The organism is Hymenobacter ruber (assembly GCF_054783255.1).
The window spans coordinates 458640-573982 of record NZ_BAAGQX010000002.1; the positions used below are offsets into that span (position 1 = coordinate 458640).

Here is a 115343-nt window from a genome sequence, read left to right on the forward strand (position 1 = left end):
GGACATGAAGTCCTACGACCGGAAAGACAACACGCTGTACTTCTCCACCCCTAACCAGGTGCTGGTAAAAGAGGCCCCCACGCCCTTTTGGGGCACGCGCCTCACGTTTACGAAGGAGTTTCTGGCCTTGCAGCAAAACGCGGCGCTGCGCGAACTGCCGCTCATTCAGAACCCCTACAACGGGCACGAACTGCTGCTAACCGAAGCCGACGGCACTTTTGTGGAGGAAATGCTGGCGAAGCTGGAAGCCGAGTACGCCCGCCCCGGCGAGTGGCAGCACCGCATGCTGAGCGCCTACCTCACGGTGCTACTCACGCATCTGAGCCGCTTGTACAGGGAGCAGTTTACGGACGAAGAGCTGTCGGCCGACCAGCAACTGCTGCGGACTTTCCAGGCCCGAATCGAGACCAACTACCGCGAGCTGCATGAGGTAGGCGCGTATGCGGCCCAACTCCATATTTCAGCCGGCCACCTGAGCGAGGTGGTGAAAGCGCAGAGTGGTAAGCCTGCTATCAAGCACGTGCACGAACGGCTGGTGCTCGAAGCCCGGCGGCTGCTTTTCTACACCCAGCATTCGCTCAAGGAAATTGCGTTTGACCTCGGCTTTTCGGATGCGTCTTACTTCAACCGCTTTTTCAAGCGCGAAACCGGCGCCACGCCGGCTGAGTACCGCGCCACCATCCGTAAAATGTACCAGTAATACCGCGGAATGGGTGCCAGCCTCGCCAATCGGGCCCAATAATTTTGTGCTGTTAATCAACTGGAAATCATTGACCATGAAAACCGCACTCATTACCGGGGCCAACAAAAGCATTGGCTTTGAAACCGCTCGGCAGCTCTTGCAGCAGGGCTACTATGTGTACCTCGGCAGCCGCGACCTTGACAAAGGCCAGCAAGCTGTCGACCAGCTAAAGGCCGAAGGCTTCGCCCAGGTCGAACCTCTGCAAATCGACGTCACCGACAGCATTTCCATCAAAGCCGCCCGCGCAACAGTGGGCCAGAAAACGCCCATCCTCGACGTACTCATCAACAACGCGGGCATTCTGGGCGGCATGTCACAGCCGGCCGTTAGCAGCGACATCAGCATGATTAAGGAGGTGTTCGAAACGAATGTATTCGGCGTAATTGCCGTGACGCAGGCCTTTCTCGACCTGCTGCGGCAGTCGCCCGCGCCGCGCATCGTAAACGTGACCTCGGGCCTGGGCTCCCTCACGCTGCACAACGACCCGTCGTGGAAATACTACGCCGTGAAAGGGGCCGCCTACCAGCCATCCAAAGCTGCCCTGAATGCCTACACCATCATGCTGGCTTATGAACTGCGCGACACGCCCTTCAAAGTGAATGCCGTGGACCCGGGCTACACCGCCACCGATTTCAACCACCACAGCGGCCCCGGCAACGTGGCCGATGCCGCCGCCCGCGTCGTGAAAGCCGCCGTGCTGGGCCCGGATGGCCCCACCAGCCAGTTTTTCAGCGATGACAATGCGCCGGAGACGGGCATCAGCCCGTGGTAAAAACTACGAGAAAGCGCTTTTGAATTGAGTGAAGCTGCTTAAAGCGTCTGTCATCCTGAGCGCAGCGAAGGACCTTATCACGCTCAAACAATAGCTGTTCTGGCGTGATAAGGTCCTTCGCTGCGCTCAGGATGACAGACGCTTTGGCTATCTGAACCCTTCAAAAAATAACCCGCTTACTGTGGGCCTCCCCCACCGCCGGGCGGTGGGCCGCCGCCCCCATCGGGCCGACCACCGCTGCCATCCGGGCGGCCAAAACCCCGGCCTTCGCCGCGCCCGCCACCCTCGCCTTGTGTGGGTGCTATCACATTGCCGCTGCGGATGTTATAGGTAAACATGAGCATGACGTAGCGCTGGAGGATGGTGGTTTGCACGTCCTCGTAGTAGGCGTCGGTCACGTTGCGCTGGATGCTGCGGTTCTGGCCCAGCAAATCGAAGGCGTACACACGGATTTCGCCGCGCTGGCCGGGGAACAGCTTCTTGCCAATGCTGGCGTTCCAGAGCAGGTACTGTTGGTTGTAGCCGGCTGAGAGGCCCGAATAGGCCTGATGCAGCAGGTCGGTGGCAATGTTGATGCCGGGGCCCACAATCCAGTTCAGGCGGAAGCGCGACACTTGCGAAAAGTAGTTGGTGTTGAGCCGCGTCTGGAGCGTGTTGATAACGAAGTTCTTGTTCGACGTGGTCGAGGCCGTGAAATCGAGGTTGGCGCTGATGTTGGAGCTCAGCGTGAGGCCGGCCCCAAAGGTGGGCACGCGGGCGTAGTTCAGGCCGCCGTTTACCAGGCCCGGGGTTTGAGTGAAGCCGGCGTTGGCGCTCAGGTTCACGTTGGTTTTGATGGCCTTGATGGGCTGGCCGTAGCTCACCAGCGAGCGCACCGTGTACTGCTGGCTGAGGTTGGTGGGCTGGATGAGCTGGCCGCCGGCGGGCAGGCGCACGGCGGGCGCGCCCTCGGGCGTCACAATGGTGTCGCGGGCGGCCACGATGGTGCGGTTGGAAATCGGGTTCTGGGTGTAAGCGCCCGACAGCAGCGCGAAAAAGTTGCTCGACACCTCAGGGTTCGAGGCCGAGTAGCGGATATTGACCGAGTGCTGAAATTCCTGGCGCAGCGTGGGGTTGCCGATGGTGAGCTGCAGGGGGTTGGAGTTGTTCACCACGGCCTGCAACTGGCTCACACTGGGCGCGTTGGTGTTGGTACGGTACATCAGGCGCAGGTTCTTCTGCTTCGTGAAGCGGTAGTTGAGCATGGCGTTGGGCAGCACGTTCACGAAGTAGTAGCGCCCGATGCTGGGGCGTGGAAACTGCGCGTCGCTGTACAGCTCCGAATACTGCCCGGCCAGCCCAAGGCTAGCCTGGTACTTGGGCGTGATGTGCCGGTAGGTAAGCCCACCCGACTGCGTCAGGTAGTAGTTCTGAAACACGTTGCTCAGGCCATCGTTCTGCTGGCGCGTGTCGCCGGTGAGGATGTCGTAGGTGTATTTGCTGGAGTTGTTGGGCGCGTAGTTGATGGCGTAATTCCCTTGCAACACATCCTGCTTGGTCAGGGCTTCCGTCAGTGAAAGGTTAGCGTTGATGCTGCCGCCGTGCTGCGTGAGGTCGCTGGCTTGGTTGAGGTTGTTGAGGCGCGAACCGGTATCGGTGGTTTGCAGCGTGGTGTTGCTGTTGCGCTGCGTGTAGGTACCCCCGATGCTGAGGCTGGCCGTGCGGCCGGCTTTGGCGAAGCGGTGGCGCAGCAGCAGGTCGCCACCGGTGTTCAGGCCCTTGTTGTTGGAGCCGTAGAGGCTGTTGATTTTGCTTTGCGTCGTGTCGGCGCGGCGCGTGAGGCCGTCCACGGTGCTGTTGGCGTCGTTCAGTTGGTAGCTGAAACGCGGACGGAACAGGATGGAATTAGCCGAGTCAATCTTGTGCTCCAACCGCATATTGAAACGCTGGTTGGTGTTGATGCTGCCCGTAGTGGCATTCTGGGTATAAGTGGTACCAGCCGGCAGCACGTATTGCCGGTTAGTATTGCTGTTCAACGTATTATCAGCCCTATTAAAGAAATAGCTGGCCGAGAGGTCCGTCTTTTTGTTCCACGAATTTGAGTAGTTCAGGCCCACGGCGTTGGTTTTGGTGATGCCGCCGCTCTGGTTCACCAGGAAGTCGCCGGCGTTGCCGCCGTTGCCCTGGCCGCCACCGCCTCCCCCACCGCCGCGCTGGCCGCCGCGCCCACCGCCGCCCTGGTTCGAGTTGCCCACCACGCCCAGCAAATCCTCGGTGCCGAAGTTCTGCTCGTTCACGTTGTTGCTCTGGGCCAGCACCGACATCCGCTCATTGCCATTGAACTTGTTCACGTTGCCGCTCGCCTTGTAGCGGTCCGGCCCCGCGCCGGCCACCACCCGCCCAAAGGTGCCGTTGCGGAACTCCACCTTGGTCACGATGTTGATGGTCTTGGTCGTGTTGCCGTCGTCGAAGCCCGAAAAGCGGCTCTGCTCGCTGCGCTGGTCAAATACCTCAATCTTGTCCACCATTTCGGCGGGCAGGTTTTTGAGCACCGCATCCGGGTCGTTACCGAAGAAGGGTTTGCCGTCAACTAGTACCTGCTGCACGTTTTCGCCCTGGGCCTGCACCTTGCCATCGGTGCCGCGGCTCACGCCGGGCAGCTTGTCGATGAGGTCGCCGGTGGTGGCGTCGGGGTTGGTTTTGAAAGCTTTGGCATTGAACTGCGTGGTGTCGCCCTTCTGCACCGATTGCGCGGCGGCCCCCGTCACCACCACGCCTTTCAGCTGCACGCCGCCGGCTTGCAGCGCCAGCGTGCCCAGCTGCACGGGCGCACCCGCCACGGTCACATTCTGACGGATTTTCTGGTAACCCACAAAGGAAGCATCAATCACATAGCGCCCGGCGGCCACGTTATCGAACTGAAACCGGCCGTCGGCATCGGCCGCTGCGCCGCTTTTGGCCGAGTCGGGCAGGTGAATCAACAGCACGTTGGCCCCGATGAGGGCCGATTGGTCCTTGCCGTCCGTCACGCGCCCGCTCACGGTGGTGGGGGCCTGCGCCCGAGCCGCCTGCAACCCAATCAGCAGGAAAAAGAAGACCGAAAAATACCGCATAGACTTGGTTGAATTACTGTAGAGGTGTCTGACGGTATTCCAGGGTCGAAGGTTGGCCGGGGCCGGCCGCCGTCACTTCTTGCGCAGCAGCAGCAGGCCATCGCGCAGGGGCAGAAAAACCGGCTCTACCCGCGCGTCCCGAGCCATTTTGTCATTGAAAGCCCGTACCAAGGGCGTGTCTTTGTCACCCGATTTCAATTCGTGCGCGGGCAGCACCTTGCCGCCCCACAGCACATTATCAACGATGAGCAGCCCGCCGGGCCGCACCTGGTCAATCACCGCTTCAAAATACGCGTCGTTATTCCGCTTGTCGGCGTCAATAAAGACCAAATCCCACAGTTCATCGACCAGGCCCGGCAAAACGTCGAGCGCCGCGCCGATGTGCAGCCGCACCTGCTCCGTGTGGCCGGCCGCCGCCACGTAGCGCCGGATGCGCGCCTCCTTTTCGGGGTCAATTTCGATGGTGTGCAGCAGGCCGTTATCGGCCAGGCCTTCAGCCAGGCACAGGGTGGCATACCCGCAAAACGTCCCGATTTCGAGGATGCGGCGCGGGCGGGCCAGGTGGCTGAGCATGCTCAGTAGCCGGCCCTGCAGCGGGCCGCTGCTCATGCGCGGCATCAGGAGCTGCAAGTGGGTTTCGCGGGTGAGCTGGGCGAGGAGCGGCGGCTCGGGCGCAGTATGCTGCTCGGCGTAGAGGTCGGTGGGGTCGTTATGCATTGGTATTAACGGGTAGAGCCGCAATATTTTGCGGCTCGTCGTTGCTGATGTTGTTCAATTCGCGCGGTTTGTGAGGTCCCGGTCGTTCAGCGACGAGCCGCAAAATGTTGCAACTCTACTCCATAATTAATGGCCGCAGCCGGAATACGAAAACCTGAAAGCCTGATTTACCAGGCCCGTAGCTGGAGCCCACCACTCGGTATAAGCCCTCGTAGCGGTACACCTCAGGCCCGCCATCTTCGGCCGGCACTTTGCGCATCACCCGCACCGGCAGGCCGGTTTCCACGCTTTTCAGTAATGCCAGGATGCCGGTGGTGGCTACCTGGTCACTGATTTGATGGCCGGTTTTGGGGTCGCGGCCGCCGTTGCCGGAATAGCGGATTTCGTCTTCGCTGAAGTCGTCTTCCTCGTACTGGCCGGCCAGCACGATGCTTTCCGCGCCCAGTACCGGGGTGCCGCACACGCCCGCCCGGCGCGGCCGATGCACGCCGGTTAAGGACAGCTCGATGCGGTTGCGGAACGTGTCGCCCGGCCGGTAGCTGCCCACATGACCAAAAACGGGCTGCGCCATTATTTCCCTTCCGGCACGTATTGCAGCACACTCAGATGCTCCTCGGTCAGCACTTCGTTGGCCATATCGCGCAGTTCGGCGGCCGAAATCTTCTCGATTTTCTGGAAAATCTCGCTCAGCGGCTCCACGCGGCCCAGGTCCAGGGTGCTTTTGCCGAGGAGCTGCATCAGGCCGCCGTTGCTTTCCTCGCTCATAGCCAGCTGGCCCATGAGCTGATGCTTGGCCGTGTGGAGTTGATTAGTAGTCAGCTCTTTTTCGCGTAGCAGCTTCAGCTCCTTCTGTACCAGGCCCAGCGTGCGCTTCACCTGCTTGCCCTCGGTGCCGAAGTAGATGCCGAACAAGCCGGTATCGGTGTAGGGCGAATACGTGCTGTCGATGGTGTACACAAGGCCGTATTTCTCGCGCACGGCCAGGTTGAGACGCGAGTTCATGCCCGGACCGCCCAGGATGTTGTTCAGCATGAAAAACGGGATGCGGCGGGCATCGTTCAGCGAATACGCCGGGCCGCCTACCAGGCAATGCGCCTGCGAGATGGGCCGGGTTTCGGTCTGCGTTTTGCGCTCGTAGCTGCCTACCGGGCGGCGCGTGCGCGGGCCCAGCCGGGCTGGCAGCGGGGCCAGGAATTTATCGGCCAGCTTTTTCACCGCCTCAAACGGCAGGTTGCTCACCGAGCTGAAGACCAGCCGGTCAGTCCGCATCTGCTCCTGCAGAAAGGCATGGAAATCAGCCGTCTGGAAACGGCTCACGCTCTCGCGGGTGCCCAGAATGTTCACGCCCAGCGGGTGGTCGCCAAACACAACGGTATCAAAATCGTCGATGATGGCATCTTCCGGGGCATCCTGGTACATGCTCATTTCCTCCAGAATAACGCCCCGCTCCTTCTCCACCTCGCGGCCGGGAAACACAGAGTTGAACGTCAAATCGGTCAGCAGCTCAAATGCCCGCTCGAAGTGCGTACTCAGCAGCGAAGCGTAAAAACAGATTTTTTCCTTGGTGGTGTAAGCATTCAGCTCGCCGCCCACGGTTTCGAGGCGATTGAGGATGTGGAACGACTTGCGTTTTTCGGTGCCTTTGAAGGCCATGTGCTCCCAGAAGTGGGCCAGGCCCTGCTGGTGCGGCGCCTCATCGCGCGAACCGATGTCGAGCAAAAACCCGCAATGCGCTATTTTAGTATGCAGTACCTGCTTGTGTAAGAGGCGGATACCATTGGGATATTCGTGAATGTGATAATCGAGCATAAGTAAAGCAAAGGTACCGTAGCGCGGACTTTGTAGTCCGCGTTCCAGAACGATGTCGTTGAAGACGGCCGGGCGGCGCGGACTACAAAGTCCGCGCTACATCAACCGGCAAGGTGGCCAGTAGTTGTTCCACCTCAATGCTGTAGGCGCAGCGAAAGTGCCCCAACGGGCAGGCCGCGTGCCCGTGCAGCCCACACGGCCGGCAGGCCAGTTTCTCCTTAGTCTCCACAACGAAAGAAGCTGGCGACAACGGCCCAAACCCAAACGCCGGCACGGTGCTGCAAAAAACCGCCGTAACCGGCGCGCCCACAGCCGAGCACAGGTGCATGGGCGCCGAGTCGTTCACGTAATTCATCAATGCCCCGCGCATGAGGGCGGCCGAAGCCAGTAGGCCGATTTTACTAGCAATGCTGGTCACGTTGGCGCGGCCGCTGGCGGCCGCCAGCCGTTCGCAGGCGGCCACGTCGGGCGGGCCGCCCAGCAAGTACACCCGCACATTCTGGGGCAGGGTGGACAATAATTCCAGCCACTTGGCTTCCGGGTATTGCTTCGTAAACCAAACCGAAGTCGGGGCCAAGCAGATGTAGGGGCCGGCCGTGGCATAATGCGCAACCGCCGCTTCATCCGCCGCCGAGGGATATAGCCGGGGCGGCACCAACGGCGTGGGCACGGCATCGGTGAGCAGGCGCAGGTTGCGCGTCACTTCGTGCGTACCGTCGCCAATCTGGTGCGGTACGCGACGTGTGAAGAAGCGGCTCAGCGGGTTTTTGGCGAAGCCGATGCGCTCCCGGGCTTTTGAAAATGCGGTGAGAAAGCCCGTGCTGGCGAAGCGCTGCAAGGTCACTACGCGGCCATACTGCGCGGCCCGAATCTGGCCCAGCAAGTCCCACAGCGCGGCGTATTTGCGGTGCTTCTTGTCCCAAACCAGCACGTTGCGCACGTGCGGATGGCCGGCCAGCAGGCCTTCGTTGCCACGCCGCACCAGCACATCGACGGGTGTGGCGGGCTCGGTCTGGTGCAGGTATTCCAGCAGCGCCGTCATCAGAATTACGTCGCCGATGAAGGCGGTTTGGATGAGCAGCGTGGCGGGCGGGGCAGGGGTCGTGGACACGGCGCAAAATTACGGCAGTTTCGGGCTGCGGGTGATATGCATGCCAACCCGCTACCTTTCCGCAAATAATCCAAACGAATAATTTATCGGCGGCTGTAATAACAAAGTCTGCCCGCCGATTCAGTTGCCACCATTCCTTTTTTGCTTCCTTCCCCTTTCTGTATGCTTCTAGCCCTTACTGTTTCCATTTTCTACGGCTTTCTGGGTGTGCTGGCGGCGCTGCTGTTCGTGCTGCTGCTGGCCAAATCCCTGCTCGGCATCGTCGTTATCGGCGAATTGCAGGTGGGCATCGTGGCTAAGAAATTCTCGCGCCGCAACCTGGCCCCGGGCCGCCTCGTGGCTTTGGAGGGCGAGGCCGGCTTCCAGGCCGACACGCTGGCGCCCGGCTGGCACTTCTTCCTGTGGCCTTGGCAGTATTCGGTCACCAAAGATTTTGTGGTGATTGTGCCGCAGGGCGAAATCGGCCTCGTAGTGGCCAACGGCGGCGAGCCCATCCCGCCCAGCCACATTCTGGCCCGCGAAGTCGACTGCGACAACTACCAGGATGCCCGCGCCTTCCTCACCAAGGGCGGCGAGAAGGGCCGGCAAATCGGCATGCTCACGGCTGGCACCTACCGCATCAACACGGCCCTGTTCACGGTCATCACCCAGCGCAACGCGGCCACCATGGGCATGCGGCCTGAAGAGCTGTTCATCTACCGCGTGGCTCCCGATGCGGTGGGCATCGTCACCACGCTCGACGGCGTCCCCATCACGCCCGGCGAAATTGCCGGCCCGGTTATCCCCAATCACAACAACTTTCAGGATGCCCAGTCCTTCCTGGCGGCCGGCGGCAGCCGCGGCCTACAGGAGCAAATTCTGCTCTCCGGCTCCTGGAACCTGAACCCCTGGTTTGCCCGCGTCGAGCAGGTACCCATGACGGAAATTCCCATCGGCCACGTCGGCGTGGTCATTTCCTTCGTGGGTAAGCCGGCCATCGACGTCAGCGGGGCCGATTTTACCCACGGCAACCTCGTTGAGGTGGGACACAAGGGCATCTGGGCCACGCCGCTTTACCCCGGCCGCCAACCCCTCAACACCCACATTATGAAGGTAGAGCTGATTCCGACCACTAACATTGTGCTCAACTGGGCCGTGCGCACCGAAGCCCACCACTACGACGACCACCTGAGCAGCATCACGGTGCGCTCGCGCGACGGCTTCTCTTTCAACCTCGACGTGGCCCAGATTATCCACGTCGCCGCACTGGATGCGCCCCGCGTCATCTCCCGCGTGGGCTCGATGAAAAACCTGGTCGACCACGTATTAGAGCCCATCGTGGGCAACTACTTCCGCAATTCCAGCCAGGAATTCACCGTGCTCGACTACCTCACCAACCGCGCCGAGCGGCAGCGCGAAGCGTCGGCTTTCATCCGCACCGCGCTGCTCGACTACAACGTGCAGGCCGTCGATACGCTCATCGGCGACATTGCGCCGCCCGCCCAGCTCATGACCACCCAAACCGACCGCAAACTGGCCGAGGAGCAGCGCAAAACCTACGAAGTGCAGCAGGCCGCCCAAACCCAGCGTCAGGCCCTGGTGCGCGAAACCAGCATCGCCGACATCCAAAACTCCCTCGTCCAGAGTGAGCAAGGCGTAAACATTGCCGAGCTCAACGCCAACGCCCAGGTGAAAAAAGTGCGCGGCGAAGCCGAAGCTGCCAAACTGCGCGCCGGCGGCGAGGCCGAAAGCACCCGCCTCCGCGCCATTGCCGACTCCGAAGCCACCCGCCTGCGCGGCGTGGGCGAGGCCGAGGCCATCCGCGCCATCGGCAATGCCAAGGCCGAAGCCTACCGCGTGGGGGTCGAAAGCCTCGGCACCCGCGAGTTCACCGGCCTGCAGCTGATGCAGATTATCGGCGACCGGCAGGTGAAAATTGTGCCCGAAGTGCAGGCCAACGGCGGTGGTACCAGCGCGGGCGGCGGCCTCGTGGAGGCACTCATCGGCCTATTGGCCCAGCAGCAAACGGCACAGTTGGGCAACCCCGCCCCGGCTCCGACCGTGGCACCCGCCTCTCCTGAAAAGCCAACGCCCCCTTCCGAGTAAATTCTCCGACACATAAACGGCCACCAGCGCCGCACCAAACAGGTATTTGGTGCGGCGCTGGTGGCCTTTTCGCAACCAGCCGGTGCAGCTACGTGAGCTGCGTGGGCCGGTTTACTACTTCTTCCAGCGAAATGAGGGTTTCGGTGCGCTCGATGCCGTCAATCGGCTGAATACGGTCGTGGAGCACGTCGCGCAGGTGCTGCGTGTCGCGGCACACCAAGCGGGCAAATACGCCATACGCGCCGGTGGTGAAGTTAATGCTCACCACCTCCGGTATTTCGCGCAGCTGTTGCACCACGCTGGTGTACACCGAGCTTTTCAGCAGGTAGATGCCCAGGAAGGCACTTACGCCGTAGCCCAGCTTTTGGTAATCGATGCGCAGGGTTGCGCCCTGCACAATGCCAAGCTCCTCCAGCCGGGCCATTCGCACGTGCACGGTGCCGCCCGAAACGTTGACTTTTCGGGCGATTTCGGTGTACGGCATCTTCGCATCCTGAATCAATAAGTTCAGAATATTCCGGTCGGTGTCATCAAGTTCGTAATTTCTGGCCATTTTTTGCGGAAAGGAATTAGAGAGTGTGTTGAATTAAACGCTAAAAATTAAATTTATTGCAAAGTTCCCGTTAAATGAAAGAATTATTTGCATCATCTAACCAGACATCTTACATTTGTTACAATCCTAGGCAGAAGGCCACGGTGCTAAGAAGGAACCTGACAGCGTTTGGAGCAGGGCCGATACCTCGGCAATGTTACGCGCTAAGTTCTTCACAAAAGGATACTTCCTTTTGTTACGCTCGTGGTTGGATACGGAGGAGAAGAGGGGAAAACGAGGCCGCGCATCTGGGTGGGTGCGCTCCTCACACTTGTAAGAGGCGGCCTCTGGGTGGGGGCCGCCTCTTCGTGCTTTAAATCGTTTGGGGTTGGTTTCTACTACCGCCACGAACCTAGTCAACTGATTTTCAGCGGGCCGCCACGGGGCCGCGCTGATTGCGGAACTGCTTGGAGCCCGCTTGCAAAAAGGTGCTGAATTGCGCCACGTCGGGCTCATAGGCAATAGGCGTCACCAAGGGCTTATTGGTTGCATCGTCGGCATCAAGAATTACATAATATGGCTGCGCGTTGATGCCGTAGCGCGTTATCTGCAGGTCAGCATTCTGCTTACCGAGGGTGGTTTTCAGCTGTTTGTCGTGGGTGGAGGTGTACCACTCGTTCTGAGGCAGTTCGGTTTTATCGTCCACGTACAGGGCCACCACCACGTAGTCGTTGCGGAGCTGAGTGAGCACCTGCGGGTCGCTCCACACTGTTGCTTCCATCTTGCGGCAGTTCACGCAGGCGTGGCCGGTGAAGTCAACAAAAATGGGCTTGTGCTGCAGCCGGGCCACGCGCTTGGCCTGCTCCAGGTCGAAGTAGCCGTTGAGGTTGTGGGGCAGTTCCAGGAAATCGCCGAAACGGGGAGCTTCCTGAGCGACAGCGGCGCCGGTGGCGACGGCGGGCGCGGAGTTGCTCTCGGCCGAGGCCAGCGAGAAATCGTGCTTGCTCTGGGGTGGCAGGTAGCCGGCCAGCAGCGGCAGCGGCGCGCCAAACAGGCCCGGCACCAGGTACACGGTGAAGGCGAAGGCCAGCACGGCCATCAGCAGGCGGCCCACGCTGAGGTGGTCAATTGGCGAGTCGTGCGAGAGGCGGAACTTGCCCAGCAGGTAGAAGCCCAGCAGCGCCGAAAGCACAATCCAGAGCACAATGTACACGTCGCGGTTGAGCAGGTGCCAGTGGTAAGCCAGGTCGGCAGTGCTCAGGAATTTGAGGGCCAGCATCAGCTCAATGAAGCCGAGCACGACTTTCACCGTGTTCAACCAGCCGCCGGAGCGGGGCAGACTTTTCAGCCACGAGGGGAAGATGGCAAACAGCGTGAACGGCAGCGCAAACGCCAGCGAGAAGCCCAGCATGCCCACAATGGGCGTAATCCGCTCGCCCCGGGCGGCCATGCTCAGAATGCTGCCCACTATGGGCGCGGTGCACGAAAACGACACTACCACCAGCGTGAGGGCCATGAAAAAGATGCCAGCCCAGCCTCCCTTATCGGCCTGTGCATCCACGGTATTCACAATCTGGTGCGGCAGCGTGATTTCAAACAAGCCCAGAAACGAGAGGCCGAAGACCACGAAAACCACGAAGAAAATCAGGTTCGGAATCCAGTGCGTGGCAATGAGATTCGGCCCGTCCTCGCCCAGCAGTACCGATACGAGCACGCCCATCAATACGTAAATGCCAATAATGCTGGCCCCGTAAACGAGGGCCTTGAAGATGCCGCGCTGGCGGCTGTCGTTGCCGCTGGTGAAGAGCGAAACCGTCATCGGCACCATCGGGAACACGCAGGGCGTGATGAGCGCGGCGAGGCCAAAGGTGAAGGCCAGCAGCGCGAAAGCCCACAGGCCGCCGGCCTTGTTCACGGGGTCGGCGTTGAGCGCAACATCAGCCACGGCGGGCGCAGGGGCGGCTTTATTTTCAGCTGAGGCGCTGGCGGCGGGCTGGGCGGGCGCGGGCGTAGCGGCTACCTGAGCAGCAGCCGTGTCGCGGGCCGGGGCCGGCGTGGCGGCAGGCGCAGCAGCTACTTCCGTTTTAGCAGGAAGAGTAGCGGGCGTCACGGCGCCGGTGGCTTTGGCGGGCGCGGCGGCACCGGTCACGGTCAATGGGCCGAATTTCAGGGTTTCGCTGCCGGGCACGCATTTGCCGTCCACGCTGGTGCAGCTTTGGTAGTCGGCATCGGCCGAGACGGTGAGCGGGCCGGGCTGCAGGACTTTGATGCGCTGGCGCATCTGGCCGGTTTTTTCCCAAAAGGCCACTTCGCCCTTGAACACCTCGTCCTGCTCGTGGTGCGACTTGACGGCTTGTAGCTTGCCCACCACCTCATAGGCCGGGCTGGGCTTGAACTTGAGCGTGAATACCACCGGGCCGACTTCGTCGCTGAAATCGGAGGCGTAGAGGTGCCACTTGTCGTCGATGCGGGCGTTGATGATGAGCTCGACCTCCTCGCCCACTTTGGCGGTGGGCTTGCTCAGGGCGGTGCTCAGGTGGGTGGGCGTGAGAATCTGGGCGGTGGCCGGCCCCATCAGGCCCAGCCAGAGCAGCACCGCAGTCAGTATCCGAAAATTCTTCATGGGTAATTGAATGACGCGTTGTCGTTGGCCACGCCTGGCTTCCACTTAACCGGAAAAGGCGGGCTCTCGTTGCAATTGCCCCGGTTGGGGGCCACGGGTAGTCGCCGCAACCAGCCAGAGCTTACACCCGGTTCGGGCCCCAAAATTAGGTTGTGCTACATGACAAACCGGTGAGTTAAAAGTTCAGCACGCCAACCACCTGCGCCAAACTGCGTACTTTTGGGCTACAAAGGCCCTCAGACCGAACGCGTCGCGGGGGCCGCCGACATGGGTTTACAAATACTTCTGACCGTCTTACTCGTCTTAGTAAACGGATTTTTCGTGGCCGCCGAATTCTCGCTGATTCGCGTGCGCCTCTCACAGCTCGAGATTAAAGCCAAGGAGGGCAGCCGGCTGGCCGGCCAGGCTCTGGGTGTGCTGCACCGGCTCTACGACTACCTTTCGGCCACGCAATTGGGCGTTACCATTGCCTCGCTGCTCCTGGGTGCGGTGGGCGAAGAGCTGTTCACCGAGATTTTTCTGGGGTTTCTGCCGCGCCTGGGGCTGCCCATTTCGGCCCTCACGGCGCACAGCCTGGCCGTGGGTATGGGGCTGATTGTGCTGACGTTTATGCACGTGCTGTTCGGCGAGCTGTTTCCGAAGGCGCTGGCCATTCAGCGGCCCGAAGCGGTGAGCCTGGCCCTCGTGCTGCCGTTGCGCGGCTTCTACTTCATTACCCGGCCCCTCACCTGGTTCCTCTCTAAAGCCTCGAACCTGATGCTGGGCGCGGTAGGCATTCAGAACGTACACGGCACCGAGGCTCACACCTCCGACGAGTTGCGCCTGCTGCTGGACCAGAGCAAGGAAAGCGGCGAGATTCAGGATTCCGAGCACGAGCTCATCGAGAACGTGTTTCAGTTCAACGACCGCATGGTGAAGCAGATTATGGTGCCCCGCACCAAGCTCTCAGCCCTGGACGTGAACGCGCCCGCCGATACCATCCTCGACCTCGTGTTCAGCGAAGGCTTTTCGCGCATGCCGGTGTACGAGGGCAACATCGACAACATCGTGGGCGTGCTCAACGTGAAGGACCTGCTGCCCATCATCCGACGCGGCGAGGCCGTGGAGCTGGCGCGCATCATGCGCCCGCCCTACTTCGTGCCCGAAACCAAGAAAATCAACCGCTTGCTGCGCCAGTTTCAGCGCAAGCACATTGTGATGGCCATCGTGAGCGACGAGTTTGGCGGCGTGTCGGGCATCGTCACCATCGAGGACATCATGGAAGAACTGGTGGGCGAAATCCAGGACGAGTACGACAACGAGGTGCCCGTGGTGGAGAAAGTGGCCGAAGACGAGTACCGCGTGAACCCCGCCACCGCCATCCCCGACGCCAACGAATTCCTCCCCTACCCCCTGCCCGAGGGCGACGACTACGAAACCGTGGGCGGCCTGCTCAACGTCATCTACGGCAGCATCCCGGAAGTGGGCGACGTGGCCGTGCTCGACCCCTACGAGTTCCGGGTGCTGCAACGCTCGCGCCGCGCCGTGGAGCTGGTGCAGCTCCGCGTGACCACGCCCGCCGAGCGCGAAGCCCCGCGCGGCGAGCTCAGCGACGAGGTGTAAATCCGGTTTCAACCAAAAGCAAAAAGCCCGTCTGAGTCGTCAGACGGGCTTTTTGCTTTTGGTTGAAACTCCTTTATTTCTGTAGCCAGCTAGCATAAGTCTGGTAATTGGCGGCGGTGCGCTTCAGGCCCTCCCGCTGGGCTTCCGTTACGGGTTTAATCTTTTTGGCGGGCACCCCGGCATAGAGAAAGCCTGGCTCGCACACGAAATTCTCCAGCACCACGGCCCCGGCCGCGATGATGCAGCCGGGGCCCACCACGGCGTGGTCCATCACGATGGCTCCCATGCCGATGAGCACATCATCCTCCACGGTGCAGCCGTGCACCAGCGCCCGGTGCCCGATGCTCACACGGCTGCCGATGGTCAGCGGGGCTTTTTGGTAAGTACAGTGCAGCACCGCGCCGTCCTGAATATTGGTTTCGTCGCCGATGCGGATGCTATGCACGTCGCCGCGAATCACGGCCGTGAACCAGACGGTGCAGTTATTCCCCAGCACCACATCGCCAATGATGGTGGCGTTGTCGGCAACGTAGCAGGTGGCAGGAATGGTGGGCGTGATGCCGTGAACGGGGAGGATGAGGGCGGGCATGGAGTTGGGAGGTGTAGAGACACATACCTGCGTCTCGTCGTTGAACGAGGACGCATGGGTGATACTTGAACGGCGCGAACGACGAGACGCAAATATGCGTCTCTACACTCCAATCAGCCGCTTCCAGGTTCCCTTTTCCCAGTTATACTTGAGCGTGCTGGGCAGCGCCTGCCAGAAATACTTACTGGTTTCGACCGCGAAGCTGGGCTGCATGTAGCAGTTGATGGTGCAGCCCTCGCAGGCGGGCAGGCGGCCTTCGAGGGCGGCCAGGCGCTGGGTTTCGGAGGAATTATATAACTCGTATAGTTTCCCGTCGATGGGAAATTTCTGCTCGCCGAGGTGGTAGCAGGGCAGCACCAGCTCGTTGCTGGGCGAGATGACCAGCGTGGTGCTGGCGGCCCGGCACACGGGCGCGGCCACATGGTTGCCACCGTCGCGCCGCAGCTCGATAAAGGCTTCGTTCAGGTACACGCCCTTGCGCTTGCCGAAGGCCGAGAGGTAGTCCAGCTCCTCGGGCGTGAGCTGCTCGCCCGTTTCCACGTCGCCGTATTCGAAGGCAGGGTTGAGGATGAGGACGAGGCCGTTGGGCTGGGTGATGTCGCGGTACACGGCCTCCAAATCAGCCAGGTTTTTGCGGAAGACGGTGAAGAGAATGTCCGGCCGCTCGCCCAGCGCTTTGGCTACGCGAATGCTTTCGAGCACGAAATCATAGCAGGCCACGCCCCGGCCCAGGTCGTGGGTGTCGCGGTCGGCCGAGTCGAGCGAGAAGTGCAGCATGTCGACCTTGCCACGCAGCTTCTCGGCGTTTTTGGGGTAGAGCAGGCCGTTGGTGGTGACGGTAGTGATGAAGCCCAGCTCCCGCGCCAGCCCCAGAAACTCGGGCAGCTGGCGGTGCAGCAGCGGCTCGCCGCCGGTGAAATCAATCACCGACACGCCCAGCCGCTTGAGGTCGCGCAGGTTGCGGTCCACGTCTTCGAGCGTGATGTAGGGCGAGGGCTTCTCCCAGATGTCGCAAAATGCGCACTTCGCATTGCAGCGGTACGTGACGTAATAATTGCAGAGAACGGGGTGCTTGACGAGGCGCATGGCGGTAGCGCGGACTTTTAGTCCGCGCATGAACTGTTATTCAACCGCGCACTACCTAGCGCACGCCTGAATAGTTTTCAACTCGCGGACTAAAAGTCCGCGCTACAAAGCTAATGCGGCAGCTTGCCCCAGGCGACGGGGTCCCATTGCGTGGGCGTCGCAGCCAGTGCTTCGGCCGTAGCTTCCCCAAAATGCTCCTGGTAGTAGTTGCAGAAGCCCTTAAGCGGGCAGCGGGCGCAATTGGGCTTCAGGAAAAAGCAAATCTGCTGCCCGTGCCAGTAGTTATGCTTGTGGAAGTTGAACAGCGTTTCGGCATCGGCCGGTAGCAAAGCCAGCAGCACGCTATGGGCCTTCTCCACCGACACCTTCGGCCCCAGAAAGCCCACCCGCTGCGCCACCCGGTGCACGTGCGTATCCACCGGCAGCACCGGCTTGTGGTAGTTGAACAGCAGCACCAGCGAAGCCGTTTTCAGGCCGATGCCGGGCATATCGGTGAGCCAGGCCATGCCCTTGTCGGTGGGCCAGTCGGCCAGAAAATCCAGGTCGAACGGCCCGCTCGTTTCGGCCCGGATGCGGCGCAGAATTTCCTGAATGCGCGGCGCCTGCGTATCGGGCCAGCGCGTGGTCCGGATGGCGTGGGCCAACTCCGGCGTGGGCGCGGCCTCCACCCCGGCCCAGTCGCCGAAGGCTTCCAGCATGCGGTCGTAGGCCAGCTCTTCGTCGGCGTGGGTGGTACGGTGCGACAGGACCGTGGAAATGAGCTCACGCATGGGCGTGCGGCGCGGCTCGGGCGGCAGGTGGCCGTAGAAATGGTCGAGAATCTGGTGGTCGGCCCAGGCTTTTTCGGCGGCGGGCGAGGCGTAGGTAGTCTGAACCACGGATTGAACGGATTTTTTGGATTACACGGATTTTGTGGACGGTTTCCGTCCGCACTGGCCCAGCGGCGGAACACCAGCCAGAAAAGCCAGTACGCAAAAAGGCCGCCCGAAGGCGGCCTTTTATTCAAAACGAAAATTCAAAAGAATCGACTACAAAATCCGTGTAATCCGAAAAATCCGTCGAATCCGTGGTCCTTACAGCTGGCCTTTTTTGGCGGCCTTCTGCATTTTTTCGTTGGCGAAGATGGCTACTTCTACGCGACGGTTAGCAGCTTTGCCAGCGGCGGTGCTGTTGTCGCCCACGGGCTGGCTCGAACCGTAGCCTTTGGCCGTGATACGGGCAGCATCCACGCCCTGGCCCTGGATTTCATTCGACACCGCCTGAGCGCGACGCTCCGACAAGGGCTGGTTGATGGCATCCGAACCCGAGCTGTCGGTGTGGCCTTCGATTACAACGTTGGTGTCAGCGTATTTTTTCAGCGTGGTGGCCAGCTGGTCGATGTTGCCGGCAGCTTCCGGGGTCAGGCTCGACGAGTTGGTGCCGAACAGGATGCCCGAAGCGAAGGTGATTTTGATGCCTTCGCCCACACGCTCCACGGTAGCGCCTTCGAGGTCGCGGCGCAGCTCAGCTGCGGCTTTGTCCATTTTGCGGCCGATGAGGGCACCAGCGGTACCACCTACCACGGCACCAATGATGGCGCCTTTAGCCGTGCCCGACTTACCGCCAATCAAGCGACCAGCTACGCCACCGGCTACCGCGCCACCCAGGCCACCAATGATGCCGCCTTTGAGGGTTTTGCTCATGCCTTTCGGCTTATCCGTCGAAACAGTGGTAGTTTGGGCTTGCGCAAAGTTGTTTACCAGCAGCAGCAGGGCGAACAGGAACGCAAGGGAGGAACGGAGAAATTTCATGTTTGAAAAAGGGTTTGGATAAGAAATGCCGGCCCGAAAGCACAGCTCGTGAATTGGCCGGCAAGTACGCCATTTGCAACCACCTTGCCAAACTCTGCGAGGCCGGCAGGTCTTTTGGCCCGTCCAACCCGGCGGATGGCTCGTTTAGCCATAAAAAAAGGCCCCGCCGGGTGGCAGGGCCTTTTTTAACACGTTGGCGCAACGGCGTTGCGCGTCCAAAATTACTTCTTGTTGTGGTAAGCGTTGTAGCGGGCCGGGTCTTTTTTCTTGTCCTTGTTGCGGCCAATCAGGCCGCCACCCACTACGCCGGCGGCACCGCCAATCAGGGCACCCTTGCCACCACCCAGTACGGCACCAGTCACGGCACCCGCGCCGCCACCAATGGCCGCGCCTTTGGCCTTATTGCTCCAACCTTTTTTAGGAGTCTGAGCCTGAACATTGGAACCGGCTAATACGAAGAACATTAAAAGCAAAGCGAATATTACGCGCAGGGATTTCATGATTCGGGAGGTTAAAGTTAATGGGAGGGATTACGGGATTTCAACGCACATAAAACCGGAAGGGTTGCTAATAAAACGGAAAACCTTGCCCGGCTTTTCAGGCCAAAAACAAAAAAAGGCCGCCCCCAGTGGAGACGGCCTTCTTAAAGAGTTGCGGCAAACAGTGCCGGGCTTATTCTGATTACAGACGGCCTTGCTCGGCAGCCTTTTTCATCTTCTCGTTGGCGTAGATGGCAACTTCTACGCGACGGTTGGCTTGCTTGCCTTCGGGCGTGGTGTTGTCGCCCACGGGCTGGGTCGAACCGTAGCCTTGGGTGGTGATGCGGCTCGAAGCCACACCTTTGGCGATGGTCGAGTTAGCCACCGACTGGGCCCGGCGCTCCGAGAGGGGCTGGTTGATGGCATCCGAACCCGAGTTGTCGGTGTGGCCTTCAATCAGCACGTTGGTATCAGGGTATTTCTGGAGCACGGCAGCCATCTTGGTGATGTCGGCTTCCGAAGCCGGCCGCAGGGTAGCCGAGTTGGTGTCGAAGAGAATGCCCGAATCGAAGGTGATTTTGATGCCTTCGCCCACGCGCTCTACGCGGGCACCTTTCATGTCGGTTTGCAGCTCAGCGGCGGCCTTGTCCATTTTGCGACCGATAATGGCACCCGTGGTACCACCAGCCGCAGCACCTACGATAGCACCGATGGCCGTGCCCTTGCCGCCGCCCAGCAGGCCGCCTACCACACCGCCCAGTACGGCACCACCGCCGGCACCCAGCAGGCCACCTTTGGCCGTTTTGCTCATGCCGGTTTTGCGGGCTCCGGTGCCGTTGTTAGTCGAGAGGTCGGGCTGGGTGGTGCTGGCTTGCTGCGAAGTGGCGCAGGAGCTGAACAGCAGCACGAAAGCCATCAGAACAGAAAGAAGGGATTTGGAGGTGTTCATGTGAAAATGAGGGATTGGTGAAGTTGTTTTCGACCCTTATACGGAAAAACCCGTCTCTAGGCTAGAAACGGGTTTTTCAAGAAGTGTGCCGAAAACGAAAAAGGCCTTCCCTTTATTGCTGGGCGGCCTTGGTGGTGGCACGGCGCGGCGCAGGAGCGTTGGCAGCAACGGCCGGCGCGGGCTGCAACATGCCCAGCAAATCGGCCAGGCGCTGCTTAAGCTCGCGGCGGTCCACGATGAAATCGAGAAAGCCATGCTCCAGCACGAACTCGGCGCTCTGGAAGCCCTTGGGCAGGTCCTTGCCGATGGTTTCCTTGATAACGCGCGGCCCGGCAAAGCCGATAAGCGCACCGGGCTCGGCAATGTTAAAGTCGCCCAGCATGGCAAACGAGGCCGTGACGCCACCCGTGGTCGGGTCGGTCAGCAGGCTCACGTAGGGTACGCCGGCTTCGCTTAGCAGGGCCAGCTTGGCCGAGGTTTTGGCCATTTGCATGAGCGAGTAGCCGGCCTCCATCATACGGGCACCGCCGGAGCGCGAAATCATCAGGAACGGCGTGCGGTTCTGGCGGGCGAAGTCGATGGCGCGGGCAATTTTCTCGCCCACCACCGAGCCCATCGAGCCGCCGATAAACTTGAAATCCATGGCCGCCACCACCAGCGGCTGGCCGGCGCTGAGGCCGTGGGCGGTGCGCACGGCGTCTTTCAGGCCGGTGCTGCGCTCGGTGGCCACAATGCGCTTGGGGTACTCTTTGGTATCGACGAAATGCAGCGGGTCGCCGGAGGTGAGATTGGCATCGAGCTCCGTGAATTCGCCTTGGTCGAAGAGAAATTCGAAGTAGTCGGCGGCGTCGATGCGGTCGTGGTGGTTGCAGTTGCCGCACACGTATAGCAGGCGCTTGTGCTCGGCCATGGTGGCCACCGTTTTACATTCCGGACACTTGTACCAGAGGCCGTCGGGCGTCTCTTTTTTCTGGTCGGTGGGGGTCACAATGCCCTTTTCTACGCGCTTGAACCAGGCCATTTTTTAGTTGCTAGGAGCTGAGGGCCGGAGCCCGACAGCTGATATTTTTTTGGAAGAAGAGCCGCAAGCTTCGGGCTTGCAAAGACTAATACAGGGCGTCAAAGATAAGCCATAACTAACGCCTGTTTTTGCAAAGAAAGCGGCCGACGCGTACGCCGAGCATCGGACCCGGGCTACGCCAGGGTGATGCGGCCGTCGAGATATACGTCCTGAATGGCGTTAAGTAACGCCACGCCCTCCGCAAAAGGCCGCTGGAAGGCTTTGCGGCCCGATATGAGCCCCTGTCCGCCGGCGCGCTTGTTGATGATGGCGGTGCGAATGGCTTCCTCGCGGTCGGTGGCGCCGTGGCTTTCGCCGCCCGAGTTGATGAGGCCGATGCGGCCGGCGTAGCAATTCAGCACCTGGTAGCGCGTCAGGTCGATGGGATGGTCGGTGCTGAGCGTGTCGTACATGGCCGGAAAGGTTTTGCCGAATTTCAGGGCGGAGAAGCCGCCGTTGTTTTCGGGCAGCTTCTGCTTGATGATGTCGGCGCCCATGGTCACGCCCAGGTGGTTGGCCTGGCCGGTGAGGTCGGCGGCGACGTGGAAGTCTTTATCGGCCGTCTTGAAGGCATTGTTGCGCGTGTAGCACCACAGCACGGTGGCCAGGCCCAGCGCGTGCGCTTCCTCGAAGGCGGCAGCTACTTCGGTAATCTGGCGGTTGCTTTCGGCCGAGCCAAAATACACGGTGGCCCCTACGGCGGTAGCGCCCAGGTCCCAGGCCTGCCGCACCGAGCCGAACATAATCTGGTCGAACTTATTGGGATAAGTCAGCAGTTCGTTGTGGTTGATTTTGACCAGGAACGGAATTTTGTGGGCATACTTCCGGGCCACCGTGCCGAAGGTGCCAAAGGTGGTGGCCACGGCGTTGCAGCCGCCTTCCACGGCCAGGCGCAGGATGTTTTCGGGGTCGAAATACATCGGATTGGGCCCGAAGGCGGAGCCGGCGGTGTGCTCGATGCCCTGGTCGACGGGCAGGATGCTGACGTAGCCGGTGCCGCCCAGTCGGCCGTGCCCGTAAATGGCCCCGAGGCTGCGCAGCACCTGCAGCGAGCGGCTGCCGGGCACAAAGCAGCGGTCCAGAAAATCGGAGCCGGGCGCGTGCAGCAAGTCCTTTTTCACCACGCATTGGTGGGAAAGCAGGGCTTCGTTTTCGGGGCTTAAGGAGATGGAGTCAGCCATGAGCAAGCGCGGATGCAGGCCGCGCCGGGCGGGCACGTACCCAAGTGGGAAGCAAGCAAATATAAACCGAAAATGCAGGCCAGAAGCGGTTTCCGAAGGATTGAGCGCGGGTTAAGCGCTACCTTGCCTTGCCAACGCAGCCGGACAGTCCGGCCGTGAAAGGCGCGGTACTTCACCCCACTCTTCTCCGTGAAATCCCTCTCCCCTGCCCTGTTGGGCCTTTGCCTGCTGGCCGCCCCGGTGCTGAACAGCTGCGTGACGGCCAAGAAATACGACGACCTCAGCGCCCGCCAAAAAGCCGATGCTGAGGGCAAAGCCGCCGCCGAGCGCCAGTACCGCGGCGCTACCGCCGAGCTGCAAAAAGCCTCCGACGAACTGGCCCAGCTGCGCCTCACCCAAAAGCGCCTCGTGACCGACTCGGCCGAAACCGGCGCGGCCTACCGCAAAACCCGCAGCCTCTACAACGAGCTGAACAGCAGCTACGACAAGCTCCTCAAGAACAGCGACCGGGAGCTGGCCAACAAGTCCTCTGACTACAACAAAGTCGCCAAAGACCTGGCCCGCCGCGAAGCCGAGCTGGGCGACCTGGAAACCACCCTCCAGAAAAGCAAGGCCAACAACGACCGCCTCGCCGCCGACCTGCAGGCCCGCGAAGTGCGCCTCGCCGAGCTCACCAAAGCCCTGGCCGACAAAGACAAAGCCGTGGACGACCTGAAAGCTCGCGTGAGCAAGGCCCTGCTCAGCTTCAATAGCAGCGACTTGCAGGTGAAGCTGAAGGACGGCAAGGTGTACGTGTCGCTCTCGGAGCAATTGCTGTTTAAATCGGGCTCGACGAAAGTGGACCCCAAGGGCCAGGAGGCGCTGAAAAAGCTGGCCACCGTGCTCCAGGAGCAGAAAGACGTGAACGTGGTGGTAGAAGGCCACACCGACAACGTGCCCATCCTGCGCGGCACGGCGGGCATGACCGATAACTGGGACCTGAGCGCCCTGCGCGCCACCGAAATTGCGCGTTTGCTCACTACGGCAGGCGTTTCGCCGGAGCGCGTTACGGCGTCGGGCCGCAGCCAGTACGTGCCCGTGGCGGCCAACGACTCGCCGGCCAATAAGGCCATGAATCGCCGCACCGAAATTATTCTCACGCCCAAGCTCAACGACCTGTTTCAGATTCTGGACAGTAACTCAAGCACACCGGCCACCCCGGCGGCAGGAGGCAAATAGATTTTTGCTTTCAACGGACACATTTTCAACTGGTTTAGCATACCTTCGCAAGGTCTCCGGAAACGCCGGAGGCCTTGTTTGGTAACTACCCTTTTCCAATTTGAGCATGTGTCCCTCCTTCCTTTCCCGCAGTCTCGCCATTATCGCTTGTTTGCTGGGCAGCTTCTCGGCTGCGCATGCTTCCCACGTTCTGGGCGCAGAGCTGACCTACGAATACGTGGGCACCGCCGCCAATCCCAACCAATACCACGTCACGGCCCGGCTTTTTCAAGACCTGAATTCGCCGGTGGAGGACGTACAAATGGAGCTGACCTGTGGCAAGAACGGATGCGCGGCAACGTTGCCCGGCAGTTTCACTACTTCACTGGTGCGCACGGGGGTTGTGGTAGCACCCCGGGCCTGCGCCAACTCCGAATTCCCCTTCCAAATCACCACTTTAGAAGGCCTGGTTCAGCTGGCACCCGCCCGCTGGACGCTAAGCATCAATTGCTCGAACCGGTCAGACGGGGTGGCCAACGTGGCCCAGTCGATACAGATGAGCACCTATGTGCAGGCGCTGCTGGATAACACCACGGGGCTGACCAATTTTTCGCCCCGCTTCACCACTTCCCAACTGCTGCACCTCACCAGCACGCAGCCGCAGCACTACAGCCTGAGCGCCTTCGACAGCGAAGGCGATTCGCTGGCCTACCAGTTGGTGCAACCCTTGGCCAACCCAACGACAATTGCCCCCTGTGGCCAACCTACGGTGGGAACCATTGCCCCCCACTTTCAACTCAATGCCACCACGGGCGAGCTTCTGACGGTGGCGGGCCCTACGCAGCAGGGACGTTATGCCCTGGCGGCGCGGGTCGACGAGTACCGGCGGGTAGGCGGGGCCTGGCAGCAAATCGGCAGCATCACGCGCGACATGACGTATCTGGTGTCAATTGGCACGAATCAGGTGCCGGCGTTTACCCGCGTGACTCTGGCCAGCAACCCCACCGGCCAGCTGCTGGGCCAAACCATTCGCGTCAATCCGGGCCAAACCCTGGTGCTCACGCTCACGGCCGCCGACCCCGACGCCGGGCAAACGGTAACGCTGGGCAGTAACGCGCCTGGCATCGTGCCCGGCACTACGTTTCAGGACCTAGGCAATGGCCAGGGACAGCTTACCTGGCAAGTACCGGCCACGCTGCCACCGGGCCATTATGTGCTGCCCATAACGGCTAACGATAATGCGTGCCCGGCCCCTGGTTTCGGCGTAGTGACGGTGCCTGTGCTGGTTACGCAGCAGGTATTGGCCACCCACGCCCGGCAAGCGTTGGCGCAACCGCCCTTCCCGGTGCCGTTTCAGGATGAAGTGCGGTTTCAACTCACGGGGCAGGGCCGCCAAACCGTGCTTATTACTGATGAAATGGGCCGGGCAGTAGCGCAAATCACCACCGCTACGGACGGCAGCGTGGTGTGGCGACCCACTGCCAGCGTGGCTGCGGGCCTCTACCTCGCCCGCAACCTGGGTGGCACTCAGATAGCCCGCCTGTCTTACAATGGCCGGTAGTAACAACTCTGCTTCTACAAAAAAGGCCGCCCCATGTTTGGGGCAGCCTTTTTCAGCAAATTCAGACTGAGGCTACAACAACAGCGGCACGTTCATACGGCCGAAGCAGAACATGCCACCGGCCCCAAACGGGCTGGGGCCGGAGGGAAAACAGCCCTGCTTCTTAGCATCGTCACTTAGGCTATCGCTCCCACCAGCGCGAGTTGAAGGGACCGGCGGCCACATCCACGCGCTGGCCGGGAGCGGGCAGCAGCAGCGGCACCTCGGGGCCGGCCGCTTCGAGCAGGCGCTGCACGGGCTGCTGCCAGGCATGAAAAGCCAGGTTGAACGTGCCCCAGTGCAGCGGCAGCAGCGGGCCGCCGCCCAGCAGCCGGTGGGCCGTGAGGGCGTGGTCGGGGCCCATGTGAATGTCGGCCCACTCGGGGTCGGAAGCGCCGATTTCCAGCATCGTTAAATCGAACGGCCCGTAGGCCTCCCCTATCTGCCGGAAGCCTTCCTCGAAGGGACCGGAGTCGCCGCCGAAAAATACCTTGTGCGTGGGACCCAGCAGGCACCACGAGGCCCAGAGGGTATCGTTGCGGGTGAGGCCCCGGCCCGAGAAATGGCGGGCCGGCGTGGCCGCCAGCGTGAAATCATCGTTCAATTGGGCGGTTTCCCACCAGCTCAGTTCGGTGATGTTGGCGGCGGGCACGCCCCAGCGGCGCAGGTGCGCGCCCACACCCAGCGGGCAGAAAAACGGCACGCCCGTGCGCCCAAGCACCCGAATGGCAGCCGAATCGAGGTGGTCGTAATGGTCGTGCGAGAGGATGACGGCCTCCAGCTTCGGCAGCTTATCCAGGGGCAGCGGCGGCGCGAAAAACCGCTTCGGCCCCATCAGTTGCGAGGGCGACACCCGCTCGCTCCACACCGGGTCGGTGAGGAAGCGGCGGCCGTCGATTTCGAGCAGCATGCTGCTGTGGCCCAGCCATGTGGCCCGCAGCGCATCGGCCGGTACGGGGGCGGCCAGGGCGGCGGCATCGGCCGGGAAAGGACCGAGCGGCTTTTTGGGCTCCCGCTCGGCTTTTTCAAACAGCCAGCGCTTCATCAGCGCGCCGTAGCCGGAGGGCGGGCTGACGCTGGTAGGCACGGCGTTTTGATAGATTTTGCCGTGGCGAACGGCTTGCAGGCGGGCGGGGGCTACTGGTTTCATCGAGGGCGTAGACGCAGCCGGCAGCGCAATATTTGATGCAGTGCCCGGAAAGCTCGTTTTGATAGACCGGGTTAAAAATCAGCTTTCACGCCCAGCGCCAACGTCAGCAGTTGGCCGAAGCCCAGGCCGCCGTTGCGGTTGTTGAGGTAGCTGGCCAGGTACAAATCATTGCTGCCCAGCTCATAATACACCGACACTTTGCGTGGCTGCCCGGTGGCCGCCACGGGCGGGGCCAGAAATGTGACCCGGCTGCCCAGCAACGGGCCGTAGCGGGTATCGGTCGAAAACCAGTAGTAGTCGCTGGCATACTGGCCCTTCAGCTCGTCATTAATCGTGCCGTGGGTGTAGCTGAAATACGCGCCCACCGTAAGCGGCACCACCTGGAACTTCTCGCCCACCGGCAGATGAAACGGCGAGTACATGAACTTCAGCGAAGCCAGGCTGAGCGTAGAGCCGGCATAATGCTTGGGCACGTAGCCGATGAGAATATCGGTTTCGAGATGGGTTTTCGAGAATTCGTAGCCGGCTCCGGCGGCCACCATGCCCAGGCCGCCGCCGGTTTGCAGGGCCAAGTGAGTGGGGCGGTACCAGGGCCGCTCGGCGCGGCGGGCGGCGGGCACAGGTTTGGCCGGAGCCGTGCCGGCGGTATCGGGCGGGGTGCTGGCGGTGGCGCACAGGCCAGTCAGCAACAGGGCGGGAAGGAACAGCTTTTTCATTAGAAGGCGACCCGTTTGATGCGAAACTGCTTGTCGCCCCACACGGTGACGACCATGTAGTGGCGCTCCGAAAAAGCGTCGGAATTGACGTAAGTCACACCGTCGTTGTAGGGCTGTGTGATGCTAGAGGAATGGTTGTGGCCGTTCATCTCGAATACGAGGTTTGAGGCTTCGCGCAGGGCCTGCACGTAGGGCTGGCGCAGGGCGGGGTCGAAGTCGTCGTTGGTAGGCGGTACGTGCGAAATCACCACCTGCCGCCGGGCTCCGTCGTGGTTGCTAAGCTGGGGTCGCAGCCAACCCAAATCGGGGGCCGTACCGTCGAAATTATACTCGCGGCCGTTGGTATCCAGCATGATAAACTTGGTGTTACCGTACACGAACGAGTAGTTGAAAGCCCCAAAAATGTGCTGGTACGTGGGGCGGCCGTTGCCCACCAAATCGTGGTTGCCGATGACTGTGACGTAGGGCACCGTGAGGCGGCGCAGCTTCTCGTCCACCCACTGCATCTCGCGGGCCAGGCCGAAGTCGGAAATGTCGCCGGCCACCACCAGGAACTGGATGCCAGGCTGCTGGTTCACGCTGGCCACCAGCGCTTCGGCCTCGTCGTAGAACTGCTGCGAGTCGCCGGTGAAGACGAAGCGCAGGGTGTCGCCGGCGGGCAGCGGGCGGGCGGCCAGCTTGGCCAGGTTTTTCTCGGTGAGGTTGGTGAATTCTTCGGGGACGCGGTGGTCGTTGGGGCTGAACTCAATCAGGTTACACCCCGCTAAGCCCAGTAGCGCGAGGCCGGGCAGCACGCGCCCCCAGCGGCGCAAATTAGTAAAGGGAAACATACACATAGAACCGGCTAAAGCCTGGCCAATAAAAACAGAATCCAAACAGAATTGCTCCTTAAACCCCTTCCATAGGGTTAGGGTTGGGGGTTAATCCGCTTTTAATGCTTTAGTGCTGGCGCTTCCAAGCCAGTGGACGGCCCTTATTGCAGCTGCAATTGCACCACGGGCAGCACCCGCTCGGCCCACTGCCGCATCTGGGCCTGGGAGTAGTGCAGGCCGTCGCGGGTGAACTGGCTACGGTCGGGCGCGGCGGCGCGGGTCAGGGCCGTGATGTCGACGTAGGCCACGCCGGCCTGGCGGCACTCGTCCTGCGCCACGGCGTTGAACTGGTCTATTTCCCGGCCAATTGCGGCCACATCGCCGCCCTGCTGCTGCCCAAACGGCGACTGCCCCCAATCGGGAATCGAGAGCACCACCACCCGCCCGGCCCGCCCGCCCGCAAAGCCGATGGCCTGGTGCAGCAGCGCCCGAAACTCGGGGCGGTACCGGGCCACACCCTGGCCGCGGTACTGGTTGTTCACCCCAATCAGCAGCGACACCAACCCGTAAGTGGAGGCTGGATGGGCGTCGGCGATGGCAGCCTGCAGCTCGGCGGTGGTCCAGCCGGTGCGGGCAATGATGGTGGGCTCCTGTAGGGCCAGGCCCTGCTGCCGGGCCAGGGCGGCCAGCTGCACGGGCCAGCGGGCCGCCTCCGCCTCGCCCTCGCCGATGGTGTACGAATCGCCCAGCGCCAGAAATGATACACCGGAAGCCGCCACGCCGGGAGCCGGCGGAGGCGACACAGCGCAGCTGCTGCAGCAAAATATGAGAAAAGAAACCAGCAGCGGGCGCAGCGACAGCATAAGCAATTGGGAGGTGACCGGCCCACTTACGCCGCGCCGCCGCCCGCAGATTGCCGGCCCGTGCTGGCGCCTGGCCTCCTACCCCATCACGGCCACCATGCGCAGGGCGGCCAGGACCAGATTTTCATCGCCGGCCACCTGAGCCCGCTCCCGGGCCTCGGCCGCGCCCAGGCCCTTGGTGAACAGCTGCCAGGCATCGGCCGGGGCCAGCGTGAGGGTGGCGGCCGGCGCGGCGGCTCCGGGCGGCTGCAAGTGCCAGCCCTCGGCGGCGCGGTTCAGTTCCCATACGCCGCCCGCATTCCCGCTGATAACTACCCGAACCACGGTGCCCACCGGCGCGGCCACCGCCCGGTAGGCGTGGGGCAACCCGCGCATCATTGTTTCGATGAACGGCCGGAACAGCGCCGGCTCCATCAGCGGCGCGGACTGGCCCAAGGCCTCGCGGATTTGCTGCTGGTGGTGCCACTTCTCGGTGTAGTCGCGGGCAATGTGGAACCAGTTCAGCGACTCACTTTCGCCGGCCCAGCCCACCGGCCACGGCGCGGGCCCCCACGGGTCGAGCGTGTTCAGGTACGCCGTGTATTCGGCCCCCGACTGCGCCAGCCAGTCAATCAATACCGCCGGGCTGAGGCGGCGGGCAGCCCGCACCCAGTCGGCATTCAGCCGGTTGAGGTAGGCCACCATACCGGTATAGGAAAAATCATTCGGCGCTTCGCCAAAGTAGCCGTCGCGCAGCATGGAGAGCGTGCGCAAGTTGCCATCGAGCAGGTGGGCGGCAATGTCTTTCACCGTCCACTGGCGGGCCAGGGTGGGGCGCTGCCAGTCGGCGGGCGTGAGGCTTTGCAGCAGTTCCAGCAGCAGGTGGTCCAGCTCGGGGAAGAGCGGCAGGGTTTCGATGGGCAATGCTTGGGACATAATCGAGCAGCTCGGCAGGAGGCTATTTTATTTCAAAAACAACGTCGTATATCGCCTTGACATTGATTTTACGCAGGTTCGGCTTCTCGTCTTCCACCGCCGAGCCTTGGCTGCTAACGCTGCCCAGCTCCATCAGTTTGTACCGCCCTTGCAGCCACTCGGGGCGCGGGCTGCCCGGTACCACTTCCACTATTGCCAGTACTGCACCGAGCTGTTGGCCGGCTGCTTTGGCCGCTATGGCCGCTTTTTGGCGGGCGTTGGTTACGGCCTGCGTCATCAAATCAGCCCGCACAGCCTCCAGACGAGCATTTTGCAGATGCACCAGGCGCACGTTATCGGCTCCGGCCTGCACCAGCTGCGGCAGCAGTGTATTGAGCAATTGCGGGCGCTCCAGCGTGAGACGATAGGTTTTTATCAGGGCCACTGTGGCATTGTTTACCTTGGAAAACCCGCCATAGCCACTGGCATTCAGGTCCTCCAGCACCAGCTTCTCGGGCGCGATGCCGGCCTGCTTCAGCACCAATTGCAGCGCCTGCTCCTGTTCCTGATTGCGGCCGCTCTCCTTCACATTGTCCGAAAAGCGGTAGGTAAGCAGCAAATCCAGCTTTTCGGGGTCCAACTCCTGCTCGGCGGTGCCGCGCACCAGGATGGTATGCGGGGGCACGGGCGGGGCAACCTGCGCAACAACCGGCTGCGCCAGCGGCAGCAGCAACAACAAAAACAGATGACGCATGCGGAAAAGAGGAAAAGTGGTTGGACGGCTAAATGTAAAAACGCCGGGCCGCCCGCAAAGGCAGCCCGGCGTTTCCAACGCTCTTTTGGCAAAAACCAGTATGGTTACCCAATGGCCTGGGCCAAATCGGCAATCAAGTCCTCGGCATCCTCAATGCCCACGCTCAGGCGGATGAGCGAGTCGCTGAGGCCCGATTTGCGGCGCTGCTCGGCCGGGATGCTGGCGTGTGTCATAGTGGCAGGGTGGCCGCTGAGGCTTTCCACGCCGCCCAGGCTTTCGGCCAGGGTGAAATACTGGAACTTCTCCAGCACGGCAATGGCGTCTTCCTGCTTATCGCCTTTCAGAATAAAGGAAAGCATGCCGCCGAAATCGCGCATCTGCTTGGCAGCCACGGCATGGTTGGGGTGGTTTTCGAAACCGGGCCAGTACACTTTTTCCACTTTGGGGTGCTGGCGCAGGTACTCGGCCACGGCGCGGCCATTTTCGCAGTGCCGCTGCATGCGAATGTGCAGGGTTTTGAGGCCGCGCAGCACCAAGAAGCAGTCCTGGGGGCCGGGCGTGCCGCCGCAGGCGTTCTGGTAGAAGCTCAGGCGCTCGTGCAGCTCGTCGTCGTTCACCACCAGCGCCCCCATCACGGTATCGGAGTGGCCAGCCATGTACTTGGTCAGCGAATACATCACGATATCCGCGCCCAAATCCATCGGGGTTTGCAGGTAGGGCGTGCTGAAGGTGTTGTCCACGGCCAGCAGTGCGCCGGCTTCTTTAGCCACGGCGGAGGCAGCGGCAATGTCGATGATGTTGAGCAGCGGGTTGGTGGGCGTCTCGACCCAGATGAGCTTGGTTTTTTCGCTCACCACGGCCTTCACCGCTTCCATGTCGTGCATGGGCACGAAATGGAATTTGATGCCGAACGGCTCATACACTTTGGTGAAGAGGCGGTAGCTGCCGCCGTAGAGGTCGTTGGTCGAAATCACCTCGTCGCCGGGCTTGAGCAGCTTCATCACGCAGTCGATGGCGGCCATGCCCGAGGCGAAGGCGATGCCGTGCTTGCCGTTATCGAGCGCGGCCACGGCGGCTTGCAACTGCGAACGGGTGGGATTGTGGGTGCGCGAGTACTCGAAGCCCATGTTTTTGCCGGGCGACGTTTGCACGTAGGTCGAGGTCTGGTAGATGGGCGTCATGATGGCCCCGGTGGCGGGGTCCGGATGCACGCCGGCGTGAATGGCTTTGGTGGCGAATTTCATGGGTGGGCTGTGAGAGTTGAAGGGCCGCGCGGGCCGGCAGCAAAGGTCGGCGAATAATCGGAAACGGCCGGGGCGCCCGCCGCGCATTCCGTGCCTATCTTGCTTGCTGATTTTTTCAACCCTTTTCACATTCACGTATTTGCAATCCTTCTGCATGAAGCATTTTCTACTGGCCCTGGCTACCCTCGTGCTGCCCCTGGCAGCCCAGGCCACCCCAAAACCCCTGCCCACGGCCGCCGACTCGGCCGCCCGCCGCACCTTTCTCCTCGACTCGCTCAACCACTCCCTGCACTACCAGCAGGGCCACGTCACGCTGCCCGGCGGCATCAGTGAGATTGAGGTGCCCAACGGGTTCCGCTACCTCGACTCGGCCCAGAGCCGCACGGTGCTCACCCGCTATTGGCATAACCCCGACGGCACGTCGCTGGGCATGCTCTTTCCCAGCAAGATGAACCCGCTGGATGAGAACAGCTGGGCCTACGTCATCGAATACGACCCCTCGGGCCACGTGAAGGACGACGATGCCGACGACATCAACTACGATGACCTGCTGAAGGAGATGCGCGAAGACATGGTGGACGCCAACAAGGAGCGCACCGCCGCCGGCTATGAGCCCGTGGCGCTGGTGGGCTGGGCGTCCTCGCCTTACTACGACAAGGCCACCCACACCCTGCACTGGGCCAAAACCCTGAAATTCGGCGACAGCCCCGATAACACCCTGAACTACAATGTGCGCGTGCTGGGCCGCAAGGGCGTCCTTATTCTAAATGCCGTGGGCTCCGAGCAGCAGCTGGGCGACATCAAGGCCAGCATTCCGGGCCTGCTCAATGCCGTGAGCTTCGCCAAAGGCCAGCAGTACACCGACTTTAATTCAGGCCTCGACGAAGTAGCCGCCTACGGCATTGGCGGGCTCATTGCGGGCAAGGTGCTGGCCAAAGTGGGCCTGTTTGCCGTGCTGCTGAAGTTCTGGAAGCTGGGTTTGCTGGCGCTGAGCGGGGCTTGGGCGGGCATCAAACGCTTCTTCACCGGCAAAGGCAAGAAGGCGGAGCTGGCCCCGGCCGGCGGCCCCGCCCCCGACGACGAACCCACCGAAGAAACCCCCGAGGCGTAATTTTTTCGCCGCTCCCCGGCTTTCCGCCGTACTTGCAGGCCGAAGTCCCGCTGCCAATTGGCGGGGTTTCGGCCTTCTTTATGTTTCGACTGCTGCGCGAGCTTTTCCAGAAAAACTTCTCCACGCTGCTCACCATGTTTTTACTGGTGGCGGTGCCGCTGCTGGGCTCGGCCTCGCTGCTGACGCTGCTCTATGAAAAGCAGGATTTGCTGCAGCACCTCAGCGCCGGGCAGGCGGTGCTCTATTTCGTGGTCATTGCTTTTACGATGGCGTTTGCCCTCACCCCGACTACGTTCGTGGCCATCGTGACGGGCTACTACTTTGGCTGGGCCGGGCTGCCGGGCATGGTGCTGGCCTACGCGCTGGCCGCCGCCATCGGCTACGAGCTGGCCAAACGCATCGACCACGGCAAGCTGCGGCACTTCCTCCACCTCTTCCCCAAAGCCGAGGCCGTACTGGGCGAGCTGCAGAACCAGAGCTGGCAGCTCATCCTGCTCACGCGCCTCTCGCCGGTGCTGCCCTTCGCGCTCATGACGTTTGTGCTGGCCATTGTGGGTGTGCCGCGCAAGCGGTTTTTGGCGGCTTCGGTCCTGGGCATGCTGCCGCGCAGCCTGTTCTTCTACTGGCTGGGCACCGTGGTGGCAGGCCACATGGATGAAATGGTTGCGTTGTTGCGTCATCCTGAGCAAGGCAAACTCAGCCAATTCGTGTTGATAGGCTTGGTAGCAGCGTCGCTCTACGGCTTATACGTCGTGTTCAACCGCGCTTTAAAACGCGCATTGAGCAAAGGCACCGCTGAAAATTCCTGAAAAATCTCCGGCTGATTATTAGCCACTTGCTGCTGCCCATGCATTTTTCTTCCGGTAAAAAGTGCGCCTGGCTTGCACCGCCGCTTTTTCTCCTCTTACCTTTGTGCTCCCAACACGGGAAAAGGGTTGTGTAGCTCAATTGGATAGAGCATCTGACTACGAATCAGAAGGTTTAAGGTTCGACTCCTTACACGACCACAAAAAAGGCCCTCAGCACACGCTGAGGGCCTTTTTTTATTGCTGATGGTGGCGGCAGCAGGCCGCTTGGCTCGGCTCATGCCAGCAGAACTCTACAGCTCCATTACAACGACAGTTCGGAGCTAACCATCTCACGGCCATGAACTACATCATGCCGCGCCATGATACAAGTCATTTTAGGGAAAAGTGTTAACGCGGAATTTTGGTCTGCCGGGCTGATGGCACTCAGTTGCTACGCGTGGTAATTCGGCGAAGTATTTTGGTCGTTAGATATCGATTGACAACCTGTTAGCCCAATTACCACCCATCTGCCTGCCTGCTGGTTCTCGTTTCCCGCTTCAGCCATGGCCGCCCCCGATACCCTGCTTAGTACCCCGCCGCGGACAGTTACGGAACGCTGGATGCAGCAGCTGCAGGACGAGCTTTGCCGCCAGTTGGCCCTGCTGGATGGCAGCGGCGTAGAATTTGAGCGCGACGACTGGGAGCACGCCACCGGGCACGGCAGCACCCGGGTGCTGCAGCAGGGCGATGTGCTTGAGAAAGGCGGGGTGGCCTTCTCGGTATTTTGGGGTGCGCTGGCGGCAGAAACTGCGCGTCAGTTGCACCTGCCCGGCCCCACCTGCTTCCTGGCCCGGCTGCACGCGGTGCAGTTTCCGCGCAACCCGTGGGTGCCCATCCTGCATTTGAGCGTGCAGTATGTGGAGGCGGAAAACGGGGAAGGCTGGTTTGGCGGCAGCCTGGATTTGACGCCGGTGTACGTGGACCGGGCGCAGGCGCAGTGGTTTCATGCCCAGCTGGCGGCCCTGTGCCGGGCCCATAATGCCGACTATTACGCTCGTTTCAAGCCGGCGGCCGACACCTACTTCTACCTGCCCCACCGCCAGACCACGCTGGGCATTGGCGGCCTGTATTTCGACCGCCTCGTGCTGGGTAAAGACGGCTCGTTTGCCCAGCTCTTTGCCTTTGTCCGGCAGCTGGGCCTCACCTACACCCGGCTGTATAACGTGCTGGTGCACCAGAATGCCGACCGGCCCTACAACACACTCAACAAACGCTGGCAAGTGGTGCGCTGGGGGCATTACGCCGAGTTCAGCCTCCTGCTCGACCGCGATACCCGCCTGGGGCTGGCTACTGGTGTTCCGCTCAAAAACACCCTGTTGGGGCTGCCGCCCCAGGCCGAATGGCCCAGCCAGCTGCGCCGGGAGGCCAACCCGGCCGAAGCACAGAGCCAGCAGTGGCTGCGCCCGAGCGTGGACTGGCTGGCCCCGAATCCGGAGCCGCCGGAAGGCGCGATGGCTGCTTCTTAACCCGCTTATTTCCTCCTGCCATGCGCGCGCAAATCTGGTTGCCCTGGGTGCTGGCCGCCCTGCCCTGGGCCGGCTGCGAAACTCACCGGGCTGGCGAAGAAACCGACGCGCCCAGCCGGGCGGTGCCCGTGGCCACCCCGCTGCCCCCCGACACCAGTGGCCGGGCTCGCCGCCCCCTCCCGCCGGCCCTACCCCTCGACACGGAAGTAGCCGACGCCTGGACGCGCCTGCAAACCGCCTTACAGCGGCACGATGCCGCGCAACTTAACCCGCTCATCGACCCCGCACTAGGCTTGTGGGTGGTGGCGGATGGCGACACGGGCGTGGTTATCACGCGGGTGGCGGCGGGGGCGGCGCTGCGCAAGGCCATTGCCCGCGAGCCGCTGTTGCGCCTGGAGCACCGGCTTTCGGCATGCGCCGCGCTATTGGCGGTGGCCCAGTTTCCGGAAATTGACTGCGGCGAGTACGGCCACGGGCGCTCCGGCTTTGCGCGGGATGGCTGCTTTGCCGGGCCTGCTGCCGACTTTCAGGCCCTAGATATGTGGTCCCGCGCCCGGCTGGTGGGCGGCACCGCAGCCCAGGGCCGGGCGGCGCAGGCGCGGGTGGGGCGCACGGTGCTTCACACGCGCAGTGGCTGGCGGTTCCATTTTGCCCAGGCGCCGGGCGCGGGCGGGCGCTGGTACCTGGTGTTCGTCGACCTGCGCGCGCCCTGTATCAGCTGAAGCGGAGCGGTTGGCGCGCCCGGGGTTCCATGACCATAATCAGGGGCCTGCACTGATTGGCATCATGCCCAGCAGCAGAGGCCAGCAGGAACTTTGGTCTACCTGCAATAGGCGATGCCACGGCTGGTGGCGCAGGTGAAATAAATGATAACGTCGCCGGCCCCAACGGCTGCTAATCCGGAACGGACGGGCAGTCTGCGGTGGCTGCCCACCGCCGGCAATGGCCGCAGCGCCGATGCGCCAGGCTGCCGCCGCGCTGGCCCCGGGCTTTTGGTAACTACCACTGGCTTTTCACTGCAATTAACGCCCTTGTTATATGAAACCGGCTTTTGTTGTCCTCACCGATTTATCGGCCGCCGCCGCCGATGCGCAAGCCTACGCGGCCCGGCTGGTCGCCCGCCTGCACGGCCGCTTGGTGCTGCTGCACGTGTACCAGAGCCTGGACCCGTTGCGCGACCCCGAAGAACTGGTATTGACCACCGCCGCTGAGCTGGCCGGCCGCCAGAAAGTGCAGGCCGACTTGCAGCAGCAGGTGCGCCAACTCCCCGTGCCCGCCGAGGCCGAGCTGTCGTTTGACCCGCTGGCCGCGGCCCTGGCCAATGCGGTGCGCCGCCACCATCCGCTGCTGCTGGCCATGGGCCGCGCCGCGCACCCCGGCCGGCTCGAACGCCTGCTGCCCCACGAAGTGGAGCCCATACTACAGGCCGCGCACTACCCCTTGCTGCTGGTGCCCGAGGGCTGGGCCGAAACTGAGCTGCCGCAGCGCGTGCTGGTAGCCGCCGATGGGCGCGCCTTTACGCTGTCCGCCCCGGCCCTGGCCCTGAAGGAGCTCCTGAGTGCCTTGCAGCCCACCACTGCCGTGGGGCACGTGGCCCACGAAACGCACGGCCCTTCGCACGGCGACGTGGCCCTGAAATCGGTGCAGAGCACGCAGCTATTCGGGCATCTCACCAACAACAGCCTATACGAAGTGCGCGAGGAAACCCCGACTGACGGCATTCTGCACGCAGCAGCGGAGCTTAATAGTCAGCTGATTGTAATGCTGGCCCGGCCTCACACCTTCTTCGGCGGGGTTTTCCACCGCAGCGTAACGGCGCAGGTGCTGCACCGCAGCCCCGTGCCTGTGCTGGTGCTGCCCACCGTGGCCTGATGCCGCGCCACCCTAACGTTCTGCCCCATGCTTACGCCCGTAACGCCCCACCATCATCAGCCGCAACCCACGGAAGCGCATGCAGTAAAAGCGCCAGCCCTTACGCTGATTGTGCTGACCAGTTTTTTTCCGGAAAGCCGCCGGGCGCTGCGGTTTGCTGCGGAGCTGGCCGGCCCGCTGGCGGCCCCGCTGGTGCTGCTACACATCGATGCGATGGCCGCGCAGTACCCCAACGAGCCCGTGGACACCACGCCCGCCGACCGCCGCGAGCTGCGCCACGACCTGCAGCAGCTTGCCGATGAGCTGCCCCGGCCGGCCACCATCGAGCTGGCCAGTGGCATGCTGAGCCGCGTGCTGGCCGACGTGGCCCAGCGCCACGCCCCGGCCCTGTTTGTGCTGGGCCGCCCCGCCGATGAGCAAGCCGATTTCGAGTTGAGCGAGGCCATCGTGGCCGAGTTGCGCGCCGCCCACCTGCCCCTGCTGCTGGTGCCCGAAGTGTACGCCGGCCCCGACCTGCCCCAGCACCTGGCCGTAGCCGCCGACGACGAGCCCTTTGCCCTGCACGCCGGGGCCCGGGCCGCCCAGCTCCTGCTGCGCCAGCTGATGCCCGGTCAGGTAACGGTGGTGGCCGCCTCGCCCTTGCAGGACGATAACGTGTGCGCCGCCGCCCTGCATCACGTGCGTAGCAGCGGCCTGCTGCCCACGCCCGGGCCGGAGCCCACCGTAGAGGGCTTTTACGCTACCCAAACCGAACAGGGCCTACTGCACGCCATTGCCACCACGCAGGCCGACTGGCTGGTGCTGCTGGCTCACCCGCGCCGCTACCTCGACCAGCTGCTGCACCACAGCATCACGAAACGCATGCTGCACTGGAGCCCGGTGCCGGTGCTGGTGGTGCCCTCCCAAACGTCCCGCAGCCGTGCACCCAAACGGCCCTCGCAGTTGGATAATGGCTTCCTCATTTAGCAGTCAATATCAACTATCCAGCTGCTATTAAACACCTTAAAGCATGGAATCAATCACCACTTCCGCCCCCACAATGGCGATAGCCGAAACCTCGGCCGCCCCCCACGCGCCAGCGCTCACGGCCTCGGTGGCCGAGCGGTTGGCGCAGCTCCTGAGCTCGTCGGTTAATGCCCAAACCATTTACGGCACGCCCGTGGAGCGCGACGGCGTGACGGTGATTCCCGTGGCGCAGGCGGCGTATGGCTTCGGCGGAGGCAGCGGCACCGGCCCCAACGCGCAGGGCGGCACCGGGGGCGGCGGGGGCGTGCGCCTCAAGCCCGTGGGCTTCATCGAGCTGAGCAAAGGCCGCAGCCGCTTCCGGCCCATCCGGCGCTCGGTGGTGCCGCTGGTGGCCGTGAGTGGGCTGATGGCGTTGCTACTGCTGCGCGCCGTGCCCAAGCTGCTGCCGGCCCGGTAGCCGCCAGGGGGTACGATTCGGCCTCGGCTCCTGCCGGGGCCGCGCCTTGAAAACGACCGCCGCCAGGGATGAAGCAACGGCCAAGATTGAAATCAGGCCCGGCCCTGATTCTCATCATACTGCGCGCCCAATGGTTTTCCTACTTTTAAGAAGCCGCCTGTAGGCCGTTGCGTAATGGCCGATTTCCACTCATTTCTAACGCCCATTTTCCAATGAAAACCGCCGCGCATCGAGAGCCGCAAAAGATGACCGGACATACCCAGCTCCACCTGACCGGACTGGGTGCTAAATATGCCCGCAAGCTGGAAAAACCGCTGGCCAACGCGTTGCGGAAGCTCAGTCGGAAGCTCACCAAGGCACTGGATAAGAACCGTAGGGCTACCCACAAGTCGACCCGTGCGGCGGCCAGATTCCTAGTAAAGCAGCTGTATAAAGCCTTTGAGCGGCGCAGCGCAGGCCCGGCCCTGCGGCCGGCCTGATACGGGCTACGTCTTCGGCAAGCCGGCTCAGGCAACGCAGCTGCGGCCGGTGGTGGAAACGACCCGAAGCAGATGGGCCTTTCCCGCGCCGCGCCCAATGCTGTGATATAAATCAAGCGGTAAGCTGATTGTATTCAATGATATGCCCACCGTAGCAGCGGAAATTTGCGAGGAGGTTGCCGCGCACGGCCGCATCGGTCCCACACGGCCACTTATCCCCTCAAATTCCCGTAAGCTCATGGAAACCGTTGAACACCCAACCCAGACCGGCACCCAGGAAAATGTAGCGGATGCCGACATCACGGCGGCCATGGAAACGCTGTTTCTCAGCAGCCGGGGCGTAACGGCGCACCTCATCGACGTGACCACCCTGCATGGCGTGGTGGAGCTCACCGGCTTCACCGACAGCCTCTTATCGAAGCAGCGAGCCCGAGACATTGCCCTGGCCGTGCGGGGCGTGCGCAGCGTGGTCGACGAGCTGGAAATCCGCACGCCGGAGCTGCCCGACCCCGAGTTGCGCCGCGACGTGGAGCGCGCCCTGGCCCACGACCCCGCCACCAGCGACTTCAAGGTGAGCTGCGCCGTGGCCAACGGCACCGTGACCGTGAGCGGCGTGGTGCAAACCTGGCAGGAGAAGCAACTGGTGCTGCGCGTGTTGCGCGGTGTGCGGGGCGTGCGCCGCCTCGATACCGACAACCTGAAAGTACGCGGCGGCGAAATCATGAATTCCGACGCGGAAATCTCCACCGAAATCCGCGAGGTGCTGGACTGGGATATTCGGGTAAACAGCGCCCTGGTGGAGGTGCACACCACCGATAAGCAGGTGGAGCTGTCGGGCACGGTGGGCTCGGCGGCCGAGAAGGAGCGCATCATCGACGTGGCATACCAGGCCGGGGCGGCCCGCGTGGACGCCCATGACTTGTTTGTGGCCTACTGGGCCGTGGTGGGCGATTTGCGGCGCGAAAAGTTTGCCCACCGCTCCGACGAGGAGATTGCCAAAGCCGTGCGCGACACCTTCCGCTACGACCCGCGGGTGCTGTCCTACGAGCCCGCCGTGACGGTGCACGACGGCTACGTCACCCTCACCGGCACGGTGAGCAACCTGCGCGCCAAGCTCGATGCCGAGCAGGACGCCCGCCACGTGGTAGGCGTGTGGGACGTGCAGAACCGCCTGAAAGTGCGCCCGCCCCACCCCCTGCCCGATGCCGTAATCCGGCAAAACGTGAAGGACGCGCTGGCCCGCGACCCCTACGTGGGCGATTTCGACTTCATGGTGCTGGTGTATAACGGCAAAGTGTACCTGGACGGGCGCGTGGGCAACCACTTCGAGCAGGAGCACGCCGCCGACGTGGCCGCCGGCATCACCGGCGTGGCCGAAGTAGCCAACCGACTGGAAGTAACCGGTACTACCTGCGCCACCGGGCTGCGGCCCTACGGCCGGCCCGTCGCCGGCCTGCACCCCACCCCCCTCGCCGACCCCGACCACGCCCTGGCCGAGCGCATTCGGCGGCGGCATTACTGGTCGGCCGGCCTCTACCACCAGGACGTGCACGTGAAAGTGGAAAACGGCGTGGCCATCCTCTCGGGCACGGTCGACACCTGGTTCGACCGCGAGCAGGCCGGTTTTGAGGCTTATGAGGCGGGGGCCCGCTTCGTGAATAATGAACTGCAGGTGCGCACACCCGTGCACGCTTAATTCCGGGTTTTCACCGTTGCTTTTCCCCGCTTGCTATGTCGCCCTGCCTGGTTGTCCTCACCGATTTCTTCGCCGTTTCCAACCGGGCGCTTTCCTACGCGGCGGGACTGGCCGTGCCTTTGAAAGCACATTTGCTACTGCTGCACGCCCAGCACGACCGCCTGCTGGCCCCCGACGAATTTGGGGCCTACCACACCTGGGCCGGCGAGGAAAGAACGTTTCATGAGCTGAAAAAGCTGGCCGCCGCCCAGTCCGTGCCTACCGAAGTGGCGTTCTCCGATTATTCCATTGCCGACATCGTGCACGAAGTAATCGGGGAGCGGGAATTGCTGGCCGTGGTGCTGGGCCAGCCCGGGTTCGAAGGGGCCCCGCGCGGGCTGGTGGCCCGCACGGCGATGGGGCTGCTGCGCCACGCGGCCTGCCCGCTGCTGGTAGTGCCGGCCATGGGCTGGGACAAGTTTCCGCCCCGCCGCCTGCTGCTGGCCGCCGATGGCGACCCGTTCAACCTCGGCCCGCAGCACCACACCATCTACCGCCTGCTGCGCGCCCTGCACGCCACCCTGGAAGTGGTGCACATCACCGACGACGAGCACGCCCGCCCCACCGCCAGCGCCCTGCTCGCTACCATCACCCAAAACGACCTCGTGGAAGACCCCGCGGAAACACCCCTGCACCTGCACGAGCGCTACCACGCCCGCGTAGCCAGCGGCGTACTGGCCGAAGCCGCCCAATTGGAGGCCGATATGCTGGTGGTAGTGGCCCGGCACCACAGCGTCATGGGCAGCCTGTTTCATCGCAGCGTCACGGCCCAGCTCATTCAGGAAAGCCCGATTCCGGTGCTGGTGCTGCCGGCGGAGGACTGAAGGGCAATGTAGCTGAGCAGTTGGACGCGTGGTAAAGAAACGGTTATGCTGAGCGGAGCCGAAGCATCTCTACCACTTCGCTGCAGAAGCATTGATTACTAATGCGGTAGAGATGCTTCGACTCCGCTCAGCATGACGCGTTATCAACTCCCCTTTTACTCACTCACCTTTTTCTGTTGATTTCCTCTCATGGCACCCTCCATTCTGGTACTCGCCAATGTGTCGGCCTCCGCCGAGCGGGCTGCCCGCTACGCCGCCAGGCTCGGCGCGCCCCTGCACGCCAATATCATCTTGCTCAATCTACTCGCTCTCAACACTTACCCGGTGATGCTGACGCCGGAGCTGGCCGAAATAGAAACCCGCGAAGCCGCCCTGGAGCGCAATGAGCGGCTGGAGGGCCTGTGGTCGATTGCGCGGCAGCTGCCCGGCCTGGCCGTGGTGGAAGAAGCGTCGGGGCCCATGTTTGATGCCGTGACCACGGCCGTGCGGCAGCACCAGTCCCTGCTGCTGGTGATGGGCCTGAGCCCCGAGCACGGCCTGCTCGACCACCTGCTGCACAACCAGATACTGCCCGTGCTGCGCGCCACGCACCTGCCCCTGCTGCTGGTGCCCGAGGCCGCGCCGCCGCCCGCTTTGCCCCGCCGCGTGCTGCTGGCCCTCGACTCCGACCCCTTCACGCCCAATGCGGCGGCCCGGCACCTGGCCCCGCTGCTGGCCGCCTGCCCGGCCACCTTCACCATCGCGCACCTGGCCGATGAGGACGAGTTGCCCGAATACTCCAACCAGCTGGTGCGGGCCGAAATGCGAGCCAGCATGCTCCTGCCCGAAAATGCGCCGGTTGAGCTGTACCAGATAACGAATCAGTCGGCCGCCGACGGCATTCTGCAAGCCAGCTTCGACACCCAGGCCGATTTGGTGGTACTTATTGCCCGGCCACGCAGCTTCCTGGGGCGGTTGTTTCACCGCAGCGTCACGGCCCAGGTCATCAGCCGCAGCCACAAGCCGCTGCTGCTGCTCCCCGCCGAGGAAGCGGACTAGGCCCGGCCACCTATCCAGTTACTTTAGTCCCGCATTATCCACCCCTATTTCTATATTTATCATGAAAGCGAAACGCAAATCCGCCAAGCCCGCCGCCAACGAGCCAGCCACCCACGCCCACGCCGGCACCCCCCACTACGCCGCTTTCGGCGATGAAACCGCTAAGCCAACGCCCGCCGACCCGGCCCGCGAGGCGGCCGCCGAACTCATCGCCAAAGGCGGCCCCGAAACCAAGCTCCACGCCGCCTACGCCGCCGAAGACCCCCGCTACGCCGGCGGCGACGTGTTCGACCTCAACAACGAGCAAACGGGTTTATAAGCCAGCATTTCAGCCCGAACAACCCCGGCGCACGCCCGTAAAACCGGAGCGTCCTTTCCCCTGTGTACTAGCCGGCACGCCGCGTGCAGTTAGCCGTGAATGAAGACTCGTTGCTGAACCAGACCGGCTTGTTGACCCGCTTTGCCGGGCGGTTTTTTCGCGAGCTGTTCCGGCCGCGTTTCGAGTGGGCCGAGATGGTGCGGCAGTGCTTCGCGGTGGGGTACCAGTCGCTGCTGCTGGTGGGCGTCACGGGGTTTATTATGGGCCTGGTCATCACCATGCGGCTGCGGCCCACCATGGTGCAGTTCGGGGCCGAGTCGTGGATTCCGACCATGGTGGGCATCACCATCATCCGCGAGATGGGGCCCATCATCACGGGCCTGATGGTGGCCGGCAAGGTCAGCTCCAACATCGGAGCCGAGCTGGGCTCAATGCGCGTGACCGAGCAGATTGACGCCATGGAAGTATCGGGCACCAATCCGTTTAAGTATTTGGTGGTGACGCGGGTGGTGGCCACCACGCTCATGGTGCCGGTGCTCTCCATCCTGGCCGATGCCATCAGCCTGGGCGGCGCTTACCTGGGCGTGCGGCTGCACGGCGACACCTCCGTGTCGCTTTTTGCCAACGATGTTATCAACAAGCTCACCCTGGCCGCGGTGGCAGAGTCCTTGGTGAAATGCGTCTGCTTCGGCTTCGCCATTGGCTTGGTGGGCTGCTACAAAGGCTACTACGCCACGGAGGGCACCGAAGGCGTGGGCCGGGCGGCCAATTCCGCCGTGGTCGTGGCTTCACTCGTCGTCTTCGTGCTCGATTTGCTGACGGTGCAAATGAGCACCATCCTGGGCATTGACAAGTGATTGGCGGACTGGCGGGTCCGTGGATTAGCGGATTGATTTCCACGGCACTTTCATCGCTCGTTCAGGCACGGAACCACCGCGGCTCCGGGCGCTACGCCACGGCGGGCAGCACCAGCACGGGCACGGGGCTGTGGCGCAGCAAATCGGCCGTTACATCGTGGTGAAAGATGTTGCCGGGGAAGAGATGAGGGCGGGGCATCACCACAAGCAGGTCGGCATCCACCTCATTCACGGCCTGCAGCAAGCCTGCCACCGGGCCCATTTCGCGCTCTTCGTACACGCTATTGCCGTCCAGCGGGCCGAAAAGGCCGGTTTCGCGCACGGTTTGCAGGGCTTCGGCGGCGCGGGAGGGGCCGTGGGCATGGGCCGCAATGTGTACTACCGTGGTGGTGGGGCGCAGCCGGGCCAGCAGCGGGGCCAGGTCCTGGGTGGCGGCCGTCAGGGCCAGGGGCGCGCCATCGGCAGCCACTACCAGGTGGTGCGGGAGCTCCGGCCGGGGCCATTCTTCGGGCACCAGCAACACCGGAATGTGGGTGGCTCCCAGGGTCGCGGCCTTGTGCGACTGCGTGAGCAAATGTGCAAACCAGGCGTGGGCGTGGGCCCGGCCCAGCACCAGCAGCTGCGGGTAGCGGTGGGCCAGCAGGTGGTGCAGGGCATCGCTCATGGGTGGTTCCATCAGCTCAACCTCGGCGGGCACGGGCAGCCGCTGGGCCTCGCGGGTTAGCTCGGCCAGCACGGCCTCCCGACTGACCCGATGCCGGGTGTGCGTCCCAGACTGGCCGAAAGCCGGCCCGGAGGGAAAATCCGCGGAACTCATCGCGTGGTCTTCGAAAACGTGCAGCAGTAGCAGCTGCCCGTCTACCAGCGTGGCCAGGCGGGTGGTGTAGGCGAGGGCGGCCTCCGCCGCCGCCGAAAAATCGGTCATCACAACAAACGTCGGTTGCATAGTGGCAGGGGAAATGGCCCGCGCCGGGCGGTGTTGAAAACCAGCTTGCACGTGGGCAAAAGCGTCGATTCCGGGGCGCTACCGGGGCTGCGCCCACGCTGAATGGCTTGGCAGCAAGGATGTAAAGCTGCACCGGTTTCGGACGGAAAACCATGATTTACATCAGGTGCCGGGCCATTCCTTCGAATGGACTCAAGGAGCTAAGCATCTGCCCGTTAGTCATGCCGACTATCATTTGAAGAGCATGACGAAGCCCTGCTTTTTGGCTGACGCTCGTCATCGCCTTCCGCTCAGGCAGCGGCTATAATGCGTCAGACAACCGGCATTTGACGGTGGCCGCCCGGCTGCCCAAACCGGCCCCCAATAGAACCTCATCTACAATCCTTCCCCCGATGCCGCCATGATGCCCGCCACCAGCTACACCGTTCAGCTCACGCTGCCCGACATCATTCTGCCGGGCCAGCTCGAAATTCCCAGCCAGGCCACGGGGCTGGTCATATTTTCGCACGGCAGCGGCAGCAGCCGGCTGAGCCCGCGCAACCGCTACGTGGCCCGCCACCTGCGCGATGCCGGCCTGGCCACTCTGCTCTTCGACCTGCTCACCCCGGCCGAAGACGAAGCTACCGCCACCCGCTTCGACATTCCCCTGCTCACGCACCGCCTGCTGAATGCCACGCACTGGGCCCGCGAACAGCCGGTGCTGGCCAAGCTGCCGCTGGGCTTGTTTGGGGCCAGCACCGGGGCCGCCTCGGCGCTGGGCGCGGCCGCCGAGCTGGGCCCGCGGGTGCGCGCCGTGGTGGCCCGCGGCGGCCGGCCCGATTTGGTGCTGCCCCTGCTGCCCAGCGTATCGGCCCCCACGCTGCTGCTCGTGGGCGGCAACGATACCGAAGTCATCGCCCTCAACAAAAAAGCCCAGCTGGCCCTGGGGCCGCCCAGCGAGCTGTGCCTCATCCCGGGCGCGGGGCATTTGTTTGAAGAGCCCGGCACGCTGGAGGCCGTGGCCGCCGCCGCCACGGCCTGGTACCAGCGCTATTTGGGCTGATTTTTTTTGGACTGTGCTGTTTGCTGCCTTTTGCCATGGAAACCCCGTTTGCCAACCGCCAGGATGCCGCCCGGCTGCTTGCCCGGCAGCTGCTGCACCTGCGCGGGCAGCACGGCGTGGTGCTGGCCGTGCCCCGGGGCGCGCTGCCCATGGGCACCATCATCGCGCAGGCGTTGGGCTGGCCCCTCGATGTGGTATTGACCAAAAAGCTGGGCCACCCCAATAATCCCGAATTTGCCATCGGGGCGGTGAGCGAGCACGGCTACGTGCTCAGCCCCGATGCGCAGCTGACCGGCGCTTACCTCACCCGGCAGGTGGCCGCTATCCAGGCTGCGCTGAAGGCCCGGCGGCAGGCCTACCAGGGCTACCGCCCGCCCCTGCTGCTGGCGGGCCGCCCGGTGGTGCTGGTAGACGACGGCGTGGCCACCGGCCAAACCCTGCTCGCCACCATTGCACTGGTGCGGGAGCAGCAGCCGGCCCGCATTATTGTGGCCGTGCCGGTGGCGCCCCCGGAGGCGCTGCGGCGCTTGCAGCAGGCCGCCGACGAGGTGGTATGCCTGCTGACCCCGTCGGATTTCAGGGCCGTCGGGCACTACTACCGGGATTTTCGGGAAGTGACCGATGCGGAGGCGCTGGCGGCATTGCACGCGGCCCAGCGCCCGGCCGCCTGAGCCGGACCACCGCCCGCCCAGCGCCACATGATTATAATCAAGCCCGGCCGTGATTAGCGTCAATTTCCTTGTTTGGGCAGCATTCTACCTTTGCGCTGAGCACTCACTCCTACTGCGGGCGGGAAGCACCGGGCTTTCTGCTCGCAGTTTTGAGAGAGGTGGATACGATGGTGTTGGCTGCTGATTGCTCAGTGAATTGGCAGTTGTTGATGGGTAGATATCCTGGCCTGCGTCACCGCTGCGCTGCGGCGGACGGCCCCAATCCTTTTCATGCCGTGCTAACCTCCTGGCTTACCGATTGCCACACCCAGACCCAGAGCCGGTGCTTCGTGCGCCAGTTCGCCCGGCGGGTGGCGAGCGACCCGCTCCTCGGCCCCACCTTTCCCGGCCAGCACCACACGCCGGCCGACTGCGAATACGTGTGGTGGGAGCAGGCCCTGACCGGCAGCCTCTACACCGGCCGGCCGCTGCACCGGGAGGCCACGCCGCCCTTCACGCCCGCCCAAATCGGGCGCTGGTGCACCCTGCTCGAAGAGAGCCTGTACGAAGCCTTCGGCGGGCCGGTGGCCACCGAGCTGAAGGGCCACGTGCTCAATCTGGCCACTATGCTGGCCCACTGGCAGTTCAGCCAGTGCGACGACACTGGAGAAAGCCGCCCCTCAGAAGCACTGTCGGCTGCCTGACAGTGGTTTATATGATTCGTGATTAAATGAAAATGGGGGCGGACCAACAAAGAATTTGTGGGCAATGGCGGTGCGGGTTAACTCTCTCGCGCCGCTGATTCGGTTTCGTGTGGTTTGCATGGCCGTTGCCCCCGCTCAGCCATGCCAACTGCCACCACCCTACAACCCAGGCCCACTGCCCCGCCCGAGCAGCCCGATGCGGCACCACCGCTGTGGCCCTCTGATGTGCCGCGGCCCGTACTCGGCGCTCCCCCGCTCGACGATGCCCCGCTCGCGCTCGACGATTCCCTGACCGAGGCCGCCGGAATGGCCCGCAACGACGACGCGCTGGGGCCCTACGCCGGCTCATTCTAACCTTTTTCCGTGTCCGCCATGCTGCCCGCTGCCCTGCTTGTGCTCCCCGATATCTTCCCTGGCGGTGGCCAGGCCCTGCCGTATGCCGCCAGCCTGGCCGAGGCGCTACAGGCCGGCTTGTTGCTGCTGCACGTGCGGCAGGACGAGTTGCTGACGCCCGAAGAACACCCCGGCCTGCACACGCCACGGCGCGAGCGGCAGTCCCTGGCGGCCCTGCAAACCCTGGCCAGCAAGCAGCGCGTGCCCACCGAAACCGTCAGCATCGAGGAGTTTTTGCCCGAGGCGGTGGGCAAAATTGTGCAGCAGCACCAGCCCCTGGCCCTGGTGCTGAGCTGCCCCAACGCGGGGGCGGTACCGCCCGAAATAGTGACCGGCACGGCGCTGGATTTGCTGCGCCACATCAGCTGCCCGCTGCTGGTGCTGCCGTCCGGCGGTGCGCCCGCGTTTGTGCCGCGCCGCCTGGCGCTGGCCGTCGATGGCCACGATTTTACCCTGCCCAACTACCCGCACATTGTGCCGCAGCTGCTAACCCTGCCGGGGGCCACCCTCGCCATTGTGTACGCAACGGACCAGCAAGACCCGGGCGCGCAGGCCGGGCATCGGGCGCTGCACTCGGTGCGCCGCAGCGGCCTGGCCGCCGTGCCGGAAGGCACCTGGGCCCACATCACCTACCACCCGGACACGGCCCTGGGCATTTTGCAGGGAGCCGCCGAACGGCAGGCCGACCTGCTGGTGGTGGTGGCCCGGCACCACAGCCTGTGGGGCAGCCTGTTCCACCGCAGCATCACCGGCCAGCTGATTGAGGCCCGGGCCATTCCGCTGCTGCTGTTGCCGGCGCTGGACTGACTAGGGCATGCACTGGCGCTGCACCCGGCTCGGCCGGTGTTTTTTCAGGTGGCTATGGTGGCGGTTCCAGGCGGAGCCCGCGCCGGGAATTAAGCTGAGCTTTATTGCATTGTTAATATATTTATGATTATTGCAAAAACGTAAGGCCCCAGCCTGCGTTTGCATATGCCGGCCACGCTATACCGCAATCCGCTGACGGACATCCTCTTTGAGCAAAGCAAGGAGTTTGTGGGGCTGTACCATGTCGAACGGGGCTGGTTCACGCACGTCAACTCGGCGGGCTACCGCCTGCTGGGCTACCCCTCGGCCCAGGCCCTCTACGACGAGCCCACCCGCACGCTGCGCGCCCAGCCCCTGCCCCCGACCGAATGGGCCGCGCTCCGGGAGCGGGTGCTGCGCGAGGGCTCGCACGAGTTTGAAGCCGAAATGCGCCGGCAGTCGGGCGAGCTGTTTTGGGCCCGGGTCGAGCTTACCAGCCTCGTGGTTGAGCAGCAGACGTATTTTCTCGTGCGCCTCACCGACACCACACCCCTGCACGTGGCCGAGCATCGGCTGGCCGAAAGCATGGGCCGCTTCGAGGCCGTGGTGAGCCACGCCACCATCGGAATTGTGATGTGCAACCGGGCCGGCGACATTGTGCTGGCCAACGACAAGGCCCACCAGCTGTTTGGCTACCAGAACGATGAGCTGACTCATCAACGCATCGAGGTGCTGGTGCCCGAAGCCATGGCCCACTACCGCGAACAGCTGCGCGAGTCCTTCGATGCCCGCCCCGAAATGCGGGCCACGGGCCAGAGCAGTAACCTGCTGGCCCGCCGCCAGGACGGTTCCAAATTCCCCGTGGAAGTCAGCCTGAGCTATTTCCGGCTCGAAGAGGAGCTGTTTGTGGTGGCTTATGTCATCGACATCACCTTCAAGAAAGAGGCCGAGCGTGAGCTGCGGGCCCAGCACCAACGCATAGCCCGCCTCAATGCCGAGCTGGAGCAAAAAGTAGCCGAACGCACCCACACCTTGGCCGATACCCTGCGCCAGCTGGAGCAGCGCACCCACGAGCTCGCCCAGGCCCTGGCCCAGGAGCAGGAGCTGGGCGAGCTCAAGACGCGCTTTGTGGCCATGGCCTCGCACGAGTTTCGCACCCCGCTCACGGCCGTGCTCACCTCGGTGGCGCTGCTCGAAAAATATGCCGGCCCCGAGCAGCAGGACAAGCGCCAGCGGCATTACGACCGCATCCGGACCTCGGTGATGCACCTGACCGACATACTGGAGGAATTTCTGTCGGTGGGCAAGATGGAGGAAGGCCGCCTGGAGGCCCACCCCACCCGGCTGGAGCTGGCCCCGCTGGTGCACGAAACCGTGGCCGAAGTGGACGGCCTGCGCAAGCCCGGCCAGCGCATTGTGTTGCAGCTGCCGCCCCTGCCGCCGCTGTGGCAGGATGCGTCGCTGCTGCGCAAAGTGCTGGTCAATCTGCTTTCCAACGCCCTCAAGTATTCGCACGAAAACACCACCGTTACGGTGCAGGCAACTGCTCAGGAGCACTCGTTCCGCCTTGTGGTGCAGGACCAGGGCATGGGCATCGCCCGCGACGACCAGACGCGGTTGTTCCAGCGGTTTTACCGGGCCCGCAACGCGGCCAACACGCCCGGCACCGGCCTGGGCCTCTACATCGTGGCCAAGTACCTGGAGCTGATGGGCGGCACCATTTCCTTACAGAGCGAGCTGCACGTGGGCACCACCGTCACCATCACCCTGCCCTATGAAAACCATCCTGCTGATTGAGGACAACGACATCCTGCGCGAGAATACGGCCGAGATTCTGGAGCTGGCCGGCTACGCCGTGCTCACGGCCGAAAACGGCAAGGTGGGCGTGGAAAAAGCCCTGGCCACCAAGCCCGATTTGGTGGTGTGCGACATCATGATGCCGGTGCTGGACGGCTACGGCGTGCTGCACATCTTCAACCAGAACCCGCAGCTGGCCGGCGTGCCCTTCATTTTCCTCACCGCCAAAACCGAACGCGGCGACCAGCGCCGCGGCATGGAGCTCGGCGCCGACGACTACCTCACCAAGCCTTTTGAGGAAACCGAGCTGCTGAGCGCCATTAGCAGCCGTCTCCACCGCTTCGGCAAGCTGCAGGCCGACTACGACCTGCGCGCTTCCGAGGGCCTGGGCCGCTTCCTGGACGATGCCAGCGCCATCGGCGACCTGCACAGCCTCACCCTCGACCGCCGCCCGCACGCGCTGCGCAAAAAGCAGGTGCTCTATGCCGAAGACGAGGAGGCCAGCCGGCTCTATTTTGTGGAGAGCGGACGGGTGAAAACCGTGCGCCGCACCGCCGGCGGCAAGGAATTAATCACGGGCGTGTATGGCCCCGGCGAATTTTTTGGCTACCTGCCCCTGCTCCAGCACCGGCCGCACAGCGACTCGGCCGTGGTGCTCGATGATGCCCAGGTGCTCTACATTCCGCAGAAGGATTTTGAGCTGCTGCTCCATTCGCACCCCGATGTGGGGAAGCAGTTTATCCGGCTGCTGGCCGGCCAAGTGGAGGAGCGGGAACAGCAGTTGCTGGGTATGGCCTACGACTCGCTGCGCCGCCGCGTGGCCCGCACACTGCTGCGCCTGCAGGAGCAGGCCGGCGATGGCACGGCCGCCATCCGGTTCTCGCGCGATGACTTGGCCGCCGTGGTGGGCACCACCCCGGAATCGTTGATTCGGACCCTGAGCGAGTTTAAGCAGGACGGGCTGATTGAGCTCACGCCCAAAAGCATTCACGTGCTTCAGCCCGAAAAACTGCACTCGCCCAACTGGTAGCAGCCGGTGGGAGCACCTCAGCCAGCAAACCTGACAGGAATCAGTCGACAAGGTGATACCTGTCAGGGCGGTATTGGCGCACAGGCAGGAGCTTTGCCCCACCAGCTGGGGCAGTCTGGCCGGGTTTGCAGGCTCCGGCGCCCGGGTTGCCGGGCGGGCTTATCGCAGTTTCCATTACCGATTAAGTGCATTGCGCAGCCATGAAACAGCAGGCTATTTCGTCATCGGCTTTTGCGCCGCGCCCGGGGGTTGAGAATTGGATGCGGCAGTTTCAGGACTGGCTGTGTCATCGGTTGGAGATGGCAGATGGCGGCAGCCGGTTTGTGCACGAAGAATGGACGCACCCCGGCGGGGGCGGGGGCATCACGGCGGCCCTCCAGCACGGGGCCGTACTGGAGAAGGCGGGCGTATCGTTTTCGGCCGTGTGGGACCAGCTGAGCGAGCCGATGGCCCGCCAACTACGCGTGAAAGACAGGCACTACTATACTGCCGACGTGAACGTGGGCCTGCATCCGCACAGCCCCATGGTGCCCATCTCGCACCTCAACGTACGCTACTTCGAAGCCCGCACGGGCGAGGCCTGGTTTGCCGGCAGCCTGGACCTGACCCCGATTTACGTGGATGTGGTGCAGGCCCGCTGGTTTCACGAGCAGATTCGGGCCATGTGCCAGCGCCACGATACCGGCTACTATCCACGCTTCAAGGCCGGGGCCGATGCGCATTTCTACCTGCCCCACCGGGGCGAAACGCGGGGCGTGGGCGGCCTGTTCTTCGAGCAGCTTGTGGTGGAGCGCGATGGCCTGTTTGAGGAGCTGCTGGCCTTTGTGCAGGACGTGGGCGAGGTATTCGGCCGCACCTACGGCACCCTCATGCGCCAGAATGCCCACCTGCCCTACTCCGCCCCCGAGAAGCACTGGCAGCAGCAGCGCCGCGCCCGCTGCGCCGAGTTCAACCTGACCGTGGACTGCCCCGGCCGCTCCGAGCTGGCCGCCCACGGCCCGCAGCAGTTCGCCCTCGGCCTGCCCCCACGGGCCGAGTGGCACCACAGCCCCGCCCCCGCCCCGGGCTCGGCCGAAGCCCGGACCCAGCAATGGCTGCGCCCCGGCGTGGACTGGCTAACGCCCACCGGCGCGGCCTGAGCCCGCCAGCCGTTGGCTCCGCCTTCATCCTACTCCATATCAACCCCTAAGCTCATGTCCCTGGTAGCCACTCTCACCCTGAACCCGGCCCTGGACACGAGCACCTCCGTGGCGGGCATCGTGTCCGACCAGAAACTGCACTGCGCCACCCCCAAAACCGAAGCGGGCGGCGGCGGCATCAACGTGTCGCGCGGCCTGCACCGGCTGGGCACGCCGTCGGTGGCCGTGTACCCGGCCGGCGGGCACACCGGCGCGCTGCTCGAAGCGCTGCTCACGGCCGAAGGCATTGCCTCCTGCGTGATTCCGACCCAAAGCGCGGTGCGCGAAAACTTTGTGGTGGTGGATACCGCCTCCCACCAGCAGTTCCGGTTTGACATGCCCGGCGCGCCCCTCACCGATGCTGAGCAACTACAGATATTAGAGGCGCTGCACCGGCTATCACCCCTGCCCGACTTTGTGGTGCTGAGCGGCAGCCTGCCGCCCGGCATGCCGCCCGAATTTCTGGCCCGGGTGGCCCGGCAGGCGCGCGAGGCGGGCAGCAAGGTGGTGGCCGATACCACCGGGCCGGCCATGCTGGCCGTTATCGAGGCCGGGGCCTACCTCATCAAGCCCAACCTGGGCGAGCTGAGCCAGTTGGCCGGGGTGCCCGAGCTGGACAATGCCGGCGTGGTAGCCACCGCCCGGCAACTAATCGGTGCGGGCCACTGCGAAATCGTGATAGTGTCGATGGGCCAGCAAGGAGCCTGCCTCGTGACCTGCGACTTCGAAGACCACATTGCAGCCCCGGTTGTGAAGCGGCGCAGCACTGTGGGCGCCGGCGATAGCATGGTGGCCGGCATCGTGCACGCGCTGGTGCACGGGCAGTCACTGCGCGAGGCCGTGCGCCTGGGCGTAGCCTGCGGCACGGCCGCCACCATGAACCCCGGCACCGAGCTGTTCCACCCCGCCGACGTGGAAAGGCTTTATCATTGCCTGCTGCAAGCCATGCCCGCGCCACACGCCGCCGCCTGAGCAACGGCGGCTTCGCGCCGGTCCTACGGGTACTCATCGGCCACCATTTCCTCGGCTTTCACCATGTTGGCCATGCCGTTGAGCAGGGCATCGGGGGTGAAGGAAATGCTGTCGATGCCCTGCTCGACCAGGAAGCGGGCGAAGGCCGGGTAGTCGCTCGGGGCCTGGCCGCAGAGGCCAATGGGCCGCCCGTGCGCCTTGGCGGCGTGGATGACCTGGGCCAGCAGCCGCGTCACGGCCTCGTTGCGCTCATCAAAGAGCCCGCTCACAATGGCCGAATCCCGGTCCAGCCCCAGCGTTAGCTGCGTTAAGTCGTTGGAGCCGATGGAAAAGCCGTCGAACACCGTGGCAAATTCCTCGGCTAGGATGACATTGCTCGGAATTTCGGCCATCACGTAGATTTCCAGGTTATCGACTCCCTGGCGCAGGCCGTAATCGGCCATCAGGGCCACTACGCGCTGGCCCTCTTCCACGGTGCGGCAGAAGGGAATCATGGCCTTGATGTTGGTCAGGCCCATGTCGTGGCGCACGCGCTTCAGGGCCTCGCACTCCAGCCGGAATCCCTCGCGGTATTGCGGGCTGTAGTAGCGCGACGCGCCCCGGAAACCCAGCATCGGGTTTTCCTCGGCGGGCTCAAACTGCTTTCCACCCAGCAAATTGGCGTACTCGTTGGTTTTGAAATCACTCATCCGCACGATGACTTCGCGCGGGTAGAAGGCCGCCGCCACGAAGCCCAGCGCCTGCGCCAGCTGCTCGATGAAATACTCGGGCTTGCTGGAATAATTGGCCGTCAGGGCCGTGATTTCCTCGCGGGCTTTCGCATCGGTCAGCTGGTCGAACGCCACCAGCGCCATAGGGTGCACCCGAATGGCGTTGCTGATGATGAATTCCATGCGCAGCAGGCCCACGCCCTGGCTGGGGTAGCGCGCCAGCGTGAGGGCCCGGTCAGGGTCGGCCAGAATCAGCATCGGCTTGGTGTGGGGCTGGGCAAGGTGTTCCAGGTCGATTTCGGCTTCCTCCCAGGCCAGCGCGCCCTCGTAGATGTGGCCTTCGTCGCCCTCGGCGCACGAGACGGTAATGCGCTGCCCGTCTTGGATTTTCAGCGTCGCATCGAGCGTGCCCACCACGGCCGACAGGCCCAACTCCCGCGCCACAATGGCCGCGTGGCTGGTGCGCCCACCCTGATTCGTCACGATGACGGACGCCTTCCGCAGCACCGCGTTCCAGTCCGGGCTGGTGCTGTTCGTGACCAGAATTTCGCCCGCCTGCAGGCGGTGGCCCTCGGCCGGCGAGGCGATGATGCGCGCCACGCCCGACACAATCTGGCTGCCCACGGCCTTGCCGGTGGCCAGCAGCGGGCCTGTTTCGGTGAGATGGTACTCGTGCAGGCGCAGCGCCCGCTGGCCGTGGTGAATGGTTTCGGGCCGGGCCTGCACGATGAATAAGGCATTGCTGAGGCCGTCCTTAGCCCATTCGATGTCCATGGGCATGCCGTAGTGCTCCTCAATCAGCAGGCACCAGCGGCCCAGCTGCTCGGCTTCGGCATCGGTGAGCACGAACTGGGCGCGGCGCTCGGCCGGGGTGTCGGTGTTTTTGATGCCGGCCGCGCCGGCGGCGAGGCTGGTGGCGTAGCGCATGGTTTTGGCCTTGTCGCCCAGCTTTTGGCGCACCAGGGCGCGCTTGCCAGCGCGTAGGGCGGGTTTGAAAAGGTAAAACTCGTCAGGGTTCACGGCGCCCTGCACCACGTTTTCGCCCAGGCCCCAGCTGCCGGTGAGGTACACCAAGTTTTCGTGCCCCGTTTCGGGCTCGATGGTGAAGGCCACACCGGCCGAGGCTAAATCGGACCGCACCATGGTTTGCACGCCCACCGACAGCGCCACTTTCACGTGGTCGAACCCGTTCTGCACGCGGTACTTAATGGCGCGGTCGTTGAACAGCGACACGTAGCATTTCCGGCAAGCGTCGAGCACGGCCTCGGGGCTGCGCACATCCAGAAACGAGTCGTGCTGCCCGGCGAAGCTGGCCGTGGGCAAGTCCTCGGCCGTGGCGCTGCTGCGCACCGCCACCTGGATTTCGTGCTCGTAGCCGTCCACCAGCTGCTGGTAGGCGTCTTCAATGGCCGTGGCTACAGGCGCGGGCAGCGGGGCCGCACTTAGCAACGCCCGCGCCTGGCTGCCGATGTCGGCCAAATTGCTGAATTCCTGATTATCCATCTGCGCCAGCAGGGCCGCGAGGGGCTCGCGCAGATGGTTTTCATCCAGAAACAGCCAGTACGCCGCCGCCGTGGTAGCAAACCCATTCGGTACGCTGATGCCTTTGGAGGTGAGGCGATTGAACAGCTCGCCCAGGGAAGCATTCTTGCCGCCCACCAGCGCCACGTTGTCGTTGGTCAACTCCTGAAAAAACAGTGCGAATGGTGCTGGTGCCATGATGCGGAGGGAAAAGACAAGTGGTTGGAAAAATGACCGGGCACGCGCCACGCACGGCGTAAAGCGGCCTTTCATTGCCCTCAAAAATATCCGCCGCCCATTCGGCCCACACTGCGTTTTCTTACCCTGCAGCCTGATAAAAATCATGGCCTAAAAAACCGTACTGCCAGCTGAAAATCAGTCGTTTGTTCGGCTTCGCAGCAGCTTGTACACTTCCACCCAGCCCGCGCCAAGCAGGGCGGCCAGCGCGCGGTCGCTGCGCAGGCTTTGGTACACCGAAATGCCCGCCACGGCCAGCAGCGCAACAATGAGCGTGATGGCTTCCTCGCGGCGGCCCACGCCGAAATACAGACCGCAGGCCGCCAGCAATAGCACAAACATGGGCTCAGTCACGACTTCCTTCAGGGTGAGCCACAAGCCCGAGCGGCCGGTAGCGGCAAACACGTTGCGCCCGTACGCCGCCCGGGATTGGACAACAGCTTCTTTGGACAAACCGGGCACAGTGAGCGGGGCAGACGGGACAGATTTCACCCTTACTTAACCCTGATTTAAGGCTGTTTATCCAGCACTATTCTTAAAATCAAACCGCCACGCAGGAGGGGAACTGCGTGGCGGAACGGGGTTGCCGGGCGGACCAGCGGACGTGTACGGGTGGCCTGCTACGCCTCGGCCTTCGCCGGCGTGGCGGACGCATCCTGCGGCACCTCGGCAACGGCGGGCAGCACCAGCACGGGCACGGGGCACTGCTCTACCAGCCGGGCCGTAATGCTGCGATGAAACAGGTCGCTCATGAAGCTGCGCTCGCGGGCCAGGGTGATGACCAGGTCGGCCGCCACTTCCTGCGTGGCCGTGAGCACGCCCTCAGCGTAGTCGCTATCGATGTAGCCGCGCAGCTCGGGGTGAGTAAAATCGACCAGGCCGCTGGCCCGTACGGCCCGCAGGGCGGTCGCGCAGCCATCGTCGTCCACCACCCCATCCGACACGTGGGCCACCACCACGCCCCCCGTCCCGAGCTGGGCCAACAGGGGGCGCAGCGCCTGGGCGGCCGGCCCCAGCGTAAACGACTCGCGGTCGGCCGCAATCAGGAAGCGGTGCGGCGGCTGGGTGGTGGGCGTAGTGGTGGGCACGGTCAGCAGCGGGTAGTGGCCGGCCCGCAGCAGCTCAGCGCACAGGGCCGTCATGCCGGCATAGTCGGGGTGGTCGGCATCGGGCTGGCCCAGCACAAACAGGGCCGGGGCGTAGCGGGTGGCCAGCTCGCGGGCGATGTCGGGGAGCAGGTCGGTAGCCATTTCCACGGCGGCGGGCGCGTGCAGGCTTCGCGCCAGCTGATGCAGGGCCACCACGGTATCGGACTGCCCGGCCAACTCCTGGCGGTGGTACTTCTCCCCCACCGCGCCCACCAGCTCGTAGGGGTCCAGCAGCGACGCCCGGTTGACGTGCAGCAGCACCAGCTGGGCCTGCACGGCCTGCGCCAGCTTATCGGCATAGTGGATGGCATGGCGGGCGGGCTCGTAGAAACCAGACAGCACGATGAGCGTGAGGAGCATGGCGAAAGCAGGTTTTAGTGAGTGACAGAGATGAAGGCCCGCGTCTCAACCGAGTCGGAAACCGGGGCGGGAATATGGGCCGAGAGCAGCAGCACGGGTACCGGCGTGTGCCGCAGCACATAGTCGATAACGCTGCCAATGAAAACCTTATGCGCCCAGCCGTGGCCCTGGTCGAGCAGCGCCACCAGGTCGGCCTCCAGTTCGTGCACGGCTTCCAGAATGCCCGGGCCGGGCTCCTCGCCCACCACTTTGTGCAGGCCGCAGCTGGCTATGTCGTCGGCGAGGCCGCTGTGCTGGGCAGCTCGCAGGCCATGCCAGCCGCCCAGGCTGTTGGCCTCCGACAGTACAGTAACGGCCACCACGTCCAAGTCCAGCCCCTCGAGCAGGGGCGCGACGGCCCGGGCGGCCGGGGCCAGCCGGAAAGGCCGGTCTTCTACAGCCAGGGCCAGGCGGCGGGGCTGGTGCAGGGCAGTATCGGGCAGGTGCTCGGGCACGAGCAGCAGCGGGCAGCCGGTTTGGCGCGGCAGCGGCGCAGCGCGGTTGCTAAACCACTCGTCAAGAAAGCCATTAGTGGCCGTGAGCCCGGCCACAATGAGCATGGGCCGGTATTTCTCGCGGGCCTGCTCAATGGCCCCGAGCCAGTCGGCTTCCAGCACCTCGGCGGTGGTGGGCACGGGCATGGTTTCGGCCACGTGGCGGAGGCAGCGGCAGGTTTCGGGCACGTAGTCCTCATCCTTCACGGGCAGCACCAGGCCGTATTCCGTGACGACGGGCATCGGCAGAAACACGTGCACGAGATGAAGCTCAGCATCCAGCGGGGCGGCCAGCACCGCGGCATAGGCCCGTGCCCGCTCGGCGGCGAGCGAGAAATCAGTCAGCACAACGATGTTGGGAACCATGGCAGATAATTAGCTGGAAGTGAGGCTGCGATTGGCCGCGCGGCTACGACCGTGGCCGGAACCCAGGCCGCAGAAAAGAATTAGCGCACGGTAAAATTCGCTTTTCCCCGCAGGCAAAGCCCTGACGCTGATTAGTTCCGCCTATGACTTTCGTCATGGACAAGCCGCGCCGCAATCAGGCGACGGGCTGCTTCTGGACTACCGGCGCGGCCAGCTCGTGCGCGGCGGGCTGCCCCAGGGCCCAGGCCGAGAGGCTGGCCAGGGTGGCATCGGCAATGTTGGTGAGGGCCTCGCGGGTGAGGTAGGCCTGGTGGCCGGTGAGCAGCACGTTGGAGAAGGTGAGCAGGCGGGCAAACGTGTCGTCGAGCAGCAGGTCCTGACGGTGGTCAACGAAAAAAAGCGGCTTTTCTTTCTCGTACACATCGAGTCCCAGGAACCCCAACTGGCCGGTTTTGAGGGCGCGCAGGGCGGCTTCGGTATCGAGCACGCCGCCCCGGCCGGTGTTAATGAGCATCACGCCGCGCTTCATCTGGTGGAGCAGCTCGTCGTCAATCAGGTGCTGGGTTTCGGCGTTGAGCGGGGTGTGCACCGAGATGATGTCGGCCTGGGCGCAGCACTCTGCCAGCGTCACGTAGCGTAGGCCGTACTGCGCGGTCAGGTCGGGGTTGGGCTGCACATCAACCCCCAGCAGCCGGCACCCAAAGCCGTGCAGAATGCGCGCCACCACCCCGCCAATGCGCCCCACGCCCAGGATGCCCACCGTTTTGCCGTGCAGGTCGAAGCCGATGAGGTGGTCGAGGCGGAAGTCGTTGGCCCGCAGCTGCTGGTCGGCCTGCCGTAGGTGGCGGCACAGGGCCAGCATGAGGGCCACCGCGTGCTCGGCAATGGCGTAAGGCGAATATTCGGGCACGTTGGCCACGCGCAGGCCCAGCTGGCGGGCGGCGGCTAGGTCCACGTTGTCGGTGCCGGTGGCACGCACGGCCAGGTAGCGCACGCCCAGGTCCCAGAGCTGGCCCAGCACCGGGGCCGAGGCATCATCCCGCGTGAAGATGCTCACGGCCTGCGCCCCCTGCGCCAGGTGGGCGGTATCGGCGGTGAGGGGCGTATCGAGTAGGGTGAGCTGGTGACGGGTTTGGTTGGCGCGCTGCAAAAAGCTGCGCTCAAACCCTTGCGTACTGAAAGCAGTGACGTTCATATAGGGCTTAAAAATGACTCCTACTCCATCAGAAGGCAATTTTCTGGCGGTGAGCAATTTGCTACTGGCGAAAAATCCAGTCTGAAACACAATCAGCGAATGGCCGTGGCGGCGTGGGTGGCCACGGCCTGCCGGGCGGCTTCCTGCTCGGCTTCGGCAGCCAGCCCGGCCAGGGCGGTCATGCTAAACAAGCGGCCGCGCAGCACCACCGCCTCAATCAAACGCAGGTTGTGGATGTCATCGAGCGGATTGCCGTTGAGCAGCACCACATCGGCCGCGTAAGCGGGCTGAATGCGGCCCGTATCGAAGCCGTGGCCGGTGGCCATGGCGGGGTTCACGGTGCCGGCGCGCAGGGCCTCGGCGGGCGTGAGGCCAAGCGCCACCAGGTGCTCCAGCTCATCGTGCAAGCTGCCGCCATAGAAGAGGTTGGGCGTGCCCGAGCCGGCATCGGAGCCCGCCACCAGCCGCACGCCCAACAGCCCAAACGTGGCCACCATACCGCGCTGCAGCGAATCGGCGGCGTGGATTTTGGTGAGCCTGGAGGCCGACAGATGCGGCCGGTCATGGGCAGCCTGTGCCCATTGCCGGCGCACGTTGGCCGGCACCGAGCGAAGGCGCGGGTCTTCCGGGGCGGGGTCGTGCCGCAGGTCGAAATCGTGGGCTACCAGCGCGGGCATCACGGCGGTGCGGCTCTGCAGCAGGGCCTGGGCCAGGGCCGTGCAGCGGCTGGGGCTGAAGCTGGCCACAACGTCCTTTTGCTGCGCTTTGATGCTGGCTTGCAGCGTGGGCAGGGGCCGGGGACCGGCCAGGGCTGTGGCCCGCGCCGCCACTAGCTCGGCCTCATGGCCGGAGCAGCCCAGCAGCAGCTTGTCGGTGTGCTCGATGCTGCGCTGGCCGGCCGCGATGGCATCAAGCACCGGCACGGCCTCGGGCACCGCGCCGGCCAGGTGCACCCGTCCCAGGCGGGCAGCGGCAGCGATGCCCCCAAAGGCCTCAGGCGACAGATACGGGCCGACTTGCAGGCTGCACCAACCCGTTCGCATCAGGGCTTCGGCCCGGGCGTAGCCTTCGGCGCGGGTGGCCGTGAGGGTCAGGCTGGTGCTGGCATCGGCCGAGCCGTCGAGGACGGGGCCGGCCAGTTCGATGCGTGGCCCCACCCGCTCGCCGGTTTCCAGGGCCTGGTAGGTGCGCAGCAGGTCGGCGAGGGGCCGGGCCGCGCTCACGTCGCGAATGCTGGTGATGCCGTGGGCCACGTACAGCGGCAGGGCCAGCTGCTCCTCGGCGGCCGAAGCCAGGGCGTGGGTGTGGAAATCCCAGAGGCCGGGCACCAGGTACTTGCCGGTACCATCGAGGGTGGGCACGCCCCGGCCAGCCGGCAGCCACTGGCCCACCGACACAATGAAACCGTCGCGCAGCACCACGTTGCGGTGGGGCTCGATTTCGCCCAAATCAACGTTCACCACGTTCACGTTGGCAATCACCAGCTCATCCACCGGCGGGGGCGCGATGACTGGCGGAATAACGACGACCGCCGGACGCTGCCCGGCGGCCAAGTGCCCAGAGCAGCTCAGCCCCAGCAGTAACCACAGAAATCGCAGATTGATATTCATCGCCTTGAAATAGAGATGCTTTGGATTGCAATATTCATCAACTCACGCGGTCGAATTCATGACAAAAATCAAGGCTTCGGCTAATAATGCGCAGGGCGTTGGCGCCCGGCGGGCCGGTTCTTTGCATTCGGATTCCTCCTTTTTCCGGCTGGACTCCGAACTATTGCCCGGCACGCGCGCAACCCCGCTGGCGGCAGGCTCATTCGCATTCGTGTATTTCTCCTGCCGATGTTATGGCTGAGCTCGACCTGCCCGTTTCGGTTGCCTCCCGGCGCAGCCCCGACCTTGCCGGGCTGCTGGCCGAGCTCAGCACCGTGCGCGATGAGATGACGGGCTTTGCCACGCAATGCGCTAGCTACCTGACGCCTATTCACCCAAATTTTCAATTGGGAGCCCGCAACCTGCTGCACTACCTGGCTCTGCGCCAGCGCGACCTGCGCCCCCTCCAATACCGCCTCGCCGAACTCGGCCTGTCATCTCTGGGCCGGGCCGAAGCTCACGCTCTGGCCAGTGTGGAAGCCGTGCTAGCCGTGCTGCACACCCTGGCCCGTCCCACCTCAAACGGGTTGGACCAGCCGGCTGAAGCTTACCCAACCTTCAGCAGTGGCCCGCGCCTGCTGGCCGAGCACAGCACCGCCTGCCTGGGGCCGGTGCCGGCCGCGCGCGACGTGCGCATCATGGTGACCATGCCCAGCGAGGCCGCCACCAATTATGCGTTGGTAGAAGAGCTGTTGCGGCAGGGCATGGATTGCCTGCGCATCAACTGCGCCCACGACGATGTGGCGGCCTGGCAGCAAATGATTGAGCACCTGCGCCGCGCCGAGCAGGCCCTGGGCAAGCCCTGCAAAGTGAGCATGGACCTGGCCGGCCCCAAGCTGCGCACCCAGGGCCTGCCGCCCGGCCCCGCCGTGCTGCAAGCAGGGCCGGCCCGCGATGCCTTTGGGCGGAAGCTGGCCCCCGCACGGGTGTGGCTGAGCGCCGCCGAGCAGCCCACGGTGCCCCCGGCGGCAGCCACCAAGCTGGCCTTTCCCGCCGCCTGGCTGTCGGGCCTGCAGGCCGGCGAGGCGGTTGCGTTTGTTGATGCGCGGGGCCGGCGGCGCAAGCTGCACATTAGCAGTTGCAACCCGCAAGGGTGCTGGGCCGAGCTTGGCAAAACGGCCTACCTCACGCCGCTCACGCAGTTTCGGGCGGTAGCCGGCACGGCTACGCTTCAGCACCTGGCTCCGCTGGAGCCGTTTATTCTGTTGCGGCCCGGCGACGGCCTGCTGGTGCTGCGCCGGGCGGCGGGCGCCGGGGCGCCGTTGGCCGATGGCGAAGTCACGGCAGCCATTGGCTGCGCGTGGTCCGAGGCGTTCGACTACGTGCGGGCCGGCGAGCCCATCTGGTTCGACGATGGCAAGATTGGCGGGGTCATCGAGCGGGTTGAGCCCGAAGCCCTGCGGGTGCGCATCACCCAGGCCCGCCCGCAAGGCGAAAAGCTGCGCAACGACAAGAGCATCAACCTGCCCGAAAGCCGCTTACCCCTCGCAGCCCTCACAGCGAAAGACCGGCACGACCTCGCCTTCGTGGCCCGGCACGCCGACCTGGTGGCCCTCTCCTTCGTCAGTTCGGCGGCCGATGTGGAGCAGTTGCGGCAGGAAATCAGCCGCCTCACCGCCCGCGAGCTGCCCATTATCCTCAAAATTGAAACGCGGCGGGGCTTCGAGCAACTGCCGGCCCTGCTGCTCAGCGCCATGCAGGCCAGCAGCTGCGCGGTGATGATTGCCCGCGGCGACCTGGCCGTAGAATGCGGCTTCGAGCGCCTGGCCGAGGTGCAGGAAGAAATCCTGTGGCTGTGCGAGGCCGCCCACGTGCCCGTCATCTGGGCCACGCAGGTGCTGGAGAGCCTGGCCCGGGGCGGCATGCCCTCCCGCGCCGAAATTACCGACGCCGCCATGGGCGACCGCGCCGAGTGCGTGATGCTCAACAAAGGCCCGCGGGTGGTGGAAGCCGTGCACATTCTCAGCGGCATTCTGCAGCGCATGCAGGCCCACCAGCGCAAGAAAAGCGCCATGCTGCGCGGCCTGCGCGTGGCCCAGACATGGCCGGGGGCCTGAAATCGAGCTAATCAGCTCATGAAGCGGGCCGATAGTTTAGGCTGGCTGCGGGTTCTCTGCTCCCACAACGGGCAGCACGTTTTGGTGCTGCTCAAAAAACTCATCGCACCAGCGGCACACGTTCTGTAGCTCTTCCCCCCGGGCCAGGGCGTGGGCCTCGCTCACGCCAACAGATTCGCCCATTTTCCACGGTTCGCCCTGGTTGAGGCGCTGCATGATTTCGGACTGGGAGGCGCGCAGCAGCACGTCGGCCACTTTTTCCTGGCGGGCATCGCCGAGGGGGAATTTGGTGCCGGGGCAGCAGGGGTTGATTTTCCAGAGCTGGATGCTGATTTCCTGCGGCAAATCGGTGCCCCCCAAAAAGCCCTTGGCCCCAGACAGGATGGCGCAGAAATTATGGCCAGGGTCGCGCAGCCAGATGTTTTTTTCGAGGGCGCGGCCCCGGGCCCAGTTGCCGCCCAGCCACATGTCTTCGGTGGCGCCCCAGTAGCCCCAGCTCAGGCGGTGGCCTTTCACGAGGAGGTGCTCTTTGTCGATGAGTGGGTCGTGGTCGTCACCGTTCACACCCCGGCTCTCGAAAAGGTCGGCCAAGGTCATGAGGCGGGAGCCGGCCAGTTTGTGGTAGCGGTCGATGCTGGCGATATCAAAGCGCGTGACGCCTTTTTCAATCAGCAAATCGAGGATTTCCGGGGTGAGCAGGTCGCCGTTGGTTTGGAGCATCACCTGCGTGCGGCCCTGATACTTTTCCTGCACGGCATCGAGGATGAGGTAAAGCTTGGCGCGGTCGGCCAGGGGCTCGCCGCCGGAGAGGATGAGGCGGTCGATTTCATCGGGCAGGTTGCGCACGATGCGCAGGCAGTCCTGGGCGCTGATGCGCGTGCCCTGCGGGCCGGAGCTGTTGTAGCAATGGTCGCACTTGTCGTTGCAGAGCTGGGTGAACACCCAGTACACGGACTCGCAGTGGCTGAAATCGGTTTTCATGCAGTGGAAATATCTCGCAGCTGAAACGGGCGTCATGCTTCGAATACGCTCAGCCTGAAGAGCGGGAGGTTTGTTGAATGCTCGCCCAAAAGGCCAACTCACTGCCAATGGCCGTGCGCGCATCCTGCACAAACTCGGCCACCGAGGCGAAGCTGGTGAGTGCACCCTGGTCGAGGTAGCCAAAGCGGGTGCCCACGGTGAGGGCCTCGCGGCTGTCGTGGGTAACAAAAAGGGAAGTAATCTGGTGCTGTCGGCTCACGCGCAGAAAGAGCTGCTGCATGTCGGCGCGGGTTTGGGCATCGAGGTTGCCGAAGGGCTCATCGAGCAGCAGCAGGCGCGGCCGGATGATGAGCGCCCGGCCAAACGACACCCGCTGCCGCTGCCCGCCCGAAAGCTGATTTGGCGCTTTTTGCGCATGCTGGCGCAGGTCCAGCTCATCGAGCATTTCGCTGACCTGCTGGTCGATTTCGGCTTTCGCTACCTTGCGAATGCGCAGACCAAAGGCCACGTTCTCAAACACGGTGAGGTGCGGAAACAGCAGCGGCTCCTGGTAGAGGTACACCATCTGGCGCGCATTGGGCGGCACGGGGCGCAGGTCCTGGCCCTGCAGATGCAGGGTGCCGGCATCGGCCGTTTCCAGGCCGGCCAGGATTTTCAGGAGCGTGGTTTTGCCGCAGCCCGAGCGGCCCAGCACTGCCAGCACCTCGCCCCGATTCAAGGCAAAAGAGATGTCGCGCAGCACCGACTGGGCCGCGAACTGCTTGGATAGGTGCGCAACGGTCAGCAGCGCGCTCATGGGCGGGAGCGGGCAGCGTATGCGCCGAAATGAATAAACCTGGCTGGCAGCATGAGGGAAGTGAGCATTGGAGGCCGAAAGCTACGGCTTCCGCAGCAGGGCAGTTTTATTGACCAGCAAAAGCACGGCGGGCGGCAGCACCAGTAGCAGCGACGCCACGGCGGCCAGCGGCGCATTGGCCTCGCCCACATACGTAAACACCTGCACCGTGAGCGTCCGCACCTTGCCCACGCTGAGCACGTTGGTCAGGCCGAAATCGAACCAGCTCAGCAGGAACGTCTGGACCAGCGCCGTGCGCAGCCGCGGCCACGCCAGCGGCAGCAGCACCTGCCGCAGCGCCTGCCGAGGCGTGCAGCCCAGCGTGCGGGCCAAGTGCTCGTACTCGGTGGTTTGCACCGACCAAAAGCTGCGCAGCAGCAGCGTGGCAAAGGGCAGCGCCACCAGCAGCAGCCCCAGTAGCACGCCGCCCACCGACCCCGACAAGTGCAGCCGGATAATAAACGGCTGAATGAGCACCGCCAGCAGCACCGGCGGCAGCGCATACGGCAGGTAGCTGGCCGCTTCCCAACGGGCCGCCCGGCGGCTGCGCGCAATGGCGCGGGCCAGCACAAAACCGCCCGCCGTGGCCACCACCGCCACCGTGCCGGCCAGCAGCAGGCTGCGGCCCAGGCCCGCCAGCAGGTCATTATCGGCCGCCAGGAGGCTGCGCAGAGCATTGAGTGAATACACCGGCGGCAGCGCGGCCGGAAACCGCCACCCCTCGCCCACCGCCAGCAGCCCAAGCAAGCCGAAGGGCAAGGCGAAGAGGATTGCTAAGGTGACGACGAGCAGCTTGGAACGCATGGCATTAAGGATTGAAACGAGGTAGAGACGCAATATTTTGCGTCTCGTCGTTGAACGAGCGGAACTGCGCCGGACAACGCATAACTGCGCAGGCTAAACAACATCAGCAACGACAAGACGCAAAATATTGCGTCTCTACTCCATGCGCACCCGGCGGATGAGGCGCAGCAGCACGCCAATCAAACCCAGCAGGCCCGCCGCTACCAGAAAGCCCGCCAGGTAGGCGGCCGGTAGCTCGCGCAGGTCGAAGCGCTGGAGGCGGGTGGCGATGTACACGCTCAGCATCTGCGGGTACGGGCGGCCCAGCAGCAGCGGGATGTCGTAGGCGCCCAGCGTGGCAATGAAGCTGAGCAGCAGCGTGGGCGCCGCCCGGTGCAGCAGCACCGGCACCGCCACCCGCCGCCGAAACTGCCCCGCGCTGGCCCCCAGCGTGAGGGTGAGCTGGCGGTAGTCATCGAGCCGGCTTTCCCGATAAATGGCCAGGAAAAGCAAGGTCAGAAACGGAAATGTGAGCAGCACGTGCGCCAGGATGATGCCGATGCCAGCTCCATCCTGCACCAGTTCGGGGAAGGCTTCGAGGCGCGAAATGAGCCCCAGCCGAAAGCTGATGCGCGCGAGCCACCCCGCCCGGCTCAGCAATTGGAACAGGTAGAAGCCCACCACCAGCGCGGGCATCAGCAGCGGCACGTAGAGCAGGCCCGGCAACGGCCAGCGCCGCAGCGTGGGCTGCGCCCGCAGCACCAGCAGCAGCGCCAGCCCGGTCGAAATACCCACCGAAGCCAGCGCCACCCAGCTGCTGAAAAGCGCGGCGCAGGGTAGGCCACTATCGGCCCCCAGCGCCTGCCAGTAGCGCCCGGTGAAGCCGGCGGCCAGCGGCCCGGCCAACCCCACGCTGCCCAGCAGGGCATACGCCAGCCCGGCCAGCGGCAGGCCCGCCACCAGCAGGCCATACAGGCCCAGCAGTGGGCTAGGAAGCCGGAACGGGCGTGCCTTCGATGACATAGGTGCGGAAATCCTTGAACAGGCGCGTCATGTATTCCGGGTCGGGCTCGGGCAGGGCCAGGCTCTGGATGGCCTCGCGGCGGGGTGCATAGCGGCGCGTGGGCAGCTGCTCGAACTGCTGGCGCTGGGCAGCGGGCAGGGCTTTGAGGTTGAGCACGGTATGGTCGCCCCACACGTTGGGGTCCATCTTTTTGAGCTGGGCCTCGGGCGAAATCAGAAAGTTGACGACCAGCATGGCCGCTTCGGGGTGTTGGGCGTGGCGCACGATGCCCAGGTAATGCGAGTTCTGGATGGTGCCGGGGGCGGGCACGTAGGCCCGGGCCGTGGCCGGGAAGACCTTCTGATTAACCTTGTTATCGACTTCCGCGTCGTTGTTGGAGAAGGTGAAGGCCACTTCGCCGTTGGCAAAAAGCTGGTGCAGCGGAGCCAATTGCTCGGGAAAGGTCTGGCCCTGCTTCCAGAAGTAGGGCTTGCTCTCGTTAACCTGCCGCCACAGCGCCCCGGACCATTTCTTATACACAGCCTCATCAAACTTGCCCTGGAACAGCTTCGGGTCGCCCGCCAGCGCCATCATCCAGGATTTCAGCAAGGTCATGCCCGTAAACTCGTTTGGGATGGTGAACTGACCGGGGTGCGCCCGCACGAAAGCCGGCAGCTCGGCAAATGAGCGGGGCGGGTGCGCCACACGGGCCGAATCGTAGATAAACGTGAACTGCACGTTGCCCCAGGGGCACTCCATGCCCGCCACCGGCTGCTGGAAATCGGTATTGATGAAGGGGTTTTGCAAGTCGAGCAGCGGGGCATTGGGCAACTTCGCCACGAAGGGTCCCAGCAGCGCATCCACCTGCCGCAGCTGGTAAAATGTCTCGCCGTTTATCCAGACCATGTCGGCCTCGCTGGGCTGGTTGGCCTGCTGCTCGGCGGCCAGCGTCTGGACCAGGGCCGCGCCCTGGCCCGCCGCAATTTGCAGGTCGATGCCGTAGCGACGCTTCACCTCGGGCTTCACGTAGGTGCTCATATACTTGTTGATGAGCGGGTCGCCCTGCCACATCATCATACTCACGGGCTGGCCGTGGCCGGCGGCTTCGATTTGCGGCCAGGTCTGGGCGAGCATCTGCTGGGGCTCGCGGAGCTTGTCGGAGCCGCAGGCGGTGAGCAGGACAAGCGTGGCGAGGAATGGAAGGAGGTTTTTCATTGGAGAATAGAAATCAAAGAACGTCATGCTGAGCGCAGTCGAAGCATCTCTACCGCATAACTAAATCCGGTCGATTGGATTACTACTGCCGTAGAGATGCTTCGACTGCGCTCAGCATGACGTTCTTCTTAAAGCTCAGTTGACCAACTACAGCGCGTAGCGCAGGCCAAACTGGAACTGGCGCGGGGCGCTGGCATTGCGCCGGATGATGCCCGAGCCCGCCGCACCGGTCTGAATCTGATTGCTCTGGGTGGCATTGTTAGCATAGCCGCTCAGGTTCTGGGTATTGAGCACGTTGAATACATCGGCGGTCAGCTCCAGGCGGCTGGTTTTCTCGCCGAAGTGCAGCGTGTACTGCGCACCCACGTCGAACGTTTTGGACCAGGGCAGGCGGTCGGAGTTGCGGCCTTCGCCGGGGTAGCGGTCGGCGTTGCCGAGGTAGGCGGAGCTGAAGGAGCTGCCGTCGCCGTTCAGGTCGTTGGTGTAGATGGGGTTGCCCTTTTTATCCACCACACCAGGGATGACGTAGGCCCCCGCCACGCGGTTGATGGGCTGGCCGCTTTGCAGCAGCGCCGCCAGCGTAAAGCGCAGGCTGCGAATGGGGTAATAGCTGCCAATGGCGTTGATAACGTGCGTGCGGTCGTTGATGGAGTTGGCGAACTCCGGGCCGTAGTTGTTGGCATCGGCGGCGCGGAAGTTCACGTCCTCGGTATCATTCTTCAGGTTCGAGAGCGTGTAGGACACACGGTAACCGTACTTATCCTCTCCGGCCTCCTTCTGCACGTTGAAGCTGGCGGCCATGTAGCGTGAGCGCCCCGCTGATTCGGTTTCGACCACGCTGCGGGCTGCACCATTCACCCGCTGCCCGTTGATGAGAGCATAGGAGGAGCCCGTAGCATCGGTGACGATGGGTACCGGGCGGGTGGCATCGGCCAGGGTGCTGCTGCGCACCACCACGTTGTTGGGGTCGTTTTGCTGGTAGGATGACACCGCGTTGACGTTGCGCAGGCGGAACAAATCGTAGGAACGGTTATACATCAGGTCCACGTAAAACAGCGTTTTCTGGTTCACCTGGTACTGGTAGCCCAGCGTAGATTGATGCGAATACGGGTTCTGGTAGCCGTCCGGGTTCAGAATGCGGCGCTCGCCACCGAACGTCGTGGCCCGCTGGCTTTGCAGGCTGGCGGCCGAAGGACCGTTCAGGTAGGGCACGCTGCCGAGGCTGGCGCTCTGGTTACCATCGTAGGTAATGCGGTCCACGTCGGTGTTGGCGGGCAGGGCCCCCACGCGCACCAGTTCGCGGAGCTGCGCCTTGTAGTCGGCTGAGTTGGTGTTCTGGCCGATGGCGTCGCTGTACACGGTGTACAGAATCTTGTCGTAGAAAATGCCGTAACCGCCGCGCAGGCTGCTGCGCTCGCTCAGGCGCAGGTTGAAGTTGGCGCGGGGCGCGATGTTGTTGCGGTCGCCGTGGGCGGCCCCGCCCTGCGAGAGGTTGTCGTAGTCGTAGCGCACGCCCAGGGTCACGTTCAGGCGGTCGGTCACGGCCACCTGGTCTTCGAGGTAGATGTTGTAGAGGTTTTGGGTGGTGCCGTAGGCGGCGGGGCGCAGCTCCACGTTGTAGTAAGTCACGGCGGCATTGGCCGGAATATCCTTGATGCTCAGGCCCGCGCCGAGGTTGCGCGCCCGCAGTGCATCCAGCTGCGGCTGCGTGAGCTGCACAGTGTAGCTGCCGTTGGGGTTGCCGCCGCCATACAGCAGGTGCTCGGTGCTGATGACGCCGAAGCCGCCCTTGAAGGTGTTGCGGCCCTTGAGCAGTGTGAATTTCTGCTGGGCCTGCCAGGTGCTCTGGTGCGAGTCGAAGAGGTAGCCGGGGTGACCGAGGTAGGCAATGGCCGCGCTGGCGGGGCTGAGCACCGTCACGTCGGGGCTGCTGGCGTCCTGGGCGCGGGCGTAGTTCCAGCGGAAATGGGCGTACTGCACATCGGTTTGCGAAGTGAAGTTCTGGCCCACGTACACGTTCTGGGTGGCGATGTTGAGCGAGTTGCGGTCCTGCTTGTTGCCGCTCGATGGGAAGGCAATGCCGCCATCGAGCCCGCCGCCCTGGCGCTCGATGTTCACGATGCCCACGTTGGCCCGCAGCGAGGAGCGGAACCGTTCCGTCCAGCGCTGGTCGAGCTTGCCCGAGAGGTACGTAAACTTGTTCTGGCCGCGCACCGTGGCGTTGATGCCCAGCTCGGGCGATGTCAGCACGTTGTCCTTAAAGTCGAAGGTCTGCTCGGCATTCAGGTAGAAGAAGGTCTTGTCCTTCACCAGCGCCCCGCCCACGCCAAAACCGAATTGCTGGCGCTGGAAGCCGCTTTTCACCTGGTTGCCGGAGAGGTCGCGCTGCGCAAAATCCGTCTTGCCGTCAATGCCGGGGCCGGGCCGGGTGAGGTAGAAAGCTTCGGCCATGAGGTCGTTGGAACCGGACTTGGTGGTCACGTTCACGATGCCGTTGGCCGAGTTGCCGAACTCGGTGGAGAAGTTGTTGGTGAGCACGCTCACGTTCTGGGCAAAACCCACCGGAATAGCGAAGCGCTGCCCACCCAGGAAATTCTCGTTATTATCGAGCCCGTCGATGAGGTAATTGGTATAGAGGCCATTGGCCCCGTTGATGCTCACGTTGGGCGCTTCGGAGAAGAAGCCGGTGGCCTGCGTCACGTTGGGCAGGCGGTAGAGGGCGCGGGTGATGTCGCGGGCCTCAATGGGAATCTCGCGCAGCTCGCGGGCCGACAGCTCGGATGCCACTTCGGCGTTCTGGGTGTTGAGGGTAGTTCCGTTGTGCGGGGCGCGCACCACCACGCCTTCCAGCGTCTGGGCGCTGAGCTGGGGCAGTACCAGCGTCACGCTGGGGCTGGAGTTGGTGCGCAGGGTGAGGCCGGCTTCGCGCACGGCCTGGTACCGGTCGCTCACGGTGGTGCTCACGGCGTAGCTGCCGGCCGTGCTCAGGCCCCGGAAGCGGGCCTGGCCCTGGGCGTTGGTGGGCTGCTCGGTGCTGAAACCGATGGCAGCATTGTCGAGGTGCACGGGCAGGTTGGCGATGGGTTTGCGGGCGTTGTCAAGCACCGACACCACCAAATCGACCTGTGCGAGAGCCCGTTGCAGGGGCAAAAAAAACAATAAAGCGAATGCAAAAAGGGATAAAGCCTTCTTCATAAGAAAGAAAAAAACAAGCTAAAACAATGCACAGAGGCCACCCCGGCAACGGGCCTGCCGTCCGCGATGGAACCAGCACAGGCGCGTTGCTGGGGTAGCAAATCCCGAAAATTTTAGCAAGCCGGCGGCCCCCGGTGGGGGCGCGCCGCCACAGCGGCGCGCTGGTTGCCGACGGTGGCATCGGCAGGCAGGCCCCCCGGTATGGGGCTGCGCAGCCGCCGCAACCGGCGCAGCAACGGCCGGGCCAGCGGCAACCGCAGGGCCGCGACGAGGCCCTGCTCGTCATCGATATCGGCCAGCACGGGCAGCACGCCGGTCGTGGAGCGCTGCTGCCGGAGCTGCTGGAGCAGGGCGGTGCCCAGCTGCGCCGTTTGCCAGGGAAGCGCGGCCCAGTCCTGGCTCTCAAACACGACGCGCGCCATGCCCAGCAGGTACACGCCGCCGTCGGTGGCGGGGCCTACTACGGCTCCGGTTTGCTGCACGGCGGCGGCGGCCTGCCGCAGCAGGTTTTCGGTGAGCTGGGGACAGTCATTGCCCATCACCAGCAGGCATTCGTAACCCTGCCTAAAAACGCGCCGCATGGCGTTGGTGAGCCGCTCACCGAAGGTGGCCCCCGTTTGTTGGGCTGAATCTACCCGCACAAAATCAATCCCCGCCCTACTGGCGGTAGCCTCGGCCCGGTGGATGAGCTGGGCCGCAACGGCGGCATTGCCGGCCCGGGTGCCGTGGCTGACAAAACGCTTGTGCGCTGCCTCCTCGCCCGCCGAGCGGGTGAACAACAAGACGGCAACGGGTGAGTGGGACATATGGAACGGCCCCACTGCCAAAACACTATTGGGGCAGGGCGTAACGCTGGAGACGAGTGAAATCTACGGCCGAGCTAACGCCGTGCCGCCACATACGGCAACAACGGGAACTCAGATTCCGGCACCGGTGGAGGCAAAGTTCGATAAGGGCGGTTATTTTCGCTCCATTCTGCCTCCGCTACACGGCGCGCACCTCTCCCACCGGACCGGGCCAGTGGCATTACAGTCCTGATGCCAGCAAGTTTTATCGGCGGACGGGTTGCCACTCCAGCACGTAAACCGGCTGCGGGGGCAGGTTTTCGAGGGTTTCGCCGTCGCCTTGGCCGGTGCGCTGCACAAAGAGGCTGAGGATGCCGTCGCTTTTCCAGCGCTCGGTGTCGTAGCTGGGCTCCCAGTTGCCCACGGAAGTAGTGGTAAGGTCAGTAGCGGCCCACTGGTTGGTGGCGAGGTCGGGGCATTGCAGCACCGAGGCGTGGTCCTGGCGCTCGGCGTCGCGGTATAGCAGGTAGGCCGCCATTTTGCCTTTCTGCGTCGAAACCAGTAGTTGCGGACGCGAAATCGGTATCTTCTTTGTGCCCACGCCGCTAAGGCTGAAGGGTGTGGTGCGCTGGCTAATCTGGGCGGTTTTCCACTGACTGCCATTCAGATAAATCAATTGGTACTGTGGCACTTGGGTGCCAGCCGGCCGCCAGTAGGTGGCGATGTAGGGCCGGCCCTGGGCATCGGCGGTGATGCTGGTCTGGTTAATCAGCTCGCTGTTCTGGGGGATGCGGGTGGCGTACTCGGCGATTTTTTCGGTGATGGGCAGTTGATACTTCTCGCCGGTGCTGCGCTGCCAGGTCAGGCCACCGTCCTTCGAGCAGGCGTAGGCCATGTCGTGGTTGGAGGCCACGTTGGGCGACTCGCGCCACACCCACGACACGTGGATGGTGCCCCGCGCGTCGATGCAGGCCTGCCAGTAGGCATTGCGCTGGCCCTCGCCGTCGATGAGGACGCTGTGCAGGCGGGTCCATTTCTGGGTTTTGGGGCTGTAGCGGTTTAGCACGAGGTTGCCGTTGCCGGAGCCGCCGTCGCGGTACATAAACAGCACGTCGCCGCCGGGGAAACGATGAAATTCGGGGTAACTCACTTTCTGCTCCTGCTGGCCGGTCATGGGCTGGAGCGGGCCCATTGTGAGCGAGCCGGGCGCTTGACCGCGGCAGTAGTGCAGGGGGTTGTTGTGGTGGTCGAAGGACAGGTGTACGTAGCCCGCGCCGTCCACCATCAGGCTGATGACGTTGTGGGCATCCTTCACATTGCCCTGGTATGGCGTGCGTTGCACCTGCCATGGCCCAGCCGGCAGCCGCCGTTTGGCCAGCACCACGTAGGCCGCCGAGTCGTACCAAGCCACGTACTGGTCGCGGCCCTGCGTCACGACGGAGTTTTTGCGGAACACCGCGCCGTTCACGTTATTCTTCGCCCAGCCCAGGCCCACCGGGGTTTGAGCGCGGCCCGTCAGCGGCTGCCAGCAACCGACCAGCAGCAGCAACATCAGGCCCGGGGCAAATCGAAAATTCAGCATAGCAGGTAGGTGGGGTTTAAAAATGCGCCTTTTGCTGAGCGCGACAGGCTATTTCACCCGCACAGGTTGGATGCCGACGTGCGTGGGCGTCACGGGCTTGATGCTGCCGTCGGGGTTGAATTCCAGCTTATCGATGCAGACTTCGCGGTGGTAGCCGGCGGCGCGGCCCATGCCGAGGCCCTCGGGGTAGGTGAAGCGGTGGTAGACGAGGTACCACTCGTCGCGGCTCGGCACCTGGATGGTGCTGTTGTGACCGGTGCCGTAAAGGCCAGCCGCCGCGTCCTTGCTGATAACTAGGTTATTGGCCGGCACCGTGATTTTGCCCAGTGGCGTGGTGGCCGTGCCGTAGCGCACGCGGTAGTCGGGGTCGCGGGTGTCGTTTTCGCTCCACATGAAGTAGTAGGTGCCGTTGCGGTAGAGCACGTGGCTGCCCTCGCGGAAGGTGCCGTCGGGCGTCATCAGCTGCGTGGTGCCGGGTTTTAGGGAGATGAGGTCGTCGTTCAGTTCCGCGCCGGCCAGGTAGCCGTTGCCCCAGTAGAGGTAGTTTTTGCCGGTTTTGGGGTCGTGGAATACGGCCGGGTCAATCTGCTGGCCGCCCTTTGCGCCCTCGGGCCGCGTGTCAATCAGCGGCTTGCCGGTGTCCACGAACGGGCCGGTGGGGCTGTCGGCTAGGGCCACGCCAATCTTGGCTTCGGCGCAGAAATAGTAGGCGTACTGGTAGCCGGTGGCCGTTTTCTGCTCGATGATGCAAGGTGCCCAGGCGTTTTTCTTCGCCCAGCTCACGTCCTTCCCCAAATCCAGCATCACGCCCTCGTCCTTCCAATTCACCAAATCCGGCGACGAAAACGCTTTGAAGTAGGTGCCCGACCAGCCCGTAAACCCGTCGCTCGTGGGGTAGAGGTAGAATTTGCCGGTTTTCTCGGCGTAGATAATGGCCGGGTCGGCGTAGTAGCCGGTCAGGGCGGGGTTGTGGGTTTCGGTGATGCTCACCGCCACGGGCTGCTTCTGGTTGGTGCCGCTCACGGTGTAGCGCACGGGGCCTTTGGTGAAATCCTGCGGGCCGGCGGGCTGCACCGCCACGCCCGCGAAAGCAGAAAACGAGGGGTCGAAGGCTTTCAGATTAGTGCCCGGTTTGGCCAGGAAGGCCAGCTTGCCGGCGGCGGAATCAGCCACCGTGTTTTGCGTGCGGATAGCGGGGTTGCGGGCCGAGCGCAGCACGTCGGCCGGGGCCAGCCAGCGGGCGGCCAGGCGCGCGCCCTCCTGCGCCGTGATGGGTAGCACGGTGCCGTGGCGCGGGTGGAAATTCATGCTCACTTCGCTGTCCACAACCTTGAAATTCTGCAGGTCAGAGGTGCGGGTGAACTGGTAGCGGCCCTTGGTGTACACGTCGTACATCAGGATGTAATCGTTGGAATTGTTGAGCTTGAAGGTGCCCGCGCCTTCCACCGGGTCGGTGGTTTGCTGCACGTACTGGTCGCGCAGCACGTAACCGCCGGTGAGCTTGTCCGACACGGCGATTTTGATGCCGTTGCCCTTGCCTTCGGTCTTAAAGAACAGGTAAAACTTTCCATCCTTCGCCACGATGTCGCCGTCGATGCACGAGCCGTTGGTGGGGCTCACAAATAGCTGTTTCGGCTCGCCTTCGAGGTCAGTGAAGTCCTTGTTGGCGTAGGCGCAATAGATTTTATCGGGCTCCGTACCGTGCTTCAGCGAGAAGTAAACCAGGTATTTCCCGGCACTGGCATCGTAGATAGTTTGCGGGGCCCAGACGCGTTTCAGGTTGTCCTGGCCGGGGTAACGCTTCTGGAAATTGATGGCGCTGGACTTCCAGTTAATCAGGTCGGTGGACTTCATGAGCACCATGCCCCGGTTCGAATCCCAGCCTTTGGCCGATACCATGTCGGTAGCCACCATGTAGAAGGTTTTGCCATCGGCCCCGCGCAGGATGTGCGGGTCGCGCACGCCGCCCGTTTCGCTGATGGTGGCCGAGCTGATGACCGGCCGGTTGCCATTGAGGGCCGTGTAGTGGTAGCCATCGGGGCTGAGGGCGAAGCGGATGGCTTCTTCCTTGATGTCGTTGCCGGTGAAGTAGACGAACAGGTAGGCGCTGGTTTTTTCCTTCGCGGGCGGGCCGGGCTTGCCGGCAGCGGGCCTGATAAATCCAAGCACGCTAAACAGCATCAGGAGGCTGAAACGGTATTTCATAAAAACGATAAAGTGGCCGGAGCCACTTGAAGATGCGGAGTAAAGCCACTTGTCATCCTGAGCTTGCGAAGGACCTTATCACGTTCGCACTGCTCAGAACCGGACCAAATTAAGCAGTCGTGATAAGGTCCCTCGCAAGCTCAGGATGACAGACAGAGGAAAAACAAACGAAGAAAAACACGAACGCACGGCCCGACCAGTGGCCGGCAATGGTCCCACCTCCCACCGGCCAGCGGCTCCTTTTGCAGCGGGGCCGCGCTCTCACTGTTGGGCTAGCAAGTTTCTCACTGCTCAGCTAGCCGGGTTGGCGCTAGTCGGGGCCGTACGTTCGTTATTTTTCTTTTTAATCAAATTTTATGGTCTTGCTGCTGCCATCCTTGAAAGTCACAACGGCGCTGCCGGTCGAGACTTCTGGCAGGAGTTTTTTCACGGGCATCAGCTCGGCATCGGTCCAGGTTGCGCCGGATTTTTTCCAAAGCATGAGCGTGGCGTAGAGCGTGGTTTGGGCGGGCACAAACTGGGCCGAGACATTTAGAATGGCGCTTTCGGGCTTCACGGGGTTGAGGCCGGTAGTGGTCAGGGTTTCGGTTTTGGTCCAGCCGCTGAGCGGGATGAGGGCCAGCTGCCAGGTGCCGTTATCGATGAGTTGGGCCTCGTAGCCGTTCACTTTGCGGGTAGTGCGCCGGATGGTGCCCGTGAGGTTGGGCAGGGCGTAGTGACCCAGGCGGGCGGCCACGGGTTCGGTGCTCAGGTTCTGGTCGAGGCGCAGGATGCCGTTGGGCAGGGTGATTTCGGCCAGGTGGAGCCTGATGTTGTGGTTGGTTTCCAGCTCAGCGTCGCGGTAGTAGATGCCGTTTTCAAATTTTTTGAAGGTGTAGAGGCGCAGCGGCTCCCACTTGTTTGCCTGGGTTTTGAACACGTAGTCCATGGCCACTTCGCCGTTGGGGCCGTCGGCCTGCCAGGGGAAGGCGCTGTTGTAGCTCAGGCGGTTGTAGTTTTCGTTGCCCCGGTTGCCGTCGCTGGCGGGCTGGGCCGAGGGCACGCGGATTTCGGCCGCGCCGGTGTTGGGGTAGTCGGTCACGAGGATGTTGGGGCCGGCCTCGAACTTGTTGAACACGGTGCCCGGCTTCAGCTCTTTGCCCCAGGGGCCTTCGTTTTCGGCGGCGGTCCAGAAGGGCGAGTCGGCCGGCACGAGCAGGCCCAGGAAGGCCTTGGCCATCCAGAACACGCTGCCCCGGCAGCTGTAAGCCTGCACGGCGGGGTCGAAAGCGCCGTAGAAGCCCAGCGTGGGGATATTGTCCTGCAAAAAATCCGGGTTCTCCAGGAACTGCAGCAGCGTGCCCGAGGCAATGCGCCGCATCCAGCCGAAGTTGGTGCCGGCCTCGGGGTGCAGGCCCATCAGCGGGAAGGGCACCACGGCCGCAAAGCGGTAGGTGATGCTGCGGCCCCACATTATCATGCTGCCGTCGCGTCCGAACTGGTAGGGGTAATTATCCTTGAGCGGGGCAAAATTGGCGGTGAGCTGGGTGGCGATTTCGGGGTAGTGTGCCCGGCCGTAGTATTCGCTCCACAGCCGGCCGTACATCTGGAAAGCCCACATGCTGTAGTAGTCGAAGGTGGGCGCGTCGTGGTACCAGCCTTCGCCGCGGTAGTGCGTGAGCTGCTTTTGCAGGTACTCTTCCATCAATTTCTCATTGACGGTATAGCCCCGGCTTTTGTAGAAGCTTAGGATGAAGATGTTGAAGTAGCGCCAGTTCTGGGGCACGGTGGGGCCGTCGCCGTAGCTGAGCATGGTGGCGGCCAGGGCATCTTTGGTGGTCTGGGGCAGCGGGTCCCACAGAATTTCGGGCGCGGCAAACAGCGCCACGCTCAGCCCGCCGAATTCTACCAGATTCTGGCTGGGGCCGCCGTCCTTCGCCCGGGGCTGAATGAACGACGGGCTGGCCGGGTTCACCAGCTGGGCCAGCTGGTGGCGGTAGTAGTCGCCCACTTTGATGCCGTTCAGCGTCAGGCCGGGGTCTTCTTTCAGCAGCGGCGCGGCCATGAATAGCGTGCGGCACAGGCCTTCCAGCTTTTCGGTGGGCACTTGGGCGGCGGTGCGCGGGTAGCTTTTGCCGGGCTGCTTCGGGAACTGCATCGGGTCATCCAGCTGATGGATGTAGCTGAACGCGCCGCTGAGCAGGTAGCGGGCGGCGTCCTGCCAGTGCCGCCGCGTCATGCCCGTGAAGGGGCTCAGCTTCTTATCGGGCTGCTTCACCTGGAACAGCGGCAGCTTGGTAGCAGGCGGCGTGACGGTAGTGGTGAAAGCGGGAGGCGCGGTTTGACCGCAGGCCTGAGTGGCAGCCAAGCCTGTGAGCAGCCCGATTAATAAGCCGGTTGTGTTCTTGAGCATAATGGTCACTCCAGGTCGTCATGCAAAGCGCAGCGAAGCATGACGGTCTATTTGCCTACTACCTGTTAGTACCCGTCATTCTGACCCAGCGTGGCCATGCCGTTCAGGTCAATTGACGTTTGCGGGATGGGCAATAGCAGCTTTTTGGTGGTGAGGCCGGAAACCGGAGCCGGGTTCAGTCGCGTCACGCGGTCGATGAGCGTGCCGGTGCGCAGGAGCGTGAGACGGCGCTGCTCCTCCCCTATCAGCTCGCGGGCGCGCTCGTCGAGGATGAAATCGAGCGTCATCTGGCTGGCCGTTACCGGGGTGGCCTGGGCGCGGGTGCGCAGCTCGTTGATGCTACTGGCAGCGCCGGTGGTGTTGTTCTGCTTCACCTGGGCCTCGGCCAGCAGCAGGTAGGTTTCGCCCAGGCGCATCATGGGCAGGTCCTTGATGGTGCCGAAACCGAAGGTATCGGTGGGGTCAAACTGGTTCCACTTGGTGGTATAGGGCGTGATGTAGAAAATGGTATCCGAGCCGGTGAGGCCGGTCACCCGCTTGCCGTAGAGTGCGGGCACGGCGGGGTTGTTGTAATAGAAGCGACGCTTGAGGTTGTACTTCGAATTGCGCATGTCGGGGCCGTTGTACAGGCGGTAATCGACCCAGTTGCTGAGGCGCAGGCGGCCCAGGCCGCGCCCGCCCAGCGAGTCGACCAGCAACATGCCGTTCACGTTGTAGTAGGCCGGTACCCACATGCGGCGCTGCTGGGCGCTGGTGGTGCCGCCAGGCACAAGGAGCTGCTGCTCAATGCCCCAAATCAGCTCGGTATTACCCTGGTTGCGGCGCTGGTTGCCCACAATAAACATATCGGCGAAGTAGTCGCCGGGCTGGGTCGCTTTCACCCCGTAGCGGGCCTTAATCAAGCTGTACTGGCCGCCGCTGATGACTTCCTTCAGCTGCGTTTCGGCCAGCGCGGGCTGGTTGGTGCGCAGGTACACTTCGCCGAGCAATTGCTGGGCCGCGCCCTTCGTGATGCGGCCCGAAGCGGCCTTGCTGGCCAGAAACAGCTTGGGAATGGCCGTGGTCAGGTCATTGATGATGAACGTATTCACCTGGGCGATGGGTGTGCGGGTGAAGTCGGTGCGGGGCGTGGTTATGGGCTGCTCAATCAGCGGCACGTCGCCCCAGAGCGTCACCAGGAAGTTATAGGCGTAGGCGCGGTAGAAGCGGGCCTCGCCGCTGATGCGGTCCTTGTAGCCCTGGCGCAGGGTGGCCGGCGCGGTAGCCGCCCCCTGGATAATCTGGTTGCAGTTGTTGATGGTGCGGTAGGCCCAGCTCCACATCACGCTGGCGGCCACGTCCTGCGAGTTCAGCAGCGTGTAATTGTAGTAGGGAATTTCGGCGCCCTGCACCTGGCCGGGAATGGCCACGTCGGTGCCGAGCTGCATCATGCCCAGCAGGCCCTGCTCGTCGGAGCGGGTGTACTGCTCGCGCACGACGGATTGCAGGCCGGCCATCGCAGCCTCGAAACCCAGCGAATCGGTCAGCACCGTCTGGGGCGTGTAGAGCGACTTGGGGGCTTCGTCGAGGAAATCTTTCTTACAGGAGCTCAGCAGCTGGGCGGCTGCCAGCAGGGCCAGGCCCATTAATCCAATGCGTTTCATATATCGGGAGCGGTAAGGCGGGTGGGATGGGATTACAGGGTCAGGTTCAGGCCGAACACGAAGGTCCTGAGCTGCGGGAAGTTGGGGTTGGTGCCCGTGCCGGGGTTGCCGAGCGTGGTCAGGTTGTCCACGTTGCCGGAGCCGTTGCCCAGGGTGTAGCCCTGCTCGGGGTCCCAGCCCACCCACTTGGTCCAGGTGTAGAGGTTGCGGCCGCTCACGTAGACGGAAACACCGCCCATTTTCAGGCGCTCGGTCAGCGAGGCGGGCAGCGAGTAGCTCAGCGTCACGTCTTTGAGGCGGGTGTAGCTGGCATCCACGGGGTACTGGTAGCCGCGGGTGTTGTAGAAGTTCAGGCCGGGGCGGTCCTGGCTGGCGTTCTGGGGCGTCCAGTAGCCCACTTCCTGCGGCGTATTGAGGCGGCCGCCCAGGTCCACGAAGTTCAGGATGCCGTTGTTTTTCAGAATTCCCTGCGCCGTTTGCAGGAACACGCGCAGACTCAGGCCCTTGTAAGTGAAGGTGTTGGTGAGGCCGGCCGTGTAGTCGGGCAGCGTCGAGCCCACGTATTCGCGGTCGCTGGAGTCAATTTTCTTGTCGCCGTTTAGGTCCGCGAATTTCAGGTCGCCGGGCTTGGCGCCGGGGTCCTGCTGCGAGGGGTCTTCGCCCACCTGCCACACGCCAATCTTGCGGTAGTCGTAGATGGCACCCAGCGGCCGGCCCAGGAAACGGCGGTTGCCGATGTCGTCGGTGCTGGTGTAGCCCAGTTCCAGCAGGCGGTTGCGGTTGGCCGAGATGTTGAAGGCCGACGACCAGCTGAAATCCGCTTTCTGAATATTTACCGTGTTCAGCGTCAGCTCGATGCCCTTGTTCTGCACCCGGCCAATGTTGTCGAGAATGGAGGTGTAGCCCGAGATAACCGGAATCTGGCGGGCCAGCAGCAGGTCTTTGGTGGTGGCATCGTAGTATTCGAGGCTACCCGTGATGCGGTTTTTCAGCAGGCCAAAGTCGATGGCGTAGTTGGCGCTGGTGGTTTGCTCCCACTTCAGGTTGGCGTTGCCGATGTTGTTGGCCCGCACGCCCACTGCCGCCACGCCGCCGTAGGCGTATTGCAGCAAGGCCCCACCGGTAATGGTTTGGTAAGGCGTGATGCCTTCGTTGCCGGTAGTGCCGTACGAAAAGCGCAGCTTCAGCACGTTCAGGATGGAATTATCCTTCAGGAAAGCCTCGTTGGCCACGTTCCAGCCCACCGCCACCGAAGGGAAAACGGCGTACTTATCCGCATTGGCCCCGAATACGGAGGAGCCGTCGCGCCGGGCCGTGGCCGTGAACAGGTAGCGGCTGTCGTAAGAGTAGTTCACACGGGCCATCTGCGATTCGAGGCGGCGCATCTCGCTGTAGGAGCCAATGGTAGGCGTGTTCGAGCCCGAGCCGATGCTGTTGAAGCCAATCTGGTCGTTGATGAAGCCGCTGGCGTTTTCCGACGTCGTGAAGTATTTGTTCTGCTGGGCGCTCTGCACCAGCGTCACGTCCACGTGGTGCTTGTCAATGTCTTTGTTGTAAGACAGCACGTTCTCCACCGTGTAGTTGGGCCGCTCCTCGTTCACCAGCGCCGCCGAACCGCGCAGGTCGCCGCCCTGCCGGCCCACGTAGCTGGCGAAGCGGTAGGTGCGGTAGCCATACGTCACGTTCAGGCGGTATTTCAGGCCGCTCAGGAAGGTGGGGGCCACCTCCAGGTAGCCCGTGCCGGTGAGCTGGTTCACGCGGCTTTCGCGCGTAGTAGTGGTGCCAATCAGCGGGTTATTGAAGAGCTGTTCGGGCTGCTGCGGGAAGATGGTGTAGGTGCCGTCGGGGTTGTACACGTTGCCGTAGGGGCTGGCAATTTGGGCCGAGCTGAGATTGGCGCGGCCGCCGCCGTCGTCGTTGTTGGCGTAGAAGGCCGAAGTGCCCACCCGCAGCCAGTTGGTCAGGTTGGCATCAATGTTCGTGCGGAAGCTGATGCGCTGGTACTGATACCCTTTGATGATGCCCTGCTGCTTGAAATAGTCGCCCGACACGAAGTACTTCACGTCGTCGTTGCCACCCGAAATCGACACATTGTGGTCCTGGATAAAGCCCTGCTGCTTAATCAGCTCCATCCAGTCCACGGTGCGGCCGGCGTTGTAGTTGTCCACCTCGCTCAGGTTGGGCACGTGGCCGAAGGTGATGCCCCGCTGCCGGGTAAACTCCTCGTATTTCGCGGCGAATTCGGGCCCGTTCAGCGGGTGCAGCTTCTGCACCATATACTCCGGCCCGGCGTAGCCCGCGTAGCGAATCTGGGGCTTGCCGGTTTTGCCGCGCTTGGTGGTCACCAGAATCACGCCGTTAGAGCCCTTCGTGCCATAAATGGCCGTCGAGGAAGCATCCTTCAGAATCTCAATCGAGGCGATGTCGTTGGTGTTGATGTCATTCAGGTTGCCCGCAAACGGCAGCCCGTCCACAATCAAATACGGGTCGGTATTCGCCGTAATCGAGCGCACGCCCCGAATCTGGATGCTGGACTGCGAGCCCGGCACCCCCGAGCCGCTGGTGACCTGCACGCCGGCCACTGCGCCCTGCAGGGCCTGGGCCACGTTGGCCACCGGCAGCTTCTCCAGCCGGTCCTGCGGCACCGATACCACCGAGCCCGTCACGTCGGAGCGCTTCTGGGTACCGTAGCCCACCACCACCACTTCGCTCAGGTCCTGGGTATCGGGGGCCAGCTTCACGGTAATCTTCGTTTGGCTGCCCACCACAATTTCCTGCTTCACGTAGCCCACAAAGGAGATGACCAGCGTGGGCGCGGCCGTCCCATCAGGAATGGTCAGCGTGAAGCCGCCGTTGGCGTCGGTGCTGGTGCCGGTGGTCGTGCCTTTCAGCACCACCGTCACGCCGGGCAGGCCCGCGCCCTTCTCATCAAGCACGGTGCCCGAGATGGTACCCTCGGCCGCCGACACGGCCAGCCCGAGGGCCGCCAGCGGAGCATCGGCCCGGCTAGCGGTGGGTTGGAGCACGGCCAGGGGCAGCGCTCCGCAGAGGAGTAAAAGTTTTGCCTGCATATGATTTAGGGGAAAAGGCAACTGGCGAAGGCTGCCCGGGGTGGGAATTTGTGAGAATCTCAGAGGCTGTTTTCTGAGGTAAAAGTACCCGGCTGTTTAAGCGAAATCCGGGGTGTTTTTAGGCTAAAAAGGGGGACGAATTAGGCCTCCAAGCCAGACAATCGATTGTGAAAATTCAACCATTGTATTAATAACATGATACTTATATTATTAACCGTAGGGGTTGGCCTTCCAGACCGCTGAATCGTGAGCTTGCGAGCTAAGGATTGACGGCTCCTTTTGCTTTGGCGGTGTCGAACGCGCTCAGGTTCCAGCGGTCGGCCCATTGCAGGCGGGGCTGGTCGCCCTCGAAGCGCAACGGCAGCCAGATGTAGCCGCCGTCGATGGGGTTCTTCGGCGTCCAGCGGTCGGCCATGAAAATGAAGGCGTCTTGGCGGCCCGCCACCGGCAGCAGGTAGGTGCTTTGGGAGTGGTAGGTGGAGTCGGCATCGGGGCCGGTGGCCGGGTTTTCCAGCTGCTGCCACGGCCCCCAGATGGACGAGGCCACGAACGAGCGGGCCGCATTGGGTGCCCAGCCAGTGCAGCCCGAGGTGATGAGGTAGTACTTGCCGCCACGCTTGCAGATGGCCGGGGCCTCGTTGTGCCCGGCCGGCGCAATGGTGTTCCAGCGCCCCGTAAAGCCCTGGTAATCAGCCGTCAGCTCGGCTACGTGCAGCGTCAGGTTTTCTTCCGAGGAATGGATGTTGTAGGCTTTGCCGTCGTCGTCCACGAAGATGGTCATGTCGCGGGCCATCTGGCCGGGCTCGAAATCGCGCCGGACAAACAGGCCTTCGGCCACGGCTTTTTTCCACTCCGGAGTCCATCCTTTCAGGCTGGCCTCATTTGGCAGGGGCTTTTTCCATTCTTCTTTGAAGCCCAGTGGCCACTGACCCACGCCGGGCCGGAAGGAGCGCACGTAGCGGAACGGGCCGGCAGGTTTGTCGCTCACGGCCACGGCGGTGCGGGCGGCAGCGTAGCCCTTGCCCTTCAGCTCCAGGTGGAACCACATCACGTACTTGCCCGTCTTTTTATTGAACACCACTTTGGGCCGCTCGATGATGCTGCCCTGCTCAATTTCGGAGCCCGAGCCGGCGGGCGCTACCGCCAGCGCAATGCCCTCATCGGTCCAGTTATACAGGTCTTTGGAGGAGTAGCAGTGCACGCCCACCTGGGCGCTGTTTCCCTTCGGCCCCGCAATCTTGTGCTCGCCAAACAGGTAGTAGCGGCCTTTGTCGTAGAGCACGCCCGCGCCGTGGGCGTTCAGGTGGGTGCCTTTGTTGTCGGGCCACACCTTGCCGGGCTCGAAAGCCGCGCGTTGCGCTTGCGCCAACCCAGACACTGCCAGCAACGCCATTATCAAGAGAGACTTTTTCATAACTAGAGGCTGGCTGCGGCTGGCCGCAACTCGCTGAGGATGGAATGATTGAGAAAAGGCAGCGCCGTCTGGCGGGGCTTCAGCAGCTCCAGCACCGTGATTTCGTTGGCGCCTTTTTTCAGCCATTCGGCCGGCACGTAGAGGGTTTGCTGCGGGCCGATGGCCCAGTAGCGGCCCAGGTTGTGGCCGTTCACCCATACGCTGCCTTTGCCCCAGGCGCGCAGGTCGAGGTAGGTGTCAATGGGCTGAGCCACGGTGAATGTGACGGAGCGCAGCACCGGCCCGCTGCTGGCGGCTGGGGCTTGCGTCGCGGCTTTGGCCACGGCCGGAGCTTGGTCGAAAGGCAGGCCGTACATCCGCCAGTCCTTCAACTCCTTGCCATCCAGCTGCGCGCTTTTGGTGATGCCTTTGGTATTCTGGAGCAGGTATTCGCCGAAGTTGACGCGGCCCATGTTTTCCACCAGAATATCGAGCTGCACCGGGCCTGCGGGCAGGGCTAATTTCAGTTGGTCCTGCCGCAGGCGGCGGTCGAGGGTGCCCACGCGCTGGCCGTTCACCATGACTACCGCGTAGTCACGCACGTCGTTCAGCTTCAGCATTTTGGTGCCGCCGCCGGGCACCGTGGTGCGGTAGAGCACGAAGCCGTAGGCCTGTTTCAGCTCTTCGAAGGTGAGGGGCGTGGCGCTGGCCACGGGCGCGGGCAGGCGGTTGAGCAGGCTTGTAGCGCTGGTGAGTTGCAGGGCCGGCAGGGCAGCGCTGGGGCGGGCGGGCGGCACTGGTGGCAGTGGCTGCCCGGCGGGCCGGTATTTGGCAATTACTTCTCTAAAGGCCAGAAACTTGGGTGTGGCATTGCCGGCTTCGTCGAGAGGCGCGTCGTAGTCGTAGCTGCTCACCTGGGGCTCGTAGTGCGAGCTGTCACCCTTGTAGTTGGCCCCGTTCATGAAGCCGCGCGTGCTGCCGCCGTGAAACATGTACATGTTGATGGACATACCGGCTTTCAGCACCGAATCGAGGCCCGGCGTGTACTTGCTGGCGGGCACGGTGTGGTGTGGCGCGCCCCACCAATCGAACCATGCCGGGTACCATTCGGCCACATAATAAGGGCCTTTGCCACCGTGGTTGGCGTTAACCAGCTGCCGAATCTGGCGCGGCTTGTCGGTACCGTTCACGGCGGGCAGCAGACCGTCGAGGTGGCCGGCGGCTACGTCCTTCACCGGGTCACAGGTATAGAGCAGCCCATCGAATCCGGCTTCTTCAAACAGCTTTTTGTTCAGCGCAAGATATTCTTTATCAGAACCGTAGGAACCGTACTCATTCTCGACCTGCACCATGAGTATGGGGCCGCCGTGGTTGACTTGCAGCGGCGCGAGCTGCTTGCCCACCGCCTGGATGTAGCGGCGGTAGGCGGCCACGTACTGCGGTTCCTGGCTGCGCACTTTCAGGCCGGGCACGTTCTGGAGCCAGTACGGGTAGCCACCGAATTCCCACTCGGCGCACACGTAGGGGCTGGGGCGCAATACCACCCAGAGACCTTCTTCCTGAGCCATCTTCACGAAGGCAGCCACGTCGTTGTTGCCCGTGAAATCGTACCGGCCCGGCTGGGGCTCGTGCGCGTTCCAGAATACGTAGGTGCCCACCGTATTCAGGCCCATGGCTTTGGCCATTTTGAGGCGGGCGCGCCAGGCTTCGCGGGGAATACGCGGGTAGTGCAGCTCGCCCGAAATCATCTGGAAGGGCTTGCCATCGAGCATAAAATTATCGGCGGCAAGGCCGAAGGTGTGGGCGGCCGGCGGCATGGGCGGCGTACCAGCCAGGCTCAGGCCGGCCACCGCCAGCAGAGGCAGCAGGCGGCGCAGATGATGGAAAAAAGAGGAAAGAGTGGGCACGTTTGGGAGTCGTTTTGTGGCAGCGTAGGGAGGCTTGCTTTTGAGCCTTTCAGGAATAATTAGGAGGGCAAAACTATCGGCAGGTTATGCGGCGGCCGGGGGGCATTTTCGTTAAAAAGGCGGGGGTAATTGGCTGCCGGACCAGAAAAACGGGCCCACATCCTTATCGGAAAGTGCAGGATGTAATCTGATTGCAAAACGGTTACCTTGGCGGGCAACTTGGGAGCAATCTGAGTCAACCAGCCACCCCGGAGTTGTTTGCTTGCCGTTTTCGTCTTCCTTCTTTCTGCATCTAAATCCCACCCAAACATGCAGGCTTCACATGCCCTCAAGTGGGCTTTCTGCTTCCTTCTTTTACTCTTGAGCCTCGGCGCACAGGCCCAGGACGTAGCGCCGAGCGCCTTCCGCTTCGAGCACCTGACCGTCGACCAGGGCCTCTCGCACTCCGACGGCATGGCCGTGGCCCAGGACCGCGCCGGCTTCATCTGGGTGGGCACCAACCGGGGCATCGACCGCTACGACGGCTACCATCTCAAGCAGTACATGCTGCCCATCAACCCGCACAACGGCGTTTCGGGCAACCGCATTAAGGCCCTGCACGTGGCCCCCGACGGCCGCCTGTGGGCCGGCACGGAGCGCGCCGGCCTGGGCCTCTACGATGCCGCCGCCGACCACCTGCTGAACTACAACGAGCAGCAGGTACCGGCCGCTTTTCGCCCGCTGATGCTGCGCCTGTCGCAGTGCAGCATTGCCGCGCTGGCTTCCGACAAGCAGGGCCGGCTCTGGGCCGGCACGCCCACCGAGGGGCTGTTTGTGCTAAGTTTCGACCCGCAGGGCCACCTGCGCGACCTGCGCCAGGTGCCCCCCCCGGCCAGCCACCCCGCTGAGCAATACAATATAACTAGCCTGGCCACCGATACGGAGGGCAAAGTCTGGTTGGGCACTTTCAACCACGGCCTGCGCGTGATTCGGCCCGAAAACCGGGATTTGGCGGCTGAGCCTACCGAGCTAACCCAGCCAGTGCGCGTGTTGCACATCGACCACCGCGGCGACCTCTGGATTGGGGCCGACCAGCAGGTATTCTGGGTGAGCGCGGCCAACCGCCGCACCGTGCGCGAGCTGCGCGCCCACCCCCAGCCGCAAACCTACCCGGTGCTGCAGGCACTGAACTTAGACTCGTTTGGGCGGCTCTGGGTGGGCACCATTTATGGGCTGTACGTGTGGGAGGCGGGGACTGTGACTGGCACGGCCCCGCCGCTACGCGCCGCCCCCACCCTGCTGCTGCCGCAGGATACCGAGCCGTTCGGCATCAATTCCGAGCGCATCCACCAGATTTTTGAGGACCGCAACCAGATTATGTGGCTGTGCGCGTCGGCGGGCGGGCTGAATAAAGTGGACCTGCGGCAGAAGCCATTTGGCCGGCTGCGCCAGCAACTGGCGGGCGGCTCCACGCTGGCTAATAACTACATCAACACCGTTTATAAGGAAGAGGGGCGCAATATCTTATGGTCGGGCACCCGCAACGGGGTGTATGGCTACGACTTAGCCCACCACACCACCCACAGCTACCTCAATCAGCAGTGGGCCGGCGCGACCCGAGGTGTCGACGTGGCCTCCATCTTCCAGACCCGCAACGGCACCCTCTGGTTTGGCACGCGCACCAACGGCCTCAGCAGCCTCACGCGCGGCGGCGGCCACGAAACCCTGCGTACCTACGGCCAACTGCCCAACGGCCCCGACCTGACCAGCGCCAGCGTGGAAGCCATGGCCGAAGACCGGTTTGGCACGCTGTGGGCGGCCACATTCACGGCCGGGCTGGTGCGCCTAAGCGCCGAGGGCAAGTTCCTGAGCGCGTACCGCAAGGGCCGCACCCTGCCCACCGACCAGTTCACCTACCTGCTTTATGACCGCCGCCAGGACGTGCTATGGGCCAGCACTGTGGACGCGGGCCTGCTGAAACTACGCGTCACGGCTGATTCTCTGGTGCTGCTCAAGCAGTTCAAGGCCACGCCAAGTGCAGCCGACGGCCTGCGTGTGAACTACATATGGCCGCTGCTATTTGATGAACACGGCACGCTTTGGATTGGCACCATCGGCGGGGGCCTGCACCAGCTCGTGACCGATGCGCAGGGCCACGAAACGGTGCGCAGCCTCGCCAAATACTTGCCCGAAACCGACGTGGAAAGCATTCTGGCCGATGATGAGGGCCACCTTTGGATTGGCGGCACGGGCCTCTACCGCTTCACGCCGGCCACCAAAAGTTACCTGCGCTACGACGTGGCCGACGGCCTGCAAAGCAACGCCTTCAAGATTGGGGCCGCCGCCCGGGCCGCCGATGGCACCCTGTATTTCGGGGGCATCAACGGCATCAGCTACTTCCAGCCGCACGCCATTCAGCCCAACCCTTACGCGCCGGTGGTGCAGCTCACGGGCCTGCGCATTGCCAACCAGCTGGTGGCGGTGGGCAAGACCTTTAATGGCCATGTCGTGCTGCCGCAGCCGCTTTCCACGCCCCAGACGGTGACTATCCGGGCTTCGGAAAATGACTTTTCGGTGGAATTTGTGGGGCTGAACTACGCCAACCCGCAGAAAAACCGCTATGCCTACCGGCTGGTGGGTTATAATCCGGACTGGGTGTACCCGGCCCCCGGCCAGCGCACGGCCAGCTTCGCCAACCTGCCGCCGGGCCAGTACACGTTCGAGGTGAAGGCCAGCAACGGCGAGGGCGCGTGGTCGAAAAAAGCCGCCACTATGCAGTTCGATGTGCGCGCGCCGTGGTACAAAACCGGCTGGGCATATGCCCTTTACACCCTTGTGCTGCTGGGCGGATTAGCGCTGTATCGCCGCATCGAAATGGCCCAGCAGCGCCTGAAAAACCGGGTGGCGCTGGAGCAGTTTCAGACTGAAAAAGAAAAGGAGCTGACCGGCCTCAAGCTGGGCTTTTTCACCAATGTTTCGCACGAGCTGCGCACGCCGTTGACGCTGATACTGGGGCCGATGGAGGAAATAATGAGCAGCCCCGGCCCGGTGCCCAACCTGCGCGACAAAGTGGGCCTCATGCACAAGCAAACCCGCAAGCTGCTCGACCTCGTGAACCAGCTGCTCGATTTCCGCAAGGTGGAAACCGGCAACGTGCCCCTGCGTGCCAGCTACGCTGATACCGTGCAGTTTATCACCGACCTCTACGCCACCTTCCGCCTCAAAGCCGAGGAGCGGGGCGTGCGCTACGTACTCGACCTGCCCACCGAGCCCGTGCCGCTTTACTTCGACCGCAGCAAGCTGGAAATCATCCTGACCAACCTGCTGGCCAATGCCTTCAAGTACACCCGCCCCAACGGCCGCGTGGAGCTGGCCGCCACCCCGGTGGGCAACCCGGGCGGTGAGGCCGTGTACACAAAGGGCCGGCTCACCGGCAATTACCTGAAAGTCACAGTGGCTGACAACGGCGTGGGCGTCAAATACTACGAACTGGAGCGCATTTTTGACCCGTATTATCAAGCCTCGCATACCAACACGCTGCGCATGACGGGCACGGGCATCGGCCTGTCGTTGGCCCGGCAGTTTGCCGAGCGGCACGGGGGTACTCTCACCGCTTCCAGCGGCGAAGGCCTGGGCACCACATTTGAGCTGCGCCTGCCCTTCGGCCGTCAGCACTTGCAGGCTGAAGACATTCAGGACGAGGAACCTACGCTGGATACCAGCCCAGCCGAGTTGGCACCCCTACCTGCCGAAGCCGAGGTCGAAACAGCTTCGCTAGTCGAGCCAGAACCCGCCGAAGCCGAGTTTGCCACTGCCCGCCTGCCGCGCCTGCTGGTGGTGGAAGACAACAACGAGCTGCGCACCTACCTGCACCAACTATTTGATAGCGAATACGAAGTACTGACCGCCGAGGACGGCATCGAGGGCTGGGATAAGGCGCTGGCCCAGCTACCTGACCTCATCATCTCGGATGTGATGATGCCGCGCAGCGACGGGCTGGAGCTGTGCCAGAAAATCAAGCAGCATCCTAAAACGGCACACATTCCGGTGCTGCTGCTCACGGCCCGCACCGCCGAAACCCAGGAGCTCGAAGGCCTCGGCATGGGGGCCGATGAGTACATGAGCAAGCCCTTCAACCCCAGTATCTTGCAAGCCAAAGCCGGCACCCTGCTCCGCAACCGCCGCAAGCTGCACGAATACTACCAGCGCCACATCCTACTGGAACCCACCGAAATAGTGGTGGCCGATGCCGACCGCCAATTCCTGGAACAGGCCATGGCCGTGGTGGAGCAGAACCTCGACAATTCCGAGTTCAGCGTGCAGGTGCTGGTGAAGGAAATGGCCATGAGCCAGTCGGTTTTCTACCGCCGCATCAAGAGTATCACCGGCCAGACGGCCGTGGAATTTATCCGCGATGTGCGGATGAAGCGCGCCGCCCAGCTCCTGGCCCAAACCCAGATGCGCGTATCAGAAATAGCCTTCGAGGTGGGGATTGAGGACGCGAAGTATTTCCGCAAGGCGTTTCAGAAAATCTACAACGTGTCGCCGTCGGAATATGCCAAGCAGCATCGGCAGGGCCGCGAAGCTGCGCCGGCGGAGCCGGTGGGGTGAAAGGGCAGAAACGCAAATAGGGCAGAACGTCATGCTTCGCTGCGCTCTGCATGACGTCCTTATGTGTCCTACTGATAATCAACACTCCCCCAAATCACCAGACGAATACCGCCCCCCTAATCCCCCAAAACGCCCCCGCCAAATCCCGGCGCAAGCTCCTAGTATTGCGGTCAGTTTTCGCCGTTGCCAAATCCCGCCGGCCCCACTCTCCTACCCCACCCTCATGCTCCTTTCTCTTCGTCCGCTGGCCTGCGGGCTGCTGCTGGCTCTGGGCCTCGGCCGCGCCGGCCACGCCCAGGAAATGACCGCCACCGACAAGGCCGTTTTCAAACCCAAATTCATCAAGCAGCAGCTGCTGAAAGCTACTAGGTGGCAGCTGGCGCACCCCAAGCACAAGGTCACGGACTGGACCAACGGCGCGTTCTATTCCGGCGTGTTTGCCGCGTACCAGACCACCAAGTCGAAGCTGATTCTCGACTCGCTCATGGCCATGGGCGAGCGCACTAACTGGCAGCCCGACCGTCGCTACGACCACGCCGACGACATTGCCATCTGCCAGACCTACCTCAACCTCTATCGCCTGAAAAAGGACCGGCGCATGATTGAGCCCACCCTGGCCGTAGTGGAGAAATTTCGCACCGTGCCCGGCCCCGAGGTGGAAAAAAACGGCATTGCCTGGTGGTGGTGCGATGCCCTTTTTATGGGCCCGCCCGTGCTGGTGAAGCTGGGCCTGATTGAGAATCAGCCCAAATACGTAGCCCTGAGCGACACGCTGTATCAGCAGACCTACCGGCGGCTGTTCAACCACTCGGAGCATCTGTTTTCGCGCGATGCTTCCTACCTGTGGAACGCGGCCGGCGAAGGCAAAAAGGAGAGCAACGGCCAGCGCATTTTCTGGAGCCGGGGCAATGGCTGGGTGATGGGCGGCTTGGTGCAGATTCTCCAGGAGCTGCCTGCCAACCATCCCACGCGGCCTTTCTACGTAGGCCTGTTTAAGGAAATGAGTGCTCGGCTGGTGCAGTTGCAGCAGCCCGACGGCCTGTGGCGCTCCAGCCTGCTCGACCCGGCCGCCTACCCCGGCGGCGAAACTTCGGGCTCGGGCTTCGATGCCTACGCTATGGCCTGGGGCATCAATAACGGTATTCTGAATAAAGCCACCTACCTGCCCGCCGTGCAAAAAGCCTGGGTGGCCCTCAATAAAGTGGTATCGCCGGAAGGCCGCGTGGGCTGGGTGCAGCCCATCGGGGCCGACCCGCGCCGCGACTTTTCGGCCGAGAGCTGGGAGGTGTACGGCACCGGAGCTTTCCTGCTGGCCGGCTCTGAAGTCATCAAGCTCAAGCGTTGATTTAGCGCCGTTTTGGCCCCGTTACTTATGAAGCGACGCTCATTCATCACGGGGGTTGGGGCGGGCCTGTCGGCGCTGTCGCTGCCAGCCGTGGCCCTGCCCGCTGCTACCGCACTGCCCGGCACTTCCTCTAAACCGGTGGCCGACCGCGACTATTGGGTAACCACCCTGCTGCGCATCGTGGAGCCGGTGCTGAAAGCCGGGGCCGAAGGTAAACTCAAGACCGACATGCCCGTGGAATCAGCGGCCGGGCAGCAGGAAGGCCGCCGCCGCGTCACGCACCTCGAAGCCCTGGGCCGTACCTTGGCCGGCCTGGCCCCCTGGCTGGAACTAGCCGACGTGCCAGCCACCGAAACCGACCGCCAGCAGCACGCCGCCGAACAAGCCCGCCAGGCCATCGCCCACGCCGTAGACCCGCAGTCGCCGGGCTTCTTCAACTTTACCCAAGGCGGCCAGCCGGTGGTGGATGCGGCTTTTCTGGCGCACGCGTTGCTGCGTGCGCCCACTCAGCTGTGGGGCAAGCTGCCCGCTGCCACGCAGCAGCAGCTGGTGCAGGCGCTGCAAAGCAGCCGCGTCATCAAGCCAGTGTATAGCAACTGGCTATTGTTCAGCGGCATTATTGAGGCCGCGCTGCTCAAGTTCACGGGCAGCGGCGATTTGATGCGGATGGACTACGCCATCAAGGAGCACCAAACCTGGTACAAGGGCGACGGCATCTACGGCGATGGGCCCGATTTTCACTGGGACTACTACAACAGCTACGTTATCCAGCCCATGCTGCTGGATGTGGTGGGCACGCTGGTAGCGGCCGGCAAGGAGAGCAAGGAGCTATTGGAGCGCCTGCAGGCCCGCGCCCGGCGCTACGCCGCCGTGCAGGAGCGGCTGATTGCGCCCGATGGCTCGTTTGCGGCCTTCGGGCGCTCGCTGGCGTACCGCTGCGGGGCCTTTCAGCACTTGGCGCAGGTCAGCTTGCAGCAGCTGTTGCCGGCCGAACTGCCGGCTGGGCAGGTCCGCAGCGCCCTCACGGCCGTGATTCGCCGCACGCTGGAGCCCAAAGGCACGTTCGACGCGCAGGGCTGGCTGCAAATCGGGCTGTGCGGCCACCAGCCGGGCATCGGCGAAACGTATATCTCGACGGGTAGCCTGTACCTGTGCACCACCGCGTTTCTGCCCTTGGGCCTACCCGCGAACGACCCGTTCTGGACCAGCCCGGCGCAGGACTGGACCGCCCGCCAAATCTGGTCGGGCCAGGATGTGAAGACGGACCACGCGCTGTGATAGTGGCCGGCAAGAGCGGCAAACAGGCCGGCCCGGCTGCCTCCGCATTCGGCACACTACACGAGGCTTTTTCAGACAATTTCATTCCCGCTTTGGTTGGTTGGCGGCGCCGCCTGGCCCGGATGCCGCGCGCTCAATACCTTTGGCCCTCCCCGTATAATTACCCGGTTCTAAAACACCGTATTTCTACGCGAGCGCAAACCTGGCTTGCCGCTGTCCTTTGCACAGCTGCGATGCTGGCATTTGGACGATTATCCGGTCTGCTTTCACGATGCTTCTGCCCTCGTCATTCAAGTTGGTCGGCATTATTCGCACTTTCAAAACCGCAAACGCATTTCACCAATCTTCCCACCTGATTTCAATGACAAACACCGAAACAACTACTACCGCTGTCACTACCTCCTACCTGCTTAGCGAAAGCGACTTCAACCAGTACGCGGCGGCATGGAAGGTGTTCGCCGGGCAGCCCAGCGGCACCCCCCTCACCGATGCTTTCTTCACGTCAACCGATTCCCGGCTGCTGACCTTCAACTTTCCGCTGGAGCGCATCCAATGGCTGGTTTCGGCCGTGGGCGTGCGCCAGATTAAAGCCCGGTTTCTGCTGATGCCCGGTTCCGCCCGAAAGCAGTTTAGCCTTGCCCTGTTTGCCACCGATGCCACGGGCTACCGGTTGTCGGCCTACTACCTGCCCGAGCAATACTACGCGGCTGACAACCCAGACGCGAAAGTATGCGAGCCGATTCCTGATGACCTGGCTTCTACCTGGCAGCAAAACTGGCAGGCGGCGGCGGAAATCACGACGGATATGTTCACCACCTACACCAGCGACTCGCACGACCCCGCTGTGCTCGAAGGCTACAACTTTGAGATAAAAGACTTTGTATCGGTGCTCTACGAAACCGGTGAGAACATCGACCTGGGCCTGGGCCTGCACCAGTACCACGCCCCCACCGCCACTTCGGAGGCGGAACTGACGAGTACGTTCGGCCTGGTGCTCCAGGCGCCTGCCCTGGGCCAGGCTGCCCGCGGTGCCGGGGCCGCACGGGTCGATTTTGATATGGCCTTCCCTTCTCCGCCCAATACCTGAGCCCTGACCATAAGCAACTCTTTAATTGCCAGCTCTGAAGGAAGAAGGCGATTGCTGCCATGACCGACCTTTTCCATCTTTCCTTGCAGCAGCTGGTGTTGCGGCTGACCATGCTGCCGGTGCTGGTGGCGGGCATCATCGGCCTGATTCGCTTCCGCCAGTTGCCGCTTAATCTGCGTTACCTCACCGCGCTTATTGGCTTCATCCTGCCGATGAACGTGTTGGCTTACACGTTAATGATTCAGCACCGTAGCAACCTCTTTCTGATGCCGGTGTATGCCGTGGGCGAGTTCCTGCTTCTGGCCCTGGTGTTTCGGCAAACGCTGCAGTCGCCTACCTTCACCCGGGCCGTGCCCTGGCTGGTAGGCGGCTTTGCGGCGTATGCCTTGTTCGACAGTCTGGCGGCGGGCACGCTCGCCCAGTTCCGGCCCGGCCAGCAGGTGATTCAGGGCGTGCTGGTGCTGGGGCTGGTGGGATTGTATTTTCGCAAATTGCTGCGCGAGCTGCGCGTGCTGCAGCTGCGGCGCGAGCCCATGTTCTGGGTGTCGGCAGGCTTATTAATATATTATCTGGGGTATTTGCAGATTGCCATTTTCAGCAACTACCTCCTGCATTATTCGCACCAGCTGAATGCGAATGTCTGGATGATACATTCCTTTCTGTTCATTATGCTTTATAGCTGCTACAGCCTGGCCTTATGGCTCCCCCAGCGGAAGTAACCTTTGGCCAGCTGCTGTTTGCGGGCATCGGCGTCATGCTGCTGGCGGCCGGCACGCTGCTGGTTTTTCTGGTGACGTACCAAAAGCGCCTGCTGCAGCAGCAGCTCCACATGCGCACGGCCGAAGCCATTCATCAGCAGCAGCTGCTGGTGGCCATTATCGAGGCGCAGGAAGGCGAGCGTGAGCGCATTGGCCAGGACCTGCACGATGGCATCGGCTCGACCGTGGCCACGGCCAAGCTCCTGGTCAACCGGCTCACCAGCCTGCCCAACCAAGCCCCGCCGCCCGACCTGCTGGCCCTCATCGAAGAACTCATGACCACTGCCGTGCAGGACGTGCGCAGCGTGTCGCACAGCCTGTACCCGGCCGTGCTGTCGCGCTACGGCCTGGCCGAGGCCATTCAGCACCTGGTGGACGTGTGCAACGAAACGGGCCAGCTGCCCATCGGGCTGGCCCTGGAGTATGGCCAGCCCCTGGCCCTGGCCCAGGAGCTGGCCCTGTACCGCATTTGCCAGGAGCTGCTGCACAATGCCCTCAAGCACGCCAAGGGCGCCACCTACCTCGCGGTGCAACTGCACCAAACCCCCCAGCTCCTGACGCTGGTCGTGGAGGACGATGGCTGCGGGTTTGCGGCCGGAGCCAACGGCGCGGGGCGCAAAAACGGCGGCGCGGGCCTGCGCAGCATCGAGGTACGGGTGCAGATGCTGCGCGCCAGCCTGCGCCGCCACAGCGCCCCCGGCCAGGGCACCCGCATGGTGGTGGAGCTGCCGCTACCGTCGAGTTAATTTTATTTTTATTTTCTTCGTTACACTTAGGTCCCACCCCACTCTATGGTCTCCCCCATCGCCCCCGTCCACATCGCCCTTCTCGACGACCACCCCCTTTTCCGCCAGGGGTTGCGCTACATTCTCGAACCGTTGCCCTACGTGGCCAGCATCACGGAGATGGCCGAGGCCGCCGAACTGGTGGCCTTGTGCCGGCAGCAGCTGCCCGATGTGGTGTTCCTCGATTTGCAGATGCCCCAGATGGATGGGCCGGAAGTGGCGCAACTCCTGCTGGCGGAGTTTCCGGAGCTGAAAATCATCGTGCTTTCCATGTTTTCGGCCGACAAATACATCACCCAGATGATGAAGCTGGGAGCCCGCAGCTACCTGCCCAAAGATGCCACCCAGGAAGAGCTGGTGCAGGCCATCCAGGAGGTGCTCAGCACGGGCTACCACTTCACGCCCCGCATGTCGCGGGCGCTCATGCGCGGGGTGCAAAAGCCCAGCCGCCAGCCCATCACCAAACTTCCGGAACTGCTGCAGTTTACCCCGCGCGAGGAAGAAGTGCTGCGCCTGATTTGCCAGGGCCACCGGGCAAGCGAAATCGCTGAGCAGCTGTTCATCAGCCGCCGCACCGTGGAAGGGCACTGGCAGAAGCTGCTGGAAAAAACCGGGGCGTCCAGCGTGGCGGCCCTGGTTGTGTTTGCCGCCAAGCACGGCTTGCTCGACCAGTAGCCCCGGGGCGTCAGCAGGTCCGGCTTTCGCAGGCAGTTTACCCGCGTTTTTCCCTAACTTAGGAAAGCTAACTTCTGCCGGCATCCCTCCCGTCCCGGCCTGCTTCGCCATGACTGAACCTGCTGCTGACCTCTGGCCCGCCCTGCCCACCAACTGGGATGACACCCGCCAAACCCTGCACCTCTGGACCCAGGTAGTGGGCAAAACCCGCCTGGCGCTCAGCCCCATGCTGAACCACTGGTGGCAGGTGCCGCTGTACGTGACGCCGCGGGGCCTTTCCACCGGCGCCATGCCCTACGCCGGGGGCAGCTGCGAGGTCGTGTTCGACTTCAACCAGCACTGCCTGCGTCTGCACACCAGCGACGGCCGCAGCCGTGAGCTGCCGCTGAAGCCCCGCTCCGTGGCCGATTTCTACCACCACTACCGCGCTTTGCTGCGCGAAGCCGGCATCCATGTCAAAATCTGGCCCGTGCCGGTGGAGCTGGAAGAGGCTACGCCTTTTGCCGAGGACGAACACCACCGCTCCTACGACCCCGCCGCCGTGCAGCAGTTCTGGCAGGTGTTGCTACGGGCCGATGCGGTGCTCAACGAGTTCCGGGGCGGCTTCACGGGCAAGTGCAGCCCGGTGCATTTCTTCTGGGGCAGCTTCGATTTGGCCGTCACGCGCTTCTCGGGGCGGCCCGCGCCGCCGCACCCCGGCGGTATCCCGCACCTGGCCGACTGGGTAACCCGCGAATCGTACTCGGCGGAGCAGAGCGCGGCGGGCTGGTGGCCCGGCGGCAACGGCCAGGCTGCCGCCTTCTACAGCTACGTGTATCCCGGCGTGCCGGGCCTGGCCGAAGCCGTTATTAAGCCCGCCGAGGCCTATTTCAATCCCGAAATGGGCGAATTTCTGCTCCCTTACGAAGCCGCCCGCACTGCCCCCAACCCACGCCAGACCGTGCTCGACTTCCTGCAAAGCACTTACGCCGCTGCCGCCGACTTGTCGAACTGGGACCGCGCTGCGCTGGAGCGGCAGTAGGTTTTTAGGAATTCAAAAGCTCTTCGTTGCCCGACTGTGGTGCCAGCGAATCGACCCGGACCGTTTGCTCCGGGCAAAGCGTACGTATTGTCCGTTTTATAGCGTGGCAGCTGGCCGCGCGGCGGCACGGGCCAACTCCTGGTATTTGCGGATGGTGCCGGCCTGGTCCTGGCGCAATTCCAGCATCAAGGCCGTATCAGCGACGGTTTCGCAGTGCTTGTGGCCCCACAAAATAAACTCCGCCATCAGCGGGGCCAGGTCCAGCCCTTTCTCGGTGAGGCGGTAGGTGAACTTCGATTTTTTATCGGCCGCCACGGTCTTGGTCACGATGCCCTGGCACTCCAGCAAGGCCAGCCGGTCGGCCAGAATGTTGGTGGCCATTTTTTCTTCGGCTTGCGCAAACTCTCCATAGGAAGATTTGCCGATGAATAGCATATCCCTCAAAATCAACAAGGTCCACTTGTCGCCCAGGATATCGAGCGAGGTGCTCAAGGCGCAGGCAGAACGCTGTTTTGGCTGTTTCATAACGCGGAAATAAATTTTACTTGCATTTTGCAAGTTTATTAATCTACCTTTGCACTTGCAAAAAGCAAGCAAATATACGCGCTGCTGACTCTTGCATCCCGCGCTGGCCCCAACGTCGGGCGATTCAATCAAGGCGGGGTTATTCATACCCCCAACTCATTCATTTTTCCCATGAAACTACAAGGTAAAGTAGCCGTCATCACCGGCGGCAACAGCGGCATTGGCTTCGGCATTGCCCAGGAATTCCAGAAGGAAGGCGCCCAAGGCGCCATCGTCGGCCGCAACCGGGAAACGCTGGACGCCGCGGCCCAAGAGCTGGGCGACGACTTTATCGCCCTGCAGGGCGACGTGACCCAGCTCGCGGATTTGGAGCGTGTGTTCCAGGCCGTGGCCGACCGGTTTGGCAAGCTCGACACGCTGGTCGTGAGCGCGGGCGGCGCCATTGGCGTGGGCACGGCCGCTTCGGTGGCCAGCGCCACGGAGGACGACTTTCAGCGCGCGGTGGACCTGAACCTGAAAAGCGTCTTCTTCACGGTGCAGAAGGCCCTGCCGCACATGAACGATGGCGCATCCATCGTGCTGGTGGCGTCCAATTCGGCCCACCAGGGGTCGGCGGGGTTGTCGGCCTATTCGGCAGCCAAAGCCGGCGTCATCTCCTTCGCCCGGTCGTTCTCCCTGGATTTGCTGGCGCGCAACATCCGCGTCAACGTGCTCAGCCCCGGCTCTACCGACACGCCGGTGTTCGGCAAATTCGGGTTGCCGGCCGAGGTCATCGCCCAGGTCAAGGCCGGCTTCGTGGAGTCGATTCCACTCAAGCGCATCGGGCGGCCCCGCGAGATGGGCCGGGTCGCCGTGTTCTTAGCGTCGGATGATTCCTCCTTCATGCTGGGCAGCGAGGTGCTGGCCGATGGCGGCGCCACCATGCGCTACGCTTAAGGCCAGGGCTTGGGAAGCGCCACGGGCTGCCCCATCGAAGTAAGCCACATACCGGCCGTTTGCTCGTTGCAAACGGCCGGTATGTTGTTAAATAGCCGGTAGTCGAGCGACGGCACGGCCGCGTGCAGGTTAGCATGGGCTAAGCCATTTGTGTTGGCTGTCTTGGGGGCTGCGCGGCCAGTGGCGGGCAGTGGGGCGAAAAACAGGGGTTAATTTTGCCCTCCCACACTGTTTTCCGATTTATGAAAGCCCTCTGTTTTGACGCCTTTGGTGGCCCCGAGGTCCTGTATTATGCCGAAGTACCGGACCCGGCGGCGCCCGGCCCCGGCGAGGTACTGGTGCGCACCCGCGCTATTGGCCTGAACTATGCCGACGTGTACCGCCGCCAGGGGCATTACCACCTGCTGGGCCAGCCGCCCTACCTGGCCGGCTACGAAGCCGCCGGCGTGGTAGAAGCCGTGGGGGCCGGGGTGGCGGGCTTTGCCCCGGGCGACCGGGTAGCCTTTGCCGACGTGCCCTTTGCCAATGCCGAGCTGGTGCTGGCCCCGGCCGAAAAGCTGCTGGCGCTGCCGGCCGGCGTATCGTTCGAGCTGGGGGCGGCGCTGCTGCTCCAGGGGCTCACGGCCCACTACCTCAGCCACGACAGCTACCCCGTGCAGCCTGGCGATGTGGTGGCGGTGCACGCCGTGGCCGGCGGCGTGGGCCAGCTCCTCACCCAGCTCATTCGGCAGCGCGGCGGCCGGGTGCTGGGCCTCACCTCGTCGCCCGAAAAAGCCGCAACGGCCCGCGAACTCGGGGCCGAGGCCGTTTTTTTATATTCCGACGACTGGGTCGGCCAGCTACGCGCCCATACCCACGGCCAGGGCCCCGATGCCGTGTACGACAGCGTGGGCAGCACCCTGGCTCAAAGCCTGGAAGCCGTGAAAACCCGGGGCACGGTGGTATTCTACGGCATGGCCGGCGGCGACCCTGCCCCGGTCGACCCGCGCCAGCTCATGGACGCTTCGAAGACGCTGACCGGCGGCGATTTGTGGAATTACCTCGACTCAGGCGGGGAGCGGCAGCGCCGGGCCGCAGCGCTATTTGGGCTGGTGGCGGCCGGGGAGCTGCGGGTGCACATCGCCAGGCAGTTTGCATTGGCCGAGGGGGCTGCCGCCCACCGTTACCTCGAAAGCCGCCAAAGCGCGGGCAAGATTTTGTTGATTCCGTAGCGCGGCGCAGCCGGGAGCTACGTAGTGAGCAACCGCTTACTCGGGCGGCAGCTGGCGGCCGAAATGCTTTTTCAGGATTTCGTCGACCTTTTCCCGGTTCAGGGGCTTGTTGAAGAAGCCGCCGATGTTGAGGTGCTGCACCCGCTCCACGTCGCGGGGGTGCAGCGAGGTAGTGAGCATTACGATGGTGGTGGCCTGGCGCTGGGCGGCGGGCAATTTCTCGTAGGCTTCGAGAAAGGCGAAGCCGTCCATCACGGGCATTTTCACATCCAGCAGAATCAGGACCGGGCAATCGGCGAAGGGCGTCTGGCAATGCACGTGCAGCAAGTCCAGTGCCTCCTTACCGTTAAGGGCCACCAGCACCTGCTCGGCCACGGCCAGCCGCTTCAGCAGCAGCTGGTTGAGGTAGTTGGCAGTAGGGTCGTCATCGACGAGCAGGACGCAGGCAAGCTTTTGCATGGGGATTCAACGCGTCCCGCCGCCCGCAAAGCGGCGCACTGGAACGGGGCAGGTCATTGATTAACGAAGTGAACCGTAAACGTGCTGCCCTCGCCCAAGGTTGATGCCACGGCGATGCGGCCTCCGGCGTTTTCCACCATTTTCTTCACCATATACAGGCCAATGCCCGAGCCTTCCACATGGTCGTGGAAGCGCTGAAACATGCCAAACAGCCGGTCGGCATACGCGGTATCGAGGCCCAGGCCATTATCACGCACTTCCAGCACCGTGTGGCCCGCTTCGGTCCAGGTGCGCAGGCGCACGTGCGGCGGCCGCGTGGGGGCGCGGTACTTCAGGGCATTGCTGAGCAGGTTGAACACCACCGAGCGCAGGTTCTTTTCAGAAAACAACACCGTAGGGGCCTCCACGTCGATTTCCAATTGGGCCGCAGTGCTTTGGATGAGGGGCTCCAGGTCGAGGCGCACGTCGTGGACGACGGCCGCCAGGTCGACGGCCACCGTGGTGCCGCTGTGCTCCTTTTGCAGCCTTGACACTTCGGTGAGGTGCTCGATGGTGCGCTTGAAACGGTTCACCGAATCCTGCATCAGGTCGAGCAGGGGGCTTATTTCCTCGCTCTGGGCCGTGGGGGCGGGCAGTTCCAGCAGCAGGGCCGTAAGCAGGCCTTCAATGTTGCTGATGGGCGCTTTGAGGTCGTGCGAGGCGGTGTAGATGAAGTTGTCGAGGTCGACATTGGCGCGGGTGAGCTGCTCGTTGTTGTCGCGCAGCTGCTGCTGGGCCTGGTCGATGCGCTCCAGGGCCAGCTTCTGCTCGTGAATGTCGGTGCAGGTGCCAATCCACTGGATAATCTCGCCCTGCGCGTTGCGCGAGGGCAGGGCCCGGCCCAGCATCCAGCGGTAGTCGCCGGCGCGGTTGCGGAAGCGGTATTCCACTTCATAGGGCTCACCGGAGGCCAGGCACTCCACCCACCGCTGCCCCGAGGCGGGCCGGTCATCGGGGTGCAGGTGCGTCACCCAGCCCTGGTCGGAACCATGCGCGTTTTCCTGCCCAATGTAGTCGAACCAGCGGCGGTTGAGGGAGGTATTGATGCCCTGCGGGTTGGCGGTCCAGGCAATCTGGGGGATGCCTTCCAGCACGCGGCTGGCTTCGGCGGCGGCACGCTCGTGGGCTAGGCGGGCGGCTTCCTCGCGCTTCAGCTCCTCGTTTTTGCGGTCGAGCAGGGCATTCTGCTCGGCCACCTGCGCCCGAATGGCCGTGATTTCGCGCTGTGCCGACAAGTCGGTGACGATGACGGCCAGCGCCGGCGTCTCGTTGAATTCCAGCACGTTCATCGACACCGAGAAGGGCAGCAGCGCGCCGGTCTGGGTTTGCAGCGGCAGCTCGCCGCGGCTTTTGCCGGCCCAGCCCCGGTCCATCAGTGCGGCCCAGATTTGCTTGAAGCCCGGCGGCACAAATTCGTCAAAGCTGCGGCCCATCACCTCGGCCAGCGGGCAGTGCAGCAGCTCGGCCAGGCTGGCGTTGCAGTAGAGCACGGTAGCGTCTTCGGCCAGCAGCAGCGCCCCTTCGTTCATCTGCTCGATGAGGGTGCGGTAGCTCTGGTCGGCCCCTTGCAGGGTAAAAATGCGCGGCCCCTCGGCCCCCTGCACGGCCAGCGCATCCACGGCCCCGGTCCGAATGGCGTGAATCAGGTCGTGGGCTTCCTCCAGCTGCTCGCGCAGCTCCTCGTTGGCCCGGACCAGCTCGGCGGCGGAGGGCGCAGACTCACTCATAGCGCTTGTTCGTCGGCTGATGGGTTGATGCCCAGCGCTTTCAACACCCGGCCACGGTCCGAGAGGTCGCCCACGAGGCGGCGCACCAGGCCGGGGCTGCGCTTGATGAGCGTGGGCACGCCGATGAGGTCTTCGCGCTGGGCCAGGTCGGGCTGCTGATAAATGTCCACAATCAGCAGCTCGTAGCGCCCTTTCAGAAATTCCTCGCAGATGTCTTTGATGTTGCGCACGGCACGCGTCGAATTCGGCGTAGCCCCGGTGATGTAGAGGTGCAGCACGTACTCGGGGCCAGCGGGCTCCGGCGGGGCCAGGGGGTCCGTAAAGGGTTCCATGGGCGCGGTTATTTGCTCGTGGCCGGGCGCACGTCGAGGCCGACCAGTACGCGCTCTTCGTTCGAGAGGTCGCCGATGATTTTGCGGATGGGCTCGGGCACTTTGCGCACCAGCGTGGGGATGGCCAGAATCTGGTCGCCCTCAGCCAACTGCGGATTTACCAGCAGGTCAACCACTTCCAGCTTATAGCGGCCTTTGAGGTGCTGCTCGCAATACCTTTTCAGGTTGGCCAGGGCCGTCACCGATTTCGGCGTTTGGCCGGCCACGTACAAGCGCAGTTCCCACGTTTCCTGGAGGCCTTCTTCTTCTAATTCAACTGCGGCTACTTCTGCCATAAAACGGGGGGTGGAATGGGATGCTACGGCATTCCGGGGGTTTGGGTTACTGGCCGCTTTCGGCCGTGGGGGCGCTGGGGGCCGGCGGGTTGGCGGCCGTGATGCGCTGATTGCCGCTGAGCAGGGTTTGCTGGCGGTTTTGCTCGTTGGAGCTGATTTGGCGCAGCTCCTCCTCCACCGATTCGAACTCGGTGCGCAGGTTGGCAATGTTGGCTTCCAGCATGCGGCGGCGGCGCTCAAGCTCGCGGTCGCGGCGGTCGGCTTCCTGCTGAGCGGCCAGCGTTTCGGCGTGCTCCTTCATTTGCTGGGTGAGGCGGCTGGCCCCGGTCACGATGCCGGTGGGTCCGAGTACCACGTCCAGCAGTTCGATGCCGTGCGGAGTCACCACGAACTCGCGTACCTGGTTGGAGTGCGCCATGCCGCGCGACTTGAGGATGCTCAGGCCGCGGTTGCGTTCGCCCACCCCTTCCAGGTCGCGCACCGAAATCCAGGTATCGACCAGCGACGACACGCCTTCTTCGGTCATCTCCTGCTGGAAGCTGCGCCCGTTCACCAGCGCCGTAAACAAGGCGGTGATGCCATTAACTTTCAGGAAATCAATAAGCCGGGTGAGCATGCTGCGCACCTCGTTCACGTTGCCCACGCTGATGAGGTTGGTAATGGGGTCGATGACCACGGCCGTGGGCTTGAACTCCTTCACCAGGCGATGCAGCGTCACGAGGTGCTGCTCCAGGCCGTTGAGGGTGGGGCGGCTGGCTTCGATGAGCAGGCAGCCAGCGTCGACATGCTCTTTCAGGTTGATGTTGACCGACGCCATATTGCGCAGCAGCTGTGCCGGCGACTCCTCAAAGGCAAAGAAGATGCAGCGCCCCCCGTCCCGGCAGATTCGTTCGGCGAAGCCGGCGGCCAGAGTGGTTTTGGCCGTGCCAGCCGTGCCGGTAATGAGCACGCTGCTGCCCTCGTAGTAGCCGCGCAGGCCAAACATTTCGTCGAGGGCCGGAATGCCGGACGAGACAATGTGGTTCGACACCGCGTGGTTGAGCCGCAGCGAGGTAACGGGCAGCACCGAAATGCCGTTTTCGGTGATGAGGTAGGGGTATTCGTTGGTGCCGTGGGTGCTGCCGCGGTACTTCACCACGCGCAGCCGGCGGGTAGTAATCTGGTCAATCACCCGGTTATCGAGCAGAATCACGCAGTCCGATACGTACTCTTCCAGGCCCTGGCGGGTCAGCGTGCCTTCGCCGCGCTCGGCGGTGATGATGGTGGTCACGCCCTTTTCCTTGAGCCAGTGAAACAGCCGGCGGATTTCCGAGCGCAGCACGCCCTGGTTCGGAAAGCCCGAAAACAGCGCCTCGATGGTGTCGAGCACCACGCGCTTGGCCCCGATGCTGTCGATGGCGTAGCCCAGCCGGATAAATAGCCCGTCGAGGTCGTACTCGCCGGTCTCCTCAATCTCGGAGCGGTCGACGTGGACATGGTCGAGGCGCAGCATTTTGCGCTCCTGCAAGTCCTTCAGGTCGAAGCCCAGCGAGGCCACGTTGGCGGCCAGTTCCGGGGCGGTTTCCTCGAAGGCCATGAGCACGCCCGGCTCATCGTATTCCAGAATGCCGCGCACCAGGAACTCGATGCCCATCAGGGTTTTGCCGCAGCCGGCGCTGCCGCAAATCAGCGTGGGCCGCCCCAGCGGCAGGCCGCCTTCGGTGATTTCGTCGAGGCCCTCGATGCCCGTGGGGGCTTTAGGGAGCTGGGGTAAGGCGTGGGCAGTAGCGGGAAAATTTTCAGGCATGAAGAAGTGCTATGAACAGCTAAAGGTAGCAGTTGAAATAAAAAAAGCCCGGCTATGCAAAAAGCACGGCCGGGCACTCAGACAAATGACTCCACAAGTTAATTCCAGGCTGGACGCGCAATTAGCGGCTGCCGGCTTCGAAATCGAGCCAGCCGGCGCGGTGCTCTTCCAGCTCGGCGGGGCTGATGCCGTAGGCGGCGCAGGCTTCGTCGGTGCTCATCAGGCCCTGGTCCACGGCATTTAGCACGGCCCAGACTTTGAGCTTGCGCTCAGCGGTTTCGGCGGTGGCATCGGCGGGCGCGGGCCGGCCGTCGGTATCGAAGAATTCGGGCTGGTTCTGGCTCATAGCTCAGGCAAGATAGAACGGCAAATATTAACGCAGCGTGAAGGTTAATCGGATTGTGGGGCCGCGCCAAAGTTTATTTCCAGCGGCTGAAAAACTGGTCAAAAGCCTCGCGGTAGCCGTCGCTCACGGGCAGGGTTTCGCCGGCAATCTGCACCGTGCCGCGCCCCACCGACTGGATGTGGCCCAGCCCCACAATGTAGCTGCGGTGAATGCGCAAAAACTTGCTGGCGGGGAGCTTTTCCTCCATGCCGCGCAGGCTGGTGAGCGAGAGCAGCGGCCGCGTCTGGGTGGCCAGATGCACCTTCACGTAGTCCTTCAGGCCCTCCACGTACACGATGTCGGCCAGGGGCACGCGCACCAGCTGGTACTCCACTTTGAGGTAGATGTAGTCTTCCTCGGGCGCGGTGGTGGGTTGGGGAGTTGGTGAATTGAGTGGCGCGGAGGCGGGCACGGGCGCGGGCATTTCGCTGGCCTGCTTCATCTCGAAGTAGGTTTTAGCCTTGAGGGCGGCCCGCAGAAACTCCTGATAGTCGAAGGGCTTGAGCAGGTAGTCGAGCGCATCGACGCGAAAGCCTTCGAGGGCGTACTGGTTGAAGGCCGTGGTGAAGATGACGCGCGGGCCGTGCTGCAATACTTTCGCCAGCTCCAGCCCGCTCAAATCGGGCATTTTGATGTCGAGGAACAGCAGTTGGGCGTCGGGCCGCTCGTGCAGCGAGCGCAGGGCGGCCACGGCGCTTTCGTGCCGGCCCACGAGGCGCAGAAACGGGGTTTGCTCGATGAAGGAGCAGACCAGGCCCAGGGCCAGCGGCTCGTCGTCGACGGCTACACAGTTGATGACGAACGGGGCGGCGGCCGGGGCGGGGGTTACAGATTCAGGTGCAGGCATACTTCGTATTCGTTGGCGGCGTTGCGGGGGTTTACGCGCACGGTGTGGGCGTGGGGATAGAGCAAATCGAGGCGGCGCTGGGTGTTGACCAGGCCGATGCCGCCGGGCTCGTCGTCATCATCGGGCCGGTCGGGGAATACGGTGTTGCGCACGCACAGCTCGACGGCGTGGGCGGTGGGCTGGCGCAATTCGATGGTGATGCAGCTGGGCGCGGTGGCGCTCACGCCGTGCTTAAACGCATTCTCGACGAACGGCTGAAACAGCATGGGCGCGATGAATGGGTCGGGGCTGAGCGGGTCGGGCATCTCAAAATTGACCTGCACTTTGTTGGTCAGGCGCAGGTGCATGAGCTCAATATAATCGCGCAGGAAGCTGATTTCCTGGCTCAGGCGCGTGTGGCCGGCGGGCGACTCGTAGAGCACGTAGCGCATCATGCGCGAGAGGCGGTGCAGGGCGGCGCGGGCCTGGTCGGCATCGAGCAGCGTGAGGGCGTAGATGTTGTTGAGGGTGTTGAAGAAGAAGTGCGGGTTAATCTGGGCTTTGAGCAGGCTCAGCTCGGTGGCTACCTGGCGGCGCTCCAGCTCCAGGCGGCTTTCGGCGTCGCGCTGGCCCTTTTGCATGGCCGCAAGGCTGGTGGCAATGCCCAGCACCAGCAGCGTAATCAGCAGCACACCGGTGTTGAAGAGCGGGCGGCCTTCCTCGGGGCCCAGCTGCGGGTGCGGGCGCGGCCCCGACCACGGGTTGGGCGGGTTGAGCACGGCCTCGCGGGCGGTGGCCACCAGTTCAGGCACGCCCAGGCGGGTTTCCACCTGCTGATGAATGGCCAGCACCGCCAGCACCAGCCCGGCATTCAGGGCCACGTAGGCCCAGGCCTTGCCACCGTACAGCAGGCGCGGCGCGGCCCACAGCACATTCAGGTAAAACACGCCCACCAGCAGGCCAAATACCACGGCCTGCGTCAGCCAGAACTCGGTGGGTTTGGGGCCGGGATAATCGGGCTGCTGGGCCACCAAAAGCACCGCCACCAGGCCCCAGACCAGGGCGTGCAGCAGCAGCGTGGAAGCCGAACGGAGTAGCGGTAACGCCATATTAGTGCTGAAAAGGAATTGCTCCGCAAGCTACAACCGGGGCCCGCCTACCCGGGCCTTGCATCGGCCAGCCGGGGCCGGATATCGCCCAGTCGGCACTTTGGGCCGCTGGCGGGCGCGGAGGCGAAGGGGCAGCTTTCGGCCGCGCCATTTGGGGTGCAAAATGGGCGAATGGGCGACGCCGGATAGTAACTCGCCGATTGCAGTTTGACCAGCCTATAGAGGGCCTGCAAATTTGAACCAGTCCCACCGCTCCCCGGGCCGGCAAACCTGCTGTTTCAACTCCGCTCTTCCTCCGATATTCCCATGGCTTCGTCTCTACTTCCCCGGGTTGCTTCGATGGTGGGTGCCGCCGTGCTGCTGGTGGTAGTGGCCTGCCAGAAACAGCCCGCCACGCCCAACGCCGCCGAACTGGCTACCCTCACGGCGCTGCCGCAAGTGGCAGCCGCCCCGGCCACCAACCCAAGCAGCCCGGCCAAAATCGCGCTGGGCCGCGCCCTGTTCTGGGACCCCGTGCTGTCGGGTGGCAAGGACGTGAGCTGCGCCAGCTGCCACCACCCCGCCAGCGGCTACGCCGATGCCATCGACCTGGCCATTGGCAGCAACGGGCAGGGCCTGGGTACCGCCCGCCATTTCCGCGCCCCCAATGATTTCCCCTTCAACAAACGCAACACGCCCAGCGTGCTCAACACCGCTTTCAACGGCATGGCCACCGATGGCAACTACCAGCCCGCCACGGCCGCCATGTTCTGGGACCTGCGGGCGCAGTCGCTCGAAACGCAGTCGCTGATGCCCGTGGCCACACTGGAAGAAATGCGCGGTCACCAATACGCCGAGGGCGTGGCCCTCGATTCGGTGGTGGCGCGGCTGCGGGGCATCGCGGCGTATGGGCCGCTGTTCAGCGCCGCTTTTGCCGAGGCCACGCCCATCACGGCGGCCAATATCGGCAAGGCCATTGCCTGTTTCGAGCGCACGCTGGTGGCTACCGATGCGCCCTTTGACCAGTACATGCGCGGCGATAAAAGTGCCCTCACGGCCCAGCAGGTGCAGGGCTTGAATGATTTCGTGACCAGCGGCTGCGCCAAATGCCACAGCGGCCCGATGCTCAGCGACTACCAGTTGCACGTTCTCGGCGTGGCCGACAACACCAAAAACCCCGCCTCCGACGCGGGCGCGAATGGCAGCTATGCCTTCCGCACGCCCAGCCTGCGCAACGTGGCCCTCACCGCCCCCTACATGCACAGTGGCACGCTGCCCAACCTGCAGGCCGTGCTCAATTTCTACGACCCCGGCCGCGGAGGCCAGGCCCCTTCGGCCAACCCGCACGTGAGCGTGGGCCAGCGCGACCCGCTGTTTCCGGGCCGCGTGACCAACCCGCAGAACATCATCGCCTTTCTGCAATCCCTCACCGCCGCCAGCTACGACCGCACCGTGCCCACCGCCGTGCCCAGCGGCCTGGCCGTGGGCGGCAACATCCACTAGCCTTCCTTTCATCAGTATCCATTTTTCAACCTTTTTCCCCAACCAACTTTTATGCGCGTTACCAACTTCCTACGCTTTGCCAGTGCCGCGGCGCTGCTGTGCTCCATGAGCAGCTTCTCGGGCTGCGAGAAAGAAAACGTGAGCCCCAACGGCGGCTGCGCCAAGAAAACCACGACGACGACCACCACTACCACGCCGACGACCACGACCACCACGGGTACGGGTACCGGCACGGGCGCTAACTAATCCGGCGCAGCGGAACCTCATCTCCCGGCCTCGGCCAGGGGGTGAGGTTCTTAGGTTGCCGCCATCCTATTTATTATCTTCATTATCACTATGAATACTCTCCGCTCGCTTGGTCTTCTGCTGCTGTTGCTGCTGCCGCTGGCAGCGTCGGCCACGCACATTGTGGGCGGCGAGCTGGATTTGCAGTACAAGTCCGGCAGCACCTACACGCTCAGCCTCAACCTGTATTTTGATGCCATCAACGGCGACCCGCAGGCCCTGGACCCGAGCCTTGTGGCCAGCATTTTTGTAAAGGCCACCAACCAGCGCGTGGTGAACATTACGCTGCCGCTCACCGCCAATACCTTCGTGCAGTACACCAACCCGGCTTGCTCCGTGGGCTCGCTGAGCACCCGCAAGCTGGTGTACACCAAGGAAATCACCCTGGACGCCGCCACTTATGCTAATGCCGGCGGCTATTACGTGGCGGTGGAGCGCTGCTGCCGCAACATCAGCATCAGCAACATTGTGAACCCCGGCGGCGCGGCCCAGACCTTTTACCTCGAATTTCCGGCCGTCGTCCGCAATGGCGCGGCTTTCATTGACTCCACGCCGCGCATTTTCCCGCCCTTGGGCGACTATGCGTGCCGGGGCGAGTTGTTTTATTACGATTTTGGCGGGCAGGACGTGGACGGCGACTCGCTCATCTACGATATGGTGACGCCGCTGAACGGCCACGCCACGGCCGCCGTGGGCAACACCGCGCCGCTGCCCAGCGCCGCGCCTTACGCCCCCATCACCTGGAACCCGGGCCTGAGCGCCACCAATCAGATTCCGGGCACCCCGGCGCTGGGCATCGATGCGCACACCGGCCGCCTCACGGTGCGGGCCAACAGCCTGGGCTTGTTCGTGTTTGGGGTGCGCTGCTCGGAATACCGCAAGGGCGTGAAGATTGGCGAGACGCGGCGCGATTTCCAGCTGTATGTGCTGAACTGCCCCACCAACGTGGCCCCCAAGCTGCAGGTGCACGCCGCTAATAGCGCCACGCTCTACCGCCCCGGCCGCGACACGCTGCGCCTGCTGCCCGGCGGTAACCGCTGCCTCACCATTCGCTACACCGACCCCGACCCTAACTCGGTGCTCACGATGAGCACGCGGGCGGTCAATTTTACGGTGCCCGCGCCCACCTTCACCACCAGCACCAGCGGCACGGTGCGCGCCGCCGGCGCCCCCGATACGCTCAACGCCACCCTCTGCTTCCCCGATTGCTCGGATACCAAAGGCAAGGTATATCTGCTCGACTTAATCGTGGCCGATAACGGCTGCAGCCTGCCCAAGCACGACACCGTGCGCGTGGCCTTCACCGCCACGCAGGCCCCCAACGCGGCCCCGGTGCTCACCAGCAGCTTCCCGCCCGCCCCGGCCCCCACCGCCGATGCCGCGCCCACCGTGGTGCGCGTGACGCTGGGCCAGCGCTACACCGCCACCCTGGCCGGCACCGATGCCGACCGCAACGCTCTGGCCCTTAGCGCTACCGGCGAGAGCTTCGACCTGGCTGCCGTGGGCATGCAGTTTGCAGCGCAGAACGGCGCGGGGCAGGCCGATGGCACCTTTGCGTGGGAACCCACTTGCGCAGCCGTGGCGGCGATGGGCAGCGCTGGTGGCCTGGTCGTGCACTTCAAACTGACCGAAACCGGCCCCTGCGTGCCGCTCCCGCAGGAGCGGGCCATTCGCTTCGAGGTGGTGCCGGTGGCCAACGAGGCGGCCTTCCGTCCAGCCAACGTCATCACGCCGAACGGTGACGGATTGAACGACTTCCTCCGCATGCCCGACCTGCCGGTGGACTTCTGCGACAATAAATTTGCGGGCATCAAAATTTTCTCGCGCTGGGGGCAGCAGGTGTTTGCCTCGGCCGAGCGCGGGTTTGAATGGGGCGGGCAGGGCGTGGGCGGGCTGTATTATTACCTCGCCACGTACACCGATGGCCGCAAGTTCAAGGGCTGGGTGGAGGTGATTCCGTAACGGATTCCTGAACGATGTAGAGACGCAATATTTTGCGTCTCGTCGTTGCACGGCCGGTACCGCACCGCCCGTGCAGTTATAACAACATCAGCAACGACGAGACGCAAAATATTGCGTCTCTACCGCTATTCGCCACCTTTGCGGTTGTCTTTCTCCTTTATGAAGCTCAAGCCCAACATTGCCACCAGCGAGGCCGGATTCATCTTCAATCCTGCCACCGGCGACTCCTTCGCGGCCAACCCGCTGGCGGCCGACATCCTGGCCCGCGCCAAGGCCGGGCTGGACGCGGCCGCCATCAAGGCCGACATTCTGGAGCGCTACGACGTGGCCCCCGGCCAGCTCGAAAAGGATTGGGACGACCTGCTGGCGCAGCTGCGCGACTTCAACCTGCTAGACTAACCCGCTGTGCCCCTTCCCAACTCCCGCCCGCGCCTGACCGTGGCCGTGACCGGCCTCAACGCCACCGACAGCCCCGGCCCGGGCGTGGCCGTTATCCGCGCCCTGCGTGAGACTACGGACTTCGACCTCCGCATTATCGGGCTGAGTTATGAGGCGCTGGAGCCGGGCATCTACCTGCGCGAACTGGTGGACAAGACCTACCAGCTGCCCTACCCGGCGGCCGGCACGGCGGCGCTGCTGGCGCGGCTGGCCCACATCCGCGAGCGGGAGGACATGGCCGTGCTCATCCCCAACTTCGATGCCGAGCTGTTCAACTTCATCAAGCTGGAGCCCGAGCTGCGGGCGCTAGGCATCCACACCTTTTTGCCCACGCTGGCCCAGTTAGATGCCCGCGACAAGCTGAACCTGGCCGCCTTCGGGGCGGCGCACGGCTTCAACACGCCGGCCAGCCGGCCGCTGCACAGTGCCTTCGAGCTGCTGGCCGCCGCCGAGGCGCTGGGCTGGCCGTTGGTGCTGAAGGGCCGCTACTACGATGCCGCCGTGGTGCACTCGCTGGCGCAGGCCGAGCAGGCGTTTGGGCGGCTGAGCGGGCTGTGGGGCGTGCCGCTCATCGCGCAGGCGTTTGTGGCGGGGCAGGAAATAAACATTGCCGGGCTGGGCGACGGGCACGGCCGCGCCCTGAGCGCGGTGCCTATGCGCAAGCTCACCATCACGGACCGGGGCAAGGCCTGGGCGGGCATCACCCTGGAAGACGAGTCGCTGCTGGCCCTGGCCCGCCGCTTTGCCGAGGCCACGCGCTGGCGCGGCGGCTTCGAGCTGGAACTGATTCGCACGGCCACGGATGAGCTGGTTATCCTCGAAATCAACCCCCGCTTCCCGGCCTGGATTTACCTCACGGCCGCCGCCGGCCAGAACCAACCCGCCGCTCTGCTCCGCCTGGCCCTGAGCCTGCCCGTGCCCATGATGGAAAGCTATGCCGTGGGCAAGATGTTCGTGCGCTACGCCTGGGATTTGATTACCGACCACACCAACTTCCAGCAAGTGGCCGCGCTGGGCGAACTTTGAGCCGACGCTTAGCAAGGAGCAACGGTTGTCATCCTGAGCGGAGCGAAGGACCTTATCACGGCTGCACGATTAGCAGCAATAGCAGACGGCGCAAGCGTGATAAGGTCCTTCGCTGCGCTCAGGATGACAGACTTTGTTTCGCCCGTTTCCGCCCTTGCCTCCCCGCTTCCTCACCCACCCATGAAACAACCCTACGAACGTCCCACCATCCGCAAGCTTACGGCCGGCGCGCTGCACAAATTCGGGCCGCGGGCCGGGGCCGCACCCACCACGGCCCTCGATGGCGTGCCCGTGGCGGAGCTGGTGGCCCGGTTCGGCTCGCCCTTGTTCGTGCTGAGCGAGCGGCAGCTGCGGCGCAGCTACCAGGCCGCCGTGCGGGCCTTCGGCACGCGCTACCCGGCGGTGCAAATGGCGTGGTCGTACAAGACGAACTACTTGAATGCCGTGTGCCGCACCTTCCACCAGGAGGGCGCTTGGGCGGAGGTGGTGAGCGGCATGGAGCTGGAAAAGGCTCTGCTCAACGGCGTGCCCGGCCCGCATATCCTCTTCAACGGTCCCGGCAAGCGGCGGGCCGATTTGGAGCGGGCGTGTGAGGTCGATGCCGTGATTCACCTCGACAATGCCGATGAGCTGCACCTGCTGCTGGACGTGGCGGCCGGCCGCGCCACCCGGCCCCGCGTGGCCCTGCGCGTGAACCTCGACGCCGGCATTTACCCGCAGTGGGACCGGTTCGGCTTCAACCTGGAGAATGGCGAGGCCTGGCAGGCGCTGGGTCGGGTGGTGGCCTCGGAGCGACTGGCGTTGGTGGGCTTGCACTGCCACATCGGCACCTACGTGCTCCAGCCCAAGGCCTACGGCACGGCAGCCACCAAGCTGGCGGCCCTGGCCCGCCGCTGCCAGCGCGAGCTGCACACGGCCGTGCAGTACCTCGACCTGGGCGGCGGCTTCCCCTCCACCAACACCCTGAAAGGCGCCTACCTGCCCGCCGCCGATACCGTGCCGCCGCTGGATGAGTACGCCGAAGCCATCACCGGGGCCTTGCTGGGCGCAGGCTTCCCGGCGGATGAGCTGCCGCTGCTGGTGCTGGAAGCCGGCCGGGCGCTGGTCGATGATGCGGGCTCGCTTATCGGTACGGTGCTGGCCAATAAGCGGCTGGCCGACGGCCGCCGCGCCACTATCCTCGACTTCGGGGTGAACCTGCTGTTCACTTCCTTCTGGTACGACCACCACATCAGCCCCACCCGCGAATTCTCTAACCAAACCGAGCCCACCGTGCTCTACGGCCCGCTCTGCATGAACATCGACCAGCTGCGCGACAGCATCGCCCTGCCCCTGCTCGCCCCCGGCGATACCGTGGTGGTGCACAAAGTGGGCGCCTACAACATGAGCCAGTGGCAGCAGTTCATCAACCTGCGGCCCAACGTGGTGATGGTGGACGAGGCCGGCCAAACCCACCTAATAAGAGCCGCCGAGACGCTGGCGTACCTGCAGCAGCTGGAGCGGGTGCCGGCGCACCTGGCGGGATAATCGTTGTCATCTTGAGCGGAGCGAAGGACCTTATCACCGCCGAACGGTTCGCGACAAGCCACTGCTGGCGGGATAAGGTCCTTCGCTCCGCTCAGGATGACAGTTGTTTTTCATTCGACCCTTTAACGTCTACCGCTAAACGTCCCTATGCCTTCCCTTTCCTCCTTCTTCCGCGCCGTGCTGCACAGCTACGCCATGCTGTTCTTTTCGCAGCACCGGGGCTTTGCGGCCGTGCTGCTGGCGGTGTCGTTCGGGCACCCGGTGGTGGGGGCGGCGGGGCTGGCCAGCACCTGCCTGGCGGTGGCGGGGGCGCGGCTGGGCGGCTTCAACCGGGAGTGGACGGACAGCGGCGCGTACAGCTTCAACGCCCTGCTCACCGGGCTGGCGCTGGCCTCGTTCTTCGCACCGGGCTGGGGGCTGGCGGGGCTGGTGGTGGTGGGCGCGGGCCTGGCCCTGCTGCTGAGCGTGGCCCTGGGCGGCTGGCTGGGCGGGCGTGGGCTGCCGGCGCTGTCGCTGCCCTTTGTGGGCACGGTGTGGGTGCTGCTGCTGGGGGCCGGGCCGCTGCTGCACCTGCCGGCGGCCGAGGGCGGCATCTACTGGCTGAACGAGGCCTACGCCCTGGGCGGCCCCCGACTGGTACAGGCCGCGCAGTGGGTGGGCGACTGGCCCTGGCCGCCGCTGCTGGCCACCTACCTGCGGGCCCTGAGCGCGGTGCTGTTTCAGGACAGTGCGCTGGCCGGGCTGCTGGTGGCGGCCGGGCTGCTGTGGCATTCGCGCATTGCGTTTTCGCTGTCGGTGCTGGGCTTTTTGGGGGCGTATGGGCTGCTGCTGCTCACGGGGCCGGCGGGCAGCGGGCCGCTGGATTACAACCTGGGGGCCAACTATGTGGTGGCAGCCGTGGCCGTGGGCGGCGTGTTCGTCATCCCCTCGGCGGCCAGTTACGGGTGGGCGTTGCTGAGCGTGCCGGTGACGGTGGTGGCGCTGGCCGGCTTCACGGCCGTGCTCGATAGGCTGGGGCTGCCGGCCCTCTCGCTGCCCTACTGCGCCACGGCGCTGCTGTTCCTATACGTACTGCTGCTGCGCGAGCGGCCGGGCGCGGGCCTCGTGCTTACCCCCATCCAGCGCTACTCGCCCGAGCGCAACCTCTACGCCTATGCCACGGCGCGGGTGCGGCTGGCCCACCAGGGCGCGGTGGCCCTCACCCTCCCCTTCCGGGGCGCGTGGACCTGCACCCAGGGCTACCTAAGCGGCGGCCCCACCCACCTCGGCGACTGGGGCCAGGCCCTGGACTTTGCCATCACCGATGCCGACGGCCGCACTTACCACGGCTCGGGCCTTAGCCTGAGCGACTACTACGCCTACAACAAGCCCGTACTGGCCCCCGCCGACGGCGTGGTGGAGGAGGTCATCCAGCACATCGAAGACAACGCCATCGGCGAGGTGAACACCCGCCAGAACTGGGGCAATACCGTGGTGCTGCGCCACGCACCGGGCCTGTTCACGCAGCTCTCGCACCTGCGCGCCCACTCGGTGCCGGTGAAGGTGGGCGACTACGTGCAGCGCGGCGACATCATCGGTACCTGCGGCAGCTCCGGCCGCTCGCCCGAGCCGCACCTGCACTTCCAGGTGCAGGCCACGCCCTACGTGGGGTCGCGCACCGTGGCGTACCCGCTGGCGTATTTCGTGGCCGAAGCCGACGCGCCGGCTACGGTTGTTAGGGTGCCTGTCG

At 63.6% G+C, this 115343-nt stretch carries 98 protein-coding genes and 1 tRNA gene (2 of these 99 cut by a window edge); 47 read left to right on the top strand and 52 right to left on the bottom strand.

The features are described 5' to 3' along the window. A protein-coding gene (locus tag ACYVM5_RS02615; RefSeq protein ID WP_460616622.1) for a helix-turn-helix transcriptional regulator crosses the window boundary here: on the top strand, positions 1 to 700 show its 3' portion. Its footprint begins 191 nt before the window's first position; 700 of the gene's 891 nt are visible here — the last part of the coding sequence; its start codon lies off the left edge, out of view; it ends in the stop codon at positions 698 to 700. Positions 701 to 776: 76 nt separating this feature from the next. After that, positions 777 to 1514: an SDR family oxidoreductase gene (locus ACYVM5_RS02620; RefSeq protein ID WP_460616623.1), complete on the top strand. Its 738-nt coding sequence runs from the start codon at positions 777 to 779 to the stop codon at positions 1512 to 1514. 176 nt (positions 1515 to 1690) lie between these two features. Here the strand turns inward: ACYVM5_RS02620 and ACYVM5_RS02625 are convergent, their stop codons facing one another. The 5 genes from ACYVM5_RS02625 to ACYVM5_RS02645 form a co-directional block, all read right to left on the bottom strand. Beyond that, positions 1691 to 4606, bottom strand: a complete 2916-nt coding sequence (locus ACYVM5_RS02625; protein ID WP_460616624.1) for an outer membrane beta-barrel protein — start codon at positions 4604 to 4606, stop codon at positions 1691 to 1693. A gap of 72 nt (positions 4607 to 4678) precedes the next feature. Then, positions 4679 to 5323, bottom strand: a complete 645-nt coding sequence (locus tag ACYVM5_RS02630; RefSeq protein WP_460616625.1) for an O-methyltransferase — start codon at positions 5321 to 5323, stop codon at positions 4679 to 4681. Positions 5324 to 5438: 115 nt separating this feature from the next. Next, entirely contained in the window at positions 5439 to 5894 is a 456-nt protein-coding gene (locus tag ACYVM5_RS02635; protein ID WP_460616626.1) for a YDG/SRA domain-containing protein, read from the bottom strand. Then, complete coding sequence (locus tag ACYVM5_RS02640; RefSeq protein ID WP_460616627.1) at positions 5894 to 7132, bottom strand: M16 family metallopeptidase; 1239 nt, start codon at positions 7130 to 7132, stop codon at positions 5894 to 5896. Before ACYVM5_RS02640 ends, ACYVM5_RS02635 begins: the two co-directional genes overlap by 1 nt. Before the next feature lie 82 nt (positions 7133 to 7214). Further along, a complete protein-coding gene (locus ACYVM5_RS02645) occupies positions 7215 to 8243 on the bottom strand; it encodes a glycosyltransferase family 9 protein (RefSeq protein WP_460616628.1) in 1029 nt (342 codons plus the stop codon). 162 nt (positions 8244 to 8405) lie between these two features. Between ACYVM5_RS02645 and ACYVM5_RS02650 the strand changes: the two genes are divergently transcribed. Continuing rightward, complete coding sequence (locus ACYVM5_RS02650; protein ID WP_460616629.1) at positions 8406 to 10328, top strand: SPFH domain-containing protein; 1923 nt, start codon at positions 8406 to 8408, stop codon at positions 10326 to 10328. 88 nt (positions 10329 to 10416) lie between these two features. Here the strand turns inward: ACYVM5_RS02650 and ACYVM5_RS02655 are convergent, their stop codons facing one another. Together ACYVM5_RS02655 and ACYVM5_RS02660 are read right to left on the bottom strand one after the other, a co-directional pair. Further along, complete coding sequence (locus ACYVM5_RS02655; RefSeq protein WP_198067709.1) at positions 10417 to 10881, bottom strand: Lrp/AsnC ligand binding domain-containing protein; 465 nt, start codon at positions 10879 to 10881, stop codon at positions 10417 to 10419. A 406-nt stretch (positions 10882 to 11287) separates the two neighbouring features. Next, complete coding sequence (locus tag ACYVM5_RS02660) at positions 11288 to 13483, bottom strand: protein-disulfide reductase DsbD family protein (RefSeq protein WP_460616630.1); 2196 nt, start codon at positions 13481 to 13483, stop codon at positions 11288 to 11290. 267 nt (positions 13484 to 13750) lie between these two features. On the opposite strand from ACYVM5_RS02660, the gene ACYVM5_RS02665 reads away from it, so the two are divergent. Further along, entirely contained in the window at positions 13751 to 15085 is a 1335-nt protein-coding gene (locus ACYVM5_RS02665; RefSeq protein ID WP_460617436.1) for a hemolysin family protein, read from the top strand. A gap of 73 nt (positions 15086 to 15158) precedes the next feature. On the opposite strand, the gene ACYVM5_RS02670 is transcribed toward ACYVM5_RS02665, so the two are convergent. From ACYVM5_RS02670 to ACYVM5_RS02705, 8 genes are all read right to left on the bottom strand, one after another. Next, a complete protein-coding gene (locus ACYVM5_RS02670) occupies positions 15159 to 15674 on the bottom strand; it encodes a gamma carbonic anhydrase family protein (RefSeq protein ID WP_460616631.1) in 516 nt (171 codons plus the stop codon). A 102-nt stretch (positions 15675 to 15776) separates the two neighbouring features. After that, the gene (locus tag ACYVM5_RS02675; RefSeq protein WP_460616632.1) at positions 15777 to 16760 is read right to left on the bottom strand and encodes a radical SAM protein; all 984 of its coding nucleotides are present in this window, start codon (positions 16758 to 16760) and stop codon (positions 15777 to 15779) included. A 110-nt stretch (positions 16761 to 16870) separates the two neighbouring features. Then, on the bottom strand, positions 16871 to 17638 hold the full coding sequence (locus ACYVM5_RS02680) for an endonuclease III domain-containing protein (RefSeq protein WP_460616633.1): 768 nt from the start codon (positions 17636 to 17638) through the stop codon (positions 16871 to 16873). Between the two features lie 195 nt (positions 17639 to 17833). Then, positions 17834 to 18550 (bottom strand): OmpA family protein, encoded by a 717-nt coding sequence (locus tag ACYVM5_RS02685; RefSeq protein WP_460616634.1) that lies wholly within the window; start codon positions 18548 to 18550, stop codon positions 17834 to 17836. Between the two features lie 221 nt (positions 18551 to 18771). Further along, positions 18772 to 19050, bottom strand: coding sequence for a YMGG-like glycine zipper-containing protein (locus tag ACYVM5_RS02690; RefSeq protein WP_460616635.1), 279 nt, complete (start codon positions 19048 to 19050; stop codon positions 18772 to 18774). Positions 19051 to 19231: 181 nt separating this feature from the next. Continuing rightward, positions 19232 to 19978 (bottom strand): OmpA family protein, encoded by a 747-nt coding sequence (locus tag ACYVM5_RS02695; RefSeq protein ID WP_460616636.1) that lies wholly within the window; start codon positions 19976 to 19978, stop codon positions 19232 to 19234. Between the two features lie 112 nt (positions 19979 to 20090). Then, positions 20091 to 20999 carry an acetyl-CoA carboxylase carboxyltransferase subunit beta gene (gene accD / locus ACYVM5_RS02700; RefSeq protein WP_460616637.1) on the bottom strand — a complete coding sequence of 303 codons (909 nt, stop codon included), beginning with the start codon at positions 20997 to 20999 and terminating at the stop codon, positions 20091 to 20093. 173 nt (positions 21000 to 21172) lie between these two features. Then, complete coding sequence (locus tag ACYVM5_RS02705; RefSeq protein ID WP_460616638.1) at positions 21173 to 22219, bottom strand: class I fructose-bisphosphate aldolase; 1047 nt, start codon at positions 22217 to 22219, stop codon at positions 21173 to 21175. A 189-nt stretch (positions 22220 to 22408) separates the two neighbouring features. Between ACYVM5_RS02705 and ACYVM5_RS02710 the strand changes: the two genes are divergently transcribed. Both ACYVM5_RS02710 and ACYVM5_RS02715 read left to right on the top strand, forming a co-directional pair. Continuing rightward, positions 22409 to 23437 carry an OmpA family protein gene (locus ACYVM5_RS02710; protein ID WP_460616639.1) on the top strand — a complete coding sequence of 343 codons (1029 nt, stop codon included), beginning with the start codon at positions 22409 to 22411 and terminating at the stop codon, positions 23435 to 23437. A 106-nt stretch (positions 23438 to 23543) separates the two neighbouring features. After that, positions 23544 to 24977: a hypothetical protein gene (locus ACYVM5_RS02715; protein WP_460616640.1), complete on the top strand. Its 1434-nt coding sequence runs from the start codon at positions 23544 to 23546 to the stop codon at positions 24975 to 24977. A gap of 181 nt (positions 24978 to 25158) precedes the next feature. Here ACYVM5_RS02715 and ACYVM5_RS02720 read toward each other — a convergent pair whose 3' ends face one another. From ACYVM5_RS02720 to ACYVM5_RS02750, 7 genes are all read right to left on the bottom strand, one after another. After that, positions 25159 to 26166 carry an MBL fold metallo-hydrolase gene (locus ACYVM5_RS02720; protein ID WP_460616641.1) on the bottom strand — a complete coding sequence of 336 codons (1008 nt, stop codon included), beginning with the start codon at positions 26164 to 26166 and terminating at the stop codon, positions 25159 to 25161. A gap of 71 nt (positions 26167 to 26237) precedes the next feature. After that, a complete protein-coding gene (locus ACYVM5_RS02725) occupies positions 26238 to 26882 on the bottom strand; it encodes a hypothetical protein (protein ID WP_460616642.1) in 645 nt (214 codons plus the stop codon). Next, a complete protein-coding gene (locus tag ACYVM5_RS02730) occupies positions 26882 to 27712 on the bottom strand; it encodes a metallophosphoesterase family protein (RefSeq protein ID WP_460616643.1) in 831 nt (276 codons plus the stop codon). Before ACYVM5_RS02730 ends, ACYVM5_RS02725 begins: the two co-directional genes overlap by 1 nt. A 143-nt stretch (positions 27713 to 27855) precedes the next feature. Next, complete coding sequence (locus tag ACYVM5_RS02735; RefSeq protein WP_460616644.1) at positions 27856 to 28497, bottom strand: SGNH/GDSL hydrolase family protein; 642 nt, start codon at positions 28495 to 28497, stop codon at positions 27856 to 27858. Between the two features lie 138 nt (positions 28498 to 28635). Next, the gene (locus tag ACYVM5_RS02740; protein WP_460616645.1) at positions 28636 to 29472 is read right to left on the bottom strand and encodes a maleylpyruvate isomerase N-terminal domain-containing protein; all 837 of its coding nucleotides are present in this window, start codon (positions 29470 to 29472) and stop codon (positions 28636 to 28638) included. 22 nt (positions 29473 to 29494) lie between these two features. Further along, the gene (locus tag ACYVM5_RS02745) at positions 29495 to 30205 is read right to left on the bottom strand and encodes an SIMPL domain-containing protein (protein WP_460616646.1); all 711 of its coding nucleotides are present in this window, start codon (positions 30203 to 30205) and stop codon (positions 29495 to 29497) included. A gap of 104 nt (positions 30206 to 30309) precedes the next feature. Continuing rightward, positions 30310 to 31449 (bottom strand): trans-sulfuration enzyme family protein, encoded by a 1140-nt coding sequence (locus tag ACYVM5_RS02750; protein ID WP_460616647.1) that lies wholly within the window; start codon positions 31447 to 31449, stop codon positions 30310 to 30312. A 154-nt stretch (positions 31450 to 31603) separates the two neighbouring features. Between ACYVM5_RS02750 and ACYVM5_RS02755 the strand changes: the two genes are divergently transcribed. The 14 genes from ACYVM5_RS02755 (at position 31604) to ACYVM5_RS02820 (ending at position 43421) form a co-directional block, all read left to right on the top strand. Continuing rightward, positions 31604 to 32560, top strand: coding sequence for a DUF2167 domain-containing protein (locus tag ACYVM5_RS02755; RefSeq protein WP_460616648.1), 957 nt, complete (start codon positions 31604 to 31606; stop codon positions 32558 to 32560). 80 nt (positions 32561 to 32640) lie between these two features. Then, complete coding sequence (locus ACYVM5_RS02760) at positions 32641 to 33369, top strand: TVP38/TMEM64 family protein (RefSeq protein ID WP_460616649.1); 729 nt, start codon at positions 32641 to 32643, stop codon at positions 33367 to 33369. 124 nt (positions 33370 to 33493) lie between these two features. Further along, positions 33494 to 33567: transfer RNA gene (locus tag ACYVM5_RS02765), tRNA-Arg, on the top strand. A gap of 344 nt (positions 33568 to 33911) precedes the next feature. Further along, complete coding sequence (locus tag ACYVM5_RS02770; RefSeq protein WP_460616650.1) at positions 33912 to 34874, top strand: coproporphyrinogen III oxidase; 963 nt, start codon at positions 33912 to 33914, stop codon at positions 34872 to 34874. Positions 34875 to 34894: 20 nt separating this feature from the next. Continuing rightward, positions 34895 to 35596, top strand: coding sequence for a hypothetical protein (locus ACYVM5_RS02775; protein WP_460616651.1), 702 nt, complete (start codon positions 34895 to 34897; stop codon positions 35594 to 35596). Positions 35597 to 35912: 316 nt separating this feature from the next. Beyond that, complete coding sequence (locus ACYVM5_RS02780) at positions 35913 to 36746, top strand: universal stress protein (RefSeq protein ID WP_460616652.1); 834 nt, start codon at positions 35913 to 35915, stop codon at positions 36744 to 36746. A 27-nt stretch (positions 36747 to 36773) separates the two neighbouring features. Further along, positions 36774 to 37712: a universal stress protein gene (locus ACYVM5_RS02785; protein ID WP_460616653.1), complete on the top strand. Its 939-nt coding sequence runs from the start codon at positions 36774 to 36776 to the stop codon at positions 37710 to 37712. Positions 37713 to 37755: 43 nt separating this feature from the next. Next, positions 37756 to 38169 carry a spore germination protein GerW family protein gene (locus tag ACYVM5_RS02790; RefSeq protein ID WP_460616654.1) on the top strand — a complete coding sequence of 138 codons (414 nt, stop codon included), beginning with the start codon at positions 37756 to 37758 and terminating at the stop codon, positions 38167 to 38169. 212 nt (positions 38170 to 38381) lie between these two features. Further along, positions 38382 to 38648 (top strand): hypothetical protein, encoded by a 267-nt coding sequence (locus ACYVM5_RS02795; RefSeq protein WP_460616655.1) that lies wholly within the window; start codon positions 38382 to 38384, stop codon positions 38646 to 38648. 238 nt (positions 38649 to 38886) lie between these two features. After that, positions 38887 to 40344 (top strand): BON domain-containing protein, encoded by a 1458-nt coding sequence (locus ACYVM5_RS02800; RefSeq protein WP_460616656.1) that lies wholly within the window; start codon positions 38887 to 38889, stop codon positions 40342 to 40344. A gap of 35 nt (positions 40345 to 40379) precedes the next feature. Continuing rightward, positions 40380 to 41207 (top strand): universal stress protein, encoded by an 828-nt coding sequence (locus ACYVM5_RS02805; RefSeq protein ID WP_460616657.1) that lies wholly within the window; start codon positions 40380 to 40382, stop codon positions 41205 to 41207. A 189-nt stretch (positions 41208 to 41396) separates the two neighbouring features. Next, positions 41397 to 42245 carry a universal stress protein gene (locus tag ACYVM5_RS02810; protein ID WP_460616658.1) on the top strand — a complete coding sequence of 283 codons (849 nt, stop codon included), beginning with the start codon at positions 41397 to 41399 and terminating at the stop codon, positions 42243 to 42245. A 61-nt stretch (positions 42246 to 42306) separates the two neighbouring features. After that, positions 42307 to 42564, top strand: a complete 258-nt coding sequence (locus tag ACYVM5_RS02815) for a hypothetical protein (RefSeq protein ID WP_460616659.1) — start codon at positions 42307 to 42309, stop codon at positions 42562 to 42564. A 95-nt stretch (positions 42565 to 42659) separates the two neighbouring features. After that, a complete protein-coding gene (locus ACYVM5_RS02820) occupies positions 42660 to 43421 on the top strand; it encodes an MlaE family ABC transporter permease (RefSeq protein ID WP_460616660.1) in 762 nt (253 codons plus the stop codon). Positions 43422 to 43512: 91 nt separating this feature from the next. Here ACYVM5_RS02820 and ACYVM5_RS02825 read toward each other — a convergent pair whose 3' ends face one another. Continuing rightward, entirely contained in the window at positions 43513 to 44367 is an 855-nt protein-coding gene (locus tag ACYVM5_RS02825; RefSeq protein ID WP_460616661.1) for a universal stress protein, read from the bottom strand. A gap of 400 nt (positions 44368 to 44767) precedes the next feature. Here ACYVM5_RS02825 and ACYVM5_RS02830 point away from each other — a divergent pair, with 400 nt between their 5' ends. From ACYVM5_RS02830 to ACYVM5_RS02870, 9 genes are all read left to right on the top strand, one after another. Beyond that, the gene (locus tag ACYVM5_RS02830) at positions 44768 to 45409 is read left to right on the top strand and encodes a dienelactone hydrolase family protein (protein ID WP_460616662.1); all 642 of its coding nucleotides are present in this window, start codon (positions 44768 to 44770) and stop codon (positions 45407 to 45409) included. 35 nt (positions 45410 to 45444) lie between these two features. After that, on the top strand, positions 45445 to 46080 hold the full coding sequence (locus ACYVM5_RS02835) for a phosphoribosyltransferase (RefSeq protein ID WP_460616663.1): 636 nt from the start codon (positions 45445 to 45447) through the stop codon (positions 46078 to 46080). A gap of 275 nt (positions 46081 to 46355) precedes the next feature. Further along, positions 46356 to 46763 carry a truncated hemoglobin gene (locus ACYVM5_RS02840; RefSeq protein ID WP_460616664.1) on the top strand — a complete coding sequence of 136 codons (408 nt, stop codon included), beginning with the start codon at positions 46356 to 46358 and terminating at the stop codon, positions 46761 to 46763. A 141-nt stretch (positions 46764 to 46904) separates the two neighbouring features. Next, a complete protein-coding gene (locus tag ACYVM5_RS02845; RefSeq protein ID WP_460616665.1) occupies positions 46905 to 47117 on the top strand; it encodes a hypothetical protein in 213 nt (70 codons plus the stop codon). Between the two features lie 18 nt (positions 47118 to 47135). Beyond that, positions 47136 to 47963 (top strand): universal stress protein, encoded by an 828-nt coding sequence (locus tag ACYVM5_RS02850; RefSeq protein WP_460616666.1) that lies wholly within the window; start codon positions 47136 to 47138, stop codon positions 47961 to 47963. 165 nt (positions 47964 to 48128) lie between these two features. Then, positions 48129 to 49739 carry a sensor histidine kinase gene (locus ACYVM5_RS02855; RefSeq protein WP_460616667.1) on the top strand — a complete coding sequence of 537 codons (1611 nt, stop codon included), beginning with the start codon at positions 48129 to 48131 and terminating at the stop codon, positions 49737 to 49739. Continuing rightward, entirely contained in the window at positions 49717 to 50769 is a 1053-nt protein-coding gene (locus tag ACYVM5_RS02860; RefSeq protein WP_460616668.1) for a response regulator, read from the top strand. The genes ACYVM5_RS02855 and ACYVM5_RS02860 overlap by 23 nt, the downstream gene beginning before the upstream one ends. 200 nt (positions 50770 to 50969) lie before the next feature. Further along, positions 50970 to 51908, top strand: coding sequence for a coproporphyrinogen III oxidase (locus ACYVM5_RS02865; protein WP_460616669.1), 939 nt, complete (start codon positions 50970 to 50972; stop codon positions 51906 to 51908). Positions 51909 to 51962: 54 nt separating this feature from the next. After that, complete coding sequence (locus ACYVM5_RS02870) at positions 51963 to 52919, top strand: 1-phosphofructokinase family hexose kinase (protein ID WP_460616670.1); 957 nt, start codon at positions 51963 to 51965, stop codon at positions 52917 to 52919. A gap of 23 nt (positions 52920 to 52942) precedes the next feature. Here ACYVM5_RS02870 and ppsA read toward each other — a convergent pair whose 3' ends face one another. The 6 genes from ppsA to ACYVM5_RS02900 all read right to left on the bottom strand — a co-directional run bounded on the left by ppsA (position 52943) and on the right by ACYVM5_RS02900 (position 60599). Further along, on the bottom strand, positions 52943 to 55348 hold the full coding sequence (gene ppsA, locus ACYVM5_RS02875; protein ID WP_460616671.1) for a phosphoenolpyruvate synthase: 2406 nt from the start codon (positions 55346 to 55348) through the stop codon (positions 52943 to 52945). A 177-nt stretch (positions 55349 to 55525) separates the two neighbouring features. Continuing rightward, a complete protein-coding gene (locus tag ACYVM5_RS02880; RefSeq protein WP_460616672.1) occupies positions 55526 to 55849 on the bottom strand; it encodes a cation-transporting P-type ATPase in 324 nt (107 codons plus the stop codon). Between the two features lie 158 nt (positions 55850 to 56007). Continuing rightward, complete coding sequence (locus ACYVM5_RS02885; protein WP_460616673.1) at positions 56008 to 56895, bottom strand: universal stress protein; 888 nt, start codon at positions 56893 to 56895, stop codon at positions 56008 to 56010. Positions 56896 to 56909: 14 nt separating this feature from the next. Further along, entirely contained in the window at positions 56910 to 57794 is an 885-nt protein-coding gene (locus ACYVM5_RS02890) for an adenine nucleotide alpha hydrolase family protein (RefSeq protein WP_460616674.1), read from the bottom strand. Between the two features lie 175 nt (positions 57795 to 57969). Beyond that, positions 57970 to 58989: a 2-hydroxyacid dehydrogenase gene (locus ACYVM5_RS02895; protein ID WP_460616675.1), complete on the bottom strand. Its 1020-nt coding sequence runs from the start codon at positions 58987 to 58989 to the stop codon at positions 57970 to 57972. A 92-nt stretch (positions 58990 to 59081) separates the two neighbouring features. Continuing rightward, positions 59082 to 60599 (bottom strand): amidohydrolase family protein, encoded by a 1518-nt coding sequence (locus tag ACYVM5_RS02900; RefSeq protein ID WP_460616676.1) that lies wholly within the window; start codon positions 60597 to 60599, stop codon positions 59082 to 59084. 233 nt (positions 60600 to 60832) lie between these two features. Between ACYVM5_RS02900 and ACYVM5_RS02905 the strand changes: the two genes are divergently transcribed. Then, the gene (locus tag ACYVM5_RS02905; protein WP_460616677.1) at positions 60833 to 62695 is read left to right on the top strand and encodes a pyruvate kinase; all 1863 of its coding nucleotides are present in this window, start codon (positions 60833 to 60835) and stop codon (positions 62693 to 62695) included. Positions 62696 to 62731: 36 nt separating this feature from the next. Here ACYVM5_RS02905 and ACYVM5_RS02910 read toward each other — a convergent pair whose 3' ends face one another. The 14 genes from ACYVM5_RS02910 to ACYVM5_RS02975 form a co-directional block, all read right to left on the bottom strand. Continuing rightward, a complete protein-coding gene (locus ACYVM5_RS02910; protein ID WP_460616678.1) occupies positions 62732 to 63676 on the bottom strand; it encodes a radical SAM protein in 945 nt (314 codons plus the stop codon). A gap of 49 nt (positions 63677 to 63725) precedes the next feature. Further along, on the bottom strand, positions 63726 to 64472 hold the full coding sequence (locus ACYVM5_RS02915) for an ABC transporter ATP-binding protein (RefSeq protein WP_460616679.1): 747 nt from the start codon (positions 64470 to 64472) through the stop codon (positions 63726 to 63728). Positions 64473 to 64553: 81 nt separating this feature from the next. Next, positions 64554 to 65315: an ABC transporter permease gene (locus ACYVM5_RS02920; RefSeq protein ID WP_460616680.1), complete on the bottom strand. Its 762-nt coding sequence runs from the start codon at positions 65313 to 65315 to the stop codon at positions 64554 to 64556. Between the two features lie 135 nt (positions 65316 to 65450). Then, on the bottom strand, positions 65451 to 66317 hold the full coding sequence (locus ACYVM5_RS02925; protein ID WP_460616681.1) for an ABC transporter permease subunit: 867 nt from the start codon (positions 66315 to 66317) through the stop codon (positions 65451 to 65453). Next, positions 66283 to 67512, bottom strand: a complete 1230-nt coding sequence (locus ACYVM5_RS02930; RefSeq protein WP_460616682.1) for an ABC transporter substrate-binding protein — start codon at positions 67510 to 67512, stop codon at positions 66283 to 66285. The genes ACYVM5_RS02925 and ACYVM5_RS02930 overlap by 35 nt, the downstream gene beginning before the upstream one ends. A gap of 147 nt (positions 67513 to 67659) precedes the next feature. Then, positions 67660 to 70662, bottom strand: a complete 3003-nt coding sequence (locus tag ACYVM5_RS02935) for a TonB-dependent receptor (protein WP_460616683.1) — start codon at positions 70660 to 70662, stop codon at positions 67660 to 67662. 158 nt (positions 70663 to 70820) lie between these two features. Then, positions 70821 to 71489, bottom strand: coding sequence for a TIGR04282 family arsenosugar biosynthesis glycosyltransferase (locus tag ACYVM5_RS02940; RefSeq protein WP_460616684.1), 669 nt, complete (start codon positions 71487 to 71489; stop codon positions 70821 to 70823). Positions 71490 to 71757: 268 nt separating this feature from the next. Then, positions 71758 to 73074, bottom strand: coding sequence for a BNR repeat-containing protein (locus ACYVM5_RS02945; RefSeq protein WP_460616685.1), 1317 nt, complete (start codon positions 73072 to 73074; stop codon positions 71758 to 71760). A 48-nt stretch (positions 73075 to 73122) separates the two neighbouring features. Further along, complete coding sequence (locus tag ACYVM5_RS02950; protein WP_460616686.1) at positions 73123 to 75279, bottom strand: glycoside hydrolase family protein; 2157 nt, start codon at positions 75277 to 75279, stop codon at positions 73123 to 73125. Positions 75280 to 75622: 343 nt separating this feature from the next. Continuing rightward, a complete protein-coding gene (locus tag ACYVM5_RS02955; protein ID WP_460616687.1) occupies positions 75623 to 77671 on the bottom strand; it encodes a DUF2264 domain-containing protein in 2049 nt (682 codons plus the stop codon). A gap of 65 nt (positions 77672 to 77736) precedes the next feature. After that, on the bottom strand, positions 77737 to 79314 hold the full coding sequence (locus tag ACYVM5_RS02960) for a RagB/SusD family nutrient uptake outer membrane protein (protein WP_460616688.1): 1578 nt from the start codon (positions 79312 to 79314) through the stop codon (positions 77737 to 77739). A 32-nt stretch (positions 79315 to 79346) separates the two neighbouring features. Then, entirely contained in the window at positions 79347 to 82385 is a 3039-nt protein-coding gene (locus tag ACYVM5_RS02965; RefSeq protein ID WP_460616689.1) for a SusC/RagA family TonB-linked outer membrane protein, read from the bottom strand. Between the two features lie 259 nt (positions 82386 to 82644). Beyond that, complete coding sequence (locus ACYVM5_RS02970; protein ID WP_460616690.1) at positions 82645 to 83799, bottom strand: glycoside hydrolase family 43 protein; 1155 nt, start codon at positions 83797 to 83799, stop codon at positions 82645 to 82647. 2 nt (positions 83800 to 83801) lie between these two features. Continuing rightward, complete coding sequence (locus ACYVM5_RS02975; protein WP_460616691.1) at positions 83802 to 85685, bottom strand: glycoside hydrolase family 35 protein; 1884 nt, start codon at positions 85683 to 85685, stop codon at positions 83802 to 83804. 360 nt (positions 85686 to 86045) lie between these two features. On the opposite strand from ACYVM5_RS02975, the gene ACYVM5_RS02980 reads away from it, so the two are divergent. The 8 genes from ACYVM5_RS02980 (at position 86046) to ACYVM5_RS03015 (ending at position 97224) form a co-directional block, all read left to right on the top strand. After that, the gene (locus tag ACYVM5_RS02980; RefSeq protein WP_460616692.1) at positions 86046 to 90275 is read left to right on the top strand and encodes a hybrid sensor histidine kinase/response regulator transcription factor; all 4230 of its coding nucleotides are present in this window, start codon (positions 86046 to 86048) and stop codon (positions 90273 to 90275) included. Between the two features lie 223 nt (positions 90276 to 90498). Continuing rightward, on the top strand, positions 90499 to 91620 hold the full coding sequence (locus ACYVM5_RS02985) for a glycoside hydrolase family 88/105 protein (RefSeq protein ID WP_460616693.1): 1122 nt from the start codon (positions 90499 to 90501) through the stop codon (positions 91618 to 91620). A 27-nt stretch (positions 91621 to 91647) separates the two neighbouring features. Beyond that, positions 91648 to 92898: a DUF2264 domain-containing protein gene (locus tag ACYVM5_RS02990; protein WP_460616694.1), complete on the top strand. Its 1251-nt coding sequence runs from the start codon at positions 91648 to 91650 to the stop codon at positions 92896 to 92898. A 361-nt stretch (positions 92899 to 93259) separates the two neighbouring features. Beyond that, positions 93260 to 93985 carry a hypothetical protein gene (locus tag ACYVM5_RS02995; protein ID WP_460616695.1) on the top strand — a complete coding sequence of 242 codons (726 nt, stop codon included), beginning with the start codon at positions 93260 to 93262 and terminating at the stop codon, positions 93983 to 93985. A 59-nt stretch (positions 93986 to 94044) separates the two neighbouring features. Next, complete coding sequence (locus ACYVM5_RS03000; RefSeq protein ID WP_460616696.1) at positions 94045 to 94704, top strand: hypothetical protein; 660 nt, start codon at positions 94045 to 94047, stop codon at positions 94702 to 94704. Continuing rightward, positions 94683 to 95489, top strand: coding sequence for a sensor histidine kinase (locus ACYVM5_RS03005; RefSeq protein ID WP_460616697.1), 807 nt, complete (start codon positions 94683 to 94685; stop codon positions 95487 to 95489). The genes ACYVM5_RS03000 and ACYVM5_RS03005 overlap by 22 nt, the downstream gene beginning before the upstream one ends. Positions 95490 to 95534: 45 nt before the next feature. Continuing rightward, positions 95535 to 96203, top strand: coding sequence for a response regulator (locus ACYVM5_RS03010; protein WP_460616698.1), 669 nt, complete (start codon positions 95535 to 95537; stop codon positions 96201 to 96203). Positions 96204 to 96312: 109 nt separating this feature from the next. Next, a complete protein-coding gene (locus ACYVM5_RS03015; RefSeq protein WP_460616699.1) occupies positions 96313 to 97224 on the top strand; it encodes a DUF5996 family protein in 912 nt (303 codons plus the stop codon). 96 nt (positions 97225 to 97320) lie between these two features. Here the strand turns inward: ACYVM5_RS03015 and ACYVM5_RS03020 are convergent, their stop codons facing one another. Further along, positions 97321 to 97749: a winged helix-turn-helix transcriptional regulator gene (locus ACYVM5_RS03020; protein ID WP_460616700.1), complete on the bottom strand. Its 429-nt coding sequence runs from the start codon at positions 97747 to 97749 to the stop codon at positions 97321 to 97323. Positions 97750 to 97920: 171 nt separating this feature from the next. On the opposite strand from ACYVM5_RS03020, the gene ACYVM5_RS03025 reads away from it, so the two are divergent. Together ACYVM5_RS03025 and ACYVM5_RS03030 are read left to right on the top strand one after the other, a co-directional pair. Next, positions 97921 to 98685, top strand: coding sequence for an SDR family oxidoreductase (locus ACYVM5_RS03025; protein ID WP_460616701.1), 765 nt, complete (start codon positions 97921 to 97923; stop codon positions 98683 to 98685). Positions 98686 to 98927: 242 nt separating this feature from the next. Beyond that, positions 98928 to 99896, top strand: a complete 969-nt coding sequence (locus ACYVM5_RS03030) for a quinone oxidoreductase family protein (RefSeq protein WP_460616702.1) — start codon at positions 98928 to 98930, stop codon at positions 99894 to 99896. A gap of 36 nt (positions 99897 to 99932) precedes the next feature. On the opposite strand, the gene ACYVM5_RS03035 is transcribed toward ACYVM5_RS03030, so the two are convergent. The 8 genes from ACYVM5_RS03035 to ACYVM5_RS03070 all read right to left on the bottom strand — a co-directional run bounded on the left by ACYVM5_RS03035 (position 99933) and on the right by ACYVM5_RS03070 (position 106894). Then, positions 99933 to 100355 (bottom strand): response regulator, encoded by a 423-nt coding sequence (locus ACYVM5_RS03035; protein WP_460616703.1) that lies wholly within the window; start codon positions 100353 to 100355, stop codon positions 99933 to 99935. A gap of 53 nt (positions 100356 to 100408) precedes the next feature. Continuing rightward, entirely contained in the window at positions 100409 to 102121 is a 1713-nt protein-coding gene (locus ACYVM5_RS03040; protein WP_460616704.1) for an ATP-binding protein, read from the bottom strand. Continuing rightward, positions 102118 to 102453: a circadian clock KaiB family protein gene (locus ACYVM5_RS03045; protein WP_460616705.1), complete on the bottom strand. Its 336-nt coding sequence runs from the start codon at positions 102451 to 102453 to the stop codon at positions 102118 to 102120. The genes ACYVM5_RS03040 and ACYVM5_RS03045 overlap by 4 nt, the downstream gene beginning before the upstream one ends. Before the next feature lie 8 nt (positions 102454 to 102461). Continuing rightward, on the bottom strand, positions 102462 to 102788 hold the full coding sequence (kaiB, locus tag ACYVM5_RS03050; RefSeq protein WP_460616009.1) for a thioredoxin domain-containing protein: 327 nt from the start codon (positions 102786 to 102788) through the stop codon (positions 102462 to 102464). 46 nt (positions 102789 to 102834) lie between these two features. Then, positions 102835 to 104574, bottom strand: coding sequence for a KaiC family protein (gene kaiC / locus ACYVM5_RS03055; protein ID WP_460616706.1), 1740 nt, complete (start codon positions 104572 to 104574; stop codon positions 102835 to 102837). Positions 104575 to 104695: 121 nt separating this feature from the next. Beyond that, the gene (locus ACYVM5_RS03060) at positions 104696 to 104920 is read right to left on the bottom strand and encodes a DUF1153 domain-containing protein (protein ID WP_460616707.1); all 225 of its coding nucleotides are present in this window, start codon (positions 104918 to 104920) and stop codon (positions 104696 to 104698) included. Between the two features lie 73 nt (positions 104921 to 104993). Further along, the gene (locus ACYVM5_RS03065) at positions 104994 to 105806 is read right to left on the bottom strand and encodes a LytR/AlgR family response regulator transcription factor (RefSeq protein ID WP_460616708.1); all 813 of its coding nucleotides are present in this window, start codon (positions 105804 to 105806) and stop codon (positions 104994 to 104996) included. Further along, entirely contained in the window at positions 105785 to 106894 is a 1110-nt protein-coding gene (locus ACYVM5_RS03070; protein WP_460616709.1) for a sensor histidine kinase, read from the bottom strand. Before ACYVM5_RS03070 ends, ACYVM5_RS03065 begins: the two co-directional genes overlap by 22 nt. Before the next feature lie 306 nt (positions 106895 to 107200). Between ACYVM5_RS03070 and ACYVM5_RS03075 the strand changes: the two genes are divergently transcribed. The 7 genes from ACYVM5_RS03075 to ACYVM5_RS03105 form a co-directional block, all read left to right on the top strand. Then, positions 107201 to 108376: a cytochrome-c peroxidase gene (locus tag ACYVM5_RS03075; protein ID WP_460616710.1), complete on the top strand. Its 1176-nt coding sequence runs from the start codon at positions 107201 to 107203 to the stop codon at positions 108374 to 108376. A 51-nt stretch (positions 108377 to 108427) separates the two neighbouring features. Further along, positions 108428 to 108622, top strand: coding sequence for a hypothetical protein (locus ACYVM5_RS03080; RefSeq protein WP_460616711.1), 195 nt, complete (start codon positions 108428 to 108430; stop codon positions 108620 to 108622). 90 nt (positions 108623 to 108712) lie between these two features. Further along, the gene (locus tag ACYVM5_RS03085) at positions 108713 to 110623 is read left to right on the top strand and encodes a T9SS type B sorting domain-containing protein (protein ID WP_460616712.1); all 1911 of its coding nucleotides are present in this window, start codon (positions 108713 to 108715) and stop codon (positions 110621 to 110623) included. A 159-nt stretch (positions 110624 to 110782) separates the two neighbouring features. Further along, positions 110783 to 111022: a PqqD family protein gene (locus tag ACYVM5_RS03090; RefSeq protein ID WP_460616713.1), complete on the top strand. Its 240-nt coding sequence runs from the start codon at positions 110783 to 110785 to the stop codon at positions 111020 to 111022. A gap of 6 nt (positions 111023 to 111028) precedes the next feature. Beyond that, positions 111029 to 112087 carry an ATP-grasp domain-containing protein gene (locus ACYVM5_RS03095; protein ID WP_460616714.1) on the top strand — a complete coding sequence of 353 codons (1059 nt, stop codon included), beginning with the start codon at positions 111029 to 111031 and terminating at the stop codon, positions 112085 to 112087. A gap of 180 nt (positions 112088 to 112267) precedes the next feature. Further along, a complete protein-coding gene (locus ACYVM5_RS03100) occupies positions 112268 to 113614 on the top strand; it encodes a type III PLP-dependent enzyme domain-containing protein (RefSeq protein WP_460616715.1) in 1347 nt (448 codons plus the stop codon). 147 nt (positions 113615 to 113761) lie between these two features. After that, on the top strand, positions 113762 to 115343 hold the 5' portion of the coding sequence (locus ACYVM5_RS03105; RefSeq protein WP_460616716.1) for an urea transporter. Its footprint extends 791 nt past the window's final position; only the first 1582 of its 2373 coding nucleotides appear in the window; the start codon lies at positions 113762 to 113764; its stop codon lies beyond the right edge, outside the window.

Excerpts from the sequence above, each read along its gene's own strand:
- ACYVM5_RS02620 (WP_460616623.1), top strand. The coding sequence starts at position 777 with ATGAAAACCGCACTCATTACCGGGGCCAACAAAAGCATTGGCTTTGAA.
- ACYVM5_RS02625 (WP_460616624.1), bottom strand. The coding sequence starts at position 4,606 with ATGCGGTATTTTTCGGTCTTCTTTTTCCTGCTGATTGGGTTGCAGGCG.
- ACYVM5_RS02630 (WP_460616625.1), bottom strand. The coding sequence starts at position 5,323 with ATGCATAACGACCCCACCGACCTCTACGCCGAGCAGCATACTGCGCCC.
- ACYVM5_RS02635 (WP_460616626.1), bottom strand. The coding sequence starts at position 5,894 with ATGGCGCAGCCCGTTTTTGGTCATGTGGGCAGCTACCGGCCGGGCGAC.
- ACYVM5_RS02640 (WP_460616627.1), bottom strand. The coding sequence starts at position 7,132 with ATGCTCGATTATCACATTCACGAATATCCCAATGGTATCCGCCTCTTA.
- ACYVM5_RS02650 (WP_460616629.1), top strand. The coding sequence starts at position 8,406 with ATGCTTCTAGCCCTTACTGTTTCCATTTTCTACGGCTTTCTGGGTGTG.
- ACYVM5_RS02655 (WP_198067709.1), bottom strand. The coding sequence starts at position 10,881 with ATGGCCAGAAATTACGAACTTGATGACACCGACCGGAATATTCTGAAC.
- ACYVM5_RS02660 (WP_460616630.1), bottom strand. The coding sequence starts at position 13,483 with ATGAAGAATTTTCGGATACTGACTGCGGTGCTGCTCTGGCTGGGCCTG.
- ACYVM5_RS02665 (WP_460617436.1), top strand. The coding sequence starts at position 13,751 with ATGGGTTTACAAATACTTCTGACCGTCTTACTCGTCTTAGTAAACGGA.
- ACYVM5_RS02670 (WP_460616631.1), bottom strand. The coding sequence starts at position 15,674 with ATGCCCGCCCTCATCCTCCCCGTTCACGGCATCACGCCCACCATTCCT.
- ACYVM5_RS02675 (WP_460616632.1), bottom strand. The coding sequence starts at position 16,760 with ATGCGCCTCGTCAAGCACCCCGTTCTCTGCAATTATTACGTCACGTAC.
- ACYVM5_RS02685 (WP_460616634.1), bottom strand. The coding sequence starts at position 18,550 with ATGAAATTTCTCCGTTCCTCCCTTGCGTTCCTGTTCGCCCTGCTGCTG.
- ACYVM5_RS02690 (WP_460616635.1), bottom strand. The coding sequence starts at position 19,050 with ATGAAATCCCTGCGCGTAATATTCGCTTTGCTTTTAATGTTCTTCGTA.
- ACYVM5_RS02695 (WP_460616636.1), bottom strand. The coding sequence starts at position 19,978 with ATGAACACCTCCAAATCCCTTCTTTCTGTTCTGATGGCTTTCGTGCTG.
- accD (WP_460616637.1), bottom strand. The coding sequence starts at position 20,999 with ATGGCCTGGTTCAAGCGCGTAGAAAAGGGCATTGTGACCCCCACCGAC.
- ACYVM5_RS02705 (WP_460616638.1), bottom strand. The coding sequence starts at position 22,219 with ATGGCTGACTCCATCTCCTTAAGCCCCGAAAACGAAGCCCTGCTTTCC.
- ACYVM5_RS02715 (WP_460616640.1), top strand. The coding sequence starts at position 23,544 with ATGTGTCCCTCCTTCCTTTCCCGCAGTCTCGCCATTATCGCTTGTTTG.
- ACYVM5_RS02720 (WP_460616641.1), bottom strand. The coding sequence starts at position 26,166 with ATGAAACCAGTAGCCCCCGCCCGCCTGCAAGCCGTTCGCCACGGCAAA.
- ACYVM5_RS02725 (WP_460616642.1), bottom strand. The coding sequence starts at position 26,882 with ATGAAAAAGCTGTTCCTTCCCGCCCTGTTGCTGACTGGCCTGTGCGCC.
- ACYVM5_RS02730 (WP_460616643.1), bottom strand. The coding sequence starts at position 27,712 with ATGTTTCCCTTTACTAATTTGCGCCGCTGGGGGCGCGTGCTGCCCGGC.
- ACYVM5_RS02740 (WP_460616645.1), bottom strand. The coding sequence starts at position 29,472 with ATGTCCCAAGCATTGCCCATCGAAACCCTGCCGCTCTTCCCCGAGCTG.
- ACYVM5_RS02745 (WP_460616646.1), bottom strand. The coding sequence starts at position 30,205 with ATGCGTCATCTGTTTTTGTTGTTGCTGCTGCCGCTGGCGCAGCCGGTT.
- ACYVM5_RS02750 (WP_460616647.1), bottom strand. The coding sequence starts at position 31,449 with ATGAAATTCGCCACCAAAGCCATTCACGCCGGCGTGCATCCGGACCCC.
- ACYVM5_RS02755 (WP_460616648.1), top strand. The coding sequence starts at position 31,604 with ATGAAGCATTTTCTACTGGCCCTGGCTACCCTCGTGCTGCCCCTGGCA.
- ACYVM5_RS02760 (WP_460616649.1), top strand. The coding sequence starts at position 32,641 with ATGTTTCGACTGCTGCGCGAGCTTTTCCAGAAAAACTTCTCCACGCTG.
- ACYVM5_RS02770 (WP_460616650.1), top strand. The coding sequence starts at position 33,912 with ATGGCCGCCCCCGATACCCTGCTTAGTACCCCGCCGCGGACAGTTACG.
- ACYVM5_RS02775 (WP_460616651.1), top strand. The coding sequence starts at position 34,895 with ATGCGCGCGCAAATCTGGTTGCCCTGGGTGCTGGCCGCCCTGCCCTGG.
- ACYVM5_RS02780 (WP_460616652.1), top strand. The coding sequence starts at position 35,913 with ATGAAACCGGCTTTTGTTGTCCTCACCGATTTATCGGCCGCCGCCGCC.
- ACYVM5_RS02785 (WP_460616653.1), top strand. The coding sequence starts at position 36,774 with ATGCTTACGCCCGTAACGCCCCACCATCATCAGCCGCAACCCACGGAA.
- ACYVM5_RS02790 (WP_460616654.1), top strand. The coding sequence starts at position 37,756 with ATGGAATCAATCACCACTTCCGCCCCCACAATGGCGATAGCCGAAACC.
- ACYVM5_RS02795 (WP_460616655.1), top strand. The coding sequence starts at position 38,382 with ATGAAAACCGCCGCGCATCGAGAGCCGCAAAAGATGACCGGACATACC.
- ACYVM5_RS02800 (WP_460616656.1), top strand. The coding sequence starts at position 38,887 with ATGGAAACCGTTGAACACCCAACCCAGACCGGCACCCAGGAAAATGTA.
- ACYVM5_RS02805 (WP_460616657.1), top strand. The coding sequence starts at position 40,380 with ATGTCGCCCTGCCTGGTTGTCCTCACCGATTTCTTCGCCGTTTCCAAC.
- ACYVM5_RS02810 (WP_460616658.1), top strand. The coding sequence starts at position 41,397 with ATGGCACCCTCCATTCTGGTACTCGCCAATGTGTCGGCCTCCGCCGAG.
- ACYVM5_RS02815 (WP_460616659.1), top strand. The coding sequence starts at position 42,307 with ATGAAAGCGAAACGCAAATCCGCCAAGCCCGCCGCCAACGAGCCAGCC.
- ACYVM5_RS02825 (WP_460616661.1), bottom strand. The coding sequence starts at position 44,367 with ATGCAACCGACGTTTGTTGTGATGACCGATTTTTCGGCGGCGGCGGAG.
- ACYVM5_RS02830 (WP_460616662.1), top strand. The coding sequence starts at position 44,768 with ATGATGCCCGCCACCAGCTACACCGTTCAGCTCACGCTGCCCGACATC.
- ACYVM5_RS02835 (WP_460616663.1), top strand. The coding sequence starts at position 45,445 with ATGGAAACCCCGTTTGCCAACCGCCAGGATGCCGCCCGGCTGCTTGCC.
- ACYVM5_RS02845 (WP_460616665.1), top strand. The coding sequence starts at position 46,905 with ATGCCAACTGCCACCACCCTACAACCCAGGCCCACTGCCCCGCCCGAG.
- ACYVM5_RS02850 (WP_460616666.1), top strand. The coding sequence starts at position 47,136 with ATGCTGCCCGCTGCCCTGCTTGTGCTCCCCGATATCTTCCCTGGCGGT.
- ACYVM5_RS02855 (WP_460616667.1), top strand. The coding sequence starts at position 48,129 with ATGCCGGCCACGCTATACCGCAATCCGCTGACGGACATCCTCTTTGAG.
- ACYVM5_RS02860 (WP_460616668.1), top strand. The coding sequence starts at position 49,717 with ATGAAAACCATCCTGCTGATTGAGGACAACGACATCCTGCGCGAGAAT.
- ACYVM5_RS02865 (WP_460616669.1), top strand. The coding sequence starts at position 50,970 with ATGAAACAGCAGGCTATTTCGTCATCGGCTTTTGCGCCGCGCCCGGGG.
- ACYVM5_RS02870 (WP_460616670.1), top strand. The coding sequence starts at position 51,963 with ATGTCCCTGGTAGCCACTCTCACCCTGAACCCGGCCCTGGACACGAGC.
- ppsA (WP_460616671.1), bottom strand. The coding sequence starts at position 55,348 with ATGGCACCAGCACCATTCGCACTGTTTTTTCAGGAGTTGACCAACGAC.
- ACYVM5_RS02885 (WP_460616673.1), bottom strand. The coding sequence starts at position 56,895 with ATGCTCCTCACGCTCATCGTGCTGTCTGGTTTCTACGAGCCCGCCCGC.
- ACYVM5_RS02890 (WP_460616674.1), bottom strand. The coding sequence starts at position 57,794 with ATGGTTCCCAACATCGTTGTGCTGACTGATTTCTCGCTCGCCGCCGAG.
- ACYVM5_RS02895 (WP_460616675.1), bottom strand. The coding sequence starts at position 58,989 with ATGAACGTCACTGCTTTCAGTACGCAAGGGTTTGAGCGCAGCTTTTTG.
- ACYVM5_RS02900 (WP_460616676.1), bottom strand. The coding sequence starts at position 60,599 with ATGAATATCAATCTGCGATTTCTGTGGTTACTGCTGGGGCTGAGCTGC.
- ACYVM5_RS02905 (WP_460616677.1), top strand. The coding sequence starts at position 60,833 with ATGGCTGAGCTCGACCTGCCCGTTTCGGTTGCCTCCCGGCGCAGCCCC.
- ACYVM5_RS02910 (WP_460616678.1), bottom strand. The coding sequence starts at position 63,676 with ATGAAAACCGATTTCAGCCACTGCGAGTCCGTGTACTGGGTGTTCACC.
- ACYVM5_RS02915 (WP_460616679.1), bottom strand. The coding sequence starts at position 64,472 with ATGAGCGCGCTGCTGACCGTTGCGCACCTATCCAAGCAGTTCGCGGCC.
- ACYVM5_RS02920 (WP_460616680.1), bottom strand. The coding sequence starts at position 65,315 with ATGCGTTCCAAGCTGCTCGTCGTCACCTTAGCAATCCTCTTCGCCTTG.
- ACYVM5_RS02925 (WP_460616681.1), bottom strand. The coding sequence starts at position 66,317 with ATGTCATCGAAGGCACGCCCGTTCCGGCTTCCTAGCCCACTGCTGGGC.
- ACYVM5_RS02930 (WP_460616682.1), bottom strand. The coding sequence starts at position 67,512 with ATGAAAAACCTCCTTCCATTCCTCGCCACGCTTGTCCTGCTCACCGCC.
- ACYVM5_RS02945 (WP_460616685.1), bottom strand. The coding sequence starts at position 73,074 with ATGCTGAATTTTCGATTTGCCCCGGGCCTGATGTTGCTGCTGCTGGTC.
- ACYVM5_RS02950 (WP_460616686.1), bottom strand. The coding sequence starts at position 75,279 with ATGAAATACCGTTTCAGCCTCCTGATGCTGTTTAGCGTGCTTGGATTT.
- ACYVM5_RS02955 (WP_460616687.1), bottom strand. The coding sequence starts at position 77,671 with ATGCTCAAGAACACAACCGGCTTATTAATCGGGCTGCTCACAGGCTTG.
- ACYVM5_RS02960 (WP_460616688.1), bottom strand. The coding sequence starts at position 79,314 with ATGAAACGCATTGGATTAATGGGCCTGGCCCTGCTGGCAGCCGCCCAG.
- ACYVM5_RS02965 (WP_460616689.1), bottom strand. The coding sequence starts at position 82,385 with ATGCAGGCAAAACTTTTACTCCTCTGCGGAGCGCTGCCCCTGGCCGTG.
- ACYVM5_RS02970 (WP_460616690.1), bottom strand. The coding sequence starts at position 83,799 with ATGAAAAAGTCTCTCTTGATAATGGCGTTGCTGGCAGTGTCTGGGTTG.
- ACYVM5_RS02985 (WP_460616693.1), top strand. The coding sequence starts at position 90,499 with ATGCTCCTTTCTCTTCGTCCGCTGGCCTGCGGGCTGCTGCTGGCTCTG.
- ACYVM5_RS02990 (WP_460616694.1), top strand. The coding sequence starts at position 91,648 with ATGAAGCGACGCTCATTCATCACGGGGGTTGGGGCGGGCCTGTCGGCG.
- ACYVM5_RS02995 (WP_460616695.1), top strand. The coding sequence starts at position 93,260 with ATGACAAACACCGAAACAACTACTACCGCTGTCACTACCTCCTACCTG.
- ACYVM5_RS03000 (WP_460616696.1), top strand. The coding sequence starts at position 94,045 with ATGACCGACCTTTTCCATCTTTCCTTGCAGCAGCTGGTGTTGCGGCTG.
- ACYVM5_RS03005 (WP_460616697.1), top strand. The coding sequence starts at position 94,683 with ATGGCTCCCCCAGCGGAAGTAACCTTTGGCCAGCTGCTGTTTGCGGGC.
- ACYVM5_RS03010 (WP_460616698.1), top strand. The coding sequence starts at position 95,535 with ATGGTCTCCCCCATCGCCCCCGTCCACATCGCCCTTCTCGACGACCAC.
- ACYVM5_RS03015 (WP_460616699.1), top strand. The coding sequence starts at position 96,313 with ATGACTGAACCTGCTGCTGACCTCTGGCCCGCCCTGCCCACCAACTGG.
- ACYVM5_RS03020 (WP_460616700.1), bottom strand. The coding sequence starts at position 97,749 with ATGAAACAGCCAAAACAGCGTTCTGCCTGCGCCTTGAGCACCTCGCTC.
- ACYVM5_RS03025 (WP_460616701.1), top strand. The coding sequence starts at position 97,921 with ATGAAACTACAAGGTAAAGTAGCCGTCATCACCGGCGGCAACAGCGGC.
- ACYVM5_RS03030 (WP_460616702.1), top strand. The coding sequence starts at position 98,928 with ATGAAAGCCCTCTGTTTTGACGCCTTTGGTGGCCCCGAGGTCCTGTAT.
- ACYVM5_RS03035 (WP_460616703.1), bottom strand. The coding sequence starts at position 100,355 with ATGCAAAAGCTTGCCTGCGTCCTGCTCGTCGATGACGACCCTACTGCC.
- ACYVM5_RS03040 (WP_460616704.1), bottom strand. The coding sequence starts at position 102,121 with ATGAGTGAGTCTGCGCCCTCCGCCGCCGAGCTGGTCCGGGCCAACGAG.
- ACYVM5_RS03045 (WP_460616705.1), bottom strand. The coding sequence starts at position 102,453 with ATGGAACCCTTTACGGACCCCCTGGCCCCGCCGGAGCCCGCTGGCCCC.
- kaiB (WP_460616009.1), bottom strand. The coding sequence starts at position 102,788 with ATGGCAGAAGTAGCCGCAGTTGAATTAGAAGAAGAAGGCCTCCAGGAA.
- kaiC (WP_460616706.1), bottom strand. The coding sequence starts at position 104,574 with ATGCCTGAAAATTTTCCCGCTACTGCCCACGCCTTACCCCAGCTCCCT.
- ACYVM5_RS03060 (WP_460616707.1), bottom strand. The coding sequence starts at position 104,920 with ATGAGCCAGAACCAGCCCGAATTCTTCGATACCGACGGCCGGCCCGCG.
- ACYVM5_RS03065 (WP_460616708.1), bottom strand. The coding sequence starts at position 105,806 with ATGCCTGCACCTGAATCTGTAACCCCCGCCCCGGCCGCCGCCCCGTTC.
- ACYVM5_RS03070 (WP_460616709.1), bottom strand. The coding sequence starts at position 106,894 with ATGGCGTTACCGCTACTCCGTTCGGCTTCCACGCTGCTGCTGCACGCC.
- ACYVM5_RS03075 (WP_460616710.1), top strand. The coding sequence starts at position 107,201 with ATGGCTTCGTCTCTACTTCCCCGGGTTGCTTCGATGGTGGGTGCCGCC.
- ACYVM5_RS03080 (WP_460616711.1), top strand. The coding sequence starts at position 108,428 with ATGCGCGTTACCAACTTCCTACGCTTTGCCAGTGCCGCGGCGCTGCTG.
- ACYVM5_RS03085 (WP_460616712.1), top strand. The coding sequence starts at position 108,713 with ATGAATACTCTCCGCTCGCTTGGTCTTCTGCTGCTGTTGCTGCTGCCG.
- ACYVM5_RS03090 (WP_460616713.1), top strand. The coding sequence starts at position 110,783 with ATGAAGCTCAAGCCCAACATTGCCACCAGCGAGGCCGGATTCATCTTC.
- ACYVM5_RS03100 (WP_460616715.1), top strand. The coding sequence starts at position 112,268 with ATGAAACAACCCTACGAACGTCCCACCATCCGCAAGCTTACGGCCGGC.